The organism is Rhizobium subbaraonis, from assembly GCF_900220975.1.
Lineage (GTDB): Bacteria > Pseudomonadota > Alphaproteobacteria > Rhizobiales > Rhizobiaceae > Mycoplana > Mycoplana subbaraonis.
This window is the reverse complement of record NZ_OBQD01000009.1, coordinates 1-111,235: the sequence shown is the minus strand read 5'-3', so window position 1 is coordinate 111,235 and position 111,235 is coordinate 1. Positions and strand designations below refer to the sequence as shown.

Annotated in this window: 111 protein-coding genes (1 of these 111 cut by a window edge); 73 read left to right on the top strand and 38 right to left on the bottom strand. The window is 62.9% G+C overall.

What is annotated here, in order from left to right:
- A protein-coding gene (locus CRO48_RS15165; RefSeq protein ID WP_141402059.1) for an energy transducer TonB family protein crosses the window boundary here: on the bottom strand, window positions 1-729 show its 5' portion. The gene continues 177 nt to the left of window position 1, outside the view; the window shows 729 of its 906 coding nt (coding positions 1-729); the start codon lies at window positions 727-729; its stop codon lies beyond the left edge, outside the window.
- Between the two features lie 46 nt (window positions 730-775).
- Window positions 776-1,207 carry a hypothetical protein gene (locus tag CRO48_RS15160; protein WP_097140866.1) on the bottom strand — a complete coding sequence of 144 codons (432 nt, stop codon included), beginning with the start codon at window positions 1,205-1,207 and terminating at the stop codon, window positions 776-778.
- A 293-nt stretch (window positions 1,208-1,500) separates the two neighbouring features.
- On the opposite strand from CRO48_RS15160, the gene CRO48_RS15155 reads away from it, so the two are divergent.
- From CRO48_RS15155 to CRO48_RS15130, 6 genes are all read left to right on the top strand, one after another.
- Window positions 1,501-2,559, top strand: a complete 1,059-nt coding sequence (locus tag CRO48_RS15155) for a hemin-degrading factor (protein ID WP_097140702.1) — start codon at window positions 1,501-1,503, stop codon at window positions 2,557-2,559.
- 11 nt (window positions 2,560-2,570) lie between these two features.
- Window positions 2,571-3,518 (top strand): heme/hemin ABC transporter substrate-binding protein, encoded by a 948-nt coding sequence (locus CRO48_RS15150; RefSeq protein ID WP_097140701.1) that lies wholly within the window; start codon window positions 2,571-2,573, stop codon window positions 3,516-3,518.
- A gap of 25 nt (window positions 3,519-3,543) precedes the next feature.
- The gene (locus CRO48_RS15145; protein WP_245423543.1) at window positions 3,544-4,620 is read left to right on the top strand and encodes a FecCD family ABC transporter permease; all 1,077 of its coding nucleotides are present in this window, start codon (window positions 3,544-3,546) and stop codon (window positions 4,618-4,620) included.
- 28 nt (window positions 4,621-4,648) lie between these two features.
- Window positions 4,649-5,437, top strand: a complete 789-nt coding sequence (locus CRO48_RS15140) for a heme ABC transporter ATP-binding protein (protein WP_097140699.1) — start codon at window positions 4,649-4,651, stop codon at window positions 5,435-5,437.
- A gap of 92 nt (window positions 5,438-5,529) precedes the next feature.
- Window positions 5,530-5,907 carry a hypothetical protein gene (locus CRO48_RS15135; protein ID WP_097140698.1) on the top strand — a complete coding sequence of 126 codons (378 nt, stop codon included), beginning with the start codon at window positions 5,530-5,532 and terminating at the stop codon, window positions 5,905-5,907.
- Between the two features lie 214 nt (window positions 5,908-6,121).
- Window positions 6,122-6,562, top strand: coding sequence for a hypothetical protein (locus tag CRO48_RS15130; RefSeq protein WP_097140697.1), 441 nt, complete (start codon window positions 6,122-6,124; stop codon window positions 6,560-6,562).
- 44 nt (window positions 6,563-6,606) lie between these two features.
- Here the strand turns inward: CRO48_RS15130 and CRO48_RS15125 are convergent, their stop codons facing one another.
- The 3 genes from CRO48_RS15125 to CRO48_RS15115 form a co-directional block, all read right to left on the bottom strand.
- Window positions 6,607-8,121 carry a sensor histidine kinase gene (locus tag CRO48_RS15125; RefSeq protein ID WP_097140696.1) on the bottom strand — a complete coding sequence of 505 codons (1,515 nt, stop codon included), beginning with the start codon at window positions 8,119-8,121 and terminating at the stop codon, window positions 6,607-6,609.
- 119 nt (window positions 8,122-8,240) lie between these two features.
- Entirely contained in the window at window positions 8,241-8,792 is a 552-nt protein-coding gene (locus tag CRO48_RS15120; RefSeq protein ID WP_097140865.1) for an RNA polymerase sigma factor, read from the bottom strand.
- A 5-nt stretch (window positions 8,793-8,797) separates the two neighbouring features.
- The gene (locus tag CRO48_RS15115) at window positions 8,798-8,956 is read right to left on the bottom strand and encodes a NepR family anti-sigma factor (RefSeq protein WP_176526778.1); all 159 of its coding nucleotides are present in this window, start codon (window positions 8,954-8,956) and stop codon (window positions 8,798-8,800) included.
- A 191-nt stretch (window positions 8,957-9,147) separates the two neighbouring features.
- Between CRO48_RS15115 and CRO48_RS15110 the strand changes: the two genes are divergently transcribed.
- Entirely contained in the window at window positions 9,148-9,939 is a 792-nt protein-coding gene (locus tag CRO48_RS15110; protein WP_097140694.1) for a response regulator, read from the top strand.
- 296 nt (window positions 9,940-10,235) lie between these two features.
- Here CRO48_RS15110 and CRO48_RS15105 read toward each other — a convergent pair whose 3' ends face one another.
- From CRO48_RS15105 to CRO48_RS15070, 8 genes are all read right to left on the bottom strand, one after another.
- Window positions 10,236-11,819, bottom strand: a complete 1,584-nt coding sequence (locus CRO48_RS15105) for an FGGY-family carbohydrate kinase (protein ID WP_097140693.1) — start codon at window positions 11,817-11,819, stop codon at window positions 10,236-10,238.
- Between the two features lie 4 nt (window positions 11,820-11,823).
- Entirely contained in the window at window positions 11,824-12,510 is a 687-nt protein-coding gene (locus CRO48_RS15100; protein ID WP_097140864.1) for an HAD family hydrolase, read from the bottom strand.
- An 83-nt stretch (window positions 12,511-12,593) separates the two neighbouring features.
- The gene (locus CRO48_RS15095; RefSeq protein WP_097140692.1) at window positions 12,594-14,078 is read right to left on the bottom strand and encodes a mannitol dehydrogenase family protein; all 1,485 of its coding nucleotides are present in this window, start codon (window positions 14,076-14,078) and stop codon (window positions 12,594-12,596) included.
- Between the two features lie 143 nt (window positions 14,079-14,221).
- A complete protein-coding gene (locus CRO48_RS15090; protein ID WP_097140691.1) occupies window positions 14,222-14,995 on the bottom strand; it encodes an L-iditol 2-dehydrogenase in 774 nt (257 codons plus the stop codon).
- A complete protein-coding gene (locus tag CRO48_RS15085; protein WP_097140690.1) occupies window positions 14,992-15,993 on the bottom strand; it encodes an ABC transporter ATP-binding protein in 1,002 nt (333 codons plus the stop codon). The genes CRO48_RS15090 and CRO48_RS15085 overlap by 4 nt, the downstream gene beginning before the upstream one ends.
- 11 nt (window positions 15,994-16,004) lie before the next feature.
- A complete protein-coding gene (locus CRO48_RS15080; protein WP_097140689.1) occupies window positions 16,005-16,835 on the bottom strand; it encodes a carbohydrate ABC transporter permease in 831 nt (276 codons plus the stop codon).
- Window positions 16,836-16,839: 4 nt separating this feature from the next.
- On the bottom strand, window positions 16,840-17,712 hold the full coding sequence (locus CRO48_RS15075) for a carbohydrate ABC transporter permease (protein ID WP_097140688.1): 873 nt from the start codon (window positions 17,710-17,712) through the stop codon (window positions 16,840-16,842).
- Window positions 17,713-17,956: 244 nt separating this feature from the next.
- Window positions 17,957-19,270: an ABC transporter substrate-binding protein gene (locus CRO48_RS15070; protein WP_097140687.1), complete on the bottom strand. Its 1,314-nt coding sequence runs from the start codon at window positions 19,268-19,270 to the stop codon at window positions 17,957-17,959.
- A gap of 314 nt (window positions 19,271-19,584) precedes the next feature.
- Between CRO48_RS15070 and CRO48_RS15065 the strand changes: the two genes are divergently transcribed.
- The gene (locus tag CRO48_RS15065) at window positions 19,585-20,055 is read left to right on the top strand and encodes a VOC family protein (RefSeq protein WP_097140686.1); all 471 of its coding nucleotides are present in this window, start codon (window positions 19,585-19,587) and stop codon (window positions 20,053-20,055) included.
- Window positions 20,056-20,103: 48 nt separating this feature from the next.
- On the opposite strand, the gene CRO48_RS15060 is transcribed toward CRO48_RS15065, so the two are convergent.
- A complete protein-coding gene (locus CRO48_RS15060) occupies window positions 20,104-21,057 on the bottom strand; it encodes a sugar-binding transcriptional regulator (RefSeq protein ID WP_097140685.1) in 954 nt (317 codons plus the stop codon).
- A gap of 255 nt (window positions 21,058-21,312) precedes the next feature.
- Between CRO48_RS15060 and CRO48_RS15055 the strand changes: the two genes are divergently transcribed.
- The 3 genes from CRO48_RS15055 (at window position 21,313) to CRO48_RS15045 (ending at window position 25,834) form a co-directional block, all read left to right on the top strand.
- A complete protein-coding gene (locus CRO48_RS15055; RefSeq protein WP_097140684.1) occupies window positions 21,313-22,674 on the top strand; it encodes an NAD(P)-dependent oxidoreductase in 1,362 nt (453 codons plus the stop codon).
- Window positions 22,675-22,688: 14 nt separating this feature from the next.
- Entirely contained in the window at window positions 22,689-24,002 is a 1,314-nt protein-coding gene (gene preA / locus CRO48_RS15050) for an NAD-dependent dihydropyrimidine dehydrogenase subunit PreA (RefSeq protein WP_097140683.1), read from the top strand.
- Window positions 24,003-24,409: 407 nt separating this feature from the next.
- Window positions 24,410-25,834 carry a GGDEF domain-containing protein gene (locus tag CRO48_RS15045; RefSeq protein ID WP_097140682.1) on the top strand — a complete coding sequence of 475 codons (1,425 nt, stop codon included), beginning with the start codon at window positions 24,410-24,412 and terminating at the stop codon, window positions 25,832-25,834.
- Window positions 25,835-25,838: 4 nt separating this feature from the next.
- Here the strand turns inward: CRO48_RS15045 and CRO48_RS15040 are convergent, their stop codons facing one another.
- Window positions 25,839-26,489, bottom strand: coding sequence for a TetR family transcriptional regulator C-terminal domain-containing protein (locus CRO48_RS15040; RefSeq protein ID WP_097140681.1), 651 nt, complete (start codon window positions 26,487-26,489; stop codon window positions 25,839-25,841).
- A 278-nt stretch (window positions 26,490-26,767) separates the two neighbouring features.
- Here CRO48_RS15040 and CRO48_RS15035 point away from each other — a divergent pair, with 278 nt between their 5' ends.
- Window positions 26,768-28,018 (top strand): Zn-dependent hydrolase, encoded by a 1,251-nt coding sequence (locus tag CRO48_RS15035; protein WP_097140680.1) that lies wholly within the window; start codon window positions 26,768-26,770, stop codon window positions 28,016-28,018.
- 82 nt (window positions 28,019-28,100) lie between these two features.
- The gene (hydA, locus tag CRO48_RS15030) at window positions 28,101-29,555 is read left to right on the top strand and encodes a dihydropyrimidinase (protein WP_097140679.1); all 1,455 of its coding nucleotides are present in this window, start codon (window positions 28,101-28,103) and stop codon (window positions 29,553-29,555) included.
- A 128-nt stretch (window positions 29,556-29,683) separates the two neighbouring features.
- On the opposite strand, the gene CRO48_RS15025 is transcribed toward hydA, so the two are convergent.
- Window positions 29,684-30,094, bottom strand: a complete 411-nt coding sequence (locus CRO48_RS15025) for a cupin domain-containing protein (RefSeq protein ID WP_097140678.1) — start codon at window positions 30,092-30,094, stop codon at window positions 29,684-29,686.
- 125 nt (window positions 30,095-30,219) lie between these two features.
- Between CRO48_RS15025 and CRO48_RS15020 the strand changes: the two genes are divergently transcribed.
- The 8 genes from CRO48_RS15020 (at window position 30,220) to CRO48_RS14985 (ending at window position 40,221) form a co-directional block, all read left to right on the top strand.
- Window positions 30,220-31,014: an ABC transporter ATP-binding protein gene (locus tag CRO48_RS15020; RefSeq protein WP_097140863.1), complete on the top strand. Its 795-nt coding sequence runs from the start codon at window positions 30,220-30,222 to the stop codon at window positions 31,012-31,014.
- A 156-nt stretch (window positions 31,015-31,170) separates the two neighbouring features.
- Window positions 31,171-31,506: a hypothetical protein gene (locus CRO48_RS15015; RefSeq protein WP_097140677.1), complete on the top strand. Its 336-nt coding sequence runs from the start codon at window positions 31,171-31,173 to the stop codon at window positions 31,504-31,506.
- A gap of 1 nt (window position 31,507) precedes the next feature.
- Window positions 31,508-32,392: an ABC transporter permease gene (locus tag CRO48_RS15010; RefSeq protein ID WP_097140676.1), complete on the top strand. Its 885-nt coding sequence runs from the start codon at window positions 31,508-31,510 to the stop codon at window positions 32,390-32,392.
- Window positions 32,389-33,258, top strand: a complete 870-nt coding sequence (locus tag CRO48_RS15005; protein ID WP_097140675.1) for an ABC transporter permease — start codon at window positions 32,389-32,391, stop codon at window positions 33,256-33,258. The genes CRO48_RS15010 and CRO48_RS15005 overlap by 4 nt, the downstream gene beginning before the upstream one ends.
- Before the next feature lie 27 nt (window positions 33,259-33,285).
- The gene (locus CRO48_RS15000; protein WP_097140673.1) at window positions 33,286-34,278 is read left to right on the top strand and encodes an ABC transporter substrate-binding protein; all 993 of its coding nucleotides are present in this window, start codon (window positions 33,286-33,288) and stop codon (window positions 34,276-34,278) included.
- Between the two features lie 366 nt (window positions 34,279-34,644).
- Window positions 34,645-35,844 carry an efflux RND transporter periplasmic adaptor subunit gene (locus tag CRO48_RS14995; RefSeq protein ID WP_097140671.1) on the top strand — a complete coding sequence of 400 codons (1,200 nt, stop codon included), beginning with the start codon at window positions 34,645-34,647 and terminating at the stop codon, window positions 35,842-35,844.
- 170 nt (window positions 35,845-36,014) lie between these two features.
- On the top strand, window positions 36,015-39,329 hold the full coding sequence (locus CRO48_RS14990; RefSeq protein ID WP_097140669.1) for an efflux RND transporter permease subunit: 3,315 nt from the start codon (window positions 36,015-36,017) through the stop codon (window positions 39,327-39,329).
- Between the two features lie 217 nt (window positions 39,330-39,546).
- Entirely contained in the window at window positions 39,547-40,221 is a 675-nt protein-coding gene (locus tag CRO48_RS14985) for a Crp/Fnr family transcriptional regulator (protein WP_245423534.1), read from the top strand.
- A gap of 61 nt (window positions 40,222-40,282) precedes the next feature.
- Here CRO48_RS14985 and CRO48_RS14980 read toward each other — a convergent pair whose 3' ends face one another.
- From CRO48_RS14980 to CRO48_RS14940, 9 genes are all read right to left on the bottom strand, one after another.
- On the bottom strand, window positions 40,283-41,083 hold the full coding sequence (locus tag CRO48_RS14980; protein WP_097140665.1) for a diguanylate cyclase domain-containing protein: 801 nt from the start codon (window positions 41,081-41,083) through the stop codon (window positions 40,283-40,285).
- A gap of 214 nt (window positions 41,084-41,297) precedes the next feature.
- Window positions 41,298-41,684, bottom strand: a complete 387-nt coding sequence (locus tag CRO48_RS14975) for a hypothetical protein (RefSeq protein WP_407071930.1) — start codon at window positions 41,682-41,684, stop codon at window positions 41,298-41,300.
- A gap of 325 nt (window positions 41,685-42,009) precedes the next feature.
- Entirely contained in the window at window positions 42,010-42,981 is a 972-nt protein-coding gene (locus tag CRO48_RS14970) for a 2-hydroxyacid dehydrogenase (protein ID WP_097140662.1), read from the bottom strand.
- Window positions 42,982-43,094: 113 nt separating this feature from the next.
- Window positions 43,095-44,213: a branched-chain amino acid ABC transporter substrate-binding protein gene (locus CRO48_RS14965; protein WP_097140660.1), complete on the bottom strand. Its 1,119-nt coding sequence runs from the start codon at window positions 44,211-44,213 to the stop codon at window positions 43,095-43,097.
- A gap of 120 nt (window positions 44,214-44,333) precedes the next feature.
- Window positions 44,334-44,678, bottom strand: coding sequence for a DUF6867 family protein (locus CRO48_RS14960; RefSeq protein WP_097140658.1), 345 nt, complete (start codon window positions 44,676-44,678; stop codon window positions 44,334-44,336).
- A gap of 102 nt (window positions 44,679-44,780) precedes the next feature.
- Window positions 44,781-45,506 carry an ABC transporter ATP-binding protein gene (locus CRO48_RS14955; RefSeq protein WP_097140657.1) on the bottom strand — a complete coding sequence of 242 codons (726 nt, stop codon included), beginning with the start codon at window positions 45,504-45,506 and terminating at the stop codon, window positions 44,781-44,783.
- Entirely contained in the window at window positions 45,506-46,402 is an 897-nt protein-coding gene (locus CRO48_RS14950; RefSeq protein ID WP_097140655.1) for an ABC transporter ATP-binding protein, read from the bottom strand. Before CRO48_RS14950 ends, CRO48_RS14955 begins: the two co-directional genes overlap by 1 nt.
- On the bottom strand, window positions 46,402-47,793 hold the full coding sequence (livM, locus tag CRO48_RS14945; protein WP_097140652.1) for a high-affinity branched-chain amino acid ABC transporter permease LivM: 1,392 nt from the start codon (window positions 47,791-47,793) through the stop codon (window positions 46,402-46,404). Before livM ends, CRO48_RS14950 begins: the two co-directional genes overlap by 1 nt.
- Window positions 47,794-47,797: 4 nt before the next feature.
- Window positions 47,798-48,700: a branched-chain amino acid ABC transporter permease gene (locus tag CRO48_RS14940; protein WP_097140650.1), complete on the bottom strand. Its 903-nt coding sequence runs from the start codon at window positions 48,698-48,700 to the stop codon at window positions 47,798-47,800.
- Window positions 48,701-48,765: 65 nt separating this feature from the next.
- On the opposite strand from CRO48_RS14940, the gene CRO48_RS31805 reads away from it, so the two are divergent.
- The 8 genes from CRO48_RS31805 to CRO48_RS14905 all read left to right on the top strand — a co-directional run bounded on the left by CRO48_RS31805 (window position 48,766) and on the right by CRO48_RS14905 (window position 57,286).
- Window positions 48,766-49,035 (top strand): hypothetical protein, encoded by a 270-nt coding sequence (locus CRO48_RS31805; RefSeq protein WP_141402058.1) that lies wholly within the window; start codon window positions 48,766-48,768, stop codon window positions 49,033-49,035.
- Between the two features lie 109 nt (window positions 49,036-49,144).
- Window positions 49,145-50,044 (top strand): sulfate adenylyltransferase subunit CysD, encoded by a 900-nt coding sequence (gene cysD, locus CRO48_RS14935; RefSeq protein WP_097140648.1) that lies wholly within the window; start codon window positions 49,145-49,147, stop codon window positions 50,042-50,044.
- Window positions 50,044-51,936, top strand: coding sequence for a sulfate adenylyltransferase subunit CysN (gene cysN, locus CRO48_RS14930; RefSeq protein ID WP_097140645.1), 1,893 nt, complete (start codon window positions 50,044-50,046; stop codon window positions 51,934-51,936). The genes cysD and cysN overlap by 1 nt, the downstream gene beginning before the upstream one ends.
- An 89-nt stretch (window positions 51,937-52,025) precedes the next feature.
- On the top strand, window positions 52,026-52,823 hold the full coding sequence (gene cysQ / locus CRO48_RS14925) for a 3'(2'),5'-bisphosphate nucleotidase CysQ (protein ID WP_097140861.1): 798 nt from the start codon (window positions 52,026-52,028) through the stop codon (window positions 52,821-52,823).
- 215 nt (window positions 52,824-53,038) lie between these two features.
- Entirely contained in the window at window positions 53,039-54,442 is a 1,404-nt protein-coding gene (locus CRO48_RS14920) for a hypothetical protein (RefSeq protein ID WP_097140643.1), read from the top strand.
- Window positions 54,443-54,485: 43 nt separating this feature from the next.
- On the top strand, window positions 54,486-55,277 hold the full coding sequence (locus CRO48_RS14915) for an ABC transporter permease (RefSeq protein WP_097140641.1): 792 nt from the start codon (window positions 54,486-54,488) through the stop codon (window positions 55,275-55,277).
- Window positions 55,274-55,939: an ABC transporter ATP-binding protein gene (locus CRO48_RS14910; protein WP_097140639.1), complete on the top strand. Its 666-nt coding sequence runs from the start codon at window positions 55,274-55,276 to the stop codon at window positions 55,937-55,939. Before CRO48_RS14915 ends, CRO48_RS14910 begins: the two co-directional genes overlap by 4 nt.
- Before the next feature lie 309 nt (window positions 55,940-56,248).
- Window positions 56,249-57,286: a DUF2793 domain-containing protein gene (locus CRO48_RS14905; RefSeq protein ID WP_176526768.1), complete on the top strand. Its 1,038-nt coding sequence runs from the start codon at window positions 56,249-56,251 to the stop codon at window positions 57,284-57,286.
- A gap of 70 nt (window positions 57,287-57,356) precedes the next feature.
- Here CRO48_RS14905 and CRO48_RS14900 read toward each other — a convergent pair whose 3' ends face one another.
- The 5 genes from CRO48_RS14900 to CRO48_RS14880 form a co-directional block, all read right to left on the bottom strand.
- Entirely contained in the window at window positions 57,357-58,757 is a 1,401-nt protein-coding gene (locus CRO48_RS14900; RefSeq protein WP_176526767.1) for a capsular polysaccharide export protein, LipB/KpsS family, read from the bottom strand.
- Window positions 58,758-58,974: 217 nt separating this feature from the next.
- On the bottom strand, window positions 58,975-60,999 hold the full coding sequence (locus tag CRO48_RS14895; RefSeq protein ID WP_097140633.1) for a capsular polysaccharide biosynthesis protein: 2,025 nt from the start codon (window positions 60,997-60,999) through the stop codon (window positions 58,975-58,977).
- Window positions 61,000-61,137: 138 nt separating this feature from the next.
- Window positions 61,138-62,298, bottom strand: a complete 1,161-nt coding sequence (locus CRO48_RS14890) for a polysaccharide biosynthesis/export family protein (RefSeq protein ID WP_176526766.1) — start codon at window positions 62,296-62,298, stop codon at window positions 61,138-61,140.
- A 404-nt stretch (window positions 62,299-62,702) separates the two neighbouring features.
- Window positions 62,703-65,147 (bottom strand): GcvT family protein, encoded by a 2,445-nt coding sequence (locus CRO48_RS14885; protein ID WP_097140630.1) that lies wholly within the window; start codon window positions 65,145-65,147, stop codon window positions 62,703-62,705.
- Between the two features lie 13 nt (window positions 65,148-65,160).
- A complete protein-coding gene (locus CRO48_RS14880) occupies window positions 65,161-66,045 on the bottom strand; it encodes a choline/ethanolamine kinase family protein (protein WP_097140628.1) in 885 nt (294 codons plus the stop codon).
- A gap of 263 nt (window positions 66,046-66,308) precedes the next feature.
- Between CRO48_RS14880 and CRO48_RS14875 the strand changes: the two genes are divergently transcribed.
- The 3 genes from CRO48_RS14875 (at window position 66,309) to CRO48_RS14865 (ending at window position 69,285) form a co-directional block, all read left to right on the top strand.
- Window positions 66,309-67,112 carry a DeoR/GlpR family DNA-binding transcription regulator gene (locus tag CRO48_RS14875; protein ID WP_097140626.1) on the top strand — a complete coding sequence of 268 codons (804 nt, stop codon included), beginning with the start codon at window positions 66,309-66,311 and terminating at the stop codon, window positions 67,110-67,112.
- Between the two features lie 483 nt (window positions 67,113-67,595).
- Entirely contained in the window at window positions 67,596-68,555 is a 960-nt protein-coding gene (locus CRO48_RS14870) for a ring-cleaving dioxygenase (RefSeq protein ID WP_097140625.1), read from the top strand.
- Between the two features lie 172 nt (window positions 68,556-68,727).
- The gene (locus CRO48_RS14865; RefSeq protein ID WP_097140623.1) at window positions 68,728-69,285 is read left to right on the top strand and encodes an NADPH-dependent FMN reductase; all 558 of its coding nucleotides are present in this window, start codon (window positions 68,728-68,730) and stop codon (window positions 69,283-69,285) included.
- 114 nt (window positions 69,286-69,399) lie between these two features.
- On the opposite strand, the gene CRO48_RS14860 is transcribed toward CRO48_RS14865, so the two are convergent.
- From CRO48_RS14860 to CRO48_RS14850, 3 genes are all read right to left on the bottom strand, one after another.
- On the bottom strand, window positions 69,400-70,956 hold the full coding sequence (locus tag CRO48_RS14860) for a VOC family protein (protein ID WP_097140621.1): 1,557 nt from the start codon (window positions 70,954-70,956) through the stop codon (window positions 69,400-69,402).
- Window positions 70,957-71,059: 103 nt separating this feature from the next.
- Window positions 71,060-71,944: an SDR family NAD(P)-dependent oxidoreductase gene (locus CRO48_RS14855; protein WP_097140860.1), complete on the bottom strand. Its 885-nt coding sequence runs from the start codon at window positions 71,942-71,944 to the stop codon at window positions 71,060-71,062.
- A 230-nt stretch (window positions 71,945-72,174) separates the two neighbouring features.
- Window positions 72,175-72,393 (bottom strand): hypothetical protein, encoded by a 219-nt coding sequence (locus tag CRO48_RS14850; protein ID WP_097140619.1) that lies wholly within the window; start codon window positions 72,391-72,393, stop codon window positions 72,175-72,177.
- A 743-nt stretch (window positions 72,394-73,136) separates the two neighbouring features.
- On the opposite strand from CRO48_RS14850, the gene CRO48_RS14845 reads away from it, so the two are divergent.
- Window positions 73,137-74,630, top strand: a complete 1,494-nt coding sequence (locus tag CRO48_RS14845) for an efflux transporter outer membrane subunit (RefSeq protein ID WP_097140859.1) — start codon at window positions 73,137-73,139, stop codon at window positions 74,628-74,630.
- A gap of 196 nt (window positions 74,631-74,826) precedes the next feature.
- Here the strand turns inward: CRO48_RS14845 and CRO48_RS14840 are convergent, their stop codons facing one another.
- Window positions 74,827-75,513: a GntR family transcriptional regulator gene (locus CRO48_RS14840; RefSeq protein ID WP_176526765.1), complete on the bottom strand. Its 687-nt coding sequence runs from the start codon at window positions 75,511-75,513 to the stop codon at window positions 74,827-74,829.
- A gap of 132 nt (window positions 75,514-75,645) precedes the next feature.
- On the opposite strand from CRO48_RS14840, the gene CRO48_RS14835 reads away from it, so the two are divergent.
- The 3 genes from CRO48_RS14835 (at window position 75,646) to CRO48_RS14825 (ending at window position 81,901) form a co-directional block, all read left to right on the top strand.
- Window positions 75,646-76,485 (top strand): fumarylacetoacetate hydrolase family protein, encoded by an 840-nt coding sequence (locus tag CRO48_RS14835; protein ID WP_097140616.1) that lies wholly within the window; start codon window positions 75,646-75,648, stop codon window positions 76,483-76,485.
- A 1,366-nt stretch (window positions 76,486-77,851) separates the two neighbouring features.
- On the top strand, window positions 77,852-79,372 hold the full coding sequence (locus CRO48_RS14830) for an MBL fold metallo-hydrolase (RefSeq protein WP_097140614.1): 1,521 nt from the start codon (window positions 77,852-77,854) through the stop codon (window positions 79,370-79,372).
- An 816-nt stretch (window positions 79,373-80,188) separates the two neighbouring features.
- A complete protein-coding gene (locus CRO48_RS14825) occupies window positions 80,189-81,901 on the top strand; it encodes an arylsulfatase (RefSeq protein ID WP_097140612.1) in 1,713 nt (570 codons plus the stop codon).
- A gap of 1,018 nt (window positions 81,902-82,919) precedes the next feature.
- Here CRO48_RS14825 and CRO48_RS14820 read toward each other — a convergent pair.
- From CRO48_RS14820 to CRO48_RS14810, 3 genes are all read right to left on the bottom strand, one after another.
- Window positions 82,920-84,674, bottom strand: a complete 1,755-nt coding sequence (locus CRO48_RS14820; RefSeq protein WP_097140610.1) for a peptidoglycan D,D-transpeptidase FtsI family protein — start codon at window positions 84,672-84,674, stop codon at window positions 82,920-82,922.
- A 385-nt stretch (window positions 84,675-85,059) separates the two neighbouring features.
- On the bottom strand, window positions 85,060-85,629 hold the full coding sequence (locus tag CRO48_RS14815) for a TetR/AcrR family transcriptional regulator (protein ID WP_176526764.1): 570 nt from the start codon (window positions 85,627-85,629) through the stop codon (window positions 85,060-85,062).
- Window positions 85,630-86,105: 476 nt separating this feature from the next.
- Window positions 86,106-86,630: a helix-turn-helix domain-containing protein gene (locus tag CRO48_RS14810; protein WP_176526763.1), complete on the bottom strand. Its 525-nt coding sequence runs from the start codon at window positions 86,628-86,630 to the stop codon at window positions 86,106-86,108.
- Window positions 86,631-86,764: 134 nt separating this feature from the next.
- Here CRO48_RS14810 and CRO48_RS14805 point away from each other — a divergent pair, with 134 nt between their 5' ends.
- From CRO48_RS14805 to CRO48_RS14765, 10 genes are all read left to right on the top strand, one after another.
- Window positions 86,765-87,097 (top strand): helix-turn-helix domain-containing protein, encoded by a 333-nt coding sequence (locus CRO48_RS14805; protein ID WP_097140605.1) that lies wholly within the window; start codon window positions 86,765-86,767, stop codon window positions 87,095-87,097.
- A gap of 2 nt (window positions 87,098-87,099) precedes the next feature.
- Window positions 87,100-87,237, top strand: coding sequence for a hypothetical protein (locus CRO48_RS32215; protein WP_176526762.1), 138 nt, complete (start codon window positions 87,100-87,102; stop codon window positions 87,235-87,237).
- Complete coding sequence (locus tag CRO48_RS14800; RefSeq protein WP_097140603.1) at window positions 87,234-87,599, top strand: hypothetical protein; 366 nt, start codon at window positions 87,234-87,236, stop codon at window positions 87,597-87,599. The genes CRO48_RS32215 and CRO48_RS14800 overlap by 4 nt, the downstream gene beginning before the upstream one ends.
- Window positions 87,599-88,459, top strand: coding sequence for a ParB N-terminal domain-containing protein (locus tag CRO48_RS14795; RefSeq protein ID WP_097140600.1), 861 nt, complete (start codon window positions 87,599-87,601; stop codon window positions 88,457-88,459). The genes CRO48_RS14800 and CRO48_RS14795 overlap by 1 nt, the downstream gene beginning before the upstream one ends.
- Complete coding sequence (locus CRO48_RS14790) at window positions 88,456-88,914, top strand: hypothetical protein (protein WP_097140598.1); 459 nt, start codon at window positions 88,456-88,458, stop codon at window positions 88,912-88,914. The genes CRO48_RS14795 and CRO48_RS14790 overlap by 4 nt, the downstream gene beginning before the upstream one ends.
- Window positions 88,914-90,884: a transposase domain-containing protein gene (locus CRO48_RS14785; protein ID WP_245423533.1), complete on the top strand. Its 1,971-nt coding sequence runs from the start codon at window positions 88,914-88,916 to the stop codon at window positions 90,882-90,884. The genes CRO48_RS14790 and CRO48_RS14785 overlap by 1 nt, the downstream gene beginning before the upstream one ends.
- Window positions 90,885-91,008: 124 nt before the next feature.
- Window positions 91,009-92,034: an AAA family ATPase gene (locus tag CRO48_RS14780; RefSeq protein WP_097140596.1), complete on the top strand. Its 1,026-nt coding sequence runs from the start codon at window positions 91,009-91,011 to the stop codon at window positions 92,032-92,034.
- The gene (locus tag CRO48_RS14775) at window positions 92,034-92,321 is read left to right on the top strand and encodes a hypothetical protein (protein ID WP_097140595.1); all 288 of its coding nucleotides are present in this window, start codon (window positions 92,034-92,036) and stop codon (window positions 92,319-92,321) included. The genes CRO48_RS14780 and CRO48_RS14775 overlap by 1 nt, the downstream gene beginning before the upstream one ends.
- Window positions 92,318-92,554 carry a hypothetical protein gene (locus CRO48_RS14770; RefSeq protein ID WP_097140593.1) on the top strand — a complete coding sequence of 79 codons (237 nt, stop codon included), beginning with the start codon at window positions 92,318-92,320 and terminating at the stop codon, window positions 92,552-92,554. Before CRO48_RS14775 ends, CRO48_RS14770 begins: the two co-directional genes overlap by 4 nt.
- A 91-nt stretch (window positions 92,555-92,645) precedes the next feature.
- Window positions 92,646-93,299 (top strand): DUF3164 family protein, encoded by a 654-nt coding sequence (locus tag CRO48_RS14765; RefSeq protein WP_097140592.1) that lies wholly within the window; start codon window positions 92,646-92,648, stop codon window positions 93,297-93,299.
- A 35-nt stretch (window positions 93,300-93,334) separates the two neighbouring features.
- Here the strand turns inward: CRO48_RS14765 and CRO48_RS14760 are convergent, their stop codons facing one another.
- On the bottom strand, window positions 93,335-94,066 hold the full coding sequence (locus tag CRO48_RS14760; RefSeq protein ID WP_097140590.1) for a hypothetical protein: 732 nt from the start codon (window positions 94,064-94,066) through the stop codon (window positions 93,335-93,337).
- Window positions 94,067-94,140: 74 nt separating this feature from the next.
- Between CRO48_RS14760 and CRO48_RS14755 the strand changes: the two genes are divergently transcribed.
- The 27 genes from CRO48_RS14755 to CRO48_RS14625 all read left to right on the top strand — a co-directional run.
- Entirely contained in the window at window positions 94,141-94,335 is a 195-nt protein-coding gene (locus tag CRO48_RS14755; protein WP_097140588.1) for a hypothetical protein, read from the top strand.
- Window positions 94,332-94,982 (top strand): regulatory protein GemA, encoded by a 651-nt coding sequence (locus CRO48_RS14750; RefSeq protein WP_097140586.1) that lies wholly within the window; start codon window positions 94,332-94,334, stop codon window positions 94,980-94,982. The genes CRO48_RS14755 and CRO48_RS14750 overlap by 4 nt, the downstream gene beginning before the upstream one ends.
- A complete protein-coding gene (locus CRO48_RS14745; protein ID WP_097140584.1) occupies window positions 94,982-95,422 on the top strand; it encodes a hypothetical protein in 441 nt (146 codons plus the stop codon). The genes CRO48_RS14750 and CRO48_RS14745 overlap by 1 nt, the downstream gene beginning before the upstream one ends.
- Window positions 95,419-96,177: a methyltransferase gene (locus CRO48_RS14740; protein ID WP_097140582.1), complete on the top strand. Its 759-nt coding sequence runs from the start codon at window positions 95,419-95,421 to the stop codon at window positions 96,175-96,177. The genes CRO48_RS14745 and CRO48_RS14740 overlap by 4 nt, the downstream gene beginning before the upstream one ends.
- Window positions 96,174-96,386, top strand: coding sequence for a hypothetical protein (locus CRO48_RS14735; protein ID WP_097140580.1), 213 nt, complete (start codon window positions 96,174-96,176; stop codon window positions 96,384-96,386). The genes CRO48_RS14740 and CRO48_RS14735 overlap by 4 nt, the downstream gene beginning before the upstream one ends.
- Window positions 96,383-96,730, top strand: coding sequence for a hypothetical protein (locus CRO48_RS14730; protein ID WP_097140579.1), 348 nt, complete (start codon window positions 96,383-96,385; stop codon window positions 96,728-96,730). The genes CRO48_RS14735 and CRO48_RS14730 overlap by 4 nt, the downstream gene beginning before the upstream one ends.
- 111 nt (window positions 96,731-96,841) lie before the next feature.
- Entirely contained in the window at window positions 96,842-97,681 is an 840-nt protein-coding gene (locus CRO48_RS14725; protein ID WP_097140577.1) for a peptidoglycan-binding protein, read from the top strand.
- Between the two features lie 9 nt (window positions 97,682-97,690).
- Window positions 97,691-98,035, top strand: a complete 345-nt coding sequence (locus CRO48_RS14720; protein ID WP_097140575.1) for a hypothetical protein — start codon at window positions 97,691-97,693, stop codon at window positions 98,033-98,035.
- Window positions 98,032-98,256, top strand: a complete 225-nt coding sequence (locus tag CRO48_RS14715) for a TraR/DksA C4-type zinc finger protein (RefSeq protein WP_097140572.1) — start codon at window positions 98,032-98,034, stop codon at window positions 98,254-98,256. Before CRO48_RS14720 ends, CRO48_RS14715 begins: the two co-directional genes overlap by 4 nt.
- Window positions 98,253-98,558 carry a DUF2730 family protein gene (locus CRO48_RS14710; protein WP_097140570.1) on the top strand — a complete coding sequence of 102 codons (306 nt, stop codon included), beginning with the start codon at window positions 98,253-98,255 and terminating at the stop codon, window positions 98,556-98,558. Before CRO48_RS14715 ends, CRO48_RS14710 begins: the two co-directional genes overlap by 4 nt.
- 1 nt (window position 98,559) lies before the next feature.
- Window positions 98,560-98,862 (top strand): VpaChn25_0724 family phage protein, encoded by a 303-nt coding sequence (locus tag CRO48_RS14705; RefSeq protein ID WP_097140568.1) that lies wholly within the window; start codon window positions 98,560-98,562, stop codon window positions 98,860-98,862.
- A 1-nt stretch (window position 98,863) separates the two neighbouring features.
- Complete coding sequence (locus tag CRO48_RS14700) at window positions 98,864-99,448, top strand: DUF3486 family protein (RefSeq protein ID WP_245423532.1); 585 nt, start codon at window positions 98,864-98,866, stop codon at window positions 99,446-99,448.
- Window positions 99,445-101,094 carry a hypothetical protein gene (locus tag CRO48_RS14695; protein WP_097140564.1) on the top strand — a complete coding sequence of 550 codons (1,650 nt, stop codon included), beginning with the start codon at window positions 99,445-99,447 and terminating at the stop codon, window positions 101,092-101,094. Before CRO48_RS14700 ends, CRO48_RS14695 begins: the two co-directional genes overlap by 4 nt.
- 1 nt (window position 101,095) lies before the next feature.
- Entirely contained in the window at window positions 101,096-102,592 is a 1,497-nt protein-coding gene (locus tag CRO48_RS14690) for a DUF935 domain-containing protein (protein WP_097140562.1), read from the top strand.
- Window positions 102,585-103,829 (top strand): PBECR2 nuclease fold domain-containing protein, encoded by a 1,245-nt coding sequence (locus CRO48_RS14685; protein WP_097140560.1) that lies wholly within the window; start codon window positions 102,585-102,587, stop codon window positions 103,827-103,829. Before CRO48_RS14690 ends, CRO48_RS14685 begins: the two co-directional genes overlap by 8 nt.
- A 112-nt stretch (window positions 103,830-103,941) precedes the next feature.
- On the top strand, window positions 103,942-104,451 hold the full coding sequence (locus CRO48_RS14680; protein WP_097140559.1) for a phage virion morphogenesis protein: 510 nt from the start codon (window positions 103,942-103,944) through the stop codon (window positions 104,449-104,451).
- Window positions 104,452-104,657: 206 nt separating this feature from the next.
- Window positions 104,658-105,767: a peptidase gene (locus tag CRO48_RS14675; RefSeq protein WP_097140557.1), complete on the top strand. Its 1,110-nt coding sequence runs from the start codon at window positions 104,658-104,660 to the stop codon at window positions 105,765-105,767.
- 10 nt (window positions 105,768-105,777) lie between these two features.
- A complete protein-coding gene (locus CRO48_RS32210) occupies window positions 105,778-106,152 on the top strand; it encodes a hypothetical protein (protein WP_097140555.1) in 375 nt (124 codons plus the stop codon).
- 30 nt (window positions 106,153-106,182) lie between these two features.
- Entirely contained in the window at window positions 106,183-107,118 is a 936-nt protein-coding gene (locus CRO48_RS14665; protein WP_097140553.1) for a major capsid protein, read from the top strand.
- Between the two features lie 139 nt (window positions 107,119-107,257).
- Complete coding sequence (locus tag CRO48_RS14660; protein ID WP_097140551.1) at window positions 107,258-107,767, top strand: hypothetical protein; 510 nt, start codon at window positions 107,258-107,260, stop codon at window positions 107,765-107,767.
- 2 nt (window positions 107,768-107,769) lie between these two features.
- Complete coding sequence (locus tag CRO48_RS14655) at window positions 107,770-108,195, top strand: gp436 family protein (RefSeq protein ID WP_097140549.1); 426 nt, start codon at window positions 107,770-107,772, stop codon at window positions 108,193-108,195.
- Window positions 108,192-108,611, top strand: a complete 420-nt coding sequence (locus CRO48_RS14650) for a phage tail terminator protein (RefSeq protein WP_455363835.1) — start codon at window positions 108,192-108,194, stop codon at window positions 108,609-108,611. The genes CRO48_RS14655 and CRO48_RS14650 overlap by 4 nt, the downstream gene beginning before the upstream one ends.
- Before the next feature lies 1 nt (window position 108,612).
- Window positions 108,613-108,798: a hypothetical protein gene (locus tag CRO48_RS14645; RefSeq protein ID WP_097140545.1), complete on the top strand. Its 186-nt coding sequence runs from the start codon at window positions 108,613-108,615 to the stop codon at window positions 108,796-108,798.
- 3 nt (window positions 108,799-108,801) lie between these two features.
- Window positions 108,802-109,728, top strand: a complete 927-nt coding sequence (locus tag CRO48_RS14640; RefSeq protein WP_097140543.1) for a phage tail tube protein — start codon at window positions 108,802-108,804, stop codon at window positions 109,726-109,728.
- A 52-nt stretch (window positions 109,729-109,780) separates the two neighbouring features.
- The gene (locus CRO48_RS14635; RefSeq protein ID WP_097140541.1) at window positions 109,781-110,200 is read left to right on the top strand and encodes a hypothetical protein; all 420 of its coding nucleotides are present in this window, start codon (window positions 109,781-109,783) and stop codon (window positions 110,198-110,200) included.
- The gene (locus CRO48_RS14630; RefSeq protein ID WP_342588279.1) at window positions 110,197-110,586 is read left to right on the top strand and encodes a DUF1799 domain-containing protein; all 390 of its coding nucleotides are present in this window, start codon (window positions 110,197-110,199) and stop codon (window positions 110,584-110,586) included. Before CRO48_RS14635 ends, CRO48_RS14630 begins: the two co-directional genes overlap by 4 nt.
- Window positions 110,586-111,235 (top strand): phage tail length tape measure family protein (locus tag CRO48_RS14625; RefSeq protein WP_176526761.1); only part of this gene is annotated, 650 nt, incomplete at its 3' end. The genes CRO48_RS14630 and CRO48_RS14625, both read left to right, overlap by 1 nt.

The window sequence follows — 111,235 nt, the reverse complement described above, 5'->3', positions numbered from 1 at the left end:
GAAGCTGACCGTCGCGACGCCGCCACCGTTGCCGTTGAAGCGGCGCTTGGCACGGTTGATCTTGTTACGGACCTTGCCCGGATAGTTGCTGACGGCGGCATTGCCGGCCGACGTCGCATTGCCCTTCTTCTGTCCACCCGATGCGGAGGTCTTCGCGTCCTTGGAGCCGTCGACCTGACCTTTGCTCAGCGCCTGGGCACTGTCGCCTTTGTCGCCGGCCTTCTTCTTGCGATTTTCGACCTTCTTCTTCTCGACCGGCTTTTCCGCCTTCCGCTCCAGGGGCTTCACCATTTCAGGCGGCTTCTCGACGATTTCCGGCTTTATTTCGGGAATCGGTATCGCTGCGATCTCAACTTCCGCGCCCTGGACCTCGATGGCCTCGCTCATTTCAGGCACGATTTCGGTCGCCTCCGGCGTGGGGGCGACCTCGGTCGGCACCATCTCCTGGGGAACGATCTCCTGCGGCTCGACCTCGGCCACCTCCTGCGTCACCGGCTCGAAAGTCTCCTGCTCGACCGTTTCGGTCGGCTGGATCTCTTCCGGGGCCCCGGCCTCGACCGCCTCGAACGCGTTGTTGCCAAGCATCGCCACTTCGGCGACGACCCCACCCGCGATCTGCGAGACGTCCGGCTCGGGCTCCGGCGAATAGGTCAGGATCGCCGCCGCTCCGGCATGCGTCATCAGCGAAAGGACGATAGCCGTGCCCCAGATTGCCTTGTTGCCGGACATGATCATACCCTTACTTGCATCTTCGACGGCAGCGCTTTCGCCAGCCTCAGCCCTCGAAACCGATCGGTGTGCTGCTGCGCGTGACCAGCCCGGACATGCAGGCTCCGGCCGCAACGCCCTCGCCCTCGCAGGAGACGGCGTCGTTGACGAGAACGCGCTTGATGCTGTCGCAGTTCGTTCCGGGCAGATCGAACTGGCGCACCTTGGTCTTGCCCTGCGGCAGTTCACGGAAGTCCAGCTTCACCATGCGCTCGACAGTCCCGCTTGCATTGAAGAGGACAAACTCGAACGCCGCCTTGGAAAGGCCCTGCGGCAAATCGTTTCCGACCACGAACGTGAAAACGCACCCCTTTTGCGAAGGCGCCAGGGCATTCAGCTCAATCTGCAGCCCTTTTGCCGCAGCCGCGTCCTGCGCGCAGGCTGCGCCGGCTTGCAGGACAAGCGCCATGGCGGTCAGGGCGGCATTTCGAAACGTCATGATCCTTAGCTCCTCGAAACAGCTGCACTTGTACGACAGCTCGGCGTCCGGCTTCAATCCGGAATTGCACCGAACCTGTGAGCGCCGGGCCGATCCGGTATTGCGTCCATAAATAAATATGACTATGGAAGTCAAGAAAGTTCGACGATTTTGGTCCCCGCAATCCCCCACGTCGGCGCGGGGACTGCAGAAGCGCGAAACAGAACCGGATCGGCAACGAACCCTGGAATTCAGCCGGGTCCGCGACGTCGTTCACTATGATTTTGATGACTTTTTAGAGACAGGCAGAGGCCATGACGGAAAAAACCCGCCCCACCCCTTCCGCAATTCGCGCATATCGCGCCGAGAACCCCAAGTTGCGCGAGCGGGACATTGCAGCCCAGCTCGGCATTTCCGAGGCGGCGCTGGTTGCCGCGGAAGTCGGCATCTCGGCCATCCGCATCGACGGCAGCGCCAACCGGCTGCTGGAAAAGGCAGAACAGCTCGGCGAAGTCATGGTCCTGACCCGCAATGAAAGCGCCGTCCATGAGAAGATCGGCGTCTACGAAAAAATTACCGCCGGCAAGCATGCCTCGATCGTTCTCGGCGAGAACGTGGATCTTCGCATCTTCCCGCAGGTCTGGGCGCACGGCTTCGCGGTGACCAAGAAAGGCGACGACGGCGAGCTCCGCCGCAGCCTGCAGTACTTCGACGCCGCCGGCAATGCGGTGCAGAAGATCCATCTCCGCGCCAATTCCAACCTCGCCGCCTACGAGGCCATCGTCGCCGAATTCCGCCTGGAAGATCAGTCGCAGGACTTCGCCGAGGTCGTGGCCGACGCCCCGGAGGCCGACGAGACCGGCCCGGTCGACGTCCAGGCCCTTCGCCAGAACTGGAGCGAAATGACCGATACCCACCAGTTCTTCGGCATGCTGAAGAAGCTGAAGATCGGCCGCCAGGATGCCGTTCGCAGCGTCGGCGAGGACTTCGCCTGGCAGGTCTCCAGCAATTCCTGCGAACTGATGATGCGCGCGGCGGCCGAAAGAGCCACCGACATCATGTGCTTCGTCGGCAACAACGGCACGATCCAGATCCACACCGGCCCCGTCGCCAACATCCAGCCCATGGGGCCGTGGATCAACGTGATGGACCCGACGTTCCATCTGCACCTGCGCCAGGACCACATCGCGGAGTGCTGGGTCGTGCGCAAGCCGACCAAGGACGGCCACGTCACCTCGTTGGAAGCCTACGACGCCAGGGGCGAGATGGTCATCCAGTATTTCGGCAAGCGGAAGGAAGGCATGGTGGAACTCGGCGAATGGCGCGCAATCCTCGACAGCCTGCCGCGCCACAACGCAAGCGTCGCCGCGTAAGGAACAAAGACATGACGAGCCGCTTTTCCGTCCAACGTCCGCGTCTTCGGCAATTCGCTCTGGCCGCCTTCGCGCTGACGTCGCCCTTCTTTCTGCCGCTCGCCGCAGCGCTCCCGGGTGTGCCTGCGACCGCCGCAGCCGAAGAGGTGCAGAAGGTCGATACCTCGCGGCTCGTCACGATCGGCGGGGCGATTACCGAGATCGTCTATGCGCTCGGGGAAGGCAATCGCCTGATCGCCCGCGACCAGACCAGCACCTATCCCGAAGAGGCCCTGAAGCTGCCTGACGTCGGCTACATGCGGGCGCTCTCGCCCGAAGGCGTGCTGGCGGTCAATCCCAGCGCAATCCTGTCCATCGAAGGCAGCGGCCCGCCGGACGCGCTGGCCGTGCTCAAGAACGCCGGCATTCCGTTCGAGACCGTTGCCGAAGGCTATGACCGCGCCGCGATCCTCAACAAGATCACGACGGTCGGTGATTTCCTCGGCGTTCCCGACAAGGCCAGGGCACTTGCCGACGAGGTTGCCGGCGAGCTGGACGCGGCGATCGCCGATGCCGCAAAGCGTCCCGAGTCCGAGCGCAAGCGCGTGCTGTTCATCCTCAGCTTCCAGGACGGCAAGGTCATGGCTGCGGGCGCCCATACCGGTGCCGATGGCATCCTCAAGCTTGCCGGCGCGGTCAACGCGACGGACGGCGCCTTCCCCGGCTACAAGGCCATGTCGGACGAAGCCATTGCGAACGCCAAGCCGGACGCAATCATGGTCATGTCGCGCGGCGGCGGCCATGACGGCAGCGACGAACAGCTTCTCGCCCATCCCGCCATCGCGCTGACGCCCGCGGCCGCCTCCAAAACCATCATCCGCATGAACAGCCTCCACCTCCTCGGGTTCGGTCCCCGGACGGCGTCCGCGATCCGCGACCTGAACGAGCGGCTGTATGGCAAGGCAGATGTCTCTCAGTGATGCCGACAAGCCGGGCGCACGCGGCATGATGCTGTCGAGCCTGCGGGCGGCCGCTTCGGGCGACCGCGCCGGCCTCGCCCGCCTGGTGATTGCCGCACTCGTCGTTCTCACGCTCCTGGCGCTCCTGCTGTCGACTGCGACCGGCGCTTCCAACGCGTCGGCTGTCGACGTGGTCGTATCGCTGCTGACGGGTGAGCCGTCGTCGGTGCTGAGCCAGCGCGACCGGATCATCGTCTTCGACATTCGCCTCCCCCGTGCCCTGCTCGGTCTCCTCATCGGGGCGGCGCTCGCCGTGTCGGGCGCGGTGATGCAAGGCCTGTTCCGCAATCCGCTCGCCGATCCCGGCCTGATCGGCATCTCTTCGGGGGCAGCGCTCGGCGCCGTTCTGATGATCGTTCTCGGCGGTGCGCTTCCGATGGGCCTTGTCGGCGTCTTCGGTGGCTTCGCCCTGCCAATCGCCGCCTTTGCCGGCGGACTGATCACGACGCTGCTTCTGTACCGCGTCGCCACGCGGTACGGCCAGACGTCGGTCGCAACCATGCTTCTGGCCGGCATCGCGGTCGCAGCGCTCGCCGGCGCGATCACCGGCATCCTCATCTACATGGCCGACGACCGCCAGCTCCGCGACGTCACCTTCTGGAACCTCGGCTCCCTTGCCGGCGCCACTTGGGCGAAGGTTCTGACCGCGGGACCGATCATCCTGATCTCGCTGACCGTCCTGCCCTTTCTCTCACGGGGCCTGAACGCGATCACGCTCGGCGAGGCGACCGCCTTCCACATGGGCGTCAAGGTACAGAAGCTGAAGAACATCGCCGTGGTCAGCGTCGCGGGTGCGGTCGGCGCCTCGGTCGCCGTCAGCGGCGGCATCGCCTTCGTCGGCATCGTCGTACCGCATATCCTGCGCATGGTGATCGGACCGGACCATCGTTACCTGTTGCCGGCGTCTGCCCTCCTCGGCGGCATCCTGCTGTTGGCAGCCGACATGCTCGCACGCACCATCGTCGCCCCCGCAGAGCTTCCGATCGGCATCATAACCGCGCTGGCCGGAGCTCCCTTCTTCATCTGGGTGCTGCTGCGCGGACGATCGTCCGCCGGCTTCTGAGCGCCGGCCCAACACGCATGAGACTGCCATGATCCGTGCCAACAAACTCTCCGTGCGCCTCGCCGGAAAACTGATCGTCGATGCGCTTTCTCTGCAGGCGCTGCCCGGCCAGGTGACGGCGATCGTCGGCCCGAACGGCTGCGGCAAGACGACCACGATGAAGGCCGTGGCGGGAGAAATCGCAAGCACCGGCGAACTGACGGTGAACGGCAGGGACGTGCGCAGCCTCGATCCGCTGCAACTGGCGACCCGCCGCGCGGTGCTGCCGCAATCGACCACCATTGCCTTTCCCTTCACCGTCCGGGAAATCGTCCGCATGGGCCTGTCCACCGGCCTGAACCGCAATGCCGGACGATCCGAGGCGATCGCGGCAGAAGCGCTGGCGTCCGTCGACCTGCAGGGTTTCGAGGGACGCTTCTACCAGGAGCTTTCCGGCGGCGAACAGCAGCGCGTGCAGCTTGCCCGCGTGCTGACGCAGATCTGGGAGCCTGTGCTTGACGGGGAGCCGTGTTACCTGATGCTGGACGAGCCGGTCTCCAGCCTCGACATCCGCCATCAGCTGACAATCATGCAACTGGCCCGAGACTACTGCGCGCGCGGCGGCGGCGTCATCGCCGTGATGCACGACCTGAACCTGACGGCGATGTTCGCCGACCACATGATCATGATGAAGAAGGGCAAGGTCGTGGTCGCCGGCGCCCCCGCCGACGTCTTGACCGATGCGGCAATGGAGGAGGTCTTCGGTTGCCGGATGCGCGTCAGCGGCTTGCCTGCCGCGGGAACTCCGTTCATTCTTCCCCAGACGGCAATCCTCTGAGCCAGCCTGCGCGCGCAGGTGGAACTTTCTTGCGCCGTCCGCGTTGTGCACCACAACATAGTATTGCGTATTAACAGGCAAAGGAGGGTGAAATGGCATCCGGAATGTTCTCCCGCGGCAAGGACCGCACCGTTTCCGAAGCAGCCGAGACGATGGAAGACCAGATCGCCGATCTGCGCGATCAGATCGCGACGCTGGCAAAGCTCGTGGCACAGGAGGCTTCCGACGGCGCAGACGAGGCGCGCAGCCGTTTCTCCATGTTCCGGAAGAACGCACGCCAGGCGCGCGACGACGCCGCCGACAATCTCGACGATCTGATTGCGAGCGGCGAGGATATTCTGGGGGAACTGACCGCACGCTACCGCGACACCGGTCGCGAGGTTCGCCGCACGGTACGCGAGCACCCGATCGCCACACTCGGTGCGGCGGCGCTGGCGGGTTTCGTCATCGCGGCGATCCTGCGCCGCTAAGGCTGGGGCCGCCAAGGCTTTGCCGTGGCGGGGAAGCTCCCGTCCACCGCGATGGCGGGCGGATTGGCTGGCGATCACAGGGATCGCAGCAGACCCGCCCGCATGACAGCCCTTGCAATTTGCCCGCGAGCCTGTTCGGGTGCGCGGGCATGATCGGTTCGGCGACCGTCGCAACCGCGCCGTGAATCAGCAAAAATTTCGGGAGCAGCAATAAATGGTTTCGATCGTAGCGGCCCTTGCGCAGAGCCTGTTGTTCAGGGTCGAGGACAGGATCGAGGAAACGGTCCAGCGCTCGAAGCGCAATGTCATCTTCGCATTGCTTGCCGGCCTGCTGCTTCTGACCGCCTACACGCTCGCCGTCGCCGGCCTGACGGTCGCACTCGCGCAGCGCCACGGTGCGATCGCCGCCCTCCTCGGGCTCGCCGGCGCCGCGACTTTGCTGGCCGTGATCCTTGTCTGCATCCTCGTCTATCTGAACAAGCGCGAAGCCAAGATACGCCGCAGGCGGCGCCAGGACTTGCGCGCCCGCGGCCAGCTTGCAGCGCTCGCGGCAGGCTCGGCAGTTCGCAATCCCCTCGCCACCGCCGCACTCGGCGTGGCGCTGGCACTGTTTCTCAAGCCGTCCTCGCGACGCCGTCGCCGCAGCGACGACTGACTGACTAACTGACGGTTCCGATTTCCTGAAAAGATATCCGCGCTTCAGATCTGGTCGAGCGGAAGCCTGACGAGTGCCGTCAGCCCGCCCGGCAGGAATTCCAGGTGCACGTTGCTGCCGAGCACCTTGTCGAGGCTGCGTTCGATCAGAACGAGGCCGAACCCGTGGCGCTCCGGCGGCTTGACCGTGGGCCCGCCCATCTCGTGCCATGTCATGTTCAACACCGGATGCCCGTCTTCTTCTACCACGCGCGCGGTGATCACCAGTTTCCCGCCGGTGGCCGAAAGTGCTCCGTACTTGCGCGCGTTGGTCGCAAGTTCGTGCAGCACGAGGCCCAGTCCGATAGCCTGGTCCGGGCCGAGCTTCACCTCGTCCTTGTGGATTTCGACCTGTGCTGCGAAATCATCGACATAGGGCTTGATCTGGGCCTGCAGCAGCGTGGTCAGACGGATCGTTCCCCACTCATGGTCGCTCAGCAGCCCATGGGCTTCGGAGATCGATTGCAACCGCCCCGCGAAAGCCTCCATGAAGGCGGCGGGATCCTTGGTCTGACGCAAGGTCTGCCGCGCCAGCGATTGCAGCATGGCAAGCGTGTTCTTCACCCGGTGGTTCAGTTCGCGGAGCAAGAGCCGCATCCGTTCGGACGCAATCTGCCCTTCGGTAACGTCGAGCGTGATTCCCAGGAACATGGACGGCTTTCCATCCGAATCCCATTCCTGCACGCGTCCGCGGCCCAGAAGCCACCGGCTGGTGGCGCCCGCCCTGAACATGCCGTCGTATTCGCCGCCGCTCGAAAGGGCCTCGCGAAGCTTGCCGATGGTAGTTTTCCGCTCGGTCGGGTGGATAGCGGTAAAGATGCGACGCGCCGTGAGCTTCCCCCCCGGCTTCAGGTCGAGCATGCGCATCAGCGGCGTGTTTCCCGTCACAGCCCCCGTCTTGATGTTCCACAGCCAGCTGCCGACATTGGCGACATCGAGCGCCGAAGCCTGGCGCTGCTCCTCCCGGGTGATCTTCGCATTGGCCACCGCCCGGCGCCGTGCTTCCTCCTTGAACAGGAGCAGCGATCCTGCCAGCTTGGCAAGCTGCTGCAGATGCAGCAGCGCTTGGTCGCTGACGTCGCTGCTTCGCTTTTCGGTATCGAAGACGCAAATGCTCCCGATCGCCTGCCCGGCATGGCAGATCGGCGCGCCGGCATAGAACCGCACATGCGGTTCGCCGGCGACGCTGGGCAGTCTGGAAAATCTGAGATCCGCGGCAGCGTCAAGCACAGTGATCGGGGCGCCTTCCTCGAGCAACAGCCGCGCACAGAAGGAGTCCGCAGCACTGGCGCTCACCTCGGTGATGCCCTTACGCGCCAGGAACCACTGGGTGGACTTGCCGATAATGCTGACGATCGCGATCGGAGCCGCAAACAGGCCCGCTGCGAGTTCCGTGATGTCGGTGAAATCCGCATCCGGCCCGACATGCGCCGGCACGCTCGCCGCAACGGCTTCCAGCCGCTCCGGCGAGGCGAGAGCCGCAGAAAGCGCAGCCGGTGCGGATACGCCTGCCCGGTTCATCTGAGATCCTTCCGGGACATGCATACCTTCAACTGGTACCTCTGCCCCGCGCCGGAAGCCTGCATCTCTATTCTCCGACCACCCCTCCACCCGCATGGGAAGCGGATGGCACGCGTCCATTACGATACGAAGGCCCTTGAGGTCAGCGGCGCGGAGATCGCATCCGGTCCAAACTCGCCCTCGTGCGAAATCTGCAGGATTTCCTGCAGCTTCTGCCTTGCGCGGTTCACACGGCTCTTGATGGTGCCGAGCGCGCAACCGCTGATATCAGCGGCCTCTTCATAGGAAAATCCGGAGGCCCCCACAAGGATGATTGCTTCCCTTTGTTCGTCAGGGAGTTGCGCAAGCGCCCGCTGGAAGTCCTGCATGTCCAGCGTGCCGTATTGCGCCGGATGCTGGGCGAGATTGGCTGTCAGCAGGCCGTCGCTGTCCTGGACCTCGCGTCCACGCTTCCTTAGTTTGCTGTAGAGCTCGTTGCGAAGGATGGTGAAAAGCCACGCCTTCATGTTGGTTCCCATCTCGAACTGCTCCTGCTTGGCCCATGCCTTCATGATCGTGTCCTGAACCAGGTCGTCGGCCTCGTGATGGCGCCCGACGAGCGAGATGGCGAAAGCCCTGAGGCTCGGCAGGATCGAAAGCAGCTCGCGCTTGAACGTGTTGGTCGCCTCCATCGTGCTCACCGATCTTCGCCCCCCACCTGAGTGCTTCTCTGCTCGGCCAGGTCGAGCTTCTCCAGGAGATCGAGGAATTGCTGCGGGATCGGCTCCTCCTGCACGGACGTGTAGAAGGAACGCAGCTTCTGAGCAATCTGCGCTTCAGCCCCAGCGGAAGTCAGCGGATGTTCCGGTCGTTGTTGTTGTTTCACAATATCGAACTCTCAATTTGTCTGCGTTGTCGCCACAAAGGGATTTCGAGACAGGTAATGCGCACTTGTCAAAAAGGTTCCTGATTTGCGGAACCAAAATTGCGGCGCGGCGTTCTTTGGTCAACCGGCAGTTCAGCCGAACGCATCACAGGGGAGTTCCGATGCCGATTTCCGACCGCATTACACCACACTTGCCGCACCTTCGCCGATACGCACGCGCGCTAACGGGCACGCAGGCTTCGGGTGACGCCTATGTCGCAGCCACGCTCGAGGCGATCCTGATGGATCCATCGGTATTCGCACAAAGCGAAGACGACCGGCTCTGCCTGTTCCGGCTGCTGTCGCGCATGATCTCGTCGCTTCCGGTCTCCATCAGCGATTCGCTGTCCATCGCGCCGGGAGCCCCCGCAGGCGTCGATCTCAGCGCGGTGGCGCCACGCGTCCGCCAGGCCCTGCTGCTGGTAACGATGGAAAGCTTCCCCACGACCCACGCCGCCGAAATACTTGAAATGGAGGAAAGCGACGTCTGCGCCCTGCTCGACAAGGGCTTCCGCGAGATCGCCGCGCAGGCCGAAACCGGCATCATGATCATCGAGGACGAACCGCTGATCGCGCTCGACCTCGCCGACATGGTGAACGACATGGGCCACCATGTGACCGGCATCGCCAGGACCCAGAGCGAGGCCGAGAAGCTGTGGGGCGATACGAGACCCGGGCTTATCCTTGCCGACGTGAAGCTCGCCGATGGCAGCTCAGGCATCGACGCCGTAAGCTCCATCCTGGCGCGCGCGCAATTGCCGGTGATCTTCATCACGGCCTATCCGGAAAAGCTCCTGACCGGCGAGCGCCCCGAACCGGCCTACCTCGTCAGCAAGCCCTTCCACCCGGAGACGGTGAAGGTGCTGATCAACCAGGCGCTCCTGACCAACCACAGCCAACCGGCCGCAGCGTAAAGCGCGCGGCACCTCTCCCGAGGCTCCTGCCTGAAGCACATCTGAGGACGCGGCTTTAGCCCCGTCCTCTTTTTTTATCGCTTCTCGGAAATTTTTCGACCCCTCGGAAAACGATCCGCAAAAATAAGAGCAGCCAGCGCGGGGGGCGCTGGCTGCCTAAAATTCCGCGGGCCGGAGGGGACACGGCGCGCGGCATCTTCACCGGCTCGAGGGCCTCGCACTGGGGGAATGCGCTTGCCGGTGACGAGGGAGAAACTCGGCGCACCAAAAAAGGTTCCGGCTGTTTCGATTTTTATTCAGACGATTTTTTCGAGCTCGTCGCGATGGCGGTAAAGGGCCAGAAATCGCCTGTAGTCGCGCTCGTAGGCTGCCGCGTGCGCAGGCTCGGGCGAAAGTTCCGTGCCGCCGGGATACATAGCGGCCCCGGCGGAGGCGAGATCGGGATGAAGCCTCCCGGCAACCGCAGCAGCGGTCGCCGTGCCCAGCAGCACCGCGTCGCTGGTCTTCGGCACCACCAGCCGTCGCCCGGTCACGTCGCGGTATAGCTCCATCAGCAGCGGATTGTGCAGATGGCCGCCGGTCACATGCAGCGCGTCCACGGCGTAGCCGCACTCGCCGAGCTTGTCGATGACGTGGCGGATGCCGAGCACGATCGCCACGCAGGTCTTCCAGTAGAGCCGGCAGAGACTGTCGAAAGTTGCGTCCAGCGAAAGCCCGCTGATGACCCCGAGCCCGTGCGGATCGGCAAGCGGCGAGCGATTGCCGTGAAAATCCGGCAACACGTGCAGCCGTGCGGCGAATTCGTCACCCTCCAGCGTCCGAAGTTCGCGCACGCGATTGGCGATGCGCTGGTGGGTGGCCGGCGTCGGCTCCCCGCCGGCGCTGTGCACGCGCACGATATGGTCCAGAAGCGCGCCGGTTGCCGACTGTCCTCCCTCCACCAGCCAGCGCCCCGGCAGCACGGCCTCGTAGTAGGGTCCCCACATGCCGAAGCCGAACTTCTTTTCCTTGGAAAAAGCGACGACGCAGCTCGACGTGCCGCCGATCAGGCCGAGCCGGCGTTCCAGCCGGCGCGGCTCTCCGGTCAGGTGGCCGAGAAGGCCGAGCGCGCCGGCATAGGCATCGATCATTCCAGCGCCGACGATGCAGCCCGTATCCAGTCCGAGTTCTTCCGCCGCCCGCCTGCTCAGGTGTCCGATCGCGCTTCCGACGGGCAGCGTCTCTGCCGGCAGCGCGCCGCGGTCCCGCAGGTCCTCAAGCCCTATCGCCGAAAGAAAGTCGTCTTGCCATCCGCGGCCGTCATGGGCGAGATAGTTCCATTTCGCGGTGATCGTGCAGCGCGAGCGCGCGAGCGATCCGGTCGCCTTCCATGTCATGAAGTCCGCAAGGTCGAAGAAGTACCCGGCCCGTGTCCACTGCTCCGGTCGATGCCGCTTCAGCCACATCAACTTCGGCATCTGCATCTCCGGCGACATCACCTTGCCCGAATGATCGAGCACGGGATGCTGCGTAGCGGTGCAGAAGTCGGCCTCTTCGAGCGCGCGGTGATCGAGCCACACGATCGTGTCCCAGCGCGGATTTTCGTCGCCCGAAACCGAAAGCTGCGCCGCATCCACGTCACGGACCACAAGCGAGCAGGTCGCGTCAAAACCGAGCGCTGCGACCCGGTCTGCGCCGACGCCAGCCGTTTCGCAGGCCGCCCGCACGGCCGAGCACGCAGCCTTCCAGATGTCTTCAGAATCGTGCTCCGCAAAATTCTCGCGCGGCCGGTTCATCGCGATGGCGTGCTCGGCGCGCGCAAGCATGGCGCCGGCCCGATCGAAAACGCCCGCACGGGCGCTTCCGGTCCCGATATCGACCGCAACGATCAGATCGCGCATGAAGTCATGTTCCCGTGGGGTTCTCCTCACCCACAAACTGGAGCAAATCCCGCATGTCGTCAAACAGGACGTCCGGTTCCAGGCTTGAAAGGGCTGCGCGATGGCGCGCGTTTCGCGCATGCGAGCCGCCGGCAAAGGCAAGCACGCGCATCCCCGCCGCCTTGGCCGCCATCACCCCTGCCGGACTATCCTCCACGACGACACAGGAACCCGGCGAAATGCCCATGGCGCGGCTTGCATGCAGGAAAAGGTCGGGCGCAGGCTTGCCGTTGCGAACCATCGTGGCGCTGAAGATGTTTGGCTCGAAGCGGTCGATCAGCCCGGTCACCGAGAGCGAAAGCCGGATGCGCTCGGGCTGGCTGGACGAGGCCACGCAGAACGACACCGGCAGCGCATCGACCACCTGGCGGATGCCATCGATCGGCTGGAGTTCTTCGCGAAAGCGGGCATAGAGCGTCTTGCGCATTCCTTCGAGGAAGGGGGCATCCACCGCAAGCCCGTAGTCGTCGTGCAGGATGTCCGACATGGACTTGAGGCTCTTGCCGAGGAAGCGCTCGGTCGCTTCCGTGGCATCCATGCTGACGCCGGCGACGTCGAGCGCATCGACGAGGACGGCGAGCGAGATCGGCTCGCTGTCGACGAGCACGCCGTCGCAATCGAAGATCACCAGCTCGGTCGGGCCTGCAGCCATCTTTGCCAATCCGTATTCCGGCCACGGGGCGGTCGCTTCGGACGCGAACCGACCGCCTTGACCTGCTTCATTCCACAGGCGGGTCACACCGCCAGCTTGTCGTCGAGATAGAGCCGCAGCGTGGCACGCGTGCCCCTGTCCCAAAGGGTCTGGAGGGCATGGGCGAATCGCCGCCGGAACAGCTCGGAGGCCGCAACCTCGCCGAAGATGTCGGAAAGCGCAAGGAAGGCGGCCGGATCGTCCTTGGCCTTCAGGGCCGCGGCCTGCAGACGAGCAGCACTCGCGTCATTGAAGGCGATCGGTTTGCCGCTGTCGGACGTGCCGGCGAAATAGCGGCACCATAGCGCGGAGACGAGCGACAGGCCGACGACGTCCTCGCCGCGGCGGAGCCGGTCGGCGGTCGACGGCAGGATGAACTTGGGCTGCCGGTTCGAGCCGTCCTGGGCAAGACGCGGAATGGTGTCGCCGATCTTTGGATTGGAGAAGCGTTTCTCTATCAGCGTGAAATAGTCGGCAAGGTTGGTATCCGGCACCGGAGGGATCACCGGAATGATCTCGTCATGCTCCAGCTTGGCGAGGAAGCCGCGGATGTCGGCGTCTTCCATCGCCTCGTGGACGAAATGGATGTCGAGGAGGGCCGCCGGATAGGCGATCGCCGCGTGCCCGCCGTTGAGGATGCGGATCTTCATGTGTTCATAGGGCGCGACGTCGGGCACGAACTGAACCCCGACCGTCTCCAGCGCCGGGCGTCCCTGCGGGAACTTGTCCTCCAGCACCCACTGCTTGAATTCCTCGCAGAAGACCGGCCACTGATCCTCGATCCCGTATTCGCCTGCGACGATCCCGATCTCGCGCGGCCCGGTTGCCGGCGTGATCCGATCCACCATCCCGTTCGGGAAGGCCACGCTGGCGTCGATCCAGTCTGCGAAATCCGGATCGGAGAGCCGCGCGAGCCCGGAAACGGCGGCATGCGTCACCTCGCCGTTGCCTGGGATGTTGTCGCAAGACATGATCGTAAACGGTGCAATTCCCTTTGTCCTCCGCGCCTTCAGCCCCGCAAGGATGAGGCCGAACACGGTCTTCGGATCGTCCGGGTTCTCGCCGTCGGCTGCGATCGCAGGATGGGCGGGATTGAACACGCCGGACGCCGGATCGATGAAGTAGCCGCCCTCGGTGATCGTCAACGACACGATGCGGATGGCAGGATCGGCGAGCCGCGCCACCGTCGACGCCACGTCGCCGGGCTTGAGATAGTCGATCATCGCGCCGGTGACATGCGCGCCGGTGCGGTTGTTGTCCTGCTCGACCACCGTCGTCAGATAGTCCTGGCTTGCAAGCTTCGCCCGCATCGCCTCGTCCGACGGCAGCACGCCCGCACCGACGATCGCCCAGTCGAAATCCCGCCCGGCATTGAAGAGCGCGTCGAGATAGACCGCCTGGTGCGCCCGGTGGAAGTTGCCGACGCCGAAATGGACGATGCCGGCCTTCAGTGCCGACCTGGCGTAGGCGGGCACGCCGGCGGTCTTGCTCACCGTTTCGAGATTTGCCAGCGACAGTTTGGTGGTCATGGTCTTTTCCTTCCGGTCGTGCGCGGGTTTGCCGCTTCCGGTTATTGCAGAGTGCAACGCCTGTCCGTGCCGGCGTCGTATCGCCGCCGCCAGCCTTCGTTTCGTCTTTCCGGAAGCCCGCAAAAGCCGCGGACGATCCTTCGTCAGCTCATCCAGTTGCCGCCGTCGACGTTGTAGGTCTGGGCGACGACGTAATCGCTCTCCGCCGAGGCGAGGAAGATCGCCATGCCGGTCAGGTCCGCCGCCGTACCCATCCGGCCGAACGGCACTTCCTGGCCGACCAGGCGCTTCTTCTCACCGAGCGGCCGGTTTTCGTACTTGGCGAACAGCGCATCCACGCCGTCCCAGTGCTCGCCGTCGACGACGCCGGGCGCGATCGCGTTGACGTTGATCCCGTACTTGATGAGATTGAGTCCCGCCGACTGGGTCAGGCTGATGACGGCCGCCTTGGTCGCGCAGTAGACGGCGACCAGCGCCTCGCCGCGACGCCCCGCCTGGCTCGCCATGTTGATGATCTTGCCGCCGCGGCCCTGCGCGATCATCTGCTTCGCCACCGCCTGCATCGTGAAGAGCGTGCCGCTCACATTGATCGAAAACAGCCGGTCGTAGCTCTCGCGGGTGATCTCCACGATCGGCGCCAGATCGAACAGCGCCGCGTTGTTGATGAGGATGTCGAGCCCGCCGGCCGCACCCACGCAGGCGCCCACCGCGTCGTCGATCGACTGCTGGCTGGTGACGTCTATCTGCACCGCATAGGCCGCAGGCCCAATTTCGCCAGCCGTCCGGCGGGCGCGCTCGACATCGATGTCGGCGATCGCCACCCGCGCGCCCTCCCGCACATAAGCCTCCGCGAAAGCACGGCCGATTCCGCGCGCCGAACCGGTGATGAGTGCGCTCTTGCCATCGAGTCTCTTCATCGGATCGCAAGCCCGGTCTCGTCGAAGCGATGCACCCGGCCCTCCTGCGGGCTGAGATAGACCTGGTCGCCGTGACGGACCGGGAAGTCGCCGCCGACGCGGGCCGTCATCGTTCCCACCTTGTCGACCGCGATATGCAGGAACGTATCGGAGCCGAGATGCTCGGCAACGCCCACTGTGCCGCGCCAGGCGCCTGCGGAGGTGGAAAGGTCGAGATGCTCCGGCCTCACCCCGATCGTGTGCGCTCCATAGCCCTTCGCGATGTCGCCGGTGATGAAATTCATCTTTGGCGAACCGATGAAACCGGCGACGAACAGGTTGTCGGGACGGTGGTAGAGATCGAGCGGCGAGCCCACCTGTTCGACATTGCCCCTGTTGAGCACCACGATCTTGTCGGCCATGGTCATCGCTTCGACCTGGTCGTGGGTGACGTAGACCATCGTCGTCTTCAGCTGCTGGTGAAGCTGGCTGATCTCGAGGCGCATGTTGACGCGCAGTGCTGCGTCGAGGTTGGACAACGGCTCATCGAACAGGAACGCTACCGGCTGGCGAACGATCGCGCGACCGATGGCGACGCGCTGGCGCTGGCCGCCCGAAAGCTGGCGCGGCTTGCGGTCGAGATAGTCGGTGAGGTTGAGCACGCGGGCGGCGTCCGCCACCTTCTTGTCGATCACGCTGGTGTCCTCGCCGGCCATCTTCAGCGGGAAGGCGATGTTGGAACGCACGCTCATATGCGGATAGAGCGCGTAGGACTGGAACACCATCGACAGGCGGCGCTTGGCCGGCGGCAGCTCGGTGGCGTCCTTGCCGTCGATGACGATCTTGCCGCCGGAGACATCCTCCAGTCCCGCGATCAGGCGCAGGAGCGTGGACTTGCCGCAGCCCGAAGGCCCGACGAAGACGACGAACTCGCCTTCATCGATTTTGAGATCGATGGAAGGAATGACGGTGTGAGCGCCGAAAACCTTCGAGACACTATTGAGGGTGATGCTTCCCATTTCTGTTGTCCTTATTTCACTGCGCCGAAGGTGAGGCCGCGGACGAGCTGCTTCTGCGAGAACCAGCCGAGGATGAGGATCGGCGCGATCGCCATGGTCGAAGCGGCCGACAGCTTGGCGTAGAACAGGCCCTCGGGACTGGAATAGGAGGCGATGAACGCCGTCAGCGGCGCTGCCTTCGAGGCCGTGAGGTTCAGCGTCCAGAAGGCCTCGTTCCAGGCGAGGATGATGTTGAGCAGCAGCGTCGAGGCAATTCCCGGAATGGCCATCGGCGTCAGCACGTAGATGATCTCCTTGGCGAGCGACGCACCGTCCATCCGGGCCGCTTCGAGGATCTCGCCGGGGATCTCCTTGAAGTAGGTGTAGAGCATCCAGATGATGATCGGCAGGTTGATCAGCGTCAGCACGATGACGAGGCCGAGACGCGTGTCGAGCAGGCCGGTGTTGCGGAAGATCAGGTACATCGGCACCAGAACGCCCACCGGCGGCATCATCTTGGTGGAGAGCATCCACATCAGCACGTCCTTGGTCTTCGGCGTCGGCGAAAACGCCATGGCCCAGGCCGAGGGGATGGCGATGATCAGCCCCAGCAGCGTCGAGCCGATCGAGATCACCACCGAATTCATGAAGTGCTTGAAGTAGTCGGAACGCGCCTGCACTTCGTGATAGTTCTCCATCGTCCAGTCGAAGAAGAAGAGCGAGGGCGGCGATGCGATCGCCTGCGCCTCCGTCTTGAAGCTCGTCAGGAACGTCCAGAGGATCGGGAAGAAGATCAGGATGCCGATCGCCCAGGCGGCGACGGTGACGACGATCTTTCTCTGTGTCGAAACGTTGCGGGCCATGGTCTCACGCCTCCAGGGTCTTGCCGATCATGCGCATCAGGAAGAATGCGACGATATTGGCGAGGATGACGGCGATGATCCCGCCGGCGGATGCGCCGCCCACGTCGAACTGCAGCAATGCCTGCGCATAGACGAGGAAGGTCAGGTTGGTGCTTTGCGTGCCGGGACCGCCATTGGTGGTGACGAGGATTTCGGCAAAAACAGAGAGCAGGAAGATCGTCTGGATCAGGATGACGACGGTGATGGCCCGCGAAAGATGGGGCAGCGTCAGGTAGATGAAGCGCGACCATGCGCCAGCCCCGTCCATCTGTGCCGCCTCCTTCTGCTCCTCGTCGAGCGACTGCAGCGCGGTCAGAAGGATCAGCGTCGCGAACGGCAGCCACTGCCAGGCGACGATGACGATGATCGACATCAGCGGCGAGTTGTTGAGAAAGTCGTAGGGCTGCAGGCCGACCGCCTTGGCGAGATGGGCGAACAGGCCGTTCACCGGGTTCATGAACATGTTCTTCCAGACCAGCGCCGCAACCGTCGGCATGATCAGGAACGGCGCGATCACCAGGATGCGCACGATCCCCTGCCCGAACATCGGCTGGTCCAGCAGGATCGCCAGCGCGATACCGCCGATCACCGTGATCAGCAGGACGCCGAGCACGATCGCGAGCGTGTTGAACAGCGCCTGGAAGAATGCCGGATCCGTCAGGAAGTACCTGTAGTTCGAAAAGCCTGCCCATTCCTCCATGCCCGGCATCAGGAGATTGTAGCGCAGGAAGGAGAAATAGATCGTCATCGCCAGCGGAACGACCATCCAGGCGAGCAGAAGCAGCACCGAGGGTGCCATCATCGCGCGGGCGGCGGATCGGGTGTGAAGGGTGGCCATGGCAGTTCCCGGTCAGGTTGCCCGCCCGCCTTCCGAAACTGTCCGGCGGAAATCCGGCCGTCGGAAGAAAGGCGCGTGAGGTTTTCTTCGAAAAGGCCGGCGCCGCGCTTCGGGACGCATCCCGCTTGGGCCCGGAAATACGGCCCGACGGCGCCAGCAAGGAGGCTCCCTCCTCCGGAGAAGAGAGGATGGAACCTCAACCCCGGTGCAGCCGGTATTGGCGACTGCACCGGGCCTTGGGAGCCTACTTGATGTAGCCGGCCTTCGTCATTTCGCGCACGGCGAGCTGCTGCGCGCTCTGCAGCGCCTGGTCGACGCTGACCTGCCCGGCGAGCGCGGCTGCGAACTGCTGGCCGACCGCCGTTCCGAGGCCCTGGAACTCGGGGATCGCAACGAACTGGACACCAACATAAGGCACCGGCTTGACGGCCGGGTTCTTCGGGTCAGCCGCATTGATGCTGTCCAGCGTCATCTTCGCGAACGGCGCCGCCTTCTGGTACTCGGCGTTCTCGTAGAGCGAGGTGCGGGTGCCCGGAGGTACGTTGGCCCAGCCTTCCTTCTCGGCGACGAGGTTCAGGTATTCCTTGCCGGTCGCCCAGGCGACGAACTTCTCGGCGGCTGCCTGCTTCTGCGTGCCGGCAGGGATCGCGAGGTTCCAGGCCCAGAGCCAGTTGCCGCGCTTGCCAAGGCCCGTGTCCGGAGCGAGTGCGAAACCGACCTTGTCGGCAACCGTCGATTCCTTCGGATTAGTCACGAAGGAAGCAGCGACGGTCGCGTCGATCCACATGCCGCACTTGCCGGTCTGGAAGAGCGCCAGGTTCTCGTTGAAGCCGTTCGAGGATGCGCCCGGAGGGCCGGCATCGTTCATCAGCTTGACGTAGAAGTCGAGCGCGTTCTTCCACTCGGGCTGGTCGAACTGCGGCTGCCAGTTTTCGTCGAACCAGCGCGCGCCGAAAGCGTTCGCCGTCGCAGTCAGGAAGGCCATGTTCTCGCCCCAGCCCGCCTTGCCGCGCAAGCAGATGCCGTAGATCTCGTTGTTTTTGTCGGTGATCTTGCGCGCAGCGTCGGCGATGAACTCCCAGGTCGGGGCGTCGGGCATGGTCAGCCCGGCCTTCTCGAACAGGTCCTTGCGGTACATCACCATCGAGCTTTCGCCATAGAACGGCGCGGCATAGAGCTTGCCGTCCTCGCCCGTCAGGCCGGAACGGATCGCCGGCAGCAGGTCGTCGACGTCATAGTCGGCGCCGAGATTTTCGAGCGGCAGCAGCCAGCCCTGCTTGGCCCAGATCGGCACTTCGTAGGTGCCGATGGTCAGCACGTCGTACTGGCCGCCCTTGGTGGCGATGTCCGTGGTGACGCGCTGGCGCAGCACGTTCTCCTCGAGCGTGACCCACTCGAGCTGGATGTCCGGATTTTTGGAGGTGAAGTCGTCCGTCAGTTTCTGCATGCGGATCATGTCGCCGTTGTTCACGGTGGCGATCGTCAGGGTTTCCGCATTCGCAAATCCGCACAGGACAACGGCCGAGCACGCGCCCAGCAGCAGCGTCTTCAATTTCATGTCTTCCTCCCAGAAGGGTTATGAGCATTTGCTTCGCTCATGGGCAATTACTCACACTATCGCAGAAAAAGTCAACGGCCATTCTGTGCTGCAATGCAGAAGACCAAAGGCAGCCAATTGATATCGTTGCAGTCTTTGTGCTGCGAACGGAGCCGCCGGCGTTAGAACGCAGACCTGAAAGCCACTCCGATGCCCTCCGATTCCGCACGCAGGGAAATGGTCACGCCGAACTGTCGGCATCGGCCGCCCCGCTTCGTCCTTGGATCAGGCCCGCCCCGGACACGGTCGGGCAAACGCGATGAAAGGAGCACGCGATGAAGGTCACGCAGCATCTCTGGTTCGAAAGGGACATGGAGCGAGCCATCCGCTTCTACGCCTCGCAGATCCCCGGCTCGACGGTCGACTGGATAACGACCCTTCCCACTGATACGCCGAGCGGGCCGCCCGGCAGCGTCAAGATCGCCGGCTTCACGCTTGGCGACCAGCGTTACATGGCAATCGAGGCCGGACCGCTCGACGCGTTCAACCACAGCTTCTCGATCGTCGTCGAGTGCGATACGCAGGCCGAGATCGACCGTCTCTGGCAGGCGCTGGGCGAAGGCGGCGCGACCGAACAGTGCGGCTGGCTGCGCGACCGCTGGGGCCTTTGCTGGCAGGTCACACCGCGTCGGCTCGGCGAACTGATGAGCGATCCCGATCCTGCAAAGGTCAAGCGCGTCACCGAAGCCATGCTCAAAATGGTCAAGTTCGACATTGCGGGACTGGAAGCTGCCGCCCGGGGTTGAGAGCGGGCGAAGCGCGCGTCGCGGCGGGGGCGGGCGACGCCCGCCGCCTCACGCAGAAAGCAGGTACTTCGCCGTCGCCTCGTCGGTGATCAGCCCGTTGATCATCCGGCCTTTCAGCGCCGACAGAATAGCCAGGTATTTGCGCTGGCCCTTGGCGAGGCCGATCACGGCCGCCTTGTCGCGCGGCGGCAGTGGGACGGAGGCGACGCGCTCGTTGATGCTGCCGGAAAGAAGCTGTCCGTCTCGGTCGAACATCCACCCGCAGATCTCTCCCGCCGCGCCGTTCTTCATCAGTTCGGCCATTTCCTCCCGATCCAAAAAGCCGTCCACGCAAAGCGGCGCCTCCGGACCGAGTTCGCCGATGCCGACGAAGGCGACAGCAGCCTCCCGCGCAAGCTTCAGCGTCGATTGCACGAGGCTCTGTTCGTGAAGCAGGTCGCGCTCCTTGGCCGAGGATACAAGAACCGGCAGCGGCATCGGGAAATGCCGTGCCTTCACCGCATCCGCCATGCTGAAGATGACGTTGTAATAGGCCGCCGACCCGTCAGGGCCGATATTGCCGGTCAGCGACATGATGCGGTGCTGCGGGCATTCCATGGACGGCAACTGGTCGATCGCCGCCTTCAGCGTGCGCCCGGTGCCAACGGCAAGGACGATCGGATCGGGTCGCTTGAGCCAGCGCTCGATTTCGGCCGCCCCCGCTTCGGCGATCCCGACGGTGGTCGAGGTCGAATCCGGATCGGACGGAACTACGTCCACATGGCGAAGATTGAAGCGTTCCTTGAGCTTTTGCGCCAGTTCCAGGCATTCCGCGATCGGGTGGTCGAGCCGCACCTTGATCAGCCGCTCGGCGACGGCAAGCGAAACGAGCCGCTGCGCCGACTGCCGGGAAATGCCCATGGCGGAGGCGATCTCGTCCTGCGTGCGACCGGCGACATAATAGAGCCAGCCAGCCCTCGCCGCGTCGTCCAGCCTGCCGCCCGTTTCGGATCGCCTCGCCATCTGCGTACCCTCTCATCCCTGGCGATTTGCTGCCATCATTTGCGCCGTGCTGTCAAATATCTCGTCGCGACCGCGACATAGGTGCAACCCGTCGCACACCGCTCCGAGGGATCGAAATATAACCGTTTTCCTCATGTTTTCAGTTGCCGGAACGCCTGGATTTCCGGCATTTCATCCCAAAATTTTACCGTTTGATAAAAAAATAAAGCGTGTTACCGTTTCACCATTAAAGCCCAATCAAAATGGGAGACAACAATGGGAACGAACGTATCTGGGATTCATGGCGGCAGGCTCGCGCCCGCCGACTATGAGAAGAATTTCTCCGACCTGCATCCGCCGCTCGATCATCATGAAGCGCTGGTGGCGGCCGATCGCTGTTACTTCTGCTATGACGCGCCGTGCATGACGGCCTGTCCGACCTCCATCGACATTCCGATGTTCATTCGCCAGATCTCGACCGGCAATCCGATCGGTTCGGCCAAGACCATCTTCGACCAGAACATCCTGGGCGGCATGTGCGCGCGCGTCTGTCCCACCGAGACGCTGTGCGAACAGGTCTGCGTGCGCAATACCGCCGAGGAACGCCCCGTGGAGATTGGCAGGCTGCAGCGCTACGCCACCGACATCGCCATGGAACAGAACGCCCAGTTCTACCGGCGCGCCGAAAGAACTGGCCGGCGCATCGCCGTCGTCGGTGCCGGGCCGGCCGGCCTTGCCTGCGCGCATCGTCTCGCCATGAACGGGCACGACGTCATCGTCTTCGACGCACGCGTGAAGCCCGGCGGCCTGAACGAGTACGGCATCGCCACCTACAAATCGACCGACGATTTCGCCCAGCGCGAAGTGGACTATCTGCTTTCCATCGGCGGAATCGAGATCCGCAACGGCCAGAAGCTCGGCCGCGACTTCACGCTTGGCGAGCTGACGGAGAACTTCGATGCCGTCTTCCTCGGCATGGGGCTTGCAGGCGTCAACGCGCTGAAAACAGAGGGCGAACAGCTCTCCGGCGTCGAGGATGCGGTCGATTTCATCGCCGCCCTGCGCCAGGTCGAGAACAAGGCCGACATCGCCATCGGCCGCCGCATCGTCGTGATCGGCGGCGGCATGACGGCAATCGATGCCGCCATCCAGTCCAAGCTTCTCGGCGCCGAGGAGGTGACGATCTGCTACCGCCGCGGCAAGGAGCACATGAACGCCTCGGAATTCGAGCAGGAGCTCGCCACCTCCAAGGGCGTGATGATCCGCCACTGGCTGCAGCCGAAGCGCATCATCGGCAAGGACGGCAAGGTGGCCGGCATCGAGGTCGAATACACCGCGATGCAGGACGGCAGGCTGGTCGGCACCGGCGAGACCGGCATCCTTGCCGCCGACCAGATTTTCAAGGCGATCGGCCAGACGTTCGACCCCGCAGGCGTCGGCAATCTCCGCCTGGAGGCCGGCCGCATCGCCATCGATGCGGAGGGCCGGACGTCGATGGCGCGGGTGTGGGCTGGAGGCGACTGCGTCAAGGCCGGCGAGGACCTCACGGTCACCTCCGTCGCGCAGGGCCGCGATGCGGCCGATTCGATCAACCGGGCACTTGCCGCCGCGGCAAATCCCACCGTTGCCGTCGCTTGAAGGGAGAATGAGACATGGCTGATCTCCGCAACAATTTCGTCGGCATCAAGTCCCCGAACCCCTTCTGGCTGGCGTCCGCGCCGCCGACCGACAAGGCCTACAACGTCGAACGCGCCTTCAAGGCGGGCTGGGGCGGAGTCGTCTGGAAGACACTGGGCGAGGAAGGCCCGCCCGTCGTCAACGTCAACGGCCCGCGCTACGGCGCGATCTGGGGCGCCGACCGCCGGCTTCTTGGCCTCAACAACATCGAGCTGATCACCGACCGTCCCCTGCAGGTGAACCTGCAGGAGATGAAGCAGGTGAAGATGAACTGGCCGGACCGTGCGCTGATCGCCTCGATCATGGTTCCCTGCGAGGAGGCGAGCTGGAAGGCGATCCTGCCGCTCGTCGAGGAAACCGGCGCCGATGGCATCGAACTCAACTTCGGCTGTCCGCACGGCATGTCCGAGCGCGGCATGGGTTCCGCCGTCGGGCAGGTGCCGGAATACATCGAGATGGTCGTGCGCTGGTGCAAGCAGTACACCCGGATGCCGGTCATCACCAAGCTGACGCCCAACATCACCGACGTCCGCAAGCCCGCCCGCGCCGCCAAGGCCGGCGGCACCGATGCCGTGTCGCTGATCAACACCATCAACTCGATCGTATCCGTCGATCTCGACAGCTTCGCCCCGCAGCCGACCGTCGGCGGCAAGGGCTCGCATGGCGGCTATTGCGGCCCGGCCGTCAAGCCGATCGCCCTGAACATGGTCGCCGAGATCGCCCGCGATCCCGAGACCTACGGCCTGCCGATCTCCGGTATCGGCGGCGTGACGACCTGGCGCGACGCCGCCGAGTTCATGACGCTCGGCGCCGGCAACGTGCAGGTCTGCACCGCTGCCATGACCTATGGCTTCAAGATCGTCGAGGAGATGATTACCGGCCTGTCCGACTGGATGGACTCGAAGGGGCACAGGACGCTGGAAGACATCACCGGCCGAGCGGTGCCCAACGTCACCGACTGGCAGTATCTGAACCTCAACTACGTCGCCAAGGCGCATATCGACCAGGACGCCTGCATCAAGTGCGGCCGGTGCCACATCGCCTGCGAGGACACCTCGCACCAGGCGATCACGTCCATAGTCGACGGTGTGCGCCATTTCGAGGTGATGGAAGACGAGTGCGTCGGCTGCAATCTGTGCGTCAACGTCTGCCCGGTCGAAAACTGCATCACGATGGTGGGGCTGGAAGCCGGCGTCGTCGACCAGCGGACCGGCAAGCCTGTCGATCCGAACTACGCCAACTGGACGACCCACCCCAACAACCCGATGGCCCGCCAGGCCGCGGAGTGATGCTGGCTGAAGACCTCGGTTGCCGGCCTCGCCGGCAGCCGACCATGGCCGGCCGCATGCAAACCCCGGTTTCCCCCGCACAACGCCGCAAAGCGTTCGCCGAACGCTACTGAAACGGATGATGGTACGGTCTGCGGACGTTCTTCCAGCGCAGCCGCCACTACACAGCGAGCATTTCACCGCCAAAATCCCCGCATTCGAGAATTTCAGGGACAATGAACACGTCCTGCGAAATAGGGCTTTCGTTGTCCTGCTGCGACGAACGGATGAATATTTCGAAAGATCCTGATATTTTCGAGTGATTGCGACACCCGAACTACATTCAGCGGCCGTTCAGGACGTATGAGGCAATGGAGCGCGGGCATCGGAGTATAATCCGGCGCCGCGCAGAGGGGATGGGGTGACGGATGCTTGATGAGGGCCGGCGCGATGTGGCGTCAACGGTGTGGCGAAGCTTGCCGCGCGATCTGTTGCTTGTCGGCCTCGCCGTCTTCTGTGCAGCCCTGTTCGGGATCATGACCCGCCCTATGGGAGCATTCGCCGCGTTCTGGCCGGCCAATGCGCTCCTTCTCGGTCTGATGCTACGGGCACCGCACCTCTCCACCCTCGGCGGCTGGTTTGGCGCATTCGCCGGATTTGTGGCTGCGGACCTCGTCACCGGCGGCGCACCCGGAATGACGATATGGCTGACGGCGGCCAACCTGACCGAAGCGATCACGGGCTACGTGCTGTTCAAGGCGCTTCCCGAGGGTCATATCCGCCTGCAATGGCCGCAGTCGGTGATGGTGGTATTTGCTGTGTGCTGTTGCGCCGCCGCGGCAAGCGCATTCCTCGGCGCGGCAGCCTACAGCATGCTGATCGGCGGCAATTTTACCGACGAGCTCGAACTCTGGTTCAGCACGGAACTCGTCAGCACCGTCACCGTGCTTCCCGTCGTCCTTGCCGCCCCCAAATGGCGTGACATACGGTGGTCTGACGTCCCCGCTGCAATCACGGGCGGCATGCGCGAGGCCGCGCCGATGCTTGCGCTCCTCGCCTCGGTCGTGCTCGGCAGCCTCCTCGACGGCCCCGGATCGTTCGCCTTCCCCGTGCCCGCCCTTCTCTGGTGTGCGCTGAACTATTCTTTCTTTACAACCGCCGTCCTGACCCTGGTCTTCGCGATCTGGGGCATGGTCGCCATTACCGGCACCCTCGCCCAGTTGCCGCCGGAAACCGACCCTGTCGAATGGGGCAAGTCGATCAGGCTGGGTCTGGCGCTGATCGCGCTGGCGCCGCTCGCGGTCGCAAGCGTCAGCGCGGCACGCGACAAGCTTGTCAGGCGCCTGAAGGATACGCTCGAGCACGACGACCTGACCCGGACGCTGACCCGGAAGACCTTCATCGAACGCAGCGAGCATCTTCTGGAGAGGCTGAACGACAACACCCGCCCTGCGGCCGTGTTGATGCTCGACGTGGATCGCTTCAAGTCGGTCAACGACCGGCATGGCCATGCCGCCGGCGACGCGGCCCTCGTGGCCTTCGCCCTTTCCGTCTCGAACGCTCTCGAAGGCAACGGGCTGTTCGGACGGCTCGGCGGCGAGGAGTTCGCCGTCTTCCTGCCGGGGGCTACCCGCGGCGAGGCGGAAGCGGTCGCCGAGCGGGTTCGCAACGCGGTGGAAATGTGCACCGTGGATCTCGGCTCGGGCATCGTCCTGCCGATCACCGTCAGCGGCGGTCTTGCCCTGCACGCCGGCGACGGCCGGGCCACGCTGGATGCCATGCTTGCCCGGGCGGATGCGGCGCTCTATCGCGCCAAGGAGCAGGGACGCAACTGCATCGTCACCGCGGGCTGAGCTGTCAGCTTGCCGGGTCCTTGACTTCGAGGCCGGTGATGAACAGTTGCTCCAGGAACCGCGCGGCATCCTCGAAACGGCCATCCCCGGCATTGTCCTGCCCCAGCACCGCGCGCACCTGCACGTCGAAGTCGGCATAGTGCTGGGTCGTCGACCAGATCGAGAAGATCAGGTGATAGGGATCGCACTTGGCGATTTTTCCGGCCTTGGCCCAACTGCGGATCACTGCCGCCTTCTCGTCCACCAGCGCCTTCAGCGGGCCCTTCAGCTCGTCCTCGATGTTGGGTGCGCCCTGAAGGATCTCGTTTGCAAAAAGCCGGCTCTCGCGCGGAAAATCGCGCGCCATTTCCAGCTTCCTGCGGATATAGCTGCGGATCTCGGCGACCGGGTTGCCGAGTGCGTCGAGCTCGCGCAGCGGGTCGAGCCAGGTATCGAGCACCCGGGTGATCAGCGCACGGTGCATCGCCTCCTTGGTGCGGAAGTAATAGAGGAGGTTCGGCTTGGACATGCCGGCGACCTCGGCGATCTGGTCCACCGTGGCGCCGCGGTACCCGTGAAGCGAGAAGACTTCCAGCGCCGCCTCCAGGATGCGCTCTTCCTTCTCCTCCTGGATGCGGGTGCGCCGCTGCGTCCTGGCTGCCCTCGGTAGAACCATCTGCTCCCCTAGCGCCCGCATGGGCGGAAAAGTGCCGTCAAAATCACCAGTTTAGCCCCTGCCATTTTTGTGGGCGAAGCCCGCCGCATTTGTCTTTTTCGACTTGAGTGCCGCAATGGAAGCTGTAATGTTTACCAACCGGTCAAATTATCGGCGAGTTGCGGAACAAACGCAACGGCTGTTCGGAGGCGCACAAAAACAAATCGCGCCCCTTGCCCGGAGGGAACGCATAGGCGGACGTCCTGGACAGTCCGCTCGAAATTTTGGGAGCTAGTGACATGGCCGCACCCGGCGAGAACATGCGCGTCAATGCCGACCGCCTGTGGGACAGTCTCATGGAGATGGCGAAGATCGGTCCCGGCGTCGCCGGAGGCAACAACCGCCAGACCCTGACCGATGCCGATGCCGAGGGGCGCAAGCTCTTCAAGCGCTGGTGCGAGGCTGGCGGCATGACGCTTTCCGTCGACAAGATGGGCACCATGTTCGCAACCCGGCCCGGAACCGACCCGGACGCGCTGCCGGTCTATATCGGTTCGCACCTCGACACCCAGCCGACCGGCGGCAAGTATGACGGCGTGCTGGGCGTGCTGTCCGGCCTGGAAGTCATCCGCTCGATGAACGATCTCGGCATCAGGACGAAGCACCCGGTCGTCGTCACCAACTGGACCAACGAAGAGGGTGCGCGCTTCGCGCCGGCCATGCTGGCCTCCGGCGTCTTCGCCGGCGCCATCGACCTGGAGTACGCCTATTCCCGCAAGGACCCGGACGGAAAGACCTTCGGCGACGAGCTGAAGCGCATCGGCTGGGTCGGCGAGGAAGAGGTCGGCGCGCGCAAGATGCACGCCTATTTCGAGTACCACATCGAGCAGGGTCCGATCCTAGAGGCCGAGAACAAGCAGATCGGCGTCGTCACCCACTGCCAGGGTCTGTGGTGGCTCGAATTCACCCTCACCGGTCGCGAAGCCCATACCGGCTCGACGCCGATGAACATGCGCGTCAATGCCGGGCTCGCCATGGCGCGCATCGTCGAGATGGTGCAGACGGTTGCCATGGAGAACCAGCCGGGCTGCGTCGGCGGTGTGGGCCAGATGTTCTTCTCGCCCAATTCGCGCAACGTGCTGCCCGGCAAGGTCGTCTTCACCGTCGACATCCGCTCGCCCGACCAGGCGAAACTGGACGGCATGCGGGCCAGGATCGAGGCGGAGGCGGCAGAGATCTGCGAAGCGCTCGGCGTCGGCTGTTCGGTCGAGGCGGTCGGCCATTTCGACCCCGTGACCTTCGATCCGACGCTCGTTTCCGCCGTCCGCAAGGCCGCGGAAGACCTCGGCTACAGCCACATGAACATCATTTCCGGCGCCGGCCACGACGCCTGCTGGGCCGCCAAGGTGGCGCCCGCCACGATGATCATGTGCCCCTGCGTGGGCGGGCTCTCGCACAACGAAGCCGAAGACATCTCGAAGGAATGGGCCAGCGCCGGCGCCGACGTCCTGCTCCGCGCGGTGGTCGAGACGGCTGGAATTGCTGAATGATATGGGCGGGCGGCGCGAAAGTGCCGCCCATTTTCGTGGCGGGGTCGACCTGCCGCAAATCAATCGCGAGGCTAGATAAGCAATGAGCACAGTCATCAAGGGCGGCACGATCGTCACCGCCGACCTGACCTACAAGGCGGACGTCAAGATTGAGGCCGGGAAGATCATAGAGATCGGCCCGAACCTTTCCGGCGACGAGGTGCTGGATGCGGCCGGCTGCTATGTGATGCCGGGCGGCATCGATCCGCATACGCACCTGGAAATGCCCTTCATGGGCACCTATTCCTCGGACGATTTCGAAAGCGGCACGCGCGCGGCCCTTGCCGGCGGCACCACCATGGTCGTCGATTTTGCGCTCCCCTCGCCCGGCCAGTCGCTGCTGGAAGCGCTGACGATGTGGGACAACAAGTCCACCCGCGCCAACTGCGACTATTCCTTCCACATGGCGATCACCTGGTGGGGCGAGCAGGTCTTCAACGAGATGAAGACGATCGTTCAGGACAAGGGCATCAACACCTTCAAGCACTTCATGGCCTACAAGGGCGCGCTGATGGTCAACGACGACGAGATGTTCGCCTCGTTCCAGCGTTGCGCCGAACTCGGCGCGATGCCGCTCGTCCATGCCGAGAACGGCGACGTCGTCGCCTCCATGTGCGCCAAGCTGCTCGCCGAGGGCAACAACGGGCCGGAAGCCCACGCCTATTCGCGACCCGCGGAAGTCGAGGGCGAGGCGACCAACCGGGCGATCATGATCGCCGACATGGCGGGCTGTCCGGTCTATATCGTCCACACCTCCTGCGAGCAGGCGCACGAGGCGATCCGCCGGGCGCGGCAGAAAGGCATCCGCGCCTATGGCGAGCCGCTGATCCAGCACCTGACACTCGACGAGAGCGAGTATTTCGACAAGGACTGGGACCACGCCGCCCGCCGCGTCATGTCGCCGCCTTTCCGCAACAAGCAGCATCAGGACAGCCTCTGGGCGGGCCTGGCCTCCGGTTCGCTGCAGGTGGTGGCGACCGACCATTGCGCCTTCACCACCGAGCAGAAGCGCTTCGGCGTCGGGGACTTCACCAAGATCCCGAACGGAACGGGCGGGCTGGAAGACCGCATGCCGATGTTGTGGACGCACGGCGTCAACACCGGCCGGATCACGATGAACGAGTTTGTGGCGGTCACCTCCACCAACATCGCAAAGATCCTCAACATCTACCCGAAGAAGGGCGCGATCCTGGTCGGCTCCGACGCTGACATCGTCGTCTGGGATCCGAAGCGGTCGAAGACCATCGCCGGCAAGACCCAGCAGTCGGCGATCGACTACAACGTCTTCGAGGGCAAGGAAGTGACCGGCCTGCCGCGCTTCACGCTGACGCGCGGCGTCGTGGCGATCGAGGAAGCGACCGTCAAGACGCAGGAAGGCCACGGCGAGTTCGTCAGGCGCGAGCCGGTCACGGCCGTCAGCAAGGCGCTCTCCACCTGGAAGGAGATCACCGCCCCGCGCAAGGTCGAACGCAGCGGTATTCCGGCAACCGGGGTGTGAGCGCCATGGCGCCATCCACCGCGCTCAGTTCCAGCCGTCTCTGTCCCGCCGGGCACCGCCCCAGGCAAGGGAACCAGCTGCTGCAGGGGCCCGGAGCCATGCTGCCGGAAGCCTGTGTTGCAAGTGAGCTAGGCCGCCAGCCCGTCCAGTTCCGGCAACAGCACGACGCTTTCCTGCTCGTGCGGATCTGTCCGGGCGATGACGGCCGAACAGGGCGCGTCGGAAAGGTTCGCCGGCAGGTGCGGTACGCCGGCGGGGATGTAGAACATCTCCCCCGCCCGCACGATCACATGCTCTTCGAGCCGCTCGCCGTACCAGGTATGCGCCTCGCCGGACAGCACGTAGATCGCCGTCTCGTGGCTTTCGTGCAGATGCGCCTTGGCGCGCGCGCCGGGCGGGATCGTCAACAGGTGCATGCAGATGCCCGTCGATCCCACCGTCTCGCGCGCAATGCCCTCGAAATAGGAAAGCCCCTGCTTGCCGTCATAGCTGCCGCCCGGCCGAATGACGCGGCAAGTGGGTGTGTCTCCGGCTTCCATCGCCCTTCCTCCAACAAATCGGTGTGAACAGTCCCGTGCCTGATCTGACCATGAAGACAAAGCCGATTGCAATGCATCCGACGGACATGCAGTCTCTTTCCGAAAGCAGCATCGAGAGCACGGAAATGAAAAGCCCCGCCGCATCGTCCGTCGTCTGCGCCACGAACCTCGGATTGACCTTCGAAACGGCCGACGGGCCGGTGACGGCCCTTACCGACGTCAACCTGACCGTCGAGAAGGGCGACTTCGTCTCCTTCATCGGCCCTTCCGGCTGCGGCAAGACCACGTTCCTGCGCGTGATCGCGGACCTCGAGAAGCCGACATCGGGGACGATCACCGTCAACGGCATGACGCCGGAACAGGCGCGCCACAAGCGCGCCTACGGCTACGTCTTCCAGGCCGCCGCCCTCTATCCCTGGCGCACCATCGAGAAGAACATCGCCCTGCCGCTCGAGATCATGGGCTATTCGGCCGCCGAGCAGAAGGAGCGGGTCGCGCGCACGCTCGATCTCGTCACCCTCACCGGTTTTGGCAAGAAATATCCCTGGCAGCTCTCCGGCGGCATGCAGCAGCGCGCCTCGATCGCCCGTGCGCTCGCCTTCGACGCCGACCTGCTGTTGATGGACGAGCCCTTCGGGGCACTGGACGAGATCGTGCGCGACCATCTCAACGAGGCGCTGCTGAAGCTGTGGGCGCGGACCGACAAGACGATCTGTTTCGTCACCCATTCCATCCCCGAAGCCGTCTACCTTTCGACGAAGATCGTGGTGATGAGCCCCCGCCCCGGCCGCGTTACCGACATTATCGAGTCCACGCTGCCGAAGGAGCGCCCGCTCGACATCCGCGAAACCCCCGAATTCCTCGAAATCGCCCATCGCGTCCGTGAGGGCCTGCGCGCGGGGCATAGCTATGATGTGTGAGCCAGTGCTGCAAAACACAGCTTTGCCCCTCACCCCGACCCTTTCCCCGCAGGCGGGGAGAGGAGGAGAGCAACGTTTGCGACTGGTCCCTTCTCCCCGCCTGCGGGGAGAAGATGCCGGCGGGCGGATGAGGGGCAACGCGACGGAGCAAGCCCCATGAACCCGCAGTTCCTCATCTGGCTGGCAGGCTCCATGGCCGTGTTTCTTTCCGCCGCGACAGCCTCCCGCGCCTATGTCTCCAGCAACAACATCCTTCTGCTGGTGCTGTCGCTCTTCCTCTACTGCGTCGGCAACCTGATGATGGTGCGCCTGATGCGGGAGGGCGGGCTGGGACTGGCGATCTCGGCATCGGCCATCGCGCAACTGCTTCTCATCAACGTCATCGCCTTTGCCGTCTTCGGCGAGCGGCTGACTAATACCCAGCTTGCCGGCGTGGGGCTTGGCGTCGTCGCCATGGGATTGATGCTGCTTCCGGCAGCGGAGCGGAGCTGACATGGAGAGGCAAAGCTTCCTCAAGGACCGGCTCATCCCGATCGGCACGGTGATCGTCGCGATCATCGCCATCTGGTACGCCGCCGCCGTCTTCCTCAACGCCCCGTTCGAACGCGACAACGCCGCCAGAAACGGCGAGACGATCACGTTTGCCGAAATCGTGCCGAAGACCATGGCGCAGGAACGTCCGGTCCTGCCCGCACCACACCAGGTCGCAGCCGAGCTTTGGGACACCACCGTCAACAAGGCGGTCACCTCCAAACGCAGCCTCGTCTATCACGCCTGGGTGACGCTGTCGGCCACCCTTCTCGGCTTCGCCATGGGGACGGTGCTCGGCATCGTGCTCGCGATCGGTATCGTCCACAACCGGGCAATGGACCGCTCGCTGATGCCCTGGGTGATCGCCAGCCAGACGATCCCGATCCTGGCAATCGCGCCGATGATCATCGTCGTCCTCAACGCCATCGGCCTTTCCGGCCTTTTGCCGAAGGCACTGATCTCCACCTATCTCAGCTTCTTTCCCGTCGTCGTCGGCATGGTGAAGGGGCTGCGCAGCCCCGAGCAGATCCAGCTCGACCTGATGCACACCTATAACGCCTCTTCCGCGCAGACCTTCTGGAAACTGCGCTGGCCCTCCTCCATGCCCTATCTCTTCACCTCGCTGAAGGTGGCCGTGGCGATCTCGCTCGTCGGCGCCATCGTCGGCGAGCTACCGACGGGCGCGGTCGCGGGTCTCGGCGCGCGGTTGCTCGCCGGCTCCTACTACGGCCAGACGGTCCAGATCTGGGCGGCTCTGTTCATGGCGGCGGGCGTCGCCGCACTGCTTGTCGTCATCGTCGGCCTCGCCCATTCGGCCGTGCTCAAGCGAATGGGGGCACGCGCATGAACACGATCCCGCTGATCTCGGCAGTGGCGTTCTGGCTTGCCGCCTGGGCCTTCAACGAGTGGCTCGTCCGGCAGAAGTTCGACAACCCCATCGCCCGCCATGCCGCCGGCATCGCCGTGCCGCTGCTGTTCGGCATCACCATCCTCGTGCTTTGGGAGGGGATCGTGCGCGGCTTCGCCGTTCCCTCGGTGCTGCTGCCGGCACCAAGCGCAATCTGGCAGCGGCTGATTACCTCGCTGCCGACCCTGTGGGCGGATTTCCGGCAGACTTTCCTCAAGTCGGTGATCACCGGCTATGTGCTCGGCTGCGGATCGGGTTTCATCGTTGCCCTGCTGATCGACCGCTCGCCCTTCCTGCAGAAGGGACTGCTGCCGCTCGGCAACTTCGTCTCGGCCCTGCCGGTGATCGGCGTTGCGCCGATCATGGTCATGTGGTTCGGCTTCGACTGGCAGTCGAAGGTCGCCGTCGTCGTCATCATGACCTTCTTCCCGATGCTGGTGAACACGGTGGCCGGGCTCGCCGCCGCAAGCCACATGGAGCGCGACCTGATGCGCACCTACGCGGCAAGCTGGTGGCAGACGCTCGTCAAGCTCCGCCTTCCCGCCGCATGGCCTTTCATCTTCAACGCTCTCAAGATCAACTCCACGCTGGCGCTGATCGGTGCCATCGTCGCCGAGTTTTTCGGAACGCCCATTGTCGGCATGGGCTTCCGGATCTCCACCGAAGTGGGGCGCATGAACGTCGACATGGTCTGGGCGGAGATCGCGGTTGCCGCGCTCGCCGGCTCCATTTTCTACGGGGTGGTCGCGCTTGTGGAGCGCACCGTCACCTTCTGGCATCCGTCTGTCCGCGGTGGGCAGGCGTAACAAAGCAACGATAATGAGGGAACCGCTATGAAAAGAACGATCGCATCGCTTTTGATGGCAAGCGCCTTCTCGCTCGCCGCCTTCCAGGCCGGCGCAGCCGACAAGGTCGCCTTGCAGTTGAAGTGGGTGACCCAGTCCCAGTTCGCCGGCTACTACGTGGCCAAGGACAAGGGCTTCTACGAGGAGGAAGGCCTCGACGTCGAGATCAAGCCGGGCGGCCCTGACATCGCTCCCGCCCAGGTGATCGCCGGCGGCGGCGCCGACGTGATCGTCGACTGGATGCCATCCGCGCTCGCCACCCGCGAAAAGGGCGTTCCCCTGGTTAACATCGCCCAGCCCTTCAAGAAATCCGGCATGATGCTGACCTGCCTGAAGGAGTCCGGCGTCAAGGGACCGGAGGATTTCAAGGGCAAGACGCTCGGCGTATGGTTCTTCGGAAACGAATATCCGTTCCTCTCCTGGATGAGCCACCTGAAGATCCCGACCGATGGCGGCCCGGACGGCGTGACCGTGCTGAAGCAGGGCTTTAACGTCGATCCGCTGATCCAGAAGCAGGCCGCCTGCATTTCGACGATGACCTACAACGAGTACTGGCAGGTGATCGACGCCGGCATCAAGCCGGACGACCTCGTGACCTTCAAGTATGAAGACCAGGGTGTCGCGACGCTTGAGGACGGGCTGTACGTGCTCGAGGACAAGCTGAAGGATCCGGCCTTCAAGGAAAAGATGGTCAAGTTCGTCCGCGCTTCGATGAAGGGCTGGAAATGGGCCGAGGAGAACCCGGACGCGGCAGCGGACATCGTTCTGGAAAACGATGCCACCGGTGCGCAGACCGAAGCGCACCAGAAGCGCATGATGGGCGAGGTCGCCAAGCTGACGGCCGGCTCCAACGGCGCGCTCGACGAGGCGGACTACAAGCGCACCGTCGCCTCGCTGCTTTCCGGCGGCTCCGACCCGGTCATCTCCAAGGAGCCCGAGGGCGCCTGGACGCACGACGTCACGGACGCAGCCCTCAAGTAGAGGCACGGGGGAGCCCGATAGGACAGGGGCGCACGGGGAGAGTTCTCCGTGCGCCTTCTTCTTTGGAGCAGGCCCCGGCGCCCGTTTCCTTTCCCCGTTCCGTCGCCGCATACGCGTCAAAATGGCGGCTCATCGCCTGTTGCACGGGAACAACGCCAATTGTAAATAGTGAGGCACCATTTTGTGTGCCGCTTGTAAGCGTGTGAGCGCCCCATTACATAGAGCGCGCGGTTTGGAGCGGCCAGCGGGCCGTTGGAGGCGTCATGCGACGTATCCGGCCAGCCCTGGAGGAGATGCGCCGGCAACAGGGACGAGGGTCCGGCGGCGCGCATTCTGTGAATTCATCTGCATCTTGAAGGTCCGCCCATGGCGCTTGGATTGAAGTACGTGCTCTGCCTGTCCGTCGCCCTGACGTCGGTGACAAGCCTTGCCGCCGCCACCCTTGCCGCCGATGGCGCGCCAGTGACCGAGGAGACCCAGACCCTTCCTGTGATCGTCGTCACTGCCGCCGAGGAACGCACGATCGTCGATCGCGTGATCGCGACCGGCACGATCCAGGCGGTGGAGGAAGTCTACGTGGCCCCGCTCGTCGATGGGCTTTCCATCCGCTCCCTCGGCGCGGACGTGGCCGACCGGGTCAAGGAAGGCGACACGCTGGCCACGCTGAACGACGACGCACTGGTGTTGGAAAACAGCAGGCTCGCGGCGATGCGCGCCAAAGCGGAGGCCTCGGTCGCGCAGATGCGGGCGCAACTGGTGGAAGCGAAGGCGAACGCCGAGGAGGCCGGCAAGGCACGCGAGCGCGCCGACAGGCTTGTGACCTCCGGGGCGACCTCGCAGGCCGTGTTCGACCAGGCGACCGCCGGCGCCAAAGCCGCGATTTCCCGCGTCACGTCGGCCGAACAGGCCATTTCCGTATCGCAGGCCGAAATCAAGGTAATGGATGCCCAGATCGCCGATATCGACCTGAAGCTCGCCCGAACAGCCGTCAAGGCCCCGGTCTCGGGCGTCATCGCCTCTCGTACGGCCAAGATCGGTTCGATCGCCATGGGCGCAAGCCAGCCGCTTTTCTCGATCATTCGCGACGGCGAGATCGAGCTCAAGGCCGACGTGTCGGAAAGCTCGATCCTCAAGCTCGCCGTCGGACAAAAGGCCATCGTGACCCTTGCCGGCGGCAGCGACAGGCTGAGGGGCAGCATTCGCCTGGTCGAGCCGACCCTCAACAACGACACCCGGCTCGGGCGCGTCTACATCAAGCTCGACGAACCGGAAAAGGCGCGCGTCGGCATGTTCGCGAGCGCCGAGATCATCGTCGAGGAGAGAAAGGGCCTGGTGCTGCCGCTATCGGCGGTCACCACCTCGCAGGAGGGCACGGTTGCGCGTAAAGTGGAAAACGGCGTCGTCAGGCTGGTAAAGATCGAGACCGGGATCCAGGACGGCCAGGTCATCGAGATCGCAAGCGGCCTGCAGGCCGGTGACGAGGTTGTGGCCAAGGCCGGCGCCTATGTTCGTGACGGCGACCGGATCCGGCCCGTGAAGGCGGACGCTTCCGGAGCTGTGAAATAGCGCCGGCGAGCGGTGCGCACCCGCTGGCGACAAAGCGTTACGCGGGAACCTGAAGTGGCCATCGCCACGGCGTTTGTGGAAATTCCTGGCCCGTGTGAGTGTGCGGCGGGAAATGCGGCGGTCGGGACCGGGTCGGTCCATTCGGCGTTTGGGATGAGGACATCTGGGACATGAACTTTTCTGCTTGGTCCATTCGCAATCCGATCGCGCCGCTGCTCGCGTTTTTCCTTCTGATGGTAGTCGGCCTGCAGTCGTTCAATTCGCTGCCGATCACACGCTTTCCCAATATCGACGTGCCGGTCATCGCCGTTAACGTCACGCAAAGCGGCGCCGCACCGGCCGAGCTGGAGCTGCAGGTCACCAAGGAGATCGAGGACGCAGTCGCCGGCATTTCCGGCGTCAAGGACATCATGTCGACGGTGACCGACGGCAGCTCCGTCACCTCCGTCCTGTTCGAACTGGAAATCCCGACGAACCAGGCGCTGCAGGACGTCAAGGACGCAATCGACCGCATCCGAACCGACCTGCCGGCATCGATCGAGGAGCCCGTCGTTACCAAGATCGACGTCGAGGGCCAGGCGATCCAGACCTTTGCCGTGTCCTCGCCGAACATGACGCTGGAAGAACTGTCCTGGTTCGTGGACGACACCGTCAAGCGCGCCGTACAGGGTCAGCCGGGCGTCGGCAAGGTCGACCGTTTCGGCGGCGCGGACCGCGAGGTCCGCATCGACCTGAATGCCGACAAGCTGGAATCGCTGGGCATCACTGCCGCCGACGTGAACCAGCAGATGCGCAGCATGAATGCCGATGTCGGCTCCGGGCGCGGGCAGATCGCCGGCGCCGAACAGGCGATCCGCGTGCTCGGCGACGCCCGCTCGGTGGACAAGCTCGCCTCCACGACGATCGCGCTGCCCAATGGCCGCTTCGTGCGCCTTTCCGAACTCGGCCGGATCAACGACACCTATGAGGAGCCACGCTCCTTCTCGCGCTTCAACGGCAATCCGGTCGTCACCTTCGCCGTGTTCCGCTCCAAGGGAGCAAGCGAAGTGACTGTCGCCGAATCGGTAGGGAAGGCTCTGGTTTCAGTTCGCGAGAAGAACCCCGACGTGTCGATCAGCCTCGTCGACGATGCAGTCTATTTCACCTACGGCAACTACGAAGCGGCCCTCCATACGCTGATGGAAGGCGCGATCCTCGCCGTCATCGTGGTGCTGCTGTTCCTTCGCAACTGGCGTGCGACGCTGATTTCCGCCGTCGCCTTGCCGCTTTCGGCCATTCCGACCTTTTACGTGATGGACCTGTTGGGCTTCTCGCTCAACCTCGTCAGCTTCCTCGCGATGACGCTGGCGACCGGCATTCTCGTCGACGATGCGATCGTGGAGGTCGAAAACATCGCGCGCCACATCAAGATGGGCAAGAGCCCCTACCGTGCGGCGATCGAGGCCGCGGACGAGATCGGCCTGGCGGTGATCGCAACCACCTTCACCATCATCGCGGTCTTCGTGCCGGTCTCCTTCATGCCCGGCATTGCCGGACAGTACTTCATCCAGTTCGGCCTCACGGTCGCAGTCGCCGTCTTCTTCTCGCTGATGGTGGCGCGCCTGATCACGCCCGTCATGGCCGCCTACCTGATGCGCTCCAGCGACGCCGACGGCCATGACGAGGACAAGGAAGGCGCATTCATGCGCGGCTACACCTGGCTGGTCACCGTCACCACCCGCCACTGGTACAGCCGCTATGCCACCCTGCTGGCCGCGATCGCCTTCCTCGCCGGTTCCCTGCTGCTGCTCGCCCAGGTGCCCGGCAGCTTCATGCCTCCGGAAGACGCTTCGCGCATCGTGCTTTCCGTCGAGTTGCCGCCGGACGCCATGCTGGAGGATACCGACCGGACGACCGCGGAGATCTATGACCGCGTCAGGAACATCCCCGGCGTCAACAGCGTCTTCGTGCTCGGCGGCTCCTCGCCCAAGGGCGATCTCGAACTGCGCCGGGCTTCGATCACCGTCATACTCGACAAGCGCGACCACTCGCTGGTGAACAAGATCGTCAACGACGTGCTCGGCGGCATTCCCGTCATCGGCCAGTACCTGCCGAAGCTGCCGCCTGCGGGACGCACGACCCCGCAATGGGACATCGAGAAGGAAGTCTTTGCGAGCATTCGCGACATCCCGGACGTCCGCATCATCAAGCTGAACGACCGCGGCGAGCGCGATCTGTCGTTCAACCTCCTGTCCAACAGCGAGGCCGATCTCGATCGCACCGTCGCCGTGCTGGAAGCCAAGCTGCGCGCCGATCCCGTTCTGTCGAACATCAGCTCGGAGGGCTCGCTGCCGCGACCCGAACTGCAGATCCGGCCGCGCGACGACCGCATGGCACGCCTCGGCATCACCACGGCACAGATCGCCGAGGTCGTGCGCGTCGCGACCATCGGCGATATCGATTCCCAACTGAGCAAGATGTCGCTGGACGACCGGCTGATTCCGATCCGGGTCCAGCTCGACCGCGATTTCCGCGGCGATCTGGGCGCGATCCGCAACCTGAAGATCAGGACGTCGAAGGGCCAGTTCGTACCGCTGTCGTCGGTGGCCGACATCGACTATTCGGAAGGCCCGAGCTCGATCAAGCGCCATGACCGCAACCGAGTGGTCTCGATCGGCTCCGACCTCAAGCCCGGCGTCGCGCTCGACACCGCAACCGCCCGCTTCCGGGAGATCGCCCGCAGCATCGACATGCCGGAGACGGTGCAGTTCCTCGAGAGCGGCGACGCCGAGGTTCAGGCGGAGATGCAGGAGAGTTTTGGCAACGCGATGCTGCTCGGCCTGCTGCTGGTGCTGATGGTGCTCATCCTGCTCTTCAAGGACGTCATCCAGCCGTTCACGATCCTGTTCTCGCTGCCGCTTGCGATCGGCGGCGTCGCGGCAGGCCTGATCCTGACGCAGAATGCGTTGTCCATGCCCGTGCTGATCGGCATCCTCATGCTGATGGGCATCGTCACCAAGAACGCGATCCTGCTCGTGGATTTCGCGATCGAGATGATGCATCGCGGCATGGAGCGCACCCAGGCGATGATCGAGGCCGGCCGCAAGCGCGCCCGCCCGATCATCATGACCTCGATCGCCATGTCGGCCGGCATGCTGCCGTCCGCGCTCGGCGTCGGCGAAGGCGGCACGTTCCGCGCGCCGATGGCGATTGCGGTGATCGGCGGCATCATCGTATCGACCGTATTGTCGCTGGTGGTCGTGCCCTCGTTCTTCCTGATCATGGACGACCTCTCGCGCCTGCTGGCCTGGATCTTCGGCCGCTTCGTCGGCAGGAAGGATGAGGAAACCCCACCGCTCGACAACGAGGCCCTGACCGAGGCCTCGACAAAGACGACCGAGGATCTGGAAGCCCTCGAAGGCAGAGTTTCGGAACTGGAAAAGCAGGGCGGCCGCGGAAAGAAGCCGCTGAGCGTGGTCCACCATTCGGCGCTGGCCGCCGAATAGCGATAAGCCAAACCTGACATTCTGGAGCCGGGCGTCGCGCGCCCGGCTTTTGCTTGTGAAGCCTTGCGAATATGGGCTGCGACCATTTGACCGAAATCAACGTGGACCGTGCCATTTCTCCTTAACCTTTCCCCATGCACCGGACTGCCGAAGCTCCGCTCAGGAGGCGCGGTCCCACAAGAACAATGGGAAGGGTGGGCGTGACGCAATGAACAGGATGACGAGACCGAGCGCTTGGGAGCGCGAGACGCTGGGGTGCTTGCCGCTGCTGGCGGCTCTGGATCTGGACACGGTAGCGGCGATGCTCGAACTTGCCATCGTTCGCTCGGCAGGGCCGCGGCAGATGCTGTTCCGCGAGGGAGATCCGGCAGACACGCTCTTCTGCGTGCTGAGCGGCTACGTCCGCACCTTCCATCTTTCCCCGCAGGGACGGGAAGTGGACCTCCTGATCCACGAGCCCGGCGATGTGATCGGCAGCAGCGTCTGCCTCGATCGCCAGACCTACTGCGCCAACGCGCAGGCGACAGAAAGCGTCAAGGTCGCGCAGTTCAACCTGCAGCGCGTTCGCGAGCTGGCCGCAAGGAAGCCGGACCTTGCCCTCGCCTTGGCATCCTCTCTCTCCGGACAGTTCGCCAGCAGCCTCGCCATGCTGGCAGATGACCGCCTGCACACCGCCCCGCAGCGTGTGGCGCACTATCTGAAGAAGCAGTGCCCGCAGGGCGCCCGCAATGTCAGCTTCCGCCTCCCCTACCAGAAGAACCTGCTGGCCGGGCAACTCGGGCTTGCGCCGGAGGCCCTTTCGCGCGCCTTCTCCTATTTGCGGCGCCATGGCGTCAGCGTGCGCGGGCGACTGGTTCAGGTTAACGATCCCGAGGTCCTGCAGTCGATCTGAGGCGGCGAAACAGGGCCTGAAGCATCAGGAAGGAACCTGAGCGAACGTGGCTCGCTTTGCGTCAGTAGACTGGCTTTGCGTGCTTGTCGAAGGCGTAGATGACGCTGTCGCTGGCGGCGTTGCGTGCGTGCTCTATCGCCCGGCGCGCACTTTCCAGGCTGTCTGTGGCCTCGACGTTGGGCGAGATCCGCGCCATTCCGGCAAGCATCGTCACCTGCAGTTCCGCGGTATCGGCGCGAATCGACCGGCTCGATACGGAGCGACGGACTTCCTCGACCAGAAGGATGCAATCGTCGGCGTTCGGTCCATCGACCGTGACGACGAATTCGCCGGCCGCCAGGCGTCCGACGTGATGCGGCGCATGGAACATGCGCGAGAGCTCCTCTGTCGCCATCCTGAGGATGGCGTTCGCAGCATCCGCCCCGTGGCGGACGGAAAGAAACGGGAAATGCGCAACCTGGAACAACACGACGAAACCGGGGCTTGCAGCGGCCTCGATCGTGGCCACGACCGTCTCCGGTTGGACGAAGTCCGACATGGGATCATCGAGACTCGCCCGCCGGATCCGGGTGCATGCATGCTTCAATGCACCCAGGCCGAGCCCTGCCATGGCTACCAGCAGCCCGGCGACGCTGGCCGCGATCACGATCGACGGCGTCATGCCAAGTGCTGCCGGGCTCGGCTCCAGCATCGGCAGCAGCCGGAACGGCGCATGCAGCACACTGAGCACGAGATGGACGCCGATCGCGATCGCCGCAGCGACGAGGAAGCCGTAGGGCAGGATCGTTGCAAGATCCGCCCTGCCCAACGCGTGCCGGTGCGTGCGCAATCCCTCCTCCGACAGCGATACGTCCCGAAACATTACAGTCTCCGCACTTTCATGCAGAGAACATAATTGGGTGGAATTCACGCCACCCTAATCGCAATGTTAAAAATCGATCGATCCGCCGGAATTGTGCCAAGACAGTACCATGAAGCGCCTGCTGTCGGATTTCGAGACGCGCCGAGCCGCCACGCAACACCCATCCCGCTTTCGCAGGCCGGGTGGACATATCCTGGCAGATGGTCGAATGCCGTCAGTAGGCCCGTGGAGGCACGAACAGGCAGATGGTCCGCCCATGCTCCCCGCCGGCAACCGAACACCAGTGAAATTCGCCGTCCGGAGAAGGACGCACGCGCGCGTCCCTGTAAGGCACGACCTCGCCGGTCACGTTGATGACGAAGCCTTCCGGGCGCTCGCTGATCGCCTTGGTCGCAACGGGCCGGCAGTCCTGCATCGAGCAGCAGGAATAGGGGTAGCTCCAGCCACTCGGCGCGTCATGCGCGCGGGCCGGAATGGCGATCGTCTGGATCACACAGGAAGCGCTGAGAACCAGGAGGAACGCATGCAGGCCATGCCGCAGGGATGCGGCAGAGGCAGAAACGGATCGCGGTTTTGCTTCACTTGCAGCTGGATGAGGCATAAAAATCTCCATTTCGGGATCATGGCCGTCGCCTTTCCCGCCCTGGAGCGCTCTTCCCTATACGGCACGCGAACAAATGAGCCCCGAACGCGGAGCGGCGCCGGGCAAGATACCCGGATCCGGTTCATATCCCAGTGCGTCCTGCCCCCTGAACCCGCCGACGCGCCAGCCTGCCTTGGACCCGGATGGTGTCCCGATTCCCGCCGGCGCGCAAGCGATAGCCCGCGCAGCAGCAGCCAGCGGAGACGCTTCTGAGCGGAACTGCGGCATTTGTGCCAATGTGCGAACGCCGCGCCTGCCCGGTTGCCGGGGCCAGGCGACCCGGTCAGGCGACCCGGTCCGGCGGCTCCCGACCGTCAAAGAAGGCGGTCACGTTGTCGACGACCTTCATGCCCATGGCGATGCGCGTCTCGGCCGTCGCGCTGCCGAGATGTGGCAGCAGCACGACATTGTCCATGCCCCGGAGCACCTCGGGCACATGCGGCTCCGCCGCATAGACATCCAGGCCGGCACCGGCGATGCGACGTTCCGAAAGGGCTGCGGCAAGCGCGGTCTCATCGACCACGTCGCCGCGCGCGGTGTTGATGAGGAAGGCGGACGGCTTCATGGCCTGCAGCCGCGCGGCATTGATGAGGTTGCTGTTCTCCCCGCCGCCGGGGCAGTGCAGCGACACGAAGTCAGACGCCGAGAGAACCTCCTCGACGCTGTCCAGCTGGCGGGCCCCATAGCGCGCCGCCTCGGCAGGATCGACGCGGGAGCGGTTGTGGAACACCACCTCCATGTCGAACCCGAAGTGGCAGCGCTTCGCCATTGCCTTGCCGATCCGCCCGAAACCGATGATGCCGAGCGTCTTGCCGGTCACCTTCGTGCCGATCATGTGCGTCGGACGCCAGCCGGACCACGTGCCGGCCCGCACCTCCCGCTCGCCCTCGCCTGCGCGGCGGGCGACCGAGAGAAGCAGCGTCATGGCGATATCCGCGGTGCAATCGGTCAGCACGCCCGGCGTATTCGTCACCACGATGCCCTTGCCCGCGGCGGCGGCGACATCGATGTGATTGTAGCCCACCCCGTAGTTGCCGATGATTCCCGCCTGCAGCGTGCCTTGATCGAACAATGCCGCCGGCAACCTGTCCGATACCGTCGGGAGCACGGCATCGTACGTCGCCAGCGCGGCGGCCAGCGCGGCCTGATCCATCGGCCGGTCATCAGCGTTCAACGTCGTGTCGAACCGTTCGGCGAGGGCCGCCTCCACGGCGGCAGGCCATCTTCTCGTCAGCAAGATACGTGGCTTTGTCATTCGTTCCTCCAATTCTGACGAACACCAGACATGAAAAGAGCCCGGACGCAAGCGCCGGGCTCAGTGTTGAACCGGTTCGGGCGGTCTTCAGGCCGCCCTTTCCGCCGGAACGACTACTCGTTCTGGAAGTAGCTGAACTTGCCGTCGTCACCCTTCTTCCAGGTGTACATGACGTAGTCCGGACGGGTGATGTCGCCCTTTTCGTCGAAGCCGAGTTCGCCGATGGCGGTCTTGAACGGACCCTTGGCCTTGATGGCTTCCGCCACAGCCTGCGGGTCAGTGCCGCCGGCAGCCTTGGCACCGTCAGCGATGACCTGAACGGCGGCATAGGCATAGAGCGTGTAGGCTTCCGGCTCGAAGCCCGATGCACGGAACTTCTCGACCAGCTCGACGGCGGCCGGGTTCTTGCGCGGGTCCGGAGCGAACGTCATCAGCGTACCGTCGACGGCGTCACCAGCGATCGAGGCCAGCTCGTTCGAAACGATGCCATCGCCCGACATCACCGTTGCGTTCAGGCCCTGGTCCTTCATCTGGCGCATGATCAGGCCGGCTTCGGTGTGCAGGCCGCCGTAGTAGACGATCGAGACGCCGGCTTCCTTCATCTTCGCGATGAGGGCCGAGAAATCCTTGTCGCCCGCGTTGATGCCTTCATAGATGGCTTCGGTGACGCCGGCTTCGTTCATGCCCTTCTTGGTTTCGTCGGCAAGGCCCTGACCATACGGGGTCTTGTCGTGGATGACGGCAACCTTGGCGTCCTTGAAGTTCGCGGCGATGAAGGCGCCAGCTACCGCGCCCTGCTGGTCGTCACGACCGCAGGTACGGAAGGTGTTCCACAGGCCGCGCTCGGTGTAGGTCGGGTTCGTCGAGGCCGGGGAGATCTGCAGGATGCCGTTTTCGGCATAGATTTCCGAGGTCGGGATCGAAACGCCGGAGTTGAAGTGACCGACGACAAACTTCACACCGTCAGCGACGAACTTGTTGGCGACCGAAACGCCCTGCTTCGGGTCGGAAACGTCGTCGCCGAGCACGATCTTGATCTGCTCGCCGTTGATACCGCCGGCTGCGTTGATGTCGGCAGCGGCCTGTTCGGCACCCTTCTGCAACTGCGCGCCGAATGCGGCGTTAGGGCCAGTCAGCGGACCGCCGACGCCGATCAGGATATCGGCCCATGCATTGCCGCTGAACGCGACCATTGCAGCCAAAGCAACAGCCGACAAGAGAGACTTCTTCATTTCGTAACTCCCAAGATTTTAAGGCAGGTAGGCTTTTTTAACCGATCGCAATACCCACCGTCATTGCGCCGGTGTCTTCTTTCCAGCACGGCGCCAGCACGCCGGGCGTGGGGTTCCCTCTTATTTGGCTTTCCAGGAGAAGGGCGAAACCTTCTCGTAGAGCCAGTAGTAGTTATTGGTCATCTGTCTGGTGCGGTAGAAGCGATAACCGGCCGTAGCAAACAACAAAAGCACCGCGGTGTCCACGAAATAGTACTGCAAAGTCAGCATGCTACCGTTGAACAGCGCGTGGTGGATGAAGCGGATGGCCGCCCCCAGCAACAACACGTAGAGGACGAGCGTCCTGTAGTTCTGCCAGTTTTCCGCAACGCTCCTTCCCGTCCGCCAAGCGGTCCATCCGCCCATGATGACGGTGACGAAAAGAAACTGGAGGAAAGACGGCTCCTCGTAGAGAATTCCCTGCATCTCACATACTCCTCTACAGCGCCGCGCGTCTTTGGAGACGCGCAAAGGTCGCTGTAACGCATCGGTTCTGCCCATGGTCCCGAGGGACCGTGCGCCCCGTCCTCAATGCCGCCCGCCTTCGAGATAGGCGGCGCGCACTTCCGGATTGGCCAATAGCTCCTTGCCCGAACCGCTCATCGTGACCCGGCCGTTGACCATGACGTAGCCGCGGTCCGACAGCTTGAGCGCCGCAAAAGCGTTTTGCTCGACGAGGAATACGGTCAGCCCCTGCTCCTTGTTCAAGACCTTGATGGCGTCGAAGATCTGCTTGACGATCAGCGGCGCCAGGCCGAGCGAAGGCTCGTCCAGCAGCAGAAGCTTCGGCCGGGCCATCAGCGCGCGGCCGATCGACAGCATCTGCTGCTCGCCGCCCGAAAGCGTGCCGCCGCGCTGCGCCTGACGCTCCTTCAAACGCGGGAACAGCGTGAAGATCTTCTCCACGTCCTCGTCGAAGTACTTCAGCTTGTCGAGGCTGGCCCCCATCTGGAGGTTTTCATAGACCGTCATGCGCGGAAAGATGCGGCGGCCCTCCGGAGACTGCGCGATACGCAGCCGGGCGATCTCGTGCGTCGGCAGCCGGGTGATGTCCTGCCCGTCGAAGGTGACAGTACCGGTGCGCGCCTGCGGGCTGCCGCAGATCGTCATCATCAGGGTCGACTTGCCCGCGCCGTTCGCGCCGATCAGGCTGACGATCTCGCCGCGGTTCACTTCCACGTCGACGCCTGCCAGCGCACGGATGTTGCCGTAGTAGGTCTCCACGGCATGGACCTTGAGAAGGGTCTCGCTCATCAGTGCTTCCCCCCCTGCCCGCCTTCGGTCTCCTGGATCTCCTCGATCTCTTCGATCACCTCTTCGACCTCTTCGTCCTCGACGCCCAGATAGGCCGCGATGACCCTCGGATCGTTCTTCACTTCCTCCGGCGTGCCGTCGGAAATCTTCTGTCCGTATTCCAGAACGATGACGTGGTCGGAGATTTCCATGACCACGGACATGTCGTGCTCGATGAGCAGGATCGACGTGCCGGTGTCCTGGCGGATCGATCGCAGAAGTTCGTTCAGAGCCAGCGATTCACGCGGGTTCAGACCGGCGGCCGGTTCGTCCAGGCAAAGGAATTCCGGCCCTGTGCACATGGCGCGCGCGATCTCCAGCCGGCGCTGCGCGCCATAGGGAAGATCGCCGGCAGGATCGTCGGCGCGGCTCAAAAGATCCGCCTTCTCCAGCCAGTACTTTGCGATCTCGATCGACTGCTCCGTGGCGCGCCGGTAGCCGGAAAAGCCGAGCAGGCCGAGGATGGTGAAGCCGGATGCGCGCATCAGCATGTTGTGCTGTGCGACCAGCAGGTTCTCCAGCACCGTCAGGCCCGAGAACATGCGGATGTTCTGGAACGTACGCGCGACCTTGGCGTCGCGCGTGATCTCGAAGTCGGGCATGCGTTCGAGCAGGAACTTCTTGCCCGAGCGCTGCGTCATCGAGATCATGCCCATGGTCGGCTTGTAGAAGCCGGTTACGCAGTTGAAGACGGTCGTCTTGCCTGCGCCGTTCGGGCCGATGAGCGCGGTGATGTCGCCACGCCGGGCCTCGAAGGACAGGTCGTTGATCGCCATCAGCCCGCCGAAGCGCATCGACAGATGCTCGACTTTCAGGATTGGTTCGTTGGTCATCGTATTCGTCTCGAGGGCGGACATCAGCCGTGGCCCTCCTTGGTGAAGCTACCCGATACGGCCTTGCGCTCATGCAGGAAGGCGGTCGGTTCCCGGCTGCCGACGAACCCGCGCGGCTTCCAAACCATCACCACGACCATTGCGAGGCCGAAAATCAGCATGCGGTAGAGTTCCGGCGTGAAGTCCGGGCCGAAGATCGCCTTGAGGAAGGTCATCTCGCGGAGAAGCTCGGTTCCGCCGACCATGACCGTTGCGGCCACGGCGATGCCGACGAGCGACCCCATGCCGCCGAGGACGACGATCGCCAGGATGATCGCGGACTCCAGGAACACGAAGGATTCCGGCGAGACGAAGCCCTGGCGGACGGCGAAGAACGAACCGGCGAAGCCGCCGAACATCGCCCCCGTCGCAAAGGCCGTGAGCTTGGTCGTGACCGTGTTGATGCCGAGCGAACGGCAGGCGATCTCGTCCTCGCGCAGCGCTTCCCATGCACGGCCGATCGGCATGCGGCGCAGCCGGATAGTGACATAGGCCGTCAGCAGCGCCAGAGCCAGGATCACGTAGAACAGGAAGATCTTGTAGTAGGCCGACGACATCGGCAGTTCGAACACCTTGGCGAAGTTGTTCGCCGCACCCACGTCGAACGACCAGATGCCGAAGACGCTGGCCTTGGGAATGCCGGAAATGCCGAAAGTACCCTTTGTGACTTCCGTCCAGTTGATGAGGACGAGGCGGATGATCTCACCGAAGGCGAGCGTCACGATCGCCAGATAGTCCCCCTTCAGCCGAAGCACGGGGAAGCCCAGGATCATGCCCCAGAAGGCGGCAAGGATGCCGGCCAGCGGCAACAGGATCCAGAACGAGAAGCCGAAATGCTGGGAGAGCAGTGCATAGGAATAGGCGCCGACCGCGTAGAAGGCGACATAGCCAAGATCGAGCAGGCCTGCGAGGCCGACGACGATGTTCAGACCCCAGGCCAGCATCACGTAGATAAGGATCTGGATACCGAAGTTGTCGACCCATTTCAGCGAGCCCTGGACGCCGAAGAGCGCCACCGCGACCGGCGGCATCAGCACCAGCGCAAGGATTGCGAGCTTGCTGAAATTGCGTGCAAGGAATGTCTCCGGGACATCCTTATCCGCGACCGCGGCCTTCGCGGTCTTGCGCGCTGCGAGCCAAGGCTGGACATAGAGCACGCCGAGGAACCGGCCGGCGGCGGCGACCGCCACGAAGATGGCGAGAAGACCCCAGCGCTGGTTCAGCACCAACTCGTTGCGGATGTTCTGCGTCGTCTCGAGGCCGACGAAGAGGATGAACAGGCCGAAGGCGACGAGACCGGCAAAAAAGCCCTCGCGCAGAGCCCGCGCCGTCAGGGACCCGCCGGCGCTCTCTTTGGAGTAGGTTGTCGTTGCCATTGAATTATACCTTCTCGACTTCCGGTCGTCCAAGGATGCCGGACGGCTTGAAGATCAGGACGATTGCCAGGATCGAGAACGTGGCGACGTCCTTGTAGTCGATCGTGAAATAGGCCGACCACAGGGATTCGATGAGGCCGATCAGCAATCCGCCGAGAACGGCACCAGGCAGCGATCCGATGCCGCCGAGAACCGCGGCCGTAAAGGCCTTGACGCCCGGGACGAAGCCATCGGTGAACACGATCACGCCATAGTACATCAGATACATGGTACCGGCGACGGCCGCGAGGGCTGCGCCCATGATGAATGTGATGGAGATGGTGCGGTCGACGTCGATGCCGAGCAGAGCCGCCATCTTGCGGTCCTGTTCGGTGGCGCGCTGGGCGCGGCCAAGCGAGGTCTTGTTCACGATGTACCAGAACACGGCCAGAAGCGACACGGTCAGGATCATGATCAGGATCTGCTTCAGCGAGATCGACAGGCCGAAGACCTCATAGACAGACGAAACAAGCGGGGGGATCGGCTTGTTGCGCGGGCCCTGGGTCACCTGGATGAAGTTCGACAGCGTGATCGACATGCCGATCGCGGTAATCAGCGGCGCGAGACGGAACGAACCGCGCAAGGGGCGGTAGGCGACCTTCTCGATCGTCCAGTTCCACAGGGACGCCGTCAGCATGGCGGCGGCCATCATCACCAGCAGCAGGATGACGACCGGAAGCCCGACGAAGACACTTGTAAGGATCAGAAAGATGATGAGGGCAGCGAAGCCGCCGAGCATGAAAATATCGCCGTGAGCGAAGTTGATCATGCCGATGATGCCATAAACCATCGTATAACCGATGGCGATCAGCCCATAGATCGAGCCTAGAGTCAGCCCGTTTATGAGCTGCTGGACAAAGTATTCCATTGTCTATCCCCTGGATGCGATCCATATGGCCGCATCTCTTGTTATTTGAGCTTTTGGAAGAGCCCTTGAACAGAGGGATTCCATACTGCTTTCCGGTCAAAAGGGAAGCGCAAAATGCCGAAGCCATCAACTTCTTCGGTATTTTGGTGGATTTGACGATTAATTCAGCAGGAACGACAAAAAAACTGCGCTTTGCTCGCAAATACGCCTGTCGAGACGGTGGATTTCACCGTTTCGCCGGGAACGGCGCCACTGCAACAGCTGCAGCCAAATGCCGTAACCGCACCAACAAACTTGACGGAGGCCCATTGCAGCCATCGTGCAAAGCCGAGTAAACGAAGCATGAAATAGGAAGAAGCCGATCTGTCGATCGCCCCATTGCCGAATCCGCGCGCCTTAAGGCCAGAGCTGGGAGCGCTGCGCGGGAGGAAACGGAACCAGATAATGTCGCTTGCACATCTACAACGTCTCGAAGCCGAGGCAATCCATATCTTTCGGGAAGTCGCCGCCACCGCCTCGAAGCCCGTCATGCTCTACTCGATCGGCAAGGACTCGTCCGTCCTGCTGCACCTCGCCCGCAAGGCGTTTTTCCCGGCCAAGCTGCCCTTCCCGCTCCTCCACGTGGACACGACCTGGAAATTTCGCGAAATGATCGACTTTCGCGACCGGACGGCGAAAGAGCTCGAACTGGACCTGATCGTCCACATCAATCCCGACGGTGTGGAAAAGAACATCGGCCCCATCAGCCACGGCTCCAGCTTCCACACCCATATGATGAAGACCGTGGCACTCCGCCAGGCACTGGACAAGTACGGCTTCGATGCCGCATTCGGAGGCGCCCGCCGCGACGAGGAGAAATCCCGCGCCAAGGAGCGCATCTTCTCCTTCCGCAATGCCCAGCACTCCTGGGATCCGAAGAACCAGCGCCCAGAGATGTGGAAGACCTACAACACCCGCGTCGCACCGGGCGAATCGATGCGCGTCTTTCCGCTGTCCAACTGGACCGAACTGGACATCTGGCAGTACATCCTGAAAGAAGAGATACCGATCGTGCCGCTGTACTTCGCAGCGACCCGCCCGGTAATCCAGCGCGACGGGATGCTCATCATGCGCGATGATGAGCGTATGCCGCTCGCAGACGGTGAATCGGTGGAGGAGCGGCTGGTGCGGTTCCGCACGCTCGGATGCTACCCTCTGACCGGCGCGATCGAGTCGGACGCCGCAACCGTTCCCGACATCGTCCGCGAGATGCTGACCGCACGCACCTCCGAGCGTCAGGGTCGGCTGATCGACAAGGACGAGGCCGGGTCGATGGAAAAGAAGAAACGCGAGGGATATTTCTGATGAACGCGCTTGCATTTGCCGCAACGAGCGACGCGCTCAAGGAATATCTCGCCGAGCAGGAGCAGAAGCCGCTCCTGCGCTTCATCACCTGCGGCTCGGTGGACGACGGGAAATCGACGCTGATCGGCCGGTTGCTTTACGATACCAAGCTGATCTTCGACGACCAGCTCGAAGCGCTCGAGCGCGACAGCGTGCGGCATGGAAACGCCGGCGACGCCATCGACTTCTCGCTCCTGCTCGACGGCCTCGAGGCCGAGCGCGAGCAGGGCATCACCATCGACGTTGCCTATCGCTACTTCGCGACCTCGGAGCGCCGCTTCATCGTCGCCGACACGCCCGGCCACGAGGAATATACCCGCAACATGGCGACCGGCGCATCGACAGCCGACCTGGCTATCCTGCTCGTCGACAGCCGCCAGGGCATTCTCCAGCAGACACGCCGCCACGCCTACATCGCTTCGCTTCTCGGCATCCGCCATATCGTGCTGGCCGTGAACAAGATCGATCTCGTCAACTACGACGAGACCGTCTTCGAGACGATCGCAAACGACTTCCGCTTCTTCACGCTGGACTTCGGCTTCCAGACGATCACGGCCATCCCGATTTCCGCCCGCTACGGCGACAACGTGACGACGGCCTCGCAGAACATGCCCTGGTATCAGGGACCCAGCCTGCTCGGCCATCTGGAAACCGTTCCGATCGCCGATGCGGACCTGAACCGGCCGTTCCGCCTTCCGGTTCAGCTCGTCATCCGTCCACATCTGGATTTCCGCGGCTTTGCCGGCCAGATCGCCGCCGGGCGCGTTTCCGTCGGCGACCGGATCGCTGTCACCAAGTCCGGCCACACCTCGACGGTGCGAAGCATCGTGACGGCGGACGGCAATCTCACAAGCGCAGCCCAGGGGCAGGCCGTGACCCTCGTCCTTGACGACGAGGTCGACGTTTCGCGGGGCGACCTGCTTGCCGCCGCCGAAGATCGCCCGCAACTGGCAGACCAGTTCATGGCCCACCTCGTCTGGTTCTCCTCCGAGCCGATGATGCCCGGCCGCAGCTACGTTCTGCGCACGGAAGTCGACAGCGTCCCGGCGACGATCACCGCCCTGAAGTACCAGGTCGACATCAACAACTTCTCGCACGAGGCCAGCAAGTCCCTGCATATGAACGAGATCGGCGTCTGCAATATCGCAACGCAATCGCCGATCGCCTTCGACAGCTACAAGGACAACCGGACCACCGGAAACTTCGTGCTGATCGACCGCTTCACCAATGCCACGGTCGGCGCAGGCATGATCGACCACCCGCTCCGGCGTGCGACGAACATCCAGTGGCAGGCCCTCGACATCAACAAGGAAGCGCGCGCGGCGCTGAAGCACCAGAAGCCTGCCGTCCTGTGGCTGACCGGCTATTCCGGTGCCGGCAAATCCACCATCGCCAACACGCTGGAAAAGCTGCTGCACGCCCAGGGCAAGCACACCTATGTGCTGGATGGCGACAACGTCCGCCACGGCCTGAACCGCGACCTCGGCTTCACGGCCGAAGACCGCGTCGAAAACATCCGCCGCATGGCGGAAGTGGCCAAGCTGATGACCCAGGCCGGCCTGATCGTCATCGTCTCCGCCATCTCTCCGTTCCGCTCCGAGCGGCTCATGGCGCGCGACCTTTTCGACGAGGGCGATTTCATCGAGATCTTCGTCGACACGCCCTTGTCGGAATGCACCAAGCGCGATCCGAAAGGCCTCTACAAGAAGGCGATGGCCGGCGAACTTCAGAACTTTACCGGCATCAGCTCGCCGTATGAAGAGCCTGAAAACGCGGAAATCCACCTTCGGACCGTCAATCACAGCCCCGATGAACTGGCGCTCCGAATCGCCCAGTACCTGGCTGAAAGATAACTCCGGCAACTTGCCGTCCCGTGCCGCGCCGGCAGGTTCCGGCCGGCATGGCATGGCGCATTCGCATGACGCACAATCAGGAAACATCGATGACCCTGCCCACCGACCTCATGTCGATACTCGAAAAGGCGGCGCTGGACGCCGGGCGCGCCATTCTCGAAGTCTATCGCGCCGGGCCATCCGTTGTGCTCAAGAATGATGCGACGCCGGTAACGGAGGCGGACGAACGCGCCGAAGCGATCATCCTTGCGCAACTCAGAGAGCATTTTCCCGATATTCCGGTCGTGGCGGAGGAGGCGGTGGCCGCCGGCAACGTGCCGGACATTCGCGGGCGCTCCTTCTTCCTCGTCGACCCGCTTGACGGGACGCGTGAATTCATCGCGAGACGCGACGAGTTCACCGTCAATATCGCGCTGATCGAGAACGGCGTTCCGGTCGCCGGCATCGTCTATGCCCCTGCCCTCGGGATCGCTTATAGCGGCGCGGACGGGCGGGCCCAGAAGTTCGACGTGGACGAGCATTTCAACGTGCTGAACCGCCGGCCGATCGGCTGCCGAACCGGAAATGCAGGCCTCAAGGCGGTTATCAGCCGCTCGCATGGCGATCCCCAGACGGAGGAATTCCTTCGCCAGGAGGGAATTTGCGACCACACCACGATCGGTTCGTCGCTGAAGTTCTGTCTACTCGCGGAAGGGCTCGCCGACGTCTATCCGCGCTTCGGGCGCACGATGGAGTGGGACACGGCAGCCGGAGACGCGGTGCTGCGGGCGGCCGGCGGCCGCGTCACCTGCCCGGATGGAAGCCCGTTCCGGTATGGCAAGACCGACCAATCCACCGACGTCGATTTTGCAAATTCGCCTTTCATCGGCCGGGGTCACGCTTCCTGAACAACTTTTCCTTGCCGGCACCGTCACAATATTAACGAATTGACACGTGAACAGGGGGTATGTTGGAAACGTTGCCTCCATACGGACAGAAACTTCGCCCATGGTTGAGGATCAGCACATGGGCCGTCATCTTGTAACTGGATGACGTATCGAATAAACTGCCGACTGATCAGGCATTTAGCAAATATTACCTAGTCAACCACGAGAGCATTGCCGTGAAGAAAGACACTGCGCCCGCAGCACCCGAGCTGGAACCAGAAAGCCGAGAGCAGCCGCAGGCCAGCAACCTTCTGGATATGGCCAAGGCGCGAATCGTTCGTCGTGCCGAGCGCCAGAAGCGTCGCCTGATCCGCGAGGCGTCGGCTGCGGCCGATTCGAGGCCGGGACGCGATCCGTTCGATGACGACGACGATCTCCTGCCCGCCAAGAAGGAACCGGGCAAGAAATTTTCGACCGCGTCGATCTTCGAAATGCCTGTCCTTCCCAAAAGGACGAGCAAGATCGCCTGGACGCCGGTCTCGTTCCTGCTCGCCGTGATCGTGCCGACGCTTGTCGTCGGCTTCTATTTCGCATTCATGGCAAGCCCCCAGTACGAGGTCGAGACCCAGTTCGCGGTCCGTGGCGCCAACCAGAGTTCTCTCGGAGCCCTCGGACTGGGCAGCCTGATGGGTACCACGGCCGAATCCGGTGACTCTTATATCGTAACCGACTACGTCCAGTCGCAGCAGGTCCTGCAGGACATGCGCGATCAGGTGGGCCTCGATGTCCGTACGCTGTATGCGCACGACGGCATCGACTTCTTCTACAAGACCGCAGCCGACGTTCCGTTAGACAAGTTCGTGTCCTACTGGCGCGACATGATCAATGTCAGCTTCAATTCGACGACCGGGAACGTGACGCTGCAGGTGTACGCCTTTACGCCCGAGGACGCCAAGAGGATTACGGATGCGGTCCTGCTCGTTTCCGAAAACCTCGTAAACAAGCTGTCCGAAGAATCCCGCAACCAGTATACCGACGTGGTCAACAAACAAGTCGAGCGCGCCGAGAACCGACTGGCCAGCGTCCGCGAGCAGCTGTCGCAGTTGCGCCAGACCGAACAGGCGGTCGATCCGAGCACGCTGGCGTCGATGGAAACGTCGATCATCGGTGACATCGAGAAAGAACTGGCCCAGATCAGAAGTCGCTACAAGGCGCTGACCACTGCCGCCAGCAGAGAAGCCCCGTCCGCCAAGGTGATGGAACGACGCATCATCGCCCTCGAGGCACAGCTTGCCGAACAGAAGGCCCGCGTCGGTTCGGGAACTGTGCAGAAGACAGGCCGCAATGCCGGCACCGGGAACGGCAACCTGACCGAGGTCATCGATCGCTTCTCGCAGCTCTCGATCGAACAGGAATTTGCCGTGAAGGCCTATTCGACTTCACTCGCCGGCCTGGAGACCGCGATGGTAGAGGCCCAGAAGCAGGAGCGCTTCTTTGCAACCTATGTCGCACCGCGTGTTCCCGAAATTGCCATCTATCCGAAGCGTTTTCTGAATACGCTGCTCGGTTTCTTGGCATTCTTCGCAGCCTGGCTCGTCGGCTTCTTCGTCTACAAGTCGATCAAGGACCACGCGATTTGATGGCGGTTCGTCGCCGCCGAGGTGGAACTCTGGAAAAGCCACGATGTACCTGACGGAGAAAAGCTTTCGCTATGCCTTGCGGGAGAATGCGCGCGTCATCGCAGCGTTGGTGGTCCGAAGCGGCGTGACCCGCTTCGGCGAAAGCCGCATCGGCTATCTGTGGACGCTCTTGGAACCTGCGATCTACGTGTCGATGTTCCTTTTGATGCATGGCTTCGTTCGCACTAAGCTGCCCTTCGGCGACAGCGCGATGCTGTTCTTCCTCACCGGCGTGATCGGGTTTCGCATGACGAACCTGATTGCCAGAAAGGCAGCCAACGGCCTGTCGCACAATCAGCCGATGCTGGCCTATCCGCTGGTCAAGCCGCTGGACACGATCGTTGCCGCCTTCATTCTGGAAGCGATCATCTGGCTGATCATCTGCGCGCTGTTCCTTTTCTTCATGTACGCGTTTCTCGGCCGCAAGATCATCGTCTATCCGCTGGAATTCGGCGCAAGCGTGCTTGCGATCAGCTACTTCGCTTTCTCGTTTGCGGTCTTTACCGCGACATTCGGAACCCTGGTTCCGCTCTGGGCGAAGGTGCTCAAGTTCAGCAACATGCCACTGATGCTTTCGTCGGGCGTGGTGTTCGTGCCTGCGACGCTGCCGCCACAGATACTGGCGATCATCTGGTGGAACCCCTTCCTTCACTGCGTGGAATGGTTCCGTTCGGCCACCTACCTCGACTACGTTTCCGTGCTGGACAAAACCTACCTGCTGTCCGTATCGACCGGCCTCCTGGTGATCGGGCTGGCACTCGATCGGTTCTACAGAAACAGGATCATCAGCGAATGATCGTGTTCGACAACGTCAGCAAGGTCTTCAAGAATCCGCGCGGCGGCAAGAAGGTCGTGCTGGAGAATTTCACCGCGACCTTCCGGCCCGGACTGAACATCGGCATCCTCGGCCGCAACGGTGCCGGCAAGTCCACCTTGATGAACCTGATCTCCGGTATCGATACGCCGACCACCGGCACCATCTACCGCACCGGCAAGATCTCCTGGCCGCTCGGCTTCAAGGGAGGCGTTCACGCACGCCTCACCGGAGCGCAGAACACTCGCTTCATTGCCGACATCTATGGCAAGGACCGCGAAGAAGTCCTCGAGTTCGTGAAGGATTTCTCGGAACTGGGCTCCTATCTCGACATGCCGGTGCGCACTTATTCGGCGGGCATGCGCGCCCGCCTCGCCTTCGGTATCTGCATGGCGATCGAGTTCGAATACTATCTCATCGACGAAGTGATCGCCGTCGGCGACAGTTCCTTCAAGAAGAAGAGCAAGAAGGTGTTCGATGAACGGCGGGAGAACGCGACGTTGCTCCTCGTATCCCACTCCTCCTCGCTGCTGCGTGCCTTCTGCCACATCGGCGGAATCATCAAGGATGGCAAGGTCACCTTCTACGACGATATCGATGAAGCCATCGCCGTCCATGAAGACAATCTGGCACACGGGAAATAGCCCACTTTGCGGGGACGAAAATTCCCCGCATTGAATGCCGGGATACAGGGCAAAGCCCCGCCCTCCGGTTCGGGACGGCATGCGCCGGCAGCCTCGCATCTCAGAAAATACACGTTCGACGTCAAAGACTTGACCTGCAGGAAGCCTGCACTGTCGATAGGATCATCGGTTGCCGTGGGCTGCCGCCGATCGGCTTTCCCGTAGACATCGCCGGCCTCTCCGTCCTCGCCGCGTCCCGCCGACCTATGCTTTTCACCAGCAGGGCTGCGGTTGCGGCAGCCCGTCCTGGCAATGGCCGCGGAGACGATGATGCAGGAACAGACGACGAGACTTGGCCTCCCCTACATTCTGCCCTCGCAGGCGCAAAAGCACGTGCCGCACAACGAGGCCCTTGAAACCCTCGATGCGCTGGTGCAGCTGGTTCTGGCAACTATCGGCAACATCGCGCCGGCAACACCGGAGGATGGGGCCTGCTACGGCATCGGCGCTTCACCTTCCGGTCCCTGGAGCGCGCGCGCCGGCATGATCGCCCGCTGGTCCGGTGGTGCCTGGCAGTTCATTCAGCCAAGGAAGGGCTGGCTCGCATGGTGCGCCGACGAGAACCGGCTGTATGTCCATGACGGCGGCGCCTGGACGCGCTTTACCCATATCGGCCCCTTGCAGACGCTTGGCGTCAACACGACGCCCGACGAGACAAACCGGCTGGCGCTGGCGTCCGATGCCTGTCTGCTGACGCATGACGGAGGCGACCACAGGCTCAAGATCAACAAGGCGGATGAGGGGGACACGGCAAGCGTCGTCTTTCAATCGGATTGGGCGGGGCAGGCCGAGCTGGGGCTCGCCGGCAACAACGACTTCTCGATCAAGGTCGCGATCGGCTCGGGCGGCTGGGTGACTGCCCTTGCCATAGGCAACACCGGACACGTCGCCACCCCCCTCAGGCCCGCTGCGCACGCCTGGGCCAACGTTGCTCCCACCGCGATGGCCGTAGGCAGCCTTAGCGGCTTCACCGACACGGAGTTCGCCACGGGTGGCTTCGCACTGGGGACGCCCCTGCCCTCGGGAATCGGCAGCACGCTCGTGGTTCCGACATCGGCATACTATCTCGTCTGCGTCGGCGCCATGCCCGCCAGCACCAGCCCCATCACCGTCGACGTCATCGTCAATGGTACGAAGATGGTCGTCGGCACCGGATACCACAGCGGCACGCCCGCAAATCGCAGGATCTGCGCTTCCGGTATCGTCCCACTGGCAGAAGGCGATTGGCTTGCCCTGCATCACCAGGGGAATGCAGTGATCGATTTCGGCTTCAACAAGACGGACCTGTCGATCATTGCACTGACCTGACGGACCAGACATACGGTTCGCCCCGGCATGCCGGCAAATAATGCCAGCCCGGAAAAATCGGCAGTAAAACCTAACCCTGGGAAACGTCGGGGAGCGGATTGTCGAAAGCGCCGCTGATGACCTCGGCCTGCCGCCCCTTCTGCCCGACCCGGCGGCCGGTGGCGACGGCCTCCGTCAGCTTGTCGCGCAGCGCCTGGATCGAGACCTCCATGCCTTCATAGGCGTAGAAGTCCCCGGGCTGGAGACATTGCTCATGGAGCCAGGAAAGGTACCGTGTCCGCACTTCGCCCGGCGCGACCTTGTTCCAGGTCCAGAAGGCATCGAGATCGATCCCCTTGTTGACGCAGAACGCCAGATCCGGGTGTCGGTAGATCGCCTGCCCCATGACGGCCAGCGGAATGCCGTGATGAATGGCGAACAGGCCGGAGGTGCTGTTGATTGTCACCATGCCCGCGGCATGGCGCGTCAAGAGTCCGAGCGAGCCGCCATCGATGATGTGGACGCGATCCGCCACGTCGTTCAGCTGGCTGACCTGCTGGATGAACTGCCGATCGCGGCTGTGGCCGCGCTCCATCGGATGGATCTTGAACACAAGCTGGTGTGTAGCCGGCGCGTTACGCGCGAACGAGACGATGGACTTCAGGATCAGCTTCTGGCTGTTCCAGCTGCCGGCCGCGCGGCCGAGCTGGCTATCGTCATGCACCTGCAGCGGAATGAGGTAGTACTTGTGATCGAAATGCTCAAGCAGGCGTTCGACGCAGCGGTAGTTGGCATTCAGGTTGCGGAACTTTCGATAGTAGTTCTTGATCCAGTAGAACGCCTCCGAGGCGAGCATGCGCTTCTGCTTGTGGAAGAGCTTGCGCTCGCTGGCGGTGGACAAAAGATTGCGCAGCGAGAAATACAGGAACGCGTACGATGCCATGGCGCCGAACGAGGATGCGTAGGACACGCCCTTGCGGCGCTCGGAGTAACGTCCCGAATAGTCTTCGGGAGGCAGCTTTCCGGCGATCGGCGACCGCCAGTTGTTGCCGCCGAATTCAAGCGTGATGTTGCCCGGCCGCAGGTAGCCTTCTTCCAGGCAGATGACGGGAATGTCGAGCTTCTCGCAGCAGGCGATCGCGACCCTGTGGACCTCGCGCTCGCAACCGAAAAGAACGACGAAATCGAAGCCATGCGCCTTCAGCATCTCCGATAGCCAGACGTTCCAGGCATCGGATGTGCCCGAAAAATTCAGCGTCTTGTCGCGATGGGCGAAAAGCCGATCGCCGACATTGAAGCAGACGCGCCACGCATCGAACCCGCTCTCGTTCAGAAGCGTCTGCGCCTTACGGAAGAACGGGCCGACAGGTCCCTGCAAAAGAAGGACCCGGGGAACGCTTTTGGAGGGGAACGAAGCCGACTGCTTGCGGCGCAGGTTCAGATAGATCAGGCGCGAAGATCCACGACCACCGGCCTGCACTTCGTCACGCACGCCGCTCTTTGTCGTTCGATCTGTCGAAGCGCGATCGCTTGGCATGATGCTCCGGTTGTACGTGGGGAATACAAAAAGGTTGCTTGGTCTTTGCACAGGCGTCGATTTTTATCAACGCGTTCATACTCAATTATTCTTACCAATCTGTCATTTTTCGAAATCTTCGTGTGTTCGTGCAACGTGACATATCCGGGCTGGTGCGGGAACCCGGAAAGCCTCAGCCGAGCCTGCGGTCCCGGAGCCGCACGGCGATTCTGTTGGCAGCCTGCGCAACGCCGCCCAACACGCGGTCGGCTGTCGATACGGGCTGCGCACGTCCCTCCGATATCTCTCGCACAAGATCTTCCGGACGGCACGGCATACCGCTCAGAGGGTGGATGTAGAATGGGTAGAGGATGAGTGTCGCCGCGACCAGCATGTCGATGTCGATTCGCCGCTTCCGGCGTTCCAGCGGGTTGCGGTCGTCGGTCAATCCCCAGCCCGCGTAGAAGGGCATGCCGTGCACGCCCACAGCTTTGTCGCGGATCAGAGCCTCGAATCCGGTCAGGGACGTCATCGTCTCGATGCGATCGGCCCAGGATATCCAGCGCATGATGTCGCCGTCACGCACGATCAGGTCTGCGGCATCCGGCACCTTGCCGCCGGAACGCATTCCGGAAACGACGTCCGGATGCTCCTTGTAGACGACGAAGGCTTCGGGATAGAGCGCGCGCACCTCAGCGACCAGTCCTGCGTTGGACTTCACCACCGGCGAACCGAAGCGGATCGAAGCGTCCTTCTCGACCTGCCCTGGCACGAGCACCTTCAACCGCCCGTCCGGAGGCTGCGGCAGGTCCACATCCGTGCCGACATTGTATTTGGAAATGCCCCGCGCGATCAGCATATGCCGCAACGCCCGCGCCCGCCGCAACAAGCCGGCGTCGAATTCCGCCGTGCCGATGAGCTCCTCCAATCCGCTGGCGCTGCGGGCATCGTAATAGACCGTGCGCCCGTCCAGGGCGACCGACGACGGCATTACCAACGACACGCCAAGCCCTTTCGAGCGGACGAAACCGTCCTCGATCCGGATCGCCTCGACCCCGTCCGGCAATATCCTGTCCGAGCCCCAGACGGCGACAAGGCCGCCGATTTCGCCTGCCCGGCGCGACGCATCCTCGATGCAGCGAGCATGGACCGGCGCACCGGCCTGCCCTTTCAGGAACGGCGACAGCGCCCTTCGCTTCCACGGCGACATGCCCGCCGTCACAACGCGTCTCGGCAGCCGCGATCTCTGGTCGCGCACGGTTTGAGCCTGCTCGATGGCGCGTTCCAGCGTGCACTCGGATCGGTCGTGCAGGTCCAGGTAACGGGCGTAGCGGAGATAGGCCGCATCGAAGATCTGCTCCACACTTGCCGCAGGGCGGGGCGTCGGAGCGGTGACATGATCCATCGTGGCGCCACGGCCGGAAAAGAACGAGACGCCGAAGCAATGGACCGTCTTGCCCGCCATCAACGCCTCGAACCCGAGCTGGCTGGAAACGGTGTAGACGGCATCCGCATCCTCGAGCAGCGGCCAGGGGTTCATCGGCGTCGGCACGACGATCTCCACGCCGAGCTTCTGCGCGGCCTGCCGCAGCAGGCTGCGGTCGCCGGCGGCCGGATGGGTCCGCACCGCCATGACCTTGCCCGCATGGTGCGCGGCCGCGTGCTCCATCATCCGCAGGAAGGCGCCTTCATCGGCCAGCGCGCCGGCAATCGAGGCGTCGCCCGCAACCTGGTCGACGAGCAGGACGAAGGCCCGCCCGAGTGGCATCCCCGCCTCCCGCAGCCCGATAAGCCGGCCGCTGTTATACTTGGAAAGCCGGGCCAGCCGGATCGCCTCGATCAGGCCGCGCGAGCGTTCCAGAGCGGCGCTGTCAGCCGGTACGTCAAGAAGCCTCTGCAGACGCGATGGTCCGGCGGCATCGAAGTAGATCCCTTCGTCGTCAACCACAAACGACTGTGAGGGTTCACCGGCGCCCGGCGCATACCCCTTGAGGAAGCCGTCTTCGACGATGATGCAGGGCTTGCCCGTCTTGGCCGCAAGCGCCTTGGCGCGAAGACCCGACGGGCGCCACCCCCAGCCGACGAAGCCGTCGAGCCGGCGCATGCCGGCAAGCGGCCAGAGCACGATCTCGGCATCGAGCAGGCGCGCAATGTCCGTGCGGATCCGCCATAGCCCGGCGGAGGTTACGGCATAGGTCTTTCGTTCTCCCTCACCCACGATGCGCTCGATCTTTCTTCCTCCAGGTCATCCGCTTCTGCGGTCGGCGGACGCCGGCATACGCCACCGAATACGCCGAGGGGGCATCGGCCCGGCCGACGCCCCCTCGGGATCCAAATCTATACCTGCGTCGACCGATCAGAAAGTGCGGTTGACGTTGTTGACCGCCGAAAACGTGCCGGTCATCATCGACACGAAGCGGCCGAAGTCGGTTGCCGGATGGCGCGACAGATAGATCACGTCGCGATTGCGGACCGGGAACGACTGCGCCACGATGTAGCTCTGCGGCTTGCCCAGGTCGAGACGGTAGATGATCGGATAGCGGCCCTTGCCGTCCGACGTCATGCCCTTGGCGAGCAGGTCGCGGAACCGGTCATCGCCGACGACATTGCGGTAGACGCTTTCGTTCTCGTAGCGGAAGATGAAGTAGCCCTTCGGGTCAGCCGTCGTCATGTTGCCGCCGCCGGCAAGTGCGGCCGCTTCGATGAGGCTCAGGCTGCTGGCATTGAACGGCACCTTGCCGGACTTCTCGGTCTGGCCGAGTGCGGAGAAGGTCTGCGGATCGTAGGTGACGTAGATCCGGTCCTCGGGTCGGACGATGATGTCCTCCTTCGGATTGTCCACGATCGTCTGAAGCAGCACGGTGCCGGTGCGGCCGCCGCGCTTCAGCGTCACATAGGTATCGTAAGGCGCCTTGGAAGCGCCGCCCGCCCGGGCGAGCACGCCGCTCAGATGCTCGGCGTTAAGGCCGAGCGGGATCATCGCTGCCTCGCGAACATCGCCCTGCACCGACACGGCGCGCGATTCGTTGCCGGCGATGGAGACGAGCACATCAGGCTCGACCGCCTTGGCCTTCAGCGCATCGACGATCGTCGATCGCGCCGTCTCGAGCGTCATCCCGGCGAAGCGCACGGCGCCGACATAGGGAATCTGGCCACGGCCGTCCGGCTGGACGACCACGGGAATGGTGGTCGACTTGCGCTCCGTGGTAGAGAAAAGGCCGTCTGGGCCGGCTTCGAAGATCGTCACTTCGAGCTTGTCGCCGACGCCGATGACCGGCACGCCCCCGGCACCGCCGAAACCGAACGTGCGTGCAAGGCTCGGGGTGCCGAGCATCGTCACACTGTTGGCCACACGCTGGTCGATCTCGACCACGTCGAAGACGGTCTTGGTCTGCGGAATCTTGTAGTTGCCGCCTTCCGCCGCGCCCGATTCGACCACTTCACGGGTCAAAGGACCATCGCTTGGCACAAGGCAGCCGGAAAGCGTCAAGAGCGCAGCCCCGGTCACGAGGCGCATAAAAGACCGTGCAACCCTTTTGCAGGGGGTGCCGTTGCCTTCGATTTTATACATCACACTGCAATTCCCTTTGGCCGCGCCCATACAAGGCACGACGCAGAAACCGGACCAAGGTCCGCTCCATCAAACCAACAGGGGTAGAAAGTCAATGTCCCACCACAATCTGTCCCAGAGACCGAGCCAAGGTCTCCCGCGTCACCATGGAGCAAATCCCTTGCACATTCGTTACGCCAAGAAAAGTCGATTTCGCGGCCACCTGCTAAAACCCGGCTTTTCCACGGGATTTTCAAAGGCGGTGCGATAAAAAGAGCGCATTTTAACTATCCTTAAACACGTTCCTGCGCACCCGCGCCGTCAATTTTCCCGGAATCAGTGCCGCGGCCTCCACCTCTCACATGTACCCCTCACATGCGCACCCGCACGCCGCGGGGGTCATAGAGCGGCGACAGGGAGGCTGTTGCGGAAACACGGATTCCCGCCACGTCCAGCTCGTACTGCCCGGAAAGCACATAGTCGGCATCGACGCCATCGCGGCTTCTGACATAGCCCAGGCCGATCGGCTTGCCGATCGTATGGCCATAGCCGCCGCTCGTCAGCCAGCCCGCCCGCTCTCCGTTGCGGTAGATCGTCTCTCTTCCGTGAAGCACGACGTCGGAACGCTCCGGAGTAAAGCAGACGAGCAGCTTGCGGACACCCTCGGCGCGCTGGCGTTCGACCGCAGCACGGCCCCGGAAATCCGCCCCGCCCTTCCGTACGGCCCAGCCAAGCCCGGCCTCGACCGGGGTATGGTCCGGCCCGATGTCCGCCCCCCAGGCCCGATACCCCTTTTCGAGCCTGCACGTCTCGATCGCCCGGTAACCCGCATTGACAAGGCCGTCGATTCGCCCCGCCTGCATCAAAGCGTCATAGACCGCTTTCGCATGACCGACGGGCACATGCAGCTCCCATCCCAGTTCTCCGACATAGGTGATGCGCAGGGCGCGTACGGAATGACCGGCGACAAAGATGTTGCGCATCGTCGCAAAGGGGAACGCCTCGTTCGAGACGTCGTCTGATGCCACCTTTTGCAGAACGGCCCGCGCGTGCGGCCCCATCAGCGCGAGCACGGACCAGGAATCGGTTACGTCATCCAGACGCGCGTCGAGCCCAGCGGGAAGATTGCGCGCGATCCAGTCGAGATCGTGCGTCGCAAAGCCGGTCCCGGTGACGATGTAGTACTCGTCCTCCGCCAGACGTGCGGCGGTGAGATCGCATTCGATGCCACCGCGATCGTTCAGCATCTGGGTGTAGACCACCGAGCCTGGCTTCCGCGCCACGTCGTTTGCGCAGATCCAGGACAATGCCTGCTCGGCGTCTCGCCCCTTCAGCGAAAATTTTGCAAACGAGGTCTGGTCGAAGATGACGGCTGCCTCGCGAACGGCGCGGTGCTCGCGGGCCACGGCCTCGAACCAGTTCGGGCGGCCATAGGTATAGATGTCCCTGGGCGCTTCGCCGGCGCCCGGATCGGCAAACCAGTTCGGGCGCTCCCAACCGATCTTCTCGCCGAAACACGCGCCCTGCTCCTTCAACCGCTCATAGAGCGGCGAGGTACGGAAGGGTCGTGCGCTGGCGTGCTCCTCGGACGGCCAGGCCATGGTGTAGTGCTTTCCATAAGCCTCCACCGTCCGCCGCCGGATCCAGTCCGTATCGAAATGCGGGCGACCGAAGCGGCGGATATCGACCGGCCAGAGGTCGAACGGCGCCGCTCCTCGGACGACCCATTCGGCGAGCGCCATGCCGGCTCCCCCGCCAGACGCGATGCCGAACGCATTGAAGCCGGCGCCGACGAAGAAGTTGCGCAGGGTCGGCGCTTCCCCGAGGATGAAATTGCCATCGGGCGTGAAGCTCTCGGGTCCGTTGAGCAGTTGCTTCACCCCTGCCGTCTGCAGGGCCGGGACGCGTCCGAGCGCCAGTTCCATGATCTGTTCGAACCGCTCGATATCCGGATTAAGCAGCCCGAAATGAAACCCTTCCGGAATGCCGTCCGCAGCCCAAAGCGCCGGGTTCGGCTCATACCCCCCCATCACCAGGCCACCGACTTCCTCCTTGTAGTAGGTCAGCCGGTCCGGGTCGCGCAGCGTCGGCAGATCCGTCGGCACGCCGAAGGCCTCGGTGATCAGGTACTGATGCTCCATCGGCACCAGCGGCACGTTTACCCCGAAGCGGGCTGCGAACGCGCGCGTCCACTGCCCCGCGCAGACGACCACCCGTTCGCACTCGATCCGGCCGCGCGCCGTGACGACCGCGCGAATACGGCCGTCGTCGATCACGAGATCGATGACTTCCGTATCCTCGAAGATCGAGGCCCCGGCCATCGTCGCGCCGCGCGCCAGCGCCTGGGTGATGTCGGATGGGTTCGCCTGCCCGTCGGTCGGCAGGAAGGCGGCGCCGACGAGATCATCGATCGTCATCAGCGGCCAGAGGTCCTGAGCCTCCTTCGGCGTGAGCAATGTCATTTCCAGGCCAAAGGACCGCGCCGTCGTCGCCTGACGCTTCACTTCCGTCCAGCGTTCTGCGTTGCAGGCCAGCCGCAACCCGCCGTTCATCTTCCATCCCGTCCCCAGGCCCGTCTCCGCCTCCAGCCGCTTGTAGAGGTCCACCGAATAGCCGAGCAGCTGGGTGATGTTCGCACTCGTGCGCAACTGACCGACGAGTCCCGCGGCATGGAACGTCGTGCCCGAGGTCAGCTTCTTGCGTTCCAGCAGAACGGTGTCCGTCCAGCCGAGCTTGGCAAGATGATAGGCGGTCGAGCAGCCGACGATGCCGCCACCGATGACGACCGCCTTTGCGCTGGAAGGAAGCTCTTTCATGCTGAACGCTCTTTTACTCTTCGGAATGGCGAAATTGCGCATGGGCGCGCTGGAACCGGTCCAGGTTGTCGGCGGTATAGCCGGCGTAGTCGAAGTCGATGGTGGAATGCAGTTCCGAGACCATGCTCCACAGCGTCTCGCGCAGCAGCGAGGCGCATTTCATCGCCTGGTATCGCCGCCACAGTCCGGCATCGAGCGGGCGTTCGAAGTAAAACTCCAGCAGCCAGCGCTCCTGCGCCTCGTCGAGTTCGTTGTTCGAGGCAAGTCCGCCGAGATCGAACAGCGGCGTGTTGTAACCGGCATAGTCCCAATCGATCAGCCAGAGCCGGTTTCCGTCGTCGAGGAAATTCGCCGCAAGCAGGTCGTTGTGCCCGAAAACGATGTCGTGCGGCCCGGCCTGCGCCTCTAGCCACCGGGAGATCCGCAGCAGGTCCTGCAGTTTCGACGCATGCCGGCTTCCCGCGGCCGCAAGCGTCGCCGCATAGTCCTCGATGACGTGGAACGCCCAGAAGATCATCGCGCCGCCGCGATAATGCCGCCCGGTCTCGCGGTGGGAGGCGCGCACCAGCGCAACGACACGCTCCAGATAGGCCGGCGAACGGATGTCCTCGGGCGAGAGCGTCTTGCCGTCGATATGGTCGAGCACGAGCACGCCGGGCTGATGATGGATCACGGCCGGCGAAATGCCGGCCGCATGCGCCGCACGGCTCGCGGCGACTTCGTTCTGGCGGCTGATCTGGTGAACAGGAATGTCATCGCCCAGGCGCACCACGCAGGTCCGCCGGCTATCGGAGACCTTGTAGTTGCGATTGGTAATGCCTCCCTTGAGAACGGAGACCTCCGGCCTGCCCTCCCACAGAGGCAGCGAACGGATCATTTCCAGCGCCGCCACGTCCATCTGCCATTGTCCCCGGCGCCTTGAGCGACGCACCTCTTTTGCTTCGAAATTCCCGCACTCCCGAAAAACTGTCAAGAAAATTCCACAAAAAATAACAAAGACATGGCTTTTTGTTGCATGTACAATCTATCATCGCTTGCATGGCGTGGATTATTTAGGCTTTCTGCCCGAAACGCTTTGCAAGCGCAAAGCCTTGAAATATGATAGGTTATCGGATCCGCAGGCGGCGCGCCGTCCGGCCGGATCTCCGGACGGGAAACGGCATGGACACGACGACGACCACCCCCACTCTTTCGAACCATCGCGAGCGCGAGATCCTCGACGAATTGCGCCTGGCCGGCGGCTCCAGCCGCATCCAGTTCCTGGCCGAGCGGCTGAACGTCTCCGAGGAGACCATCCGCCGCAACATCCGCACGCTCGAGGCGAGCGGCCTGGTCACCAAGGTGCACGGCGGCGTGCACATCACCGACAGCGTGACCGAACAACCGCTGCATTTCCGCATGAATGTGAGCCCTGAGCCTAAGCGCCTGATCGCCGCAAAGGTGGCGACGATCGTGAAGAACGGCGACAGCCTGTTCCTGGACATCGGCTCGACGACGGCCTTCATCGCGGTGGCCCTGCAGAAGCACCACGATCTCTTCATCGTCACCAATTCGCTTTCGGTCGCCCACACGCTGGCCACCCGCAACAACAATCGCGTCTACTTTGTCGGCGGCGAGCTTCGGGCGCATGATGCCGGCACTTTCGGCATCGAGGCGCTGAGCTACATCGAGCGCTTCAACCTGCAGCATGCGATCCTTTCCGTGACCGCCATCAATGCACGCTCCGGCTTCATGCTGCAGGACATGCAGGAGGCGGACATCTCGCGCGCGGCTGCCCGCCAGGCGCAGAACCGGATCATCGTGGCGGATGCGCAGAAATTCGGCCGCTCCGCACCGATCACCATCGCCCCGCCGGACACCTACGACATGCTGGTGACCGACGACGAGCCGCCCGCCGACATCAGGCGAATGCTCGATCAGAACAGCATTCAGCTTGTATTGGCGCAAAACGCGCGTACCGGATGAGAAACCGGCCGGCACATTGTACTGGAGCCGCACCTACATACAAAAATACCGCCGTCAGGACCGGAGCACGTTTTCGGCTCTCTTGTGCTGACGACGGCATTTCCGGAGCGCCTTCGCGGACGCTTCTCTTGGACGGCCCCCTCTGGACCTGCGCTTAAGGGAAGCAGGAAGCATGCCAGATGCCGATTGTACCGGAACTGCACGGTTTTTCCGGAGCCGCCAGAGAGACAATATGCTGCGCCGCCCAAAATCGCGGCAACCAGGACACGCGGATTCTTGCAATGCACAAAAACCGCGCATTCCGTAACGGCAGGAGCAGGCGACACAGGCTCGAACCCGCCCCTCCGGCACGCCGTCGTTCACGGGCGGTGGACAGTTCGTTCGCCATCTGCCGGCTTCAAGTGAACGCGTGTTGGCGCGATACTGCCCCCAACCCGGCGCTCCCGGCAGCGCCCCTCGTCACCTGGAGGCAGGAGAACAGACATGACCATGCAACTCACCGGCATTCACCATCTGACCGCGATCACGGCCAACGCGCCGGACAACCTGCGCTTCTATACGCAGACGCTCGGGCTTCGGCTCGTCAAGAAGACCGTCAACCAGGACGACACCAGCGCCTACCACCTCTTCTATGCGGACGGTCTGGCATCGCCCGGCACCGACCTCACCTTCTTCGACTGGCCGGTGGGGCGCGAGCGCCGGGGCACGCACAGCATCACCCGCACCGGCCTCCGGGTCGGAAGCCTCGCCACGCTCGAATGGTGGAAGGCACGCTTCGACGAACTGAAGGTCAAGGCCGGCTCGATCAGGGAGATCGCCGGACGCCAGACGCTCGACTTCGAGGATCAGGAAGGCCAGCGCTTCCGCCTGACCGTCGATGACAGCGGAAACCCTTCGCATCCCTGGGATAAGAGCCCGGTGCCGGCCGAACACCAGATCAAGGGCCTGGGGCCGATCACGATCAGCGTGCCCGACATCCGCAACACGCAGACCATGCTCGTGGACGTGATGAACATGAGGAAGACATCGACCTATCCCTCGCCGGACGGCAAGGGCGAGGTCCACATCTTCTCGATGGGCGCAGGCGGACCAGCGGCCGAGCTGCACGTGGCCGTCGAACCGGACCTGCCGGCTGCTCACCAGGGCGCCGGCGCCGTCCATCACGTCGCCTTCCGCGTGCCGGACGTAGCCGCCCTGCACGCCTGGACCGAGCGCGTGCACGGATTCCGCGTGCCTTCCAGCGGCGAGGTCGAGCGCTATTACTTCCGCTCGCTCTATTTCCGCGAACCGAACGGCGTGCTCTTCGAACTGGCAACCGACGGCCCCGGCTTCGCGGTGGACGAACCGCTGGAGACACTCGGCGAGAGCCTGTCTCTGCCTCCCTTCCTGGAACCGCGGCGCCAGCAGATCGAAGCGCGGCTGAAGCCACTCGTGACCGCCTGAACGAGACACGATCGTCAAGCAGGCATCACCGGGAAAGACACCAGAGGCGCGTTTGCCTGTGTCGAAACGAATTGCCCCGGCAGGAACATTGCCTTCCTGCCGGGGTTTTCGTTTGATATCGGCAAGAGACCTGGCGGCCGGTGCGGCCGGTCGGATTTCAAGGAGAGGCAAGATGACGAAGCTGGTCGCGATTTCAGGAAGCCTGCGCAAGGCCTCCTACAACACGGCGCTGATGCGTGCCGCAATCGCGATGGCGCCTGCAGGCGTCGAGATCGTCGAAGGAACCATCCGTGGCATCCCGCTGTATGACGGCGACGAAGAAGCCGAATTCGGCGTGCCCGAGGCGGTTGCGAAGCTCAAGGACCTCGTCGCCGGCAGTGATGGCGTCATGCTGTTCACGCCCGAGTACAACAACGCCATTCCCGGCGTGTTCAAGAACGCGATCGACTGGATGACGCGACCGTCTGCCGATATCGCCCGCGTCTTTTCCGGAAAGCCCTTCGCCATCACCGGCGCCTCGCCCGGAAACTTCGGCACCCTGCTGTCGCAGGAAGCCTGGCTGCCGGTCATGCGCACGCTCGGCACGCGGCCGTGGTTCGGATCGAAGCTGATGGTGTCGAAGGCGGCTTCCGTCTTCGATGCGGACGGAAAGCTGGTCGATGAGGCGACCGAAAAGCGGCTGCGCACCTTCGTCGAAGGCTTCGCCGCCTTCGCGCAGGATGGACGCTGAGGCCGATGCCGGCCCCGCGCATGCCCAGGCTGCAGCCGCACTCCGGGCCGATGAACCCGCGCCAGCGGGCTCGCACAAGATGGCCAACGGCGGCCACTGGAGCCGCCGCCGGTCTTATCGCACGACCTTTTCCATGAACTGCCGCGCCAGTTCGACATCCGCAAGGCCGATGTCATGCCCGCTTGGAAGGAGCCGGTTCTCGACACTGGCGCCGGCGCCGGCAAGGCGCTTCTCGATCTCGGCGGCATAGGCCCCGTAAGGATCGGACTGGCCGGTTACCATCAAGACGTTCGTTCCCGCCAGATCGACCTTTGGCGCGCCCTCCAGCACGTTCATCGCCCGCAGCAGCACCGCATTGCGGATCAGCCCCGGGTGCAGCTGGAGTGCGGCGCCCAACATGTTGGCTCCGTTCGAATAGCCGAGGAAGGCGGTCTTGGCCGGATCGAGGCCATAGGCCGCATTGGCTTCCTCTATGAAGGCTGCCAGCGCTTCGGCTTCGGTCACGATTTCCTTCTGGTCGAACGACGTCATCGTCAGCCGGCGGAAGAAGCGTGGATAGCCCTCGTCGGTGCTGCGCCCCCGGAGGCTGACGAGCATCGCATTCGGCGCGACACGGGCGCCGAAGGGCAGCAGGCTGGTTTCGTTGCCGCCGGTGCCATGGAGCAAGACCAGTGCCGTACCGTCGGCATTTTCCGGCCGGTGCACGCGGTGGATGAAGGGGAGATCTCGTTCGGTCATTCTTTCTTCTCCTGGAAGCGAAAACTGCGGCAGCCGCACTCGGACTTCTTCCGGGTCGGCACGAAAGTGGGCAGGCACGAACAACTTCGAGCCCAGCGTTTCCTGTGGTTCGTCCACCGTCATGCCAGGCCCGTCAGTCGCATACTCGATCAGCGCTCCTCCCGGTTCGCGCACATAGAGCGAGTAGAAGTAGGTGCGGTCGTGCATGTTGACGTCGCCTTCTGCCTCGGCTGCAAGCGCCGCCGCTGTCCGCTCGACCGCAGCCTGGTCGGCAGCCCGCAGCGCGACGTGGTCGATCGTCCCGGTTCCCGGCGCAGCGGTCCAGAAGCCGCCGGCGTCTCTGATGTCGAGGACGTCTGCCACGTCGCTGGCGAGCCTGCGAACACCGCCGGCCTCCGCCACAGGACGAAAGCCGAAGTGGCGAGTGATGAAATCGGCGGTCTCCGCGGGCTTTTCGCTGAAGATCGTCGCACCGCGAATGCGCTGGATTGCGTCGCCGGCCGGGATGTCGCGCGCCGGCCAGGGATCCTGCACCTCGAGCTCCGCCTCGCCCACGAGCTTGATGATGATGCCGTCCGGATCCTTAAGCCGCAGGACCGGTTCGCCGAATTCCTGCGCTGGTCCGCTCATCTGGATATTGTGCGACAGCGCCCGCGTGAGCCAGAAGCCGATTGCCTCCGGCCGGATGGAAAGAGCGATTTCGGCGGCCTGTCCGAGACCGACGCGGCCCTGCGAGCCGTCTTCCCAGGCGAGAAAGGTAATCAGTGTTCCGGGCGCGCCGCTGGCATCGCCATAGACGAGATGCAACTGGTCGGCGTCTTCGAAGCCGGCCGTCCGCTTGACGAGGCGCAAGCCGAGAAAGCCGACGTAGAAGTCGACGTTTGCCTGGATCTTGCGCGTGATTGCCGTGATATGATGAATACCGCTGCTCATGGATGTTCTCCGTTCGAGCGATAACCAATCAGGATTTCGCCCGGCCGAACAGCCCGCACCCGGTGAATGCACTGTGCACCGTTTTGCGAACGGTGCTCCTCGTTCAATCGCCGTCAGCAACGTCCTTGTCGACGAAAGCCTTGAAGGCGGCGCCGTATTGCGGATGCCAGCGTGACAGCGGCGGACGGTTCTCCACGATATCGCCGGCCGCCCACAGGATGCGTTTCTCGTCCGTCCTGCGCGCCACCTCGTTGTCCGGGCAGAGAATGTAGAAGTCGCCCCTTGCGAGGCTCTGCATCATGAAGTCGACGGTCTGTTCGGGCGTCCAGGCGCCGCCGGGCTTCTCCGTACGCCCGTGTGCCGTCAGCGCGGTGAAGACGAAGCCGGGGATCAGCAGATGCGCGCTGAGCAGAGCGCCCTCCCGGTTGCGAAGATCATGCTGCAAGGCTTCGGTGAACACCTTCACCCCGGCCTTGGAGACGTTATAGGCGGGATCGCCCGGCGGCGTCGTGATTCCCTGCTTGGAGCCCGTATTGATCACGATCCCGGCCTCGCCATGCTCGAGCATGCCAGGAACGAAGGTCTGGGTGCAGTTCACCACGCCCCAGAGATTGACCATCAACACCTTCTCCCAGCTCTCCCTCGGCCCCAGAACAGCGCTGCCGGGCTGGATGCCGGCATTGTTCATCAGCACATGCACGCGTCCGAAACGTGAAACCGCCACCTCATGCAGGCGCGTCACCGAACCGAGGTCGGAAACGTCGGTCGCGACGGCGATGACGTCGTCGCCACCAGCCTTTGAAAGCGCGCCAACGGCAGCGAAGGCCTCATCCAGCCGCGGTCCGGCGAGATCAGCAAGGACGACGCGCATGCCAAGCGTGGCAAAATGCTTGGCGGCGGCCAGCCCGATACCCGAGGCCGCGCCGGTAACGACGGCGACGTTGCGCGGCGAAAATGCAGATTGGCTTGTCTTGGTTTGGCTTGTCATGGCGAGGTCCATCCGATCGGGGCATGCCTGCCGAGCAGGGCAACAGGCTTCGGAAGCATGCGAAGAAATGAGCAAGAGAGCACCAGGAACTCTCTTAGATCCGGCGCAGGCGAGTGCATAACAACGCGCTTCACCGCGGGCAATCGCCCGCGGTGAAGCTGCATTCCGATGGATGTAGGGTGATAGCTTAGAAATTCCACGCGCCGGACGCCTTTCGGCGAACCCTGACGTCAGGCCGCGCTCAGACCCTGCATGCTCCCGCGTGGCGCTGCCGCAGACGGGTCGTTCATAAGCTTGCGGATCGCCGCGCGCACCTCGTCGGCGGAATCGAAGCGCTTCGAATCCAGATCCCAGACGTGATACTTGACGGCAACGAACTTCAGCCGATCGTGATCAGGAACAACAACACCGACGGCTTCGCCGCCGATCTCGATAACTTGCTTTTCCATAGTAACTCCTGCCATGCACAGGCACAGCGAATGTCGTTTTGTGCTTAGTCGAAGTTGAGAGACTAAATTCGGCGACCAGCCGGAAGCATCATCTCGAATTTCGTTCCGCGACAGGAGAACACATCACCAGCGGAAGCGATGTTGGCATTATGATGCAATGTTCACACTCCCTTGGTTGCTCCACACGCCTAAGTGGCGGTAGACGGATTTGGACAGCGAAAAATACGTGGGCCTTCACGTATGCTTCGAGAGATAGGCGCTTCACTCAAACCTGTCAACTCGAGAGCAATATTTTTGGGAAATTTTTGCGCGACAATTAGTGTGACAATTCAAGGGCGAAAAATGGTTCGCACATGCAGCATTCTGACGAAATGAGCTTGCAAATGTCAAAAAATGGGCGATCGCTCCGGCAACGGGCAAAATCACCATTTTGCCGCCGCCTATTTTTCACGCAAAAGGCGTAATCGACGCCGCCAAGGTTCCGGCCAAAGGCTTAGGCAAGCCCATGATACCGGGACCAAAACGCAACAGATGATGTGAATTGATTGCGATTCCACCTAATCGTCGCATGAAAACCCATTGGCAACTTCCTTAGTCTAGATATGGTGTGCGGGATGATTCTGGGCCAGTCCGTACGGGCATGGCCTTGTTGAGGATGCATTAACCATAACGCATGGAAAATGCGCGAATCGCTTTTTGGACTCGAGATTATGGGCCGCTTGTATCGTGGCTCGGGGAAGACCATGAAGATTGCACGATCCCTATTGCCGTTGACCATGCTGTTGCTGTCGGGCTGCGTCGTCGGCCCGGACTACAATGCGCCTGACACCGCGCTGCCCGGAAAGTTCTCCGAGGCTGCAGGCAAGTCTGCCGGCGACACCACGCTCAACCCCTGGTGGGAAAATTTCCGCGACAAGCGCATGAACGAACTCGTTTCGCGCGGCATGAACGAGAACCTCTCGGTCCTGCAGGCAATGGAGCGCATCACCGAAGCGCAGGCCAACGTCGTCGCCGCCGGCGCCGGCGCCTGGCCGCAGATCAACGGCGGCGGCAGCGCCACCGCTTCCGGCTCGGACGGGTCGCTGCTCAAGCGGCAGTCGACAACGGTATTGGCCGACGGCACCGTCATCCCCGGCTCCAGCCATACCCAGTCCAGGGTCGCATCCGGCAACGTCGGCGCCTCGTGGCTGCTCGACCTGTTCGGCCAGTATGCACGCTCAAGGGAATCGGCCAACGCGTCGCTCGATGCGGCCTATGACAACGTCAATGTCGCCCGCCTTGCCTACCTGAGCGAACTGACGACCACCTACATCAGCGTGCGCTTCTTCCAGGAAGCGCTGGCGCTCAACCGCGAGAACCTGGCATCACGCCGAGAAACGCTGAAGCTGACGCAGGACATCCGCGCCGCCGGTGCCGCCTCCAGCCTCGACGTGGTACAGGCCGAGGGCCTCGTCAACCAGACGCTGGCCGAGCTTCCGCCGCTGGAAACCGGCTTCTATCAGTCGGCCAACCGGGTGGCGACGCTGCTGGGCGTACCCGCCGCGACGGTAACGCCCGAGCTGATCCGCGCCGGCAGCCAGCCCTATCCGCGTCACTCCACCAAGGTCGGTGTTCCTGCCGATCTCATCCGCAACCGTCCGGACATCCGCGCGGCGGAACGCACGCTTGCCGCAGCAACCGCCGAGATCGGCGTTGCAGAATCGCAGCTCTACCCGGCCCTGACGCTCGACGGCACCATCGGCGCCGCCCGCACGCTCAGCGCCGTTTCGGGCAATCTGACCTCCTGGAGCTTCGGTCCGACGCTGACGGTGCCGATCTTCAACGGCGGCGCGCTGCGCGCCCAGGTGGACATCGCCGACTCCGTTGCCAAGCAGCAGTACTTTGCCTGGAAGCAGACGGTCCTGAACGCCATCGAAGAGGTCGAAAACGCGCAGGCCGCGCTCATTCGCGACTACCAGACAGTCGCAGCGCTGCGCCGCCTGGTCGCGTCGAACGAGGAGGCCCTGTCGCTGGCGCGCGAAAGCTATCGCGGTGGCGCCAGCACGATCCTCGACGTGCTCGATGCCGAGCGTAACGTTGCAAACAGCCGCCTGACGCTCGCGTCAGCCATCCGTTCGCTTGCCAGCGACTATGTCGCCCTCAACGTCGCGATCGGCGGCGGCTCGGCCATCGAGACGCCGGTGCCGACCCCGTCGCCGAACCGCAAGGTGGCGTCCGCCGCTGCAGCCACGCAGTAAGGCCATTTCTGCATGCTATAGACAAAACGCCCCGAAGAGCCCGTGCTCTTCGGGGCGTTTTGTCCAGATCTCTCCGGGCGCAACCGGCACGCTTAAGCTTGCGCACTTGGCGCTTGCCGCCGCACGATGAAGCTCCCCGCGCAGGCTCGGCAGCAGCCTGCCCCGCCCGCCGGCTCGTGCCGCCGCGTCATGTGCCTCAGCTTCCCTGCCCGTCGAAGAATGCCTCCAGCGCTTCGGCCGTCTTCTCGTAATGCGCATGCAGCGCTGCAACAGCCGCCGCACCGTCCCGTGCAAGCGCCGTCTCCATGATCAGGCGATGCTCGGCCTCGGCATCGCGCCCCGACATCAGCAGGCTGACGGATACCCGCCGATAGCGATCCGCATGGGCGAACAAGCGGCCGCAGGTGTCGAGCAGGATCGCAGAGCCGCAGGCCGCGATCAGCGCCCGATGAAACGCAGCATGCCGTGCATCCCAGTCGTCGCGAATGGCGGATGGCATGTCCTCCCGTCCCTGCGGCACGCGCACCATCAGATGATGCGCGGCGATCACCCCCGCTTCCCATTGCGCGTCGCCCCGTTCGATCGACAGCCGCAGCGCCTCGCCCTCGCAAAGCTTTCTGTTGGCCGTGATATCGCGCAGTTCCGAGAGGGACAGCTGCGCGACGCTATAGCCGCGGTGATCGTCGAGCGATGTGAACCCCTCTGCCGTCAGCCGCGCCAGCGCTTCGCGAACCGGCGTCACGCTCATGGCGCAGAGCGCCTGCAAGTCCGCGAAACGCAACCGGTCACCCGGACGGAAGCGCCCGGTCCGGATCTCGGCGCGAATCCGCTCATAGGCATCGCTTGCCAGCGTCCGGGCGGCAGGCTTCGGCAATATGCTCATCTGGCCCTCATTTTGCCTAATCGTCTGGATTTTCGAAAATCGTTGACTCTTTGTAGGACTCGTGGAAGGGAAACCGCAACAGGATTTCATCACGGTCGCCCGATCCGGCGCCGAAAACTTTGGGAGGTTTGCATGAAGCTCGTTCGTTACGGAAAGCCGGGGGCGGAAAAGCCGGGTCTGATCGACGCCGATGGCAGGGTGCGCGACCTTTCGGCAGTCGTTTCGGATATCGCGGGCGAGGCACTCGGCAGGGAGAGCCTGAGGCACCTGAAGGCGATCGATCCGGCAAGCCTGCCGCTCGTGCCGGAAGGCGAACGCATCGGCGCCTGCGTCGGCCGCATCGGCAATTTCATCGCCGTCGGCCTCAACTATGCCGACCACGCCGCCGAAAGCGGCATGGCCGTGCCTCCCGAGCCGGTGCTCTTCAACAAGGCCCCCTCCTGCGTGGTCGGCCCGGATGATACCGTGCTCATTCCGCGCGGATCGGAGAAGACCGACTGGGAAGTTGAACTCGCAGTCGTCATCGGCGAACGCGCCTCCTACGTTTCGGAGGCCGATGCCCTGGACTATGTCGCAGGCTACTGCATCTGCAACGATATCTCCGAGCGCGCCTTCCAGACCGAGCGCAGCGGCCAGTGGATGAAGGGCAAGGGCTGCCCGACTTTCGGTCCGCTTGGCCCCTGGCTGGTAACCACCGATGAGATCGATCCCGCCGATCTCGCCATGAAGCTGAGCGTGAACGGCGAGTTCGTCCAGGACGGCTCGTCCTCGACCATGGTCTTCAAGGTGCCCTTCCTCGTTCACTACATTTCCCAGTTCATGATCCTGGAGCCGGGCGACGTCATCACCACCGGCACCCCTCCGGGCGTCGGCATGGGCATGAAGCCGCCGCGCTACCTGAAGGCTGGCGACCGCATGGAAGTCTCGATCGCCGGCCTCGGCGTTCAGCGCCAGACGGTGGCGCAAGGCTGAGCAGCGCCCAGGCACGTCGCGTAAGCCGTACAGCCGTTGGCAGCAGCGACAGGCGCAGGATCAAAGACCGATGCGGCAGGCGCGTATCTGAAGGGTCGCGACCCGCTTCGGCTCTCGACGCCTCTTTAAACCGACGCGACCGCCTGCAGATGGATGCCGGCGGTCGATCCACGTCGTGGCTTGGCAAGGGCACGCTCCTTCTCCACGCGTTCTGCCGGCATCTCCACATCTTCTCGCCCGGCGCGGAACAAAATCCGTCACGTCGCATTCACGCCGTCAAACACGCACGGAGAAAGAAACGATGTATGACGGCTTCGTCGAACTCTCAGCCCTCGCCTGCCTCATCCTCACATGCCTCTTCATGCTTCCCGTGTGAGGTATGATCTGCAGGTGGCTGCGCCTGCCGAATACCAAACCGGCAGCGTCCTCAACGCGGAACGCCGCCGGGATGAATAACGAACGGCGCAATCGCTGAGCAACAAGGCCAGCGCAGCAGTGCGCCCTTCATCGTGTGAACGCGACAGGCGATGATGTGTTGCTCGTCAAATTACGCGTCAAGGTACGGGCCAAGATTCGGCAAGTAAGACGGCACATCGCTTCCACCAGCCCCCGGGTCCCGCTGATCGTCCGATCGCGGCATGGCAGTCATTCATCGGAACGTCGGATGACTACGACCTTCGGAGAGCGGAATACCGCGTTTTCTATGCTTTACCCCGAAGCTGAAATGACTTTTCCTACAAGGCAGGGTTTGTTGGATCGACTGATTTTGGTTCACCAGGGCCGCATTCTTGCGCGAAGATAAGCTCGTCTTGGGAGTTCTCTGATGACAGCAAGCAGTGGCCAGCCGGATCCCTTCGTTCCCGGTCGATCGGAAAGCGATTGCCCGGGCATACCCCTCGAATTAAGCGGCGGTGTGCCGGTGGTGGCGAACGCCTGCAGCGGGCGCTGCTACTCCCAGCCTGCGTCGATGGGGTCGCAACCCTGTGCAGGCGGCGGAGACTGCAGGCGGGCCGGAGAAATACTGGCACGGCTCGATGAGACTTCCCTGCCGGATCTTGTTTTGTAGGCGAGAATAGAGCGAACGACGGCCACGTCGCGATGACTTTTGGCATAGATATCGCAGGTACTGCATCGACATTTACTTGCTGTTTGAATGATTGCTCCATCACGGGCGATGCAAACCCGAACTCGGCACGGACCATCGAGAATTTTTCATTTTTCGCTCAAACTGCGAAAGACGATCTTGATTTACGCGTCGAATCCATAGCCAATTCTGCATTGTGCCCGATCGATACTGGCAAGAAACTGGAGATGGCCCGCAAGCATCCGCAAATTAGATATTTCTAAAAACCAGGGAAGCTAGCCAATGAATTGCAGCGTCATTCGTTATCTTGGCCATGCGGGTTTTGCCGTAGAACATGCCGGCCTTCGGGTCCTGATCGATCCATGGTTTCATTCGGCGTTTCTGCAATCCTGGTTTCCCTGGCCCGACAACAGTTCCGCGCGCAAGATCGCAGAGACGAAGTTCGACTACCTCTACGTCTCGCATGCGCATGAGGATCATTTCGACCGGCGGTTTCTGGAGACGCTGGACAAGACGACGACCATACTCGCGCCAAACTACAGATCGCGCGGCATGCTTCGGCGGTTCAATGAGCTGGGCTTTGCCAACGTTGTTCCGCTTGACCACCGCCAGTCCTTCGAACTGGCCGACAATTTCACTGCCACGATGTTCCTGGACACCAGCCACAAGGAAGACAGCGGCCTGATGCTGGAAATGGACGGCTTCCGTTTCCTTGACCTGAATGACTGCAATACGCCGATGTCGGAATTGCCGGATCGGGTAGATCTTCTCGCCGCGCAATATTCGGGCGCAATGTGGTATCCCAACTGCTACGACTATCCGCCCGAGCAGATGCAGCAGAAGGTGAACGCCGTGCGCGAGGGGCTGCTCGACACGCTTTACCGCAAGGTGCACCTGACGCATGCGCGCGCCTATCTGCCGTCCGCCGGGCCGGCGTGCTTCCTGGATCCGGTGCTGGAGAAGTACAACGACCCGGTCAAGACGATCTTCCCGCAATGGGAGGACATCGCGGCGGATTTCGCCCGCGCCTGTCCCTCGACGGACGTTCTGCGGCTTTACCCGGCCGATGGGGTGGAGATAGCGGCCGGCGAGCTGAGGGTCTCACACTCCCCCGATGCATTGCGAGAGGACGACCTCGCCAGCTACCGGGAGCGACGCAAGGACGACTGGGGCAGCTTCTACGAGGGACCGGAGACGCCCATCGAGGCCAGCGAGGTCGAGGATTACTTCGCTTCGCTGCAGCGGCGTAACAAACCGCTCCTGCGCGAGTTTCACAAACATATCGGCATATCCTCCGGCGGGAGGACCTGGGGCGTCCAGCTCGGCAAGCTGGCCGAGGACTTCGTCATCGAGGGCGAGGAACCGTACGATCCCGAATATGTGCTGATCATGTCGCCACGGATCCTGCGCGCGATCCTCGCCGGCGAAACCGGCTGGGAAGAAGCGCTCCTCTCCATGCGTATCGATCTGCACCGCGAGCCGGACGTGTTCGACCTGACGTTCATGAGCCTGTTGCGCTACGGAAACGAGCCGGCACAGACCCAGCAGATCATGAGGGAGCGGCGTAACACCGAAACGATCGAGCGCGACGGCTTCAGGATTCAGCGGTTCTGTCCGCATGCGGGCGAAGAACTGGCCCACGCCACCATCGCCGACGGCATCCTGGAATGTCCGCGGCATCACTGGAAGTGGGACGTCAACACCGGGAGATGCATCGAAGGCGGGACTTTGCCGTTGAAGATCGAGCACATCGAAAAATGCGGCAAGGCATCCGATCCAGCGATGGACCTGCCGTCCGCCTGACAGGACAATCCCGCCAGCGCAGTGCGGCGCGTCGTCGAGGCGGCTATTGGCGCCGACGCGATCATCGCGGTTTCCCCCCAATTACAACGCGCTGTCGGCGAACGGTTCAGGCGGCGGAATTGCTTCGTCGACGCTAGCGGGACGGCGGTTAGGCTGGCGGGCGACCCGCGCAAGTAGCTTGCCTGCGCCGGAGATTGTCACGACATCTGCAATTTCGATTTTCGCAGAACCTGCTGTCAAAGTTGCAAATGCTCGCGGAGAGCTGCAATGGCTGGCCAATCGGATGGGCCGATCCGATGCAGCCGGTAACGGAGTGGTCAGTTTGCCTGCGGCGCATGCATGGCGCACTCGGAAGAATGCCCATTTGAAGGGTCTGTGAAGAGCATTCGAACGGAGTTCGAAACCAGGACTTCAGGATCGGGGAAGTTGACCGCACGTGTTCGGTCAGCGGCCGAGGACGAAGCAAGGCGGTGAAGGAAGTGCTTATCTCGTCCTGACCGGCACTTGGAACAAGTGAAAGGTACGACTCGGGCTCGATTCTAAGTCAAAAGCGGTATAGCGCGTACATCCTTCGAGAGCACCCGTACTCATCTGGAAGCGGATACAGTTTCGTGAGATAACTTCTAAGTTCAACCCAAGGCGCGAACACCAATCCGTCGCAATACTCGACGCAATGCACTGGTCTCAATTCGGAACCGCATACGCGCTTTGGGACGTCGCATAAGGCATCACGCACATCCAAACAAACCGAGCGCCTGGTTCGGACGACTAACGTCGTCCCCGTCCGGGCTTCTCGACTATTGAAGGAGGAAGCAGATGCAGCGCAAGTTAAGCAGTTGTAGCGCCGTGGTGGCCACGTTAGCGGCAGCGATGTTGGCCGGAACGAGCCCGGCCATCGCCCAACAGACACAAAAGCCCAACATCCTCTTTATCATGGGCGATGATATCGGCTGGATGCAGCCCAGCATCTATCACCGGGGATTGATGGTCGGAGAAACACCCAACATCGACCGCATCGGAAACGAAGGTGCGATGTTTACGACCTACTACGCCGAGCAAAGCTGCACGGCGGGTCGAACCGCATTCATTACGGGCATGCAGCCAGTGCGAGTGGGCATGGTCCTTCCCGAGATTCCTGGGAGCCCATCCTACCTGCGGGCGGGCACACCCACTCTGTCCCGCTTCCTGCACGACCTTGGCTACAATACCGGGGAGTTCGGCAAGAACCATCTCGGCGACCACACGGAGTCTCTACCGACCGCACATGGCTTTCAGGAGTTCTGGGGTTATCTCTATCACCTCGACGCCATGCAGGGGGTAAGCTTCCCCGACATCAACAAAACCCCGACCGAGCAGACGCTTGCCCCACCTTGCAAGAACACGCCGATCCCGGGAATGACAGAAAACCCAGCGGCAGTCGATCCAGCGACTACAACATGCTTGACGCCACCGCGGCCCGTGCTCGCGTGCACGTCGTCCGATGGGACGGCGGCCAATCAGACCTGCAAGGACGAAGGACCGCTGACCCTCGAACGCTCCAAAACGATCGATGAGGAGATCTCCGCCAAGGTCATCGATTTCCTCGACCGGAACGATCCCGAGAAAACCAACAAGCCCTTCTTCGTTTGGTACAATCCCGCGCGCATGCACGTTACGACTGTGCTGTCGGACAAATACCTGAACATGGTCGGGGAACCAGGTGGAAAGGATTGGGGCGTCAATGAAGCCGGCATGAAGCAGATGGATGATAACATCGGCTACGTGCTGAAGAAGCTTGAGGAGATGGGTGAACTCGACAACACCATCGTCGTCTTCACGACCGACAATGGCGCGGAGACGATCACTTTCCCCGACGGCGGCACCACGCCGTTCAAGGGCGGAAAATTGAGCACCTGGGAAGGCGGGATGCGGGCACCGCTGGTCGTGCGCTGGCCCGGCCATATCGAACCGGGAACGGTGAAAAACGACATGTTCGCCTCGCTTGACTGGCTGCCCACCCTCGTCGACATCGCCGGCGGCCCCAAGGGCAACGAGTTGAAGGCGACGCTCGAGCAAGGCAAGTATGCCGACCTCGCCAAGACGACGCTGGACGGTGTCAACCAGCGCGACTACCTCGAAGGAAAGTCGGAAAAGTCCGCACGTGACCACTTCTTGTACTACTCCGGCAAGGAGCCCTCGGCGGTGCGGTACAAGAACTGGAAAATGTACTTCGCAATGGTGTCTGACGACCCGGCGGGTTTCATCGCTGGCGTGCAGCCCTATTCCTGGACGCAGGTCGTCAACATCAAGCGTGACCCGTTTGAGACCTCGGTTGGTCAGCAGATCAAGACACTGTTCGGCATGGGGGGCGCGATTGCCTCTCCGTCGACGGCCTATGTCTATGACTGGAACATGCTCCCCATCGGCCAGCAGTTGTGGCTGAGGCACCTTGAGAGCTACATCGACTTCCCGCCGATGCAAGACCCTGCAAGTTACAACCTTGAACAGGTCATGCAGCAAGTGCGGGAGATGAAGACAGGGCACGACTGACGCCAAAGGCACACACACCAACAGCGGACGCCTTCGGGCGCCCGCTTCTCGTGATCGCCTAGACCGGGCGGTCGTTAGGGCCGGCGCTTGAATGACGGAAGAAGCTCAGCCTTGATCAAAATCGGATCCTGCTGTCCCTGCGAGTAGAGACGGATTACGGCGCTGCCGAGGGCTTTCTGCAGCTTCGCTGTCGGCATCGAAGCTGCAGGCGCGCATGCAATCGTCGAAAGTCTCTTGCTCGTTCCGGACGGAAGCCCACGTCTGGCAATCGCGCCTCACATTCATGTCGAGACGATCCCGTACTCTGCGCCTTATTGGGTTGTCGGGCTATGATGAACAGCGATGCCGCTACCGTTCAACCCGCGAATTTTGACGCCTGCTCGGAATTTCGAATTTTCCGCATACTGCTGTCAAAATTCCGGATGTTGTTTGACACGTGGTTCCGGAAAAAGCGGGAATATCTGGCATTAAGCGGGAATTGATGGGAAACACTGGAAAATCAGGCGATTGCGCAGCATGAGGCGAGGACCAGCCGCCCACGAACATTGACGGCAAACGGACCCGGAACGCCGCGCCCGATCGACCGGACGCCAAAGGCCGACCTGGCCTCAACCCGATCCGCAAAAACGCCCGAAAAAGCTTTGAGGGGTCTTCAAACTACTGACAAACCGGGAAATGGCCGCCGCAAGGAAATCGAACTTTTGCGGCACCCCTCGTGCACAATTGGGCCAAGTTTCCAATTTGAGGTTGGAACTGGAGTTCCGGCCTCGGCCAGTCGCACTGCAAACCCTGCAAAACCAGTGCTCCCCTCGAGTTTCAAAGCGGATTTCGTGGTCGAGAGGTTGGAACTGAGGGCCGCAAGAAGCGAACAAGGTTGGAACTTCATTTGGGCGACGATGCCAATGACCGCTTCGCGCCCAAAAGGAGACATGAGCTGCATCGAGGTTGGAGGCTGGAAATGGGGCCGTGAGGAGACCGTCTGCTTCCGGCGCGAAAGTTAGTGATACGGACGAGGTAGTCAGTAGTTCACGAGCAATTGACCCTGGTCACCCCCGAAGTGGGGCTGCACACCCAACAATGCGCCTGCCCTGCTGATGATTTCCTTGACCATTGGCGCAGCGGTGTATGCAGCCAGTCGACCGCCTTTTTCACCGCTTAATGGGGCATCGATGACCGTGAGAACTACATAGCGCGGGCGGTTCATGGGAAAGCCTGCGAGGAACGCGTTAAAATTCAAGTTCTTCGCATAGCGGCCGTTGACGACCTTGTCCGCCGTGCCGGTCTTTCCGCCGACGTTGAAGCCGGGGACGAGAGCATTGCGGCCAGAGCCCTTGACGCCGTTCCAGTGAAAGAGGAACCGCATGTCGGCACTGGTCGAAGGATTGATGACCTGTGTTGCACTGGCACCCGCTTCCACAGAAGTCCTTGGGAGGAATGTCGGTTCGATGAGCTTTCCCCCGTTAATCAGAGCGGCGCCGGCGACGGCCGTCTGCAACGGCGTCGTTGCCACGCCATGTCCGAAAGAGATCGTCGCCTGGTTGATCTTCCTCCACGGATGCGGCTGTGTTGGGGTAGCCACCTCCGGCAACTCGGTTTTCATCTTCGACAGGAGACCGAGCCTTGTCAGGAAAGCCTGATGGTCTGGAAGCTCGACCATGGACGCAATGGTCGCCGTTCCGATGTTTGAGGAGTACTGAAAGACCTCAGGCACCGTCAGCGGACGTCCCCGGCCGTGATCATCATGGATCGTGAAACCTGAGAGGCGATACGGCTTGCTGGCATCTACCACGCTGTTCAGGGTGATCTTACCCAAATCGAGCCCCATCGCGAGAGTGAAGCTTTTAAAGGTCGATCCCATTTCGTAGGTGGCATTGCTCATCCGGTTGAACAAGCCCTTGGCATAGTCCTGGTCGACGCTTCCGTCTGGCAGAGTTCGGGAGGGCTGATTGGGATCGAAGTCCGGCACGGAGGCCATGGCCAGCACTTCACCCGTATCGACATTGAGAACGACCGCGCCTGCCGCCTCCGCCTGGTAGGCGAGCTTGGCATTTGCTATGACCTCGTGGACGATACTCTGGACGCGCAGGTCGATTGAGAGGCGCACGGGCGCCAGGGAAATGTCACTGGTGAGACCCGCTTCTCTCAAGGCGGAAAGGCCTTGCCGGTCGATATAGCGTTCAATCCCCGCGAGCCCCTGATTGTCGATATCGACATAGCCGAGGATATGCGCGGCTGTCGCCCCGCCTGGATAAAACCGCCGCTTCTCGGGGCGGAAGCCTAGTCCCGGGATGCCGAGCTGAAGGATCTCCGCTTGTTGTTTCGGGGTAAGTTGACGACGAAGCCATTGGAAGGCGCTTTTCGAGGTCAGTTTTTTGTGGGTCTCTGCCCAGTCGAGATCAGGGATCACGCTCGCCAGCTTCTCGACGGCCTCATCTGCGTCGACAATGCGTCGCGGCTCACCATAGAGCGAGACCATATTCAGATCTGTGGCCAGCAGCTCCCCGTTTCGGTCAAGAATGTCGGGACGGGAGGCAGCTCGGCTGCTTTCTCTGCGGATGCCACCACTGACAAGATTGCTGGTCATCCCGTATTGGATGAGCCTGCCACCTATTACTGCGTAGCTGCAGAGGAACAGTCCGATCAGCATGCCCACCCGCTGGCGCGATTGCTTGGTGCGGCTCTTGCGTCTTGTCTTAAGGCTTTGGCCGCCAAACTTTACCAGCGCGAAATGCGCGCTGCTTCGAAGAGCATGAATTCGAGTAGGCGTCACCATTCAATTGTCCCTGGCGCTTAGGCGCGAAAGCTCGCCCCTCACTTCTTCCCACGGCAGTGAAGCTAACGAGCGCACTAATGCAACTGTTGTAGCTTTAAAGCAGTCGCGCAGCTTTAATGCGATTCACGTTGCGTTTGCAAGCACTGGTGCCGGGACGAAATATAAGCGCTGCTAAGGAGGATCCGGACGTCTTGCCGAATTGCCCGCAACCTGTGGGTTCCCATCGCGCTTCCGCATACAGGTGCCTTGCGGGAGCCCTGACCATCACGTTCAATGCAGCAAGGGCTCCCCCAGACACGGGGTCGAAGTGAGTGACGTGATGTCTGGCGCATCTTTGAACGGTTGCGTGGCGGCAGGATCCATCAAACAATTCCGAGGCCCACGGTCACTGAGGATCGTTTTCGAACAGTGTGTGTTGTCCGATACTTATCTCTTCATCGACGGGTGTAGCCAGAAGTGGAGAGGCGAGCGCCATTTGAACCAGTTCGATCTGAAATGACTTCGGGATCGACTGATTGACGAAGAAAATCCTGTAGACGAGGGGTGCGAAGATGAGATCAATCAATCGATCTGGGTTGGGAGTCGGCTCTCCCCTTCGTTCGCAGCGATCGCAAAGGTAAAGTAGGTTCATGTACGTGTAACCCGCTGCAACCTGAGCGATCTTTTTGTTCGTCAACCGCTCTCGGAACAAAAGCCTTAATGGAGCAGAGGAGAAATCCTCGACCGTCTGCTCCACCCACACCTCCAGATCACCGCGAAGGCTCCCGGTATCCGGTGGAATGGAGTCGGGAACGAAACGCTCGCTGGCAACGTCCGCGATCAACTGCGAAAGGCTGGACCAGCGCCTGTAGATTGTAGAAGGAGTCACCTCCGCGCGGGCAGCTATCATGGCCACCGTCAATTCGCTCTCCGGGCGCTCCACCATTAGTTCCCGGACGGCTTTGTGCACTGCCATCTGTATGCGTTCGCTGCGTCCACCAGGTCGAATTAGAGTTCTAGCCATATTTAACATCCTTCAGCCGCGCGGAGCACCTAGCACAGGTGCCTATCTAATCGAAGGGGCACAGCTACAGAGAGCTCCAAGTCTTCATGCGCACGGGTCGGCTCGCCTTACCAAAGGTCTAGGGCCCAGCCGCCTAGGATGTACCAACTTGGCCACGTTCCTTGGCCATCATCAACAATCATTTCACGAACTTGTGTGACAGCTTCCCGCTTGACGCGCGCGCAGAGCTTATTAGCCTACGACGTGGGGTAGTGAGGGACACTATGAGTTTTGCGTACTAGCCGTCTGGCCATCTGTCTTCTGCGGGCCGGCGATTCCTCGCGCGAGCCCTTCCATCACATCGTCGAACCATGACCCGGCTGGCTGTCCGTCGGGTGAGTTCGGTCGCACGCGAATTTCTGCCTGATCCAAGCTTGGCTTGACGATCATCAGGCCGAGCGTTTGCCTGATCCCGGCGCGTTCTGTTCAGCCTCGAGCCGCTTCTTAAAGGCGAAGCGGATCTGCGGAAGAAATGCCTGGACTTCCTCAGCGTCGTGAATGTTCGCCACCAGCCGAAGGAGATCATTGTAGAGTTTCATAGTTTCCACCGACACTTGCTCAGGGTGGAGCTGGCGGCCGAAGCTCTTGCATTCGATAGCTACAATCCGGCCGAGCTCATCGACCAGGTGCAAGTCGATCCCGTCTGGCCCGCCAGCGCGGCCGGCTGCTGCGCTGTCAAAAAAGCTGCCAATGCCGGTGAGCAACCAATTGAGATTTATCTCGAACTGTTCCCGGTATGCCTCCAGCACCGACGCGTCGGGAACCCTTTCCCCGCGCTCATAGTTCGCAAGCGCCTGTTTGCTGATGCCAAGTCGTTCAGCAAACGCTTCCCTTTCCTCGAATTTTAGCCGCGAACGTACCTCGCGCAGCCTGCGTCCGAGCTCGGTCTTCGGCTCAATTTCGGGTCTCGCCACTCTATTAGCTATTAATCTACGTTTGGTATTTACATAATCCCAATCGTAGATTAATCCTTTCCATAAATACGGAACAAATCACCCATGAAAAGGGAGACCGGCCAGGGCCTCCCTTTTCACAACGAGGAACGACTATGCACCGGCCCAAAAGGACGGACAAGGCGCGCCGCGTGGAGATCGACAGAGTCGAGGAAATGGCCGTGGTTAAGCACAAGCTGGTGCTTGCGGGGCTTTCCCTTCTCGAAATCGACCGCCGCTTCGGACTATCGCGCGGAACCGCCGGAACGACGCTCCGGGAGCCCAACGCTGCGGGCGAAAGGGCGATCGCCGATGCCCTCGGTACAAAGGCACACATCTTGTGGCCGAGCCGTTATCGGCCCTCCGGTCAGCGGCGATCGCCTCAGCCGCGCGAGAACTATCGGCGACCTCCCACGATGCGGCAACGCCAAAAAGCGGTCGGAGCTTAGACATGAAGAACCCCTTCATTCCCTCACAATCCAAGATCTGCAGAGCGGCCGACACAGCACTTTTGTTTAGCGTAGTGCTGATCGCACTGGCCGCGGCCGTCTCTTCCTTCGTCAAGTATCTCGCTGGTGTCGCGCTATGACTTTCGGCGGCGTCAATCCCTACAGCGAAAGCGAAAGGCTCGGCCTTATGCTCTCCTGCTGCTACGACGCAGTGCGGACGGGCTTTCGGCACCTTGCCCTGCGCCACATTATCTCGCCGCCGCGCAACTGGTTTGACGCCGCCTTGGCGCGCCAGATCGCCATCCACATCCTGAATGTGGAATTCGAGGTGCCGCGCCGCCGCATCGTCGCGATGCAGGCTCGACAGCGCACGTCCATCTCCTTCGCCATTCAGGCGGTCGACCGGCGTCTAGAGGACCCCGTTTTTGCCCGCGCGTACCGGCGCATGGCCGACCACGCAAAGAAGCTTTTCATGACCACCTTGCAGAAGGCTGCCGCATAATGGCCGAGCTCAGAACCATCCTCATTGACCAGATCTATGTTCCCGAACGGCTGCGGGCCGTCGAGGAAGAGCACGCCCTCGCGATCGCCCAAAACATCGTCGAGCACGGCTTGATCAACCCCATCACGGTTCGCGCAACTCCAGCCGCAAAACGCGGCAACTTCGCGCTTATCGCCGGCGCCCACCGCCTGCGCGCATTCGTTATCAATGACGAAGTTGAGATCGATGCGGTCATTGTCCAAGCGGACAAGGATGAGGCACAGCTTATTGAGGTGGCCGAAAACCTGTTCCGCAATGAATTGTCTGTGGTCGATCGGGCAGTGTTTGTGCAGAGCTACCGCGAGGCTTGGGAGAGGAAGCACGGCAAGATCGAGCCCGGTCGCCCCGGAAATAGTGCAAACCTTGCACTATTATTCGAAGAGGAGGCAGAGAGCGGTGCGTTTTCCAAGCATGTTGCCGAGCGCATGGGCTTGTCGCGCCGCTCCTATTTCCTACTGAACCGGATAGCTCAAAACTTGCACCCCGATGTGCGTTCCGCAGTGCGCGGAACGGCCGTGGCCGACAATCAATCCCTGCTCTTGAAACTCGCCAAACTGGAGCCAGCCGCCCAACGGAAGACAGCTGCCGCGTTCCGCAGCACCGGCGACATGGCGAAAGCCATTGCCGCCGTGTCGGACGCCCAGCCGAAGCCCGAAGTCTCAGACGCCGAGCGGCAGGCCGTCGTCCGCGTCGAGCTTGATCGGTCCTGGGAAAAGGCGGACACGTTCACGCGCGCTCTCTTCATGCTGGACAAGCTGATTGAGGCCGGACATTCCGAACTCGCGATGCAGGTCAAGGCCGCATTGGAGGCTCGCAAATGAAGCGCGATCCGGCACAGTTCGACCTTTTCCTTGAGCCGGTGTTTCCGGTTCGCGCGGCGGTCCAGCGGATCGACATCGACCGCTATCGCTCCAAGATGAAGCGCGCCATGGCGCGCGCCATCCGTGAATGCCCGTTTGATCGGCCGACGATCGCCGCCCGCATGGCGCAGTATCTCGGCATCCCCGGCATCTCCAAAACCACCATCGACGCCTACACGGCCGAGAGTAAGGACACCCACGACGTCAGTCTGATCCGGTTCGCTGCCTTTGTGCACGCCACCGGCGCGATGTGGTTGTGGGACGAGGCGATCAAGGATCAGGGCGCAACGCTGCTGATCGGCGACGAGGCCGTACTCGCCGAAACCGGGCGTCTCCAGCAGGAGCAGCAACGCATCAAGGCCGAGTTGCGGGCACTTCGTTCCCGCCGTGTCACCGTGAAGGAGCGGACCCGCTGATGATGCGTGCCAAGGAGTTCTTTACGCTGGCCGAACTTGCCGCTGCGGCGCTTCCAGAACTGCCTGCGACCGCTCGTGGCCTTGCCAAGCGGGCAGACGCCGAAGGTTGGAAGGCGAACCCCAAGGCTTGCCGGAAAGCGAGTGGCCGCGAAGGCGGCGGTGGTTTCGAGTACCACATATCGCTTCTGCCGAAGGCGGCGCAGTTGAAGCTCACGCTTCTGCACTCCGCGCCGGCCAATACGGATCGTGATTTTCAGGCCGAGCGCCGTCAGGAGATATGGGCGCGCTATGAGGCGCTGCCGCTGGAACACAAAGCGGTCGCGCAGGCCCGTTTACTTGTACTCAATGATGTGGCCCACCTTAAGGCCGCCGGCATTCGACAGCGCAATGCCATCGCTGCGGTCATCGCCAAGGCGGGAATTTCCGAAAGCACCTACTACTCGTATTGCGCGATGGTGGAGGGCCTCGACCGTCAGGACTGGCTTGCGGCGCTGGCCCCATCCTATGCGACAGACCGCGCCCGCGCCGAGTGCCACGAAGAGGCTTGGGACGTCCTCAAAAGCGATTTTCTGCGGCCTGAAAAGCCAAGCTTCTCGGCTTGCTACCGCCGTGTCGTCGCCGTCGCCGCCAAAAAGGGTTGGTCGCCGATCCCATCCGAGCGCGCCTTGCGCCGCCGGCTGGATGCCGAAGTGCCGGAAGCGGTGCAGAAGCTAGCCCGCGACGGTCGCGAAAGGACGAAGGCGCTCTATCCGGCACAGCGCCGCACCCGCTCGCACCTTCATGCAATGCAGGCGGTCAACATGGACGGTCACCGCGTCGACGTGTTCGTGCGCATGCCCGACAATACCATCACTCGCCTCTATCTGATCGCGCTGCAGGATCTCTATTCCGGCAAGTTCGTCGCATGGCGCCTGTCGGAAAGCGAAAACTGGATATCGGTGCGCCTCGTCATCGGCGACATGGTCGAACGCTTCGGTATTCCCGACATGATCACGCTCGACAACGGCCGCGCCTTCGCCAGCAAGTGGATTTCCGGCGGCGCCCGCACGCGCTTCCGCTTCAAAGTCCGCGAAGAGGATCCGCAAGGCTTGCTTGTCGCTCTCGGCATCCACCTACAATGGACAAAGCCATTCTCCGGCCAGTCGAAGCCGATCGAGCGCGCCTTCCGCGACCTCACAGACGACATTTCCCGCCATCCGGTTTGTGCTGGCGCCTATACTGGCAACAAGCCTGACGCGAAGCCGGAAAACTACGCGTCCAGGGCCGTCCCCTTCGACGTCTTCGTCGCTCATGTCGATCAGCAAATGGCAGAGCACAATGCTCGTGTTGGTCGAAAGGCCGGCAACTGCAAAGGCAGATCCTTCGACCAGACGTTTGAGGCGAGCATCGCCGAGCCGAGCACCATTGTCCGGTGGCCGAGCGCAGCGCAAGCGTCCCTCTGGCTGCTCGCCTCCGAGGCGTTCAAGGCCCGCAAGGGCAACGGCGAAATCCACTTGCACGGCAACCGCTTTTGGCACCCTGCCCTTACTGCCTATGCGGGCAAGAAGGTCATTATCCGCTTTGACCCGGACCATCTGAAAAAGCCGTTGAAGGTCTACGACCTCAACAATGCGCTCATCTGCGACGCGCAGTGCATCGAGGACACCGGCTACCACGACGCCGCGGCCGCCCGTCAGCACGAAAGCCAGCGCAACGCCTACCGGAAGGCGCTGGCGCAGCAGAAGGCAGCACACGCCAAGATGACCGCGCAGCAGCTCGCGGACCTTTATTCCGAAGGCGAGAAGAAGCCGGCGCCAAAGCCCGAACGCAAGCGCCCCGCCGTCACGCGCCTTCTGACCGGCAACCTCGCCGTCCAGCCGGCTGCGTCGATGAGCGACGAAGAGTTTGAAGACAGTTTCTCGAAGGCAATGCGCCAAGCCGGCGGTGCCTCGATCCTCGAATTTCCGAAAGGGAATGCGGCCGAAAAGTAGCGCGTACGGCCGCCTAAGCATGAGCCGAAATGTAGTGAGTACGGTTCCGGCAAAAAAATATGGGCGGGTTTCAGCCCCGCCCAAAAACAAGCCCGCTAGGGCTCCAAAGCAAGGAACCTTTTAGATGAATGTACATACCAGCACAAGTCAGGCCAGCGTTTGGGATCACCCCTCGCCCTCGGCCGAGTTTGTAGCAAAGCATGGCCAGGTGGACGTCGATGTCTGGCGCCGGCTGACCGCACGCGTGATCGAGGTTGCGACCGCGAACAGCTGGACCAAGGCAGAAGTCACGCGTCGTTCCGGCATGAAGGACGGCACGTTCAGCCAGTGGTTTTCCGGCACCTATGCCGGCCGGCTGGAGCCGTGGAATCGTGTTGTGAGCCAGTGGCTCGACGCGATTGAGGACAGCGCCACGATGGGCTCGACGATCCCGCATTCGCCTCCCTTCATCAAGACGAAGGTGGCGATGGAGATAGCCGAAACGCTCATGTGGGCGCAGATGACCAGCGACATGGTCATGATCACGGTCGGCGCCGGCATGGGCAAGACGGCGACATGCCGTCACTTCCAGGCGACGCGTCCCCACGTCTACCATGCCACCGTCACGCCCCACACGAAGACCGTTCACGGCATGCTCGTCGAGCTCGCCGCCGAACTGGACGTGAAAGAGCACAATCCGGCGAAGCTAACCCGCGCGATCGGCGCCAAGCTTGCCCGGATCGGCGGTGGGACATTGCTGATCGTCGATGAGGCGCAGAACCTCACCGACGACGCCATCAACCAGCTGCGCCATTTCTGCGACGTCTACCAGTGCGGTGTCGCCCTGGTCGGCAATGACGAAATCTACAGCCGGTTCGGCAAGGCCAATGGCGGGCCGTCCTATGCGCAGCTGAAAAGTCGCGTCGGAAAGCACCTCAAGCGTACAGCGGCGCACACCTCCGACCTGCACGCCTATATCGCAGCGTGGGAAATCGAGGATCCGGATTGCGTCAAGTTCCTGACGGGCATCGGCATGAAGGGCGGCGCGATGCGCCAGATCGAGAAGACCGTGAAGCTGGCCTTTATGGCCGCGAACGGAGCCGGCCAGAAGCTGACGCTCGACCACCTGCAGCACGCTTGGCGCCGCCGTGATGTGGAGGACCTGTCTTGATGACGATCCTCGACATCACCGCCAGTTCGGAGATTGCGTCCCTGCGCGAGGAACTGAATGGCAAGGCCATGGCCGGCCACGGCCTCACCATAGTGGAAAGCCGCATCGCTGCTGAAAAGCTGCGGCTCATCGGCGCCCTCGTTGGTTCAATGGAACAGGAGCTTTCCGTCTTCCGCCTGGCCGAAGCCGGCCGCGTCGGCGCGGCAGTTGTCGAGCAGCTTGCTACCGATGTTCTCGCCGACCCGCAGGGCAAGGTCCTGCGGCCGGATTTCGGGAGGAAGCCATGACGGCCAGACTTTCCGATGCCATCCGCGAGGAGCGCGACATTCTGCGGGCGACCTATGGCAACCGCATTCCAATGACGCGGCCCATGCTCGCGGCCCTGCTGAAACGGTTCAACACCTTCATCGCATGGTCGGAGGAGCTGGAAGCGGAGCTTGAGCTACAGGCCGGGCACGAACACCGGCCCAGCGCCACCGTCCTCGACTTCCGCGGCGGCTACGGCACCGACCTTTACTAGCGGCCAGCACCACGGCGGCGGGTCCTCCCCGCCGCCGCAAACGGCGCCCGAACGTGCTTCGAAGCATTGTCAAACCCATGAGGATCAGAACATGCAGGCAGTCATTCTGGAAGAACAGCCCACCATCGCCGTCACCATCGTCAACGGTCGCGAGTTCATGACCAACAGCAAGGGCGATCTGGTCGCCGCCTCCAACGTGAAGCCCGAAGACAAACTGCAGGACGAAATGGTCCGCAAGCAGATCAAGTTCGCGCTCGCGCTCAATGCGCAGATAACTCGCTTCCGCGATCACTGCATGGCCGATATCGGCGCTTTCGACGATCTACTCGCGCAGGAATACGGCGCCAGGATCGGCGGCAAGAAGGGCAACAAGACCTATCAGACATTCGACGGTTTGATGAAGGTTCAGGTTCAGGTTGCCGACCTGATCGACTTCGGCCCTCAATTGCAGATCGCCAAGTCGCTCATCGACGAATGCCTAAACGAATGGTCCACCGACAGCCGGCCGGAAATCCAGACGATCGTCACCCGCGCCTTCAACACCGACAAGGAAAGCCAAGTCAACAAGTCGGAGTTGTTCATGCTGCTGAGGCTGGAGATCGACGATCCGCGCTGGGGCCGCGCCATGGATGCAATCCGCGATTCCATCCGGGTAACCGGGTCCAAGGAGTATCTCCGGTTCTATCACCGGCTCTCGATCGAAACGCCCTGGACGGCCATCACAATAGATCTTGCAAAGGCGTGAGGGACATGCGCGATACAGCCCAGCTTTCCAACCGATCAGGGCCTTTTAAGCCTTGTGCGCTCAATTTGGTAAAGGTCCGCGAGGATTTCGAGTTCTTCGAGCACCGCTTCCAACCCGTTGCAGCAAAAGGCGACGAGTTCTTCGGAACGTTTTGTGCGCTGTTGGAGACTAAGCCAGATGTTCAGTTCTCCGTTTTTCAAATAAGTTCTCGCCATCCGCGCCGTGTGATCGCGTTCCTCGGAGAGGGTTTTTGCATCCTCAACCAACTCGGCGTGCTTTGCAGACGCAAAGCCGCCCAGGAGGTCCAGGGAAGCTCGCCAGTTTGGCTGATGGAGCGTCGCGAATATCTCAATGAGAATTCTCTCCAGTACGACTGCCTGATCCAGCCACGCCTGGACGGAATTTCTGTCAACAAGAGCCGGCAGCGGCAACTGCTTCAAGCGCTCAAGATGATCTGCCAATTCGCTCGATTGGGGATAGTACATTCGTTCAAAGCGGAGCATGTCACTCCGCAGCATTGCTCTCAGAACTTTTTCGTTCCGGATGTCATTGCTTCGGTCATCGCGACGCATTTGGCGGATGGTGACCCACGCCGCGAAGACCGCAAGGGCGCCGGCCACCAAACCGTCAAAGTCTCTCAGACGATCATAGGCGGACGGCCCAGGCGTAAACATGATCACGGCGGCGACCGTCACCCACACTATCGTCGGCACCATATTGAACAGCAGCTCTTTAGTGCGCTCCGGCGGCCGATACCCATCGTTCATCCACGAATCCCCAATCGATCATTTCAGGGCGAAACAATACCGAAAAGCGCCTCACCGGCAATTGGAGGTGCAGCGTGAGGCAGTTTCGCAATCAAGAAGCTATTGCCGAAGCCATTGCCGAGCTCTTCATTGCCCATGGCGCCTGTCTCGTTGAGCACGGCGGCGGGTTCTTCGCAGTCTTCTTCGACGATGATCTTTCCTGCCCGATGCCCGTCGGGAAAATCGACATTGGCAAATTGGCAGCACAGTTGTGGGAGCGGTTGTCATGACCTCCGCCATCGCCGCCATCCACACGGGCTGCAAGCAGCTCGGGATCGATGAAGACGGGCGCCGCACCATCTACGAGCGCATCACCGGCAAGCCCAGCCTCACGCTGATGTCCTCGGACGAAAAGGACGCGGTCGTCACCGAACTGCGCCGCCTCGGCTTTACGAGCGCCGACCGACGAACCAACGGCCAGCAGAAGCTTACGGGCAAGTTCGCAAAGAAGCTGCAGGCGCTCTGGATCGCCGCGTGGAACCTCGGCGTGGTCGAGAAGCGCGACGACAAGGCCCTGACCGCCTTCGTCAAGCGCCAGACAGGCATCGATCACACCCGTTGGCTGAACTATCCCGACGACGCCCGCGCCGTAATTGAGGCCCTGAAATCTTGGCTCCGTCGCGAAGCCGGCGTTTCCTTCGGCAACACCAACGGCCAGGAGTGGCTTGCGGCCGATGGGGCAAAGATCGCCTGGGCGCAGTGGCGAATCCTGCACCCCGGCGTGAGCCTGATCGTCCGCAAAGGCTTTGATGAAGAGGTTTCCTCCATTCTCGGCGTCCGCCACGCTTGGCTAGCCGACGTGAAGCCCAAGGAATGGCAGACCGTCATGAACGCGTTCGGCGAGCGCGTCCGCGCGGCCAGGAAGGCGGGCAAGTGATGGTTGCCTATTCCTTCAAACCGTTCTTCGCCGGGCAGATCGCCGCCGGTAGGAAACGCCAGACGATCCGCGCCAATCGCGCCCGGCACGCTCGACCGGGCGAAATGCTCCAGCTCTACCAGGGCATGCGGACCAAGTACTGCCGGAAGATCATCGACGATCAGGTGTGCACGGCTATCGTGCCCGTCGAGATCCTGTTGAGCGATCTTATCAGCGAGATCGTGGCGCGCATCGCCATCGATGGCCGGCCGCTGCTCTATCACGAGATCGAGCATTTTGCCCGCCTGGACGGCTTCGCGCCCGAGCTGCTCGGCAACAGCTTCCCGGCCCGCCTCTATGGCAGGACCGCCCGCGAAACCATGGGCCGCTTCTGGCGCGATGCCCATGGTGACGTATCCCGGTTCGACGGCGTCCTGATCACTTGGGAGCCGGCGCGATGAACGCACGCACGTCCTCGGCGGTAATGGCGCAGCGCTCGCATCCTCGCGGGTCGCTGGACTATTTCCCCACGCCGCCGTGGGCGACGCGTGCGCTCTTGCACGAGGTACTTTCCCGCTACGGCATCATCGACCTGCGCACCAAGCGCGCCCGCGACCCCTGCGGCGGCGGCGGCCATATGGTCGCCCCGCTGCGCGAGTCCTTCGGCGCCGTCGATGTGTCCGACGTCCACGATTGGGGCATCAATCCCGAGATCCGCGACTTCACATTCGAGACCCGCGAGACGCTTCTCGCAGATGGTCACCAGCTGCCAGACTGGATTTTCTGCAACCCGCCCTTTCAGATTGCATCCGTCTTCCTTGAGCGCGCCCTATCGATCGCGACGGAAGGCGTTGCATTTCTCTGCCGGCTCGGCTGGATCAGCGGCCAGGAGCGGCACGACACCATTTTCGGGCCTCGCCCGCCGCGATTCTTCTGCCCCTTTGCCGAGCGCGTGCCGATGATCGAGGGCGTTTGGGATCCGGAGGCAAGCAGCGCCACCGACTACGCCTGGTACGTCTGGCTGCTGGACGAGGAAGGCGAGTATCCCGCCCGCACCGAAGTGTGGCACCTGCCGCCGGGCATGGAAGACCGCTACACGCGCGAAGCCGATCAGGCCCTTGCCACGCCGGGTGAAGCCGCCCGCCGCGCCGCCGAACGCAAGAAGAAGAATGCATCCGAGAATGAAACGCCCACGCTATTCGAGGTGTCGATATGACCAGCCGAATGCATGCCGCCGTTTGCCTGCCTCTCTTCGATCGTTCCGAGCTGGACCGGGTCCGGGCAGAGCGTGAAGAGCTTTTGAAGCGCCTTCAAAAGGGCGGGCGTGATGCCCGCTCCCGCATTCGCATGGAGCAGAAGGTCAACCGCCTGACAGCCGCGCAGGTCCGCCTCGAGTCCCAGCTCGGTATCGGGAGGAAACATTGACCGCCAAGGTTCCGGCACACCTCCAGCCCTATATCGATACGCTCGGCGAGGAACTCGGCATCGAGTTCCTGCTGTCGTTCGGCGGCGGCTATGTGTACCTGTCGGAACGCCCCCAGGGTCGGTCGCCTGTCGTCGAACAGTTCGGCGAGGAAGCCGCGATCGCGCTCGCGGTGCGCATAGGAACGGGCAGCCTCCGCGTCCCTGTCGGCAAGCCCTTTATCGCGCGCCATTTCCGCGCTAAGAGATGGACGGTCAACGCGATCGCGCGCAAACTCCACGTCACCGATGTGACCGTGCGCGCATGGCTCAAGCAAGCCGACGACCGCCAACTCTCCCTCCTCTAGACCGACCACAAGCCCTTGCGGCTGTTTTGACCGCCGCCCAAAATCCATTGTGACCGCCAGATGCCGGTTCGTTCCGGCTTCAACTTTCAGTTCGAGGCGGGAACCATGTAGATGTCCAAACCCCTTGCATCCCTGATCGGCCCGGCCGTGCTCCGCTCGCTGGCGCCGAAACCTTCCAGCACGCAAGCCAATTCGCAGGCGGCAGTCATCGCCGGTTTCGGCGCAATGTTGCCGGAACTGCTGCCGCAGAGCGAAGTCACGACACCGTTGCGGATCTCGCACTTCCTGTCGCAGACAGCGCACGAAAGCGACGGCTTCTGCACCACGGTCGAATATGCATCCGGCGCGGCCTACGAGGGCCGCAAGGATCTCGGCAACACCCAGCCCGGCGACGGCCAGCGGTATCGCGGCCGCGGCCCGATCCAGCTGACCGGCCGCGACAATTATCGCCGCTTCACGGCATGGCTGAGCAGGCGCATGCCCGGTTCCCCGAACTTCGAAAACAACCCGTACATCGTTGCCGAATGGCCGTGGGCCGGTTGGGCCGCCGCCTACTTCTGGTCGGAAAATGGCCTGAACGCGCTTGCCGACCGCGACGACCTGGTCGCGGTGACGAAGCGCATCAACGGCGGCAAGAACGGGCTGGAAGATCGCGGCAGGTACCTGACGAAGGCCAAGGCCCTCATTCAGCCGATAGCCGCCACCCTCGTCGAGCGATCGCCCGGCTACCCCGTCTTGTCGCGCGGTTCAAAGGGCGGCGAAGTCGTCGACCTTCAGCGCGGCCTCTCCACCTATGGCTTGCCGATCGGCATCGATGGCGATTTCGGGCCGGCCACCGAACTGGCCGTGAAGTCCTTCCAGCGAGCGTCCGGCCTTGTCGTCGACGGCATCGCCGGCGCCAGAACGTTCGCAGCGCTTGCCCCGCATCTTCCCTTTGAACGCGACCTTTAAGAGGCCCTCATGCTCCAGACGATCCTGCAACAGCTGGTGCCGCCGCTCATTGACGCGGTGGTCCCGCTCCTTCTCGCCTTCCTCTCGGCGGTGATCCTGCGCCTCACCGGATTCGAGATCGAGGCGAAGCACCGCGCGGCGCTCCAGTCGGCGCTTGCCAATGCAGCGAAGCTGCTGCTCATGCCCGGTACGTCGGTCGATGATGCCATCGACTACGTCGAGCGATCCGTTCCCGATGCCCTGACACGCTTCAAGGCTCGCGACCGCCCGCGCATCGCCGAGCTGCTCGCCCCGCACATTGCCGCGCTGTCGCTGTCAGGGCCGGCGGCGTCCAAGGAGCCGGCGGGCGCATGAACATCGGAAACTTTGCCAGAGAACTTGGCGAGGAGCGGTTAGAGCGCGAACGCGACGTGGCAATCGCGCGAGCCCGCTCCGCGCTCAAGCAACCCGGCGCGGACGATTGCGAAGACTGCGAGCGTCCGATCCGCGAAGCACGGCGGCGGGCGATGCCTTCCGCCACGCGCTGCATCAGCTGTCAGGAAGCGGCCGAGAGCCGAGGTCGGAGAGTAGCATGAGTGACGTTACCCTCCTGCGCGACTGGCTCGGGCTCATCGCTCTCGCGATATCGGTCGGCACGAGCGTGACGGTGTTTTTCACGTCCGGAGCCAAGAAGAACACCGCAACGCTCATCGACCATGACCGCCGTATTCAGCGGATGGAAGACGAGCTCCGCCACATGCCGTCGAAAGACCAGGTCACCGAAATCAAACTTGCAATGGCAGACCTCAAGGGAACGGTCGCCGTCCTGGGGGAGAGCATGGCGAGTGTCTCCCGCACGGTTCACCGCCTTGAGGACTTTCTGAAGGAAAGGAACTAGCATGAGCCTCTCTTTTGAAGAGCACGCGGCTCGGGACGCTCGCCTCGTCATTCTTCGGGGGCTGAAAGACCAGACCGACGGCCGTCTGAACGAAACCCTGCTGACGATGCTGCTCGAGTCTTTCGGCCACAACCGGTCGCGCGAATGGGTCCGCACGCAATTGCAGAAGCTGTGGGAGCTAGGCGCGGTCTCGATCGTCGAGGCCGGCACGGTCCAGATTGCCGCCATCACCCGCGCCGGTATCGACCATGTCGAGCGCCGTTCCGTCATCGACGGCGTTGCCCGCCCGTCTCCGGAGTTTTGACGTGGGACGCGGTAGACCCTCCAACATCGAGCTACTGCCGGAGCCTTGCGCTCCGGTTGTCGCGTGGGCTGCGGCCGAGCTCCAGAAGCGCGACCGCACGCAGACGGACATCTATGGCGACTTTGTCGAGCAGCTGGAGGCGATCCAGCGCGAGCACCGCGGCGAGCTCGATTTCGCGATCCCGTCGTTCACCGCCTTCAACCGCTATTCGCTCAAGCTGGCAATGATGACGCAGCGGATCAACCAGACGCGGGAAATCGCCGGCACCCTCGCCCAGGCATTCGACGGAAGTGCTTCCGACGATCTGACGCTGATCGCCGCCGAGGCCATCAAGACGCTTGTCTTCGAACTGCTGACCAATGCCGGGGAAGCCGGAATCGACACGAAGGGTGCAATGCAGCTGGCGGCCGCGCTCCGATCGGCGGCGCAGGCGCAAGGCGTCTCGACCGTGCGTCGGCAGAAGCTCGACAAGGAATTCGCCGAGAAGGTTGGCGAGGCTGTCGACACTGTCGCCCAGGCGAAGGGCCTCACGCGCGACACCGTCGCCGACATCAAGGCCAAGGTGCTCGGAGTTAGCCGGACATGAGCGTTCACGCCGATCCGAACGAACTGGTCACAGAAGAGGATTGGGCGCGCCACCGGCGCGAAATGTTCATTGGCCTCCCGCCCGGCCTGGAAGGCAAGGACCTGCCCGACGTCCTGCTTGAACATCAGAAGGAGCTCCTGCAGGCGACCGCGCTTTACAACCTGGTCGTCACCGATAAGAGCCGGCGCGTCGGCGCCACCTGGGGCGTCGGCGCGGATGCCGTCTTGACGGCAGGCTCGGCCCGCACCGAAGGCGGCATGGACGTCCTCTATCTCGGCTACAATCTCGACATGGCCCGCGAGTTCATCGACTGCTGCGGCATGTGGGCTCGCGCGTTCGCCCCGGCGTGCTCCGAGGTGCAGGAGTTTCTGTTTGTCGAGCAGGGCGAGAAGGGCGAAGAGAAGGCGATCAAGGCCTTTCGGATCACGTTCGCAAGTGGCTTCGAGATTACGGCGCTGTCGTCGAAACCTCGATCGCTGCGCGGACGGCAGGGCTACGTCATCCTCGACGAGTTCGCCTTTCATGACGATGCCGAGGAACTGCTGAAGGCAGCCATGGCGCTCCTGATCTGGGGCGGCAAGGTGCTCGTCATCTCCACCCACAACGGCGTGGACAACCCCTTCAATCAGCTGATCGAGGATATCCGTGCCGGCAAGCGGCCGGGCAAGGTCGTGCGCGTGACCTTCGACGATGCCTTGCACAATGGCCTCTACCAGCGGGTTTGCCTCAAGACAGGCAAGGAATGGTCGCCCGAATCGGAAGCCACATGGCGGGCCGGCATATACAAGACCTATGGCGCCGGCGCTGACGAAGAGCTGCGATGCATTCCATCACAGTCGGCCGGTTCCTATCTCCCGCGCACGCTCATCCAGGCGCGCATGCACGAACATATTCCGGTCATCCGCTGGAAGTCACCGGCCGGCTTTGTCGACTGGCCCGAAGGGCTTCGCATCGAAGAGGTTCGCGACTTCTGTGACGAACAATTGAAACCATTGCTCGCTCGCCTCGACCCTCGGCTGCGCAGTTGCCTTGGGCAGGATTTTGGCCGCACCGGTGACTTGTCCGTCATCCACCCGATGCAGATCCGCGCCGACCTGTCGCGCATCACGCCTTTCCTGCTTGAGCTTCGTGACGTTCCGTTTGAGAGCCAAAAGCAGATCCTCTTTTACATCATTGATGAGCTTCCACGATTTTCGCACGCAGCGCTAGATGCAACCGGCAATGGTGCGTTTCTCGCCGAGGTCTGCCGGCAGAAATGCGGCCCGGCCAAGGTCACCGAAGTGAAACTCTCCACGACCTGGTACCTGCTGAACATGCCGAAACTGAAAGCGGCCTTCGAAGACGGCACGATTGAACTCCCGCTCGATGACGACGTCATGACAGATTACCGCGCCGTCCAGATGACGAAGGGCATCGCCAAGGTTCCGGACAATGCCCGCTCTGTCGGCGTCGACGGTTTCGAGCGGCACGGTGACGCCGCGCCGGCGGGCGCTCTTGCCATCTTCGCCAGCGAGCAAGACAGCGGCGAAGTCGGCGCCGGCACGACAGGCGCGCAACGGCCGAGCTCGGGCGTGATGGATGACTACGCCGGCGGCTTCGGCACGATCGACAGCCGCGCCGACCTTTCCGACTTTACGAGGATGTGAGATGGCCGCCCCGACCCTTCCCGAAATCGCGACCACCGTCAGCGATCCCTTCATACCGAGCTTTCAGGGCATCCTCTCGCCGACCGACGAAGTGCTGGCATCGCGCGGCGGCGCGTCCGCCCTCAAGGTCTATGACGAAATCCGCCGCGACCCGCATGCCTTCGCCATCCTGCAAAAGCGCAGGCTGGAAGTGTGCTCCCGCGAATGGGCGGTCCATGAGGCGTCGCCCAGGCGCATCGACAAGCGTGCGGCCGAGGAAGTCGAGCGCCAGCTGAAGGCGATCAATTTTGACCGCCTGACCAAAGGACTGCTCGGCGCGGTCCTGAAAGGTTTCGCCGTTGCCGAGATCATCTGGCGCAATGTCGACGGCGTCTGGACCGCCACCGCCGTCAAAGTGAAAAAGCAGCGGCGCTTTCGTTTCGCCGTTGACGGCTCGCTGCGCATGCTCACGCGCTCCAACATGATGGACGGCGTTGCCGTGCCCGATCGCAAGTTCATCGTGCATCGCCATTCGATCGATGACGACGACGACGATCCCTATGGCGTCGGGCTTGGCTCGGTCCTGTTCTGGCCGGCGTGGTTCAAGCGCCAGGCGCTGGCCCACTGGCTGCGGGCGACGGAAAAGCACGCCACCCCGACCACGGTCCTGAAGTACTCCGGCGAGTATGACGAGAAGAAGCAAAAGGAACTCGTCGTCGTCCTGCGCCAGATGGCCAGCGACACCGGCCTTGTCATTCCGGACACCGTCACCGCGGAACTGCTGGAAGCGAAAGCCGGCGGCGGCGGCGACGTGCACGAAAAGCTGAACCGCTACCTGGACGAACTCATGAGCGAGGCCGTCCTGGGCGAGACGCTGTCGACGAACAGCGGCGAGCGCGGCGCTAGATCGCTTGGCGAGATCCACAACGAGGTACGCATTGCCATCGCCAAGGCCGATTCCGATCTGATCAGCGCCACGATCAAGGACACCCTTGTTCGCTGGGTCGTCGAATTGAACTTCCCCGGCGCCGGCATTCCCGATGTCTGGCGTGACTTCTCCGAGGCCGAGGACCTGGACGACAAGGTCAAGCGGGACGAGACCATTACACGCATGGGCTACAAGCCCGCCAGCGTCGACTATATCAACGAGACCTATGGCGGCGAGTGGGTCGAGAAGGCCGAACGCGATCCGGCCGTGGACGATCCCGCAAACGGGCAGGAGCCGCCGGCAACGGCCGGTCTTGAATTCGCCGACAACCCGGCGGCGGTTTCGTCAGCCGGCCAGCGTGTCGTCGATAGCCTCACCGATCAGCTGGACACGCTCGCCGCGCCGCCGATCGCCGCCATGATCGAAGCCATCCGGGCAGAGTTCGCCGAGGCGCGCGACTATGACGATCTTTCCCTTCGGCTCGCGCGCCTCGCCTCGGAGCTCGGCGTCGATGACCTCGCCGGCCTGATGGAACAGGCCATCACCGTCGCCCGCCTGGAAGGCCATGACAGCGTGGGCGGCAATGGCTGATATCCCGTTTCAGGAGGCCGTCGACTATCTGAAAGGCAAGGTCAACCTGCCGACCAGGCGCTGGGACGATCTTCGCCACGGCGCCCACGTCCGCGCGTTCTCGGTGGCCGGCGTCACGCGCGATGACATGCTGGCGGACTTCCGTGCCGCGATCGAGAAGGCGCGGGAAAAGGGCACCGGCTTTGACGAGTTCCGAAAGGACTTTGACGCGATCGTTGAACGCACCGGCTGGCAATTCTTCTCCCACGGCCAGACGGAAGAAGAGCGACGCGCGTGGCGCGCCCGGATCATCTACACAACCAACATGCGCACGAGCTACATGGCCGGGCGCTATTCGCAGCTGACTGACCCGGACGTGCTGAAGTATCGGCCGTACTGGCAATACATCCACTCCGGCGCGCTCCATCCCCGCAAACTTCACCTGTCATGGAACGGGCTCGTCCTTCGCGCCACCGATCCCGCCTGGGCAATCATGTACCCGCCCAACGGTTGGGGCTGCGGCTGCGACGTTGAAGCACTCTCTGAACGGGAATTGAAGGCGCTTGGAAAGAGCGGTCCGGACGAAGCACCCGACCTAGGCGCGTACCAGGACAAGGATCCTCGCACCGGCCAGCCTGAAACCCGCTATCCCGGCATCGACCGCGGCTGGGAATACAATGTCGGGCAGGAAACCTTGTCGGGCCTCGTGCCGCGCGAGCTGCGCACGCCGCTGGAGCCGTTCGCGCCAGATCGCAAGCCGGCCGCCGATCTCCCCGACCTGCCGCCGGCCACTGCAGTCAGTTCCAACCGCCTGTTGCCGGACGGGCTTTCCGATGATGCCTATGTCGGGCGCTTCATGGAGGAGTTCGGCTTTGGCGAAAGAGGTTTCGGCTACTTCCGCGATGCCTCCGGTGGGATCGTCACGCTGTCAAAGAGCATGTTCGAAACCCGCGACGCGTCCGGCGCCGTCACCGGGACCAAGAGCAACAAGTACGACCGTGGCCCTTACATGGCCCTGCTTGCGGACACGATCAGGGAGCCCGACGAGATCTGGGCCGATTGGGCCGCCGTTGCTTCCGGCGTCGCGCTGAAGCGGTCCTACATTCGCCGTTTCATCCTCCCGGATAGAAAGGCTCTCTTCGCCCGCTTCGAATGGACGCCGAAAGGCTGGATCGCCGTAACGGGTTTCCAGTCGGCCGACCGTTATGTGAGGAAGTTCAGAACCGGGGCGCTACTCTATCGCCGTCCAGAAACATAAAAAGCGGCCCGTCCGGTCTGGGCCGCTTTGCCGCGAGACTTAAGGATCAGGACCGGCCCGCACATCTCGCTTAGCGGTTGGATATTACACCGGCCGAACACAGGAAACAAGAATGAGCAGCGCCAGCATCACAATCGACCTGGACGAGGTGAACGACGCCCTGGCGCGCTTGCTGGCGGCCGCCGGCGACATCACGCCGGCGCTGAAGAACATCGGCGAGTATGAGGCCAAGGCGACCCGCCGGCGCTTCATCGACGAACGCGATCCGGACGGCAAGACATGGGCGGCCCTCAATCCGCTCTATGCGAAGACGAAGAAAGGTCCAGGCATCTTGCGCGGCCAGACGCGCAGCCTCAGCCAGATCGTCTGGCAGCTCGCCGGTGACGGCGTCGAGATCGGCTCGAACGAAGTTTACGCGCGGATCCACAACGAGGGCGGCACGATCGTGCCAAAGAACGCGGCCGCTCTTGTCTTCTCGATGGGCGGGCAGACGTTCAAGGTCAAATCGGTGACCATGCCGCGCCGGCAGTTCCTCGGCTTCAGCGACGAGGACGTGACAGAGATCCTCGCCATCGTTCAGGACCATTTCCTGGCGGCGATTTCGCCTGCGGGTGCACCTTGAAAAATCCGGCCCCAGAAGCGCTCTGGCGGTTTGAGACCGCCGATGATAGCCTAGGAGGCATCAAACCGCCTCCAAGGCCTTCAAATCGGCTTCAAATTTGAAGTCAGGGTTTGATCCTCCACCCGCTTCCGCGTTTCATGCAGGGCAATTGACCCACAAGCCGTAGCGGCTGTTTCGGCGTGTGCCCCTCCGGCATGGTCCGGAGCATGAAACCGTTCGAAATTTTCCGCACCGGCAAGCACACTTCGTCGACGGGCGTCACGCTCAGTTTCGGCGAGGCCGATCTTGCAGCCATCGTCGCCGGTTATGATCCGGCCGTCCACGAGGCGCCGATCGTCGTCGGCCATCCGAAGCAGGATGGCCCGGCCTATGGCTGGATCAAAGGCCTCGCTGTAAAGGGCGATCGCCTCGTCGCATTCGCCGACCAGGTCAACGCCGAATTCTCCGAGCTCGTCAAAGGCGGCTCCTTCAAGAAGGTCTCGGCCGCGTTCTATGCGCCCGACAGCGCCAGCAATCCCACGCCCGGCAAGTATCACCTGCGCCACGTCGGTTTCCTCGGCGCCGAGCCGCCGGCCGTGAAAGGCCTGAAGTCGATCGACTTCTCGGATGACGGCAGCGTCATCGTCGAGTGCGAGGCGATCGAGTTTTCCGAATGGCGCAATGCCTGGGCGTTCGAAAACATTGCCCGCCTCTTCCGCGGCCTTCGCGATCACTTCATCGAGACGAGCGACATCGAGACCGCCGACCGGCTCGTGCCGCAATGGGATCTCGAACAGCTGGCGCAGGCCGCAGCCGACAGCCGCGCTGATGCGCGTGTCGAAGAGAGCCGCCCCGCCTTTTCCGAACCTCAACCGAAGGAAGACGTCATGACCAACACTGCTGAACAGCAGCAGGCCGCGCTGGATGCCCGCGAGGCCGATCTGAAGGCCCGCGAGCTGACTTTTGCCGAGAACGCCCGCAAGGCCCGCGCCGCCGAAGATGCCGGCTTCGTGGCAGATATCGTCAAGGACGGCCGTCTGCCGATCGGCCTTCAGGCCACCGCCACCGCCCTGTTCTCCGAAATGGGCGACGATGAGCTGACCTTCTCCGAAGGCGACACCGAAGTGAAGACGTCGTCGCGCGCCGCCTTCCGCGACCTGCTCGGCAAGCTGCCGAAGCCCGTTGCAACGGGCGAACTTGCCACCGGTGACGGTCCCGACTTCTCCGACCCGGCCCACGTCCAGGTCGCCATCGAAACCGAGATCAGCAAGGCCAAGGAGAAGGGTGAGTTTCTTTCGCCGGCCGCCGCGCTGATGCGCATCAAGGCCAACGGCTAAAGGAACGCCCATGTCCCGCATCGTCAAGAATTTCGTCGCCGCTGCCGCCATCGGGCACCGGCGCCTGGTCAAGTTCACCGCCAACGATGGCGAGGTCGCGCTGGCGACTGCGGCCACCGACCTGATCGCAGGCGTCACCGACTTTCCGGGCGGCGCCGAGGCCGGCGACCGCATCGACGTCGTGCTCTTCGGTCAGGCCGAGGTGGTCGCTGGCGGCACGATCGCGGCCGGCGCGCTGTTCACCGCAGGTGCGGCCGGTGCTGCCGTTGCGGCGGCCCCTGCGGCCGGCGCGAACGGCTCGACCGCCGGCATGGTCCTTACCGGCGCCGTGTCGGGCGACATCGTCCGCGCTCTCATCAATCGCGGCAGCATTCAGGGCGCGTAACCGCCTCAACCCCTCTTTCAGGAGCTTTCAATGTCTGGTGGAACACCATTCCCCGTTGATCCGGTGCTTGTCGGCATCATTCAGGCCTACAAGAACGACAAGCTGATCGCCGACGACGTGCTGCCGCGCCTCAACCCCCTTCTGCCGAAGGAAGAGTTCAAGTGGTGGTTCTTCGACTTCGCCCAGTTCATCACGCTGCACGACACCAAGGTCGGCCGAAAGTCCGAGCCCAACCAGGTCGAGTTCGAAGCCCAGGAGCGGACCAGCCGCACCGATGACTACGGCCTGGACGATCTGATCCCCAACGTCGATCAGGCGAACGCACCGGCCGGCTATGATCCGCGCGCATTCGCGGCACAGAAGCTGATCGACCTCGTCCTGCTCGATCGCGAAGTGCGCGTGGCCAACAAGACCATGTCGGCCGCGACCTACGGCGTAAACAACAAGGAGACGCTGACCGGCACCTCCAAGTGGACGGACGCCGCCAGCACACCCATCAAGCATGTCGCCGCTGCGGCCGACACCATGATCATCCGACCGAACAACGCGGTTTGCTCCCGTTCAGTCTGGACGGCGCTGCGCACCAATCCGAGTGTCCTGCGCGCCCTGACGCCATCCGGTTCCCAGGACGGCTATGCCAACAAGCGTGCCGTCGCCGACCTCCTGGAGCTCGACGACATCCTCGTCGGGGAAGGCTGGCTCAACATCGCAAAGCCCGGTCAGTCTCCCGTCCGCGCCCGCGTATGGCCGAACAAGTTCCTGCTGTTCCACAAGGCCGCCCTCGCGGACAGCGTCTCCGCCCAGCCGACGTTCGGTTGGACCGCGCAGTTCGGCACCCGCGTTTCCGGCTCCCTCCCGCAGCCGAAGGCCGGCCTGCGCGGCTCCGAGCTCGTCCGTTCGGGCGAGAGCGTCAAGGAAGTCATCTCGGCTCCGGAGCTCGGCTACCTCTTCGAAGGCGTCATCTAAGGCGCTGGCAAGCCTCGACCAACGATCGCTGTTCGCCTAGCCGCGACCGCGGCCGCCTGTTCCTCCCGGCCTCGGCCGGGCGGATTTTCCGCAGGGGATCGACGGCGATCCTCTTCGCAAACTCCGAAGGGAAAAGAACATGACCAAGAAGCCCAAGACGATTTCTCCGGCCGCCGACGACACCGTCACCGATGGTGCCGCCGCCGGCAACCAGCCTTCCGTTGTTTTGGTCATCGCGACGGAAGGCGACCCGTCCGGCGAGAACGGGCCGGACGGGACCAATACCCCAGCGAGCGAAAGCGGCGATGCTGCCGACAAGGCCTCGGCCGAGCCGGTGAAACCGCAGGACGCCACCACGTTGACACCTGCCGACCCGGCAGAAGCGACGAAGGTTGCGACCGACCCGGAGGTGGAAGCAGCGGCTTCCGGGACTAATTCCACTGATACTCCCGAGAGCGACCGCATGGGCGAGGCCGGCAATTTGGCCGGCCTCGCCACCGAGGTCCGGGAATTTGAACTCGCCAGCGCCGTCCGCCATGACAACCGGTATTTCGCTGAAGGTCAGACGATCGCGCTGACGGAAGACGAACACGGCTCTCTCTGGGACGCTGGCATCGTCGATGCCTGGGAAACGGGCACACCGGTCTGACCATGCCCTACGCGACCCTTGACGATCTAATCGAGCGCGCCGGCCAGGACGAAATTCTTCAGGTCGCCGATCGCGATCAGGACGATTTAGCAGACCCGGCCGTGATCGAGGCAGCACTTGCGCATGCGGACAACACGGTGAACGGCTATCTCGCCGTCCGCTACGCCATGCCGCTGTCGGCCGTGCCGCCGATCGTCGTCACCTGGGCCGTGTCGATCGCCCGCTACCACCTCCATCGCGAGGGCGCTCCGGACTATGTCGTGCGCGACTACAAGGATGCGCTAGCCGCCCTGAAGGATGCTGCGCGCGGCCTCGTCGCCATTCCCGGCGCTGACGGCGTCGCGCCGCAGCAGTCCGCCGCCGGCGCTGTTTCGGTCACCGGTCCCGAGCCGGTGTTCAGCAAGGACAAGCTGGGGGGCTGGCTATGATCGACGCCGTCATTGGTCGAATAGAAAGTCAGGTGTCGCACGCCGCGGCCGTTCTGGCAGCCGAAGATCTCGACGCGCTCGCTAAAGGCACCGCGCCCCGCGCCGGCACTGTCTATGTCATCCCCTACCGCGAGCGGGCGGAACCCAACGAACTGGCGACCGGTGCCTTCCGGCAATTCGTCCTGGTGCAGATCCTCGTCGCCTTCGTCGTTCGTCGCCACGATGACACCAAGGGCGGCAAGCGGATCGCCGGCTTCGACGCCTTCAAGAACGCGATCGAACGCGCCCTTTGCGGCTGGGCCATCGAGCCGAGCAGCGAACCTTTTGAACTCGTGGCCGGGCAGGCCGCACCATTCGGCAACGGTGTCACCGTCTACGTCCAGACGTGGCAGACGAGCCGCTACCTGGAGGCATGACATGCAGGGCGGATCGTACATCAAGACGGAGAAGGGACTGGAGCGCGTCCAGTTCACAGCGGAACCGAAGGCGGCTGAGGCCGTCGCGGAAGGGGTCTCCTCGTCCCCGACGGTGGAGGCGGACGAACGCCCCGCCTCCACCAACCCGGCCGGCGCTACCGGCAAGAAGTCCACAAAGGGAGCCTGAGCAATGCCGCGTCTTTTTCGCAATCGCGCGATTCTCGCCAAGACTGAAGTGACCTACGGCACGGACGCCGCGCCGACCGGCGCCGCCAACGCCATGCAGATGACCAACGTGGTCTTCAACCCGTCCGTCGGCGAAGAAGTAAGCCGCGACCTGGTTGTGCCCTACATGGGGCATCAGGGGGTTATCCTCGTTGGCACCTATGCGACCCTGGCAGGCGAGGTGGAAATTGCCGGCTCCGGAACGCCGGGAACCCCTCCCGCTTATGGCCCGCTGCTGCGCGCCTGCGGGCTCGCCGAAGTCGTCGCGGCGGGCGCTGACGTCACTTATACTCCGGTGTCTGGTGGACAAGAGGCTGTTTCGATCCGCTTCAATGCCGATGGCGTGCAGCATGTGCTGCTTGGATCGCGGGGAACCTTCACGCTGAACCTGACGCCGAAGCAGATCCCGCGCTTCGCCTTCACGTTCACCGGCCTGCTGGGGACGATCTCCGACGCCGCGCTTCCGACTATCGACCTGGCCAAGTTCATCACGCCGGTCGTCGTCAACAAAGCCAACACGACGTTCTCCCTGCACGGTCTCGCCGGCGCTTGCGAGGGCGTAACGATGGACATCGCAAACCAGATTGAGCCGCGCTTCCTGATCGGCCACGAAAGCATCCAGCAGGTCGACCGTCAGATGACCGGCAGCGCGATCATGGAAGCGGTGTCGCTTGCCACCAAGAACTGGTTCGAGATTGCCCATACCCACGCCCTGGGCGCGCTCGCTGCGACCCACGGCGTCACTGCGGGCAACATTGTCGAGTTCGCCGCGCCTTCTGTCCAGATCGGCCGACCGACGATGGGTGAGACCCAGCGCATCCTGAACAACACCCTGCCGCTGATGTTCAAGACCATCGCGGGCAACGACGAGTTCACCATCACCGTGAAGTGACGACGGCCGGCTTTGGCCGATCTTCGAAGACGTTTCAAAACGAGGAAAAACCATGTTCAAAATCGTCAAGACGCTGACCACCTGGTGGCCGGTGAAGGTGTTCGAGCCCGACCCCGACCCGGAGAACGTCGGAAAGTTCGCGGAATATTCCTTTGATATCCAGTTCGAGATTCTGGACCGCGACCAGTCGGATGAGCTGACCCGCGAACGCAACGCCATCCTCGACATCGTGAAGGATAGCACCGCGGAAGACAAACTCCGCGAGCTCGAGCGTCGGCTCGAGGAACACAACATCAAGAGCTTCCAGCGCACCATCCGCAATTGGCGCGGCGTCCTCGACGATGACGGTAAGGCGTTTCCGTTCACCAACGAGAACCTGCTGATCGCGCTTAAGCGAAACTCGTTCCGCGAAGCGGTGAACGCCGCCTACGCCGAGGCCATCGACAGCGGAAAGGCGCGGCTGGGAAACTGACAGAGGCGGCGGCGATTTGGGCGCGCCGCCGCACCGACCGGCCCGACCGCACCAAGCCGGCTGCGGTAGACGCCGATCTCCAACAGCAGTTCCGTGAACTTGGCGTCAGGCTGGCCGTAGACCAGACGCAAACCGAGGAAGCCTTCGAAATCATGGCATGCAACTGGCCCTCCCTGACCGCCTTTATGGCCTGCTCTACGCAGTGGCGCGTCGTGCCCGAGATCACCGGCGGCATGGCGGCGGTCGCGACTACTCTGGTCTTCATCGGCATGGATTACACCGCCGTGGATGCGACCCTGCGCCGCCTCAATTCACCGGCGCACGTCTTCGAAGATATCCTCGCGATGGAAGAGGCCGCGCTCCCTATCCTCAATGAGGTGGAATGATGGCCGCTCCCTATCGCATATCCATCGGCGTCAATCTCGATCCCGCGGGGGCCAAGGCGGGTGCGGCCGCCACGAAGAACGAACTCGACAAGATTGGCGCCGCTGCAGAGGCGACAGAATCGAAACTCCAGCGCCTGATCAACGCATCGGTCGGCCTTCACACCGGCCCGGCGAACAACAACGCCCGCGCCTGGACCGGCATTCTCGCATCGGAGGGCATGGCGCTCGACAACCTGCGGGCCAAATACAATCCGACTTACGCGGCGATCCGGAACTACAAGCAGGCCATCACCGAGATCCGGACAGCCTACGCCCAGGCGGCGATCTCGGCCGACGAAATGACCGCGGCGATGAGCCGTCAGCGTCAGATGGCGCTCAGCACCATCGCCGCCGTGAAAGGCCGCGACGGTCTGCCCGGCATGTTTGTCGGCTCGTCTCGCAATGATCAGTTCCGCCGGCAGAACCTGTCCTATCAGCTGTTCGATATCGGCCAGACCGCTGCCATGGGCATGAACCCGGCGATGATCTTCGCCCAGCAGGGTCCGCAGATCCTTCAGCTGTATGCCGGCCAGGGCGGCGTGAACGCGGCCCTGAAGGATCTCGGCACGATTGCCGGCGGCGCGGCCCGCCTGATCACGCCCTTGACCGT

What these genes read in the sequence shown, in the direction of transcription:
- CRO48_RS15160 (WP_097140866.1), bottom strand. Translation starts at nt 1,207, where the DNA reads ATGACGTTTCGAAATGCCGCCCTGACCGCCATGGCGCTTGTCCTGCAA.
- CRO48_RS15155 (WP_097140702.1), top strand. Translation starts at nt 1,501, where the DNA reads ATGACGGAAAAAACCCGCCCCACCCCTTCCGCAATTCGCGCATATCGC.
- CRO48_RS15150 (WP_097140701.1), top strand. Translation starts at nt 2,571, where the DNA reads ATGACGAGCCGCTTTTCCGTCCAACGTCCGCGTCTTCGGCAATTCGCT.
- CRO48_RS15145 (WP_245423543.1), top strand. Translation starts at nt 3,544, where the DNA reads ATGATGCTGTCGAGCCTGCGGGCGGCCGCTTCGGGCGACCGCGCCGGC.
- CRO48_RS15140 (WP_097140699.1), top strand. Translation starts at nt 4,649, where the DNA reads ATGATCCGTGCCAACAAACTCTCCGTGCGCCTCGCCGGAAAACTGATC.
- CRO48_RS15135 (WP_097140698.1), top strand. Translation starts at nt 5,530, where the DNA reads ATGGCATCCGGAATGTTCTCCCGCGGCAAGGACCGCACCGTTTCCGAA.
- CRO48_RS15130 (WP_097140697.1), top strand. Translation starts at nt 6,122, where the DNA reads ATGGTTTCGATCGTAGCGGCCCTTGCGCAGAGCCTGTTGTTCAGGGTC.
- CRO48_RS15125 (WP_097140696.1), bottom strand. Translation starts at nt 8,121, where the DNA reads ATGAACCGGGCAGGCGTATCCGCACCGGCTGCGCTTTCTGCGGCTCTC.
- CRO48_RS15120 (WP_097140865.1), bottom strand. Translation starts at nt 8,792, where the DNA reads ATGGAGGCGACCAACACGTTCAAGCGCGAGCTGCTTTCGATCCTGCCG.
- CRO48_RS15110 (WP_097140694.1), top strand. Translation starts at nt 9,148, where the DNA reads ATGCCGATTTCCGACCGCATTACACCACACTTGCCGCACCTTCGCCGA.
- CRO48_RS15105 (WP_097140693.1), bottom strand. Translation starts at nt 11,819, where the DNA reads ATGCGCGATCTGATCGTTGCGGTCGATATCGGGACCGGAAGCGCCCGT.
- CRO48_RS15100 (WP_097140864.1), bottom strand. Translation starts at nt 12,510, where the DNA reads ATGGCTGCAGGCCCGACCGAGCTGGTGATCTTCGATTGCGACGGCGTG.
- CRO48_RS15095 (WP_097140692.1), bottom strand. Translation starts at nt 14,078, where the DNA reads ATGACCACCAAACTGTCGCTGGCAAATCTCGAAACGGTGAGCAAGACC.
- CRO48_RS15090 (WP_097140691.1), bottom strand. Translation starts at nt 14,995, where the DNA reads ATGAAGAGACTCGATGGCAAGAGCGCACTCATCACCGGTTCGGCGCGC.
- CRO48_RS15085 (WP_097140690.1), bottom strand. Translation starts at nt 15,993, where the DNA reads ATGGGAAGCATCACCCTCAATAGTGTCTCGAAGGTTTTCGGCGCTCAC.
- CRO48_RS15080 (WP_097140689.1), bottom strand. Translation starts at nt 16,835, where the DNA reads ATGGCCCGCAACGTTTCGACACAGAGAAAGATCGTCGTCACCGTCGCC.
- CRO48_RS15075 (WP_097140688.1), bottom strand. Translation starts at nt 17,712, where the DNA reads ATGGCCACCCTTCACACCCGATCCGCCGCCCGCGCGATGATGGCACCC.
- CRO48_RS15070 (WP_097140687.1), bottom strand. Translation starts at nt 19,270, where the DNA reads ATGAAATTGAAGACGCTGCTGCTGGGCGCGTGCTCGGCCGTTGTCCTG.
- CRO48_RS15065 (WP_097140686.1), top strand. Translation starts at nt 19,585, where the DNA reads ATGAAGGTCACGCAGCATCTCTGGTTCGAAAGGGACATGGAGCGAGCC.
- CRO48_RS15060 (WP_097140685.1), bottom strand. Translation starts at nt 21,057, where the DNA reads ATGGCGAGGCGATCCGAAACGGGCGGCAGGCTGGACGACGCGGCGAGG.
- CRO48_RS15055 (WP_097140684.1), top strand. Translation starts at nt 21,313, where the DNA reads ATGGGAACGAACGTATCTGGGATTCATGGCGGCAGGCTCGCGCCCGCC.
- preA (WP_097140683.1), top strand. Translation starts at nt 22,689, where the DNA reads ATGGCTGATCTCCGCAACAATTTCGTCGGCATCAAGTCCCCGAACCCC.
- CRO48_RS15045 (WP_097140682.1), top strand. Translation starts at nt 24,410, where the DNA reads ATGCTTGATGAGGGCCGGCGCGATGTGGCGTCAACGGTGTGGCGAAGC.
- CRO48_RS15040 (WP_097140681.1), bottom strand. Translation starts at nt 26,489, where the DNA reads ATGGTTCTACCGAGGGCAGCCAGGACGCAGCGGCGCACCCGCATCCAG.
- CRO48_RS15035 (WP_097140680.1), top strand. Translation starts at nt 26,768, where the DNA reads ATGGCCGCACCCGGCGAGAACATGCGCGTCAATGCCGACCGCCTGTGG.
- hydA (WP_097140679.1), top strand. Translation starts at nt 28,101, where the DNA reads ATGAGCACAGTCATCAAGGGCGGCACGATCGTCACCGCCGACCTGACC.
- CRO48_RS15025 (WP_097140678.1), bottom strand. Translation starts at nt 30,094, where the DNA reads ATGGAAGCCGGAGACACACCCACTTGCCGCGTCATTCGGCCGGGCGGC.
- CRO48_RS15020 (WP_097140863.1), top strand. Translation starts at nt 30,220, where the DNA reads ATGAAAAGCCCCGCCGCATCGTCCGTCGTCTGCGCCACGAACCTCGGA.
- CRO48_RS15015 (WP_097140677.1), top strand. Translation starts at nt 31,171, where the DNA reads ATGAACCCGCAGTTCCTCATCTGGCTGGCAGGCTCCATGGCCGTGTTT.
- CRO48_RS15010 (WP_097140676.1), top strand. Translation starts at nt 31,508, where the DNA reads ATGGAGAGGCAAAGCTTCCTCAAGGACCGGCTCATCCCGATCGGCACG.
- CRO48_RS15005 (WP_097140675.1), top strand. Translation starts at nt 32,389, where the DNA reads ATGAACACGATCCCGCTGATCTCGGCAGTGGCGTTCTGGCTTGCCGCC.
- CRO48_RS15000 (WP_097140673.1), top strand. Translation starts at nt 33,286, where the DNA reads ATGAAAAGAACGATCGCATCGCTTTTGATGGCAAGCGCCTTCTCGCTC.
- CRO48_RS14995 (WP_097140671.1), top strand. Translation starts at nt 34,645, where the DNA reads ATGGCGCTTGGATTGAAGTACGTGCTCTGCCTGTCCGTCGCCCTGACG.
- CRO48_RS14990 (WP_097140669.1), top strand. Translation starts at nt 36,015, where the DNA reads ATGAACTTTTCTGCTTGGTCCATTCGCAATCCGATCGCGCCGCTGCTC.
- CRO48_RS14985 (WP_245423534.1), top strand. Translation starts at nt 39,547, where the DNA reads ATGACGAGACCGAGCGCTTGGGAGCGCGAGACGCTGGGGTGCTTGCCG.
- CRO48_RS14980 (WP_097140665.1), bottom strand. Translation starts at nt 41,083, where the DNA reads ATGTTTCGGGACGTATCGCTGTCGGAGGAGGGATTGCGCACGCACCGG.
- CRO48_RS14975 (WP_407071930.1), bottom strand. Translation starts at nt 41,684, where the DNA reads ATGCCTCATCCAGCTGCAAGTGAAGCAAAACCGCGATCCGTTTCTGCC.
- CRO48_RS14970 (WP_097140662.1), bottom strand. Translation starts at nt 42,981, where the DNA reads ATGACAAAGCCACGTATCTTGCTGACGAGAAGATGGCCTGCCGCCGTG.
- CRO48_RS14965 (WP_097140660.1), bottom strand. Translation starts at nt 44,213, where the DNA reads ATGAAGAAGTCTCTCTTGTCGGCTGTTGCTTTGGCTGCAATGGTCGCG.
- CRO48_RS14960 (WP_097140658.1), bottom strand. Translation starts at nt 44,678, where the DNA reads ATGCAGGGAATTCTCTACGAGGAGCCGTCTTTCCTCCAGTTTCTTTTC.
- CRO48_RS14955 (WP_097140657.1), bottom strand. Translation starts at nt 45,506, where the DNA reads ATGAGCGAGACCCTTCTCAAGGTCCATGCCGTGGAGACCTACTACGGC.
- CRO48_RS14950 (WP_097140655.1), bottom strand. Translation starts at nt 46,402, where the DNA reads ATGTCCGCCCTCGAGACGAATACGATGACCAACGAACCAATCCTGAAA.
- livM (WP_097140652.1), bottom strand. Translation starts at nt 47,793, where the DNA reads ATGGCAACGACAACCTACTCCAAAGAGAGCGCCGGCGGGTCCCTGACG.
- CRO48_RS14940 (WP_097140650.1), bottom strand. Translation starts at nt 48,700, where the DNA reads ATGGAATACTTTGTCCAGCAGCTCATAAACGGGCTGACTCTAGGCTCG.
- cysD (WP_097140648.1), top strand. Translation starts at nt 49,145, where the DNA reads ATGTCGCTTGCACATCTACAACGTCTCGAAGCCGAGGCAATCCATATC.
- cysN (WP_097140645.1), top strand. Translation starts at nt 50,044, where the DNA reads ATGAACGCGCTTGCATTTGCCGCAACGAGCGACGCGCTCAAGGAATAT.
- cysQ (WP_097140861.1), top strand. Translation starts at nt 52,026, where the DNA reads ATGACCCTGCCCACCGACCTCATGTCGATACTCGAAAAGGCGGCGCTG.
- CRO48_RS14915 (WP_097140641.1), top strand. Translation starts at nt 54,486, where the DNA reads ATGTACCTGACGGAGAAAAGCTTTCGCTATGCCTTGCGGGAGAATGCG.
- CRO48_RS14910 (WP_097140639.1), top strand. Translation starts at nt 55,274, where the DNA reads ATGATCGTGTTCGACAACGTCAGCAAGGTCTTCAAGAATCCGCGCGGC.
- CRO48_RS14905 (WP_176526768.1), top strand. Translation starts at nt 56,249, where the DNA reads ATGCAGGAACAGACGACGAGACTTGGCCTCCCCTACATTCTGCCCTCG.
- CRO48_RS14890 (WP_176526766.1), bottom strand. Translation starts at nt 62,298, where the DNA reads ATGCGCCTCGTGACCGGGGCTGCGCTCTTGACGCTTTCCGGCTGCCTT.
- CRO48_RS14885 (WP_097140630.1), bottom strand. Translation starts at nt 65,147, where the DNA reads ATGAAAGAGCTTCCTTCCAGCGCAAAGGCGGTCGTCATCGGTGGCGGC.
- CRO48_RS14880 (WP_097140628.1), bottom strand. Translation starts at nt 66,045, where the DNA reads ATGGACGTGGCGGCGCTGGAAATGATCCGTTCGCTGCCTCTGTGGGAG.
- CRO48_RS14875 (WP_097140626.1), top strand. Translation starts at nt 66,309, where the DNA reads ATGGACACGACGACGACCACCCCCACTCTTTCGAACCATCGCGAGCGC.
- CRO48_RS14870 (WP_097140625.1), top strand. Translation starts at nt 67,596, where the DNA reads ATGACCATGCAACTCACCGGCATTCACCATCTGACCGCGATCACGGCC.
- CRO48_RS14865 (WP_097140623.1), top strand. Translation starts at nt 68,728, where the DNA reads ATGACGAAGCTGGTCGCGATTTCAGGAAGCCTGCGCAAGGCCTCCTAC.
- CRO48_RS14860 (WP_097140621.1), bottom strand. Translation starts at nt 70,956, where the DNA reads ATGAGCAGCGGTATTCATCATATCACGGCAATCACGCGCAAGATCCAG.
- CRO48_RS14855 (WP_097140860.1), bottom strand. Translation starts at nt 71,944, where the DNA reads ATGACAAGCCAAACCAAGACAAGCCAATCTGCATTTTCGCCGCGCAAC.
- CRO48_RS14850 (WP_097140619.1), bottom strand. Translation starts at nt 72,393, where the DNA reads ATGGAAAAGCAAGTTATCGAGATCGGCGGCGAAGCCGTCGGTGTTGTT.
- CRO48_RS14845 (WP_097140859.1), top strand. Translation starts at nt 73,137, where the DNA reads ATGAAGATTGCACGATCCCTATTGCCGTTGACCATGCTGTTGCTGTCG.
- CRO48_RS14840 (WP_176526765.1), bottom strand. Translation starts at nt 75,513, where the DNA reads ATGAGCATATTGCCGAAGCCTGCCGCCCGGACGCTGGCAAGCGATGCC.
- CRO48_RS14835 (WP_097140616.1), top strand. Translation starts at nt 75,646, where the DNA reads ATGAAGCTCGTTCGTTACGGAAAGCCGGGGGCGGAAAAGCCGGGTCTG.
- CRO48_RS14830 (WP_097140614.1), top strand. Translation starts at nt 77,852, where the DNA reads ATGAATTGCAGCGTCATTCGTTATCTTGGCCATGCGGGTTTTGCCGTA.
- CRO48_RS14825 (WP_097140612.1), top strand. Translation starts at nt 80,189, where the DNA reads ATGCAGCGCAAGTTAAGCAGTTGTAGCGCCGTGGTGGCCACGTTAGCG.
- CRO48_RS14820 (WP_097140610.1), bottom strand. Translation starts at nt 84,674, where the DNA reads ATGGTGACGCCTACTCGAATTCATGCTCTTCGAAGCAGCGCGCATTTC.
- CRO48_RS14815 (WP_176526764.1), bottom strand. Translation starts at nt 85,629, where the DNA reads ATGGCAGTGCACAAAGCCGTCCGGGAACTAATGGTGGAGCGCCCGGAG.
- CRO48_RS14805 (WP_097140605.1), top strand. Translation starts at nt 86,765, where the DNA reads ATGCACCGGCCCAAAAGGACGGACAAGGCGCGCCGCGTGGAGATCGAC.
- CRO48_RS32215 (WP_176526762.1), top strand. Translation starts at nt 87,100, where the DNA reads ATGAAGAACCCCTTCATTCCCTCACAATCCAAGATCTGCAGAGCGGCC.
- CRO48_RS14800 (WP_097140603.1), top strand. Translation starts at nt 87,234, where the DNA reads ATGACTTTCGGCGGCGTCAATCCCTACAGCGAAAGCGAAAGGCTCGGC.
- CRO48_RS14795 (WP_097140600.1), top strand. Translation starts at nt 87,599, where the DNA reads ATGGCCGAGCTCAGAACCATCCTCATTGACCAGATCTATGTTCCCGAA.
- CRO48_RS14790 (WP_097140598.1), top strand. Translation starts at nt 88,456, where the DNA reads ATGAAGCGCGATCCGGCACAGTTCGACCTTTTCCTTGAGCCGGTGTTT.
- CRO48_RS14785 (WP_245423533.1), top strand. Translation starts at nt 88,914, where the DNA reads ATGATGCGTGCCAAGGAGTTCTTTACGCTGGCCGAACTTGCCGCTGCG.
- CRO48_RS14780 (WP_097140596.1), top strand. Translation starts at nt 91,009, where the DNA reads ATGAATGTACATACCAGCACAAGTCAGGCCAGCGTTTGGGATCACCCC.
- CRO48_RS14775 (WP_097140595.1), top strand. Translation starts at nt 92,034, where the DNA reads ATGACGATCCTCGACATCACCGCCAGTTCGGAGATTGCGTCCCTGCGC.
- CRO48_RS14770 (WP_097140593.1), top strand. Translation starts at nt 92,318, where the DNA reads ATGACGGCCAGACTTTCCGATGCCATCCGCGAGGAGCGCGACATTCTG.
- CRO48_RS14765 (WP_097140592.1), top strand. Translation starts at nt 92,646, where the DNA reads ATGCAGGCAGTCATTCTGGAAGAACAGCCCACCATCGCCGTCACCATC.
- CRO48_RS14760 (WP_097140590.1), bottom strand. Translation starts at nt 94,066, where the DNA reads ATGAACGATGGGTATCGGCCGCCGGAGCGCACTAAAGAGCTGCTGTTC.
- CRO48_RS14750 (WP_097140586.1), top strand. Translation starts at nt 94,332, where the DNA reads ATGACCTCCGCCATCGCCGCCATCCACACGGGCTGCAAGCAGCTCGGG.
- CRO48_RS14745 (WP_097140584.1), top strand. Translation starts at nt 94,982, where the DNA reads ATGGTTGCCTATTCCTTCAAACCGTTCTTCGCCGGGCAGATCGCCGCC.
- CRO48_RS14740 (WP_097140582.1), top strand. Translation starts at nt 95,419, where the DNA reads ATGAACGCACGCACGTCCTCGGCGGTAATGGCGCAGCGCTCGCATCCT.
- CRO48_RS14735 (WP_097140580.1), top strand. Translation starts at nt 96,174, where the DNA reads ATGACCAGCCGAATGCATGCCGCCGTTTGCCTGCCTCTCTTCGATCGT.
- CRO48_RS14725 (WP_097140577.1), top strand. Translation starts at nt 96,842, where the DNA reads ATGTCCAAACCCCTTGCATCCCTGATCGGCCCGGCCGTGCTCCGCTCG.
- CRO48_RS14720 (WP_097140575.1), top strand. Translation starts at nt 97,691, where the DNA reads ATGCTCCAGACGATCCTGCAACAGCTGGTGCCGCCGCTCATTGACGCG.
- CRO48_RS14715 (WP_097140572.1), top strand. Translation starts at nt 98,032, where the DNA reads ATGAACATCGGAAACTTTGCCAGAGAACTTGGCGAGGAGCGGTTAGAG.
- CRO48_RS14710 (WP_097140570.1), top strand. Translation starts at nt 98,253, where the DNA reads ATGAGTGACGTTACCCTCCTGCGCGACTGGCTCGGGCTCATCGCTCTC.
- CRO48_RS14705 (WP_097140568.1), top strand. Translation starts at nt 98,560, where the DNA reads ATGAGCCTCTCTTTTGAAGAGCACGCGGCTCGGGACGCTCGCCTCGTC.
- CRO48_RS14695 (WP_097140564.1), top strand. Translation starts at nt 99,445, where the DNA reads ATGAGCGTTCACGCCGATCCGAACGAACTGGTCACAGAAGAGGATTGG.
- CRO48_RS14690 (WP_097140562.1), top strand. Translation starts at nt 101,096, where the DNA reads ATGGCCGCCCCGACCCTTCCCGAAATCGCGACCACCGTCAGCGATCCC.
- CRO48_RS14685 (WP_097140560.1), top strand. Translation starts at nt 102,585, where the DNA reads ATGGCTGATATCCCGTTTCAGGAGGCCGTCGACTATCTGAAAGGCAAG.
- CRO48_RS14680 (WP_097140559.1), top strand. Translation starts at nt 103,942, where the DNA reads ATGAGCAGCGCCAGCATCACAATCGACCTGGACGAGGTGAACGACGCC.
- CRO48_RS14675 (WP_097140557.1), top strand. Translation starts at nt 104,658, where the DNA reads ATGAAACCGTTCGAAATTTTCCGCACCGGCAAGCACACTTCGTCGACG.
- CRO48_RS32210 (WP_097140555.1), top strand. Translation starts at nt 105,778, where the DNA reads ATGTCCCGCATCGTCAAGAATTTCGTCGCCGCTGCCGCCATCGGGCAC.
- CRO48_RS14665 (WP_097140553.1), top strand. Translation starts at nt 106,183, where the DNA reads ATGTCTGGTGGAACACCATTCCCCGTTGATCCGGTGCTTGTCGGCATC.
- CRO48_RS14660 (WP_097140551.1), top strand. Translation starts at nt 107,258, where the DNA reads ATGACCAAGAAGCCCAAGACGATTTCTCCGGCCGCCGACGACACCGTC.
- CRO48_RS14655 (WP_097140549.1), top strand. Translation starts at nt 107,770, where the DNA reads ATGCCCTACGCGACCCTTGACGATCTAATCGAGCGCGCCGGCCAGGAC.
- CRO48_RS14650 (WP_455363835.1), top strand. Translation starts at nt 108,192, where the DNA reads ATGATCGACGCCGTCATTGGTCGAATAGAAAGTCAGGTGTCGCACGCC.
- CRO48_RS14645 (WP_097140545.1), top strand. Translation starts at nt 108,613, where the DNA reads ATGCAGGGCGGATCGTACATCAAGACGGAGAAGGGACTGGAGCGCGTC.
- CRO48_RS14640 (WP_097140543.1), top strand. Translation starts at nt 108,802, where the DNA reads ATGCCGCGTCTTTTTCGCAATCGCGCGATTCTCGCCAAGACTGAAGTG.
- CRO48_RS14635 (WP_097140541.1), top strand. Translation starts at nt 109,781, where the DNA reads ATGTTCAAAATCGTCAAGACGCTGACCACCTGGTGGCCGGTGAAGGTG.